Genomic DNA, 99,810 nt, shown 5'->3' with positions numbered 1-99,810 from the left:
AAGATGAGATATCCCATAACGTCAAGTTAGTAAGACCCCTTGAAGACGACGAGGTAGATAGGGCAGAGGTGGAAGTGCAGTAATGCATGGAGCTGACTGTTACTAATAGGTCGAGGGCATAACCAGACAGGTGATAGGAACAAGTGATGTTCATTCTTTGTATGCAGTTTTGAAGGGACATATTTTTTGAATATGGGATGAGAGAGAACAGTATCAGTGATGGTACTGTTTTTTTTGTACTTCAAAAATGAACAAATGGTATTCTTGCAAGAAAAGGCAATATGCACAAAAAGAATTTGAAATTCCTATGATTATTTATTGAAATTTGTATACTCTGCTGGAATTTGTTATAATGGAGAAAATTAGACATTTGTCCTTTTATTCTGTGATGATATATCTATATAATAAAGGAAAGAGGTGATAGTCCCATGGATGTGTTCAATGAATTGCCACCGAAAAAGCGGGCATATATGAATCTTTTATTTCAGAATTGTTCAGAAGAAGTAAAGTATTATATGACGTTGACGGAGGTGGAGGCGGACACAACATTGATTAAAGCTGGTGAGAGATGCAACAACATTTATATTATTCTTTCCGGGAAAGTGACAGGTATTGACTGGCCGATCAATGAAAGAGCATATTCTTTTAAAGATTTTGGCCCGGGAGATTTTTTCGGAGAGATCGAATGTTTTGCAGATCTTTTATATTACAGGATCAGTGTTGTAACCGTTACAAAGTGCCGTGTGCTTACGATTCCGGCTGCGTTTTATATGGAATGGATCCAAAATGACGCGGAGGCGCTTTATTCCAGAACAAAGGTAAATATGCGGCGTCTGATCACACAGACGACAGATGCGAGACGATACCTGTTTTTGGAGGCAAAAGAGAGGCTTGTATTATATCTGGTGAGGAAATACGAACAAAAAGCGGCGAACAGTAAGATTATCGATATGAACCTGAATCAGACGAGAACGCAGCTTGCAGAAGAGATTGGCTTTTCGACAAAGACTTTGAGCAGAAACATCAAAATCCTGGAGGAGAAAGGATTTATCCAGGTGAACAAAGGGAAAATATTAATCACAGAAGAAGAGTACCAGCGAATGAAACGTTATATTGACCAACACATTTACGGGGAAATATAAAACGGTGAAATTTGTTTCAAATGTATGGACTTAAGGAGGGAAAAAGGATGTATGTAGGGAAAAAAGTAACCCGTGTCGATGCATATGATAAGGTGATCGGACGTACGCGATACACGGATGATTTATGTGATAAGAGTGCATATATTGCAAGAATCCTGCATTCAACGGTTGCAAACGGACGCGTCGTGTCGATAGACGTTTCTGAGGCTGAAAAGATTCCGGGCGTTGTAAAGGTGTTCACTTGTTTTGATGTGAAAGAGAAGCATTATTTTCCGACTGCAGGTCATCCGTGGTCAACAGATGAGAGCCATCAGGATGTGGCAGACCGGCTCGTTCTGACAGAACGCGTAAGATTTTACGGAGACGACATTGCGGCTGTTGTAGCGGAAGATGAGGTCTCCGCAGCGCAGGCGCTTCGTGCGATCAAAGTAGAATATGAAGAATATCCGTTTGTATTGGATGTGATGGAATCGATGAAAGACGGAGCGCCGCAAATCCATGAAGAATATCCGAATAATATCTTGAAACATACGACGATCCAGAAAGGAAATTACGAGGAAGCGATCAAGGAACCGGGACTGATCAAAGTTGAGGGATGGTACAGCACGCCGACCGTTCAGCATTGTCATATTGAGAATTTTATCTGTTATGCAGAAATGGAGGGAGACCGGATCAAAGTGGTGACATCCACACAGATCCCTCACATTGTCCGGCGTGTAGTTGGGCAGGCGCTTGGCGTAGACTGGGGAAAGATCCGCGTCATCAAACCTTACATAGGCGGAGGATTCGGAAATAAACAGGATGTATTGTATGAGCCGCTTTGTGCATGGCTGAGCATGCAGCTTGGAGGGCATCTTGTGAAGCTGGATGTACCGCGTGAAGAGACATTTGTATCCACCCGTGTCCGCCATGCGATCAAAAGTCATATCATTTCCTGGGTAAGACCGGATGGTACATTTGCCGCAAGGAAATTGGAAGCATTTTCCGATCAGGGAGCATACGCATCACACGGACACAGCATTGTAGCAAAAGGCGCAGGTGCATTTCCGCAGCTTTATCCGTGTGAAAATGTGGAAGTAGACGCTTACACCATATTTACCAATAAATCGGTTGCCGGCGCGATGCGAGGATATGGAATCCCGCAGGCAATGTGGGCGGTGGAATGTCACACAGAGGAAGTTGCGGCAAGACTGGGAATGGATCCGATCGAATTCCGAAGAAAGAATCTGATGCCGGTTGGATACACAGATCCATTCTCAAAGAATGAACTTTATACCGACACCTTTAACCAATGTATTGAAAAAGGTATGGAAGAAATCGATTACAAACGGAAATATGCAGAATATCAGAATCAGACAGGGGATATACGAAGAGGAATCGGAATGGCAGTATTCTGGTATAACACCGCGGTATGGCCGATCTCGCTGGAGACATCTTCCTGTCGTATGGTGCTGAATCAGGACGGATCCCTTCAGGTACAGCTCGGTGAGACCGAGATCGGGCAGGGAGCGGATACCGCATATACCCAGATGACGGCAGATGTGCTTGGGGTTCCGTTGGAATATGTACACGTTGTTTCCTGTCAGGATACGGACGTGACGCCGTTTGGAACCGGTGCTTATGCATCGAGACAGACGTATACGGCAGGTTTTGCGATCCGTCAGACCGCAATGCTTTTAAAAGAACGGATTTTGGAATATGCACATGAACTGACAAGAATGCCGGCATATAATCTGGATATTATCGATGGTAAGATCGTTCGTGTAACGGATGGCAGAGAGCTGATGACATTAGGCGAACTTTCCACAGAGGCATTGTACAGCCTGAACCATAGTCTGCATTTGTCCGCGGAAAGTACCTCGCAGATCAAATCCAACGCATATTCGTTTGGATGTACATTTGCAGAAGTGGAAGTCGATATTCCGATGTGCCAGGTAAAATTACTGGATATCGTCAACGTGCATGATGCCGGAACGATCATTAACCCGGCGCTTGCGGAAGCGCAGGTTCACGGCGGAATGAGCATGGGAATCGGATTTGGTTTATCAGAGAAACTGATGTATGACGAGAAGACAGGTCGTGCATTGAATAACAATCTTTTGGATTACAAACTGTCTACATTTATGGATCATCCGAGACTTCGCGCATACTTTGTAGAAAATCCGGAACCGACCAGTGCATTTGGAACAAAGGCGTTGGGAGAACCGCCGACATGTTCGATTGCACCGGCAATCCGAAATGCAGTATATCAGGCGACCGGAGTTGGGGTAAATGATGCACCGGTCAATCCACATAATCTCTTCCGGCAGATGAAGGAAGAAGGAATGATTTAAGGAGGCTTAGGCTATGTATGATATGAAAGCGCTTTATGAGGCAGAGAGTGTAGAACATGCGGTTGCGCTCCTTGTAGAACATCCGGAAGCACAGATCATCGCAGGAGGAAGTGATGTGCTTGTACAGATGAGAGAGGGAAAACGTGCCGGAAAAGAGTTGGTGAGCATTTATATGCTCGATGAGATGCGTGGTGTGTCTTACGAAGCAGACGGAGCGATCCGGATCGGATCTCTTACGAGTTTTTCCCATATTACAAAAGATCCGATCATCCAGGAACATATTAATGTTCTGGGAGAGGCGGTAGATATGGTCGGTGGTCCGCAGATCCGTAACATCGGGACAATCGGCGGAAATACATGCAATGGTGTGACATCTGCGGATTCCGCTTCCACGCTGCATGCCTGGGATGCGATCGTGGAGATCACAGGACCGGATGGCGTAAGACGGATTCCAATCCATGATTTCTATATCAAGGCAGGTGTTGTAGATTTAAGACCGGGAGAACTGCAGACAGCGATCATTATTCCGAAAGAAGCATATGAGGGATATAAAGGACATTACATCAAATATGCGATGAGAAATGCAATGGATATTGCAACGACCGGCTGTTCCGTTAATGTAAAATTGTCTGCGGATAAGAAGACGATGGAAGACGTCCGCATTGCATATGGCGTGGCAGGACCGGTTCCGATGCGCGCTCCGTCAGCGGAGGCGAAAGCAAAAGGAAAACCGACGACGAAAGCGGCAATCCGGGAATTTGCAAAAGCGGTATTGGAAGATATTAATCCGCGCGACAGTTGGAGAGCGGCAAAAGACTTCAGACAGCATATTGCCGTAGTACTGGCGGAACGTGCGTTGACAGAGTCGATCCGGCTTGCGGGAGGTGAGATCAATGAGTAGTGCACAGTATAAATTATTGAGATGTACGATCAATGGAAAAAAAGTGGAAAAAATGATCGATGTGAGAGCTTCACTTACCGATCTGCTCCGGGATGATTTCCGTCTGACAAGTGTAAAAAAGGGATGTGAAGTCGGAGAGTGCGGCGCGTGCAATGTCATTGTAGACGGAGAATGTTTTAACTCCTGTATTTATCTGGCAGTCTGGGCAGAGGGAAAAGAAATTCTTACGCTTGAGGGGCTGGCAGGACCAAACGGAGAGATTTCCGATATACAACAGGCATTTATCGATGAAGCTGCCGTACAGTGCGGATTCTGCACGCCGGGATTTATTATGAGTGCAACAGAGATGCTTCAGTCGGGAAAAGAATATTCCGATGAGGAAATCCGGAAACTCATGTCAGGTCATCTCTGCAGATGCACCGGTTATGAAAATATTTTCAGAGCCGTAAAGAAAACGATGTTGAGACGACTCGGTAAAGAGGCGGAGGCAGATGCTGTTTAAGAGGAAAATTATCGTAATGTGAAATATATTTACAAATTTTTGACGGAAACAGTACTGTATAAGAACATCAGCAGACCTTATAGATCAGAATAAAGAAATGGAAAAGTGTTACTTCCATTGACGGATTGGAGACCCATAGGATTCTGCTGGTGTTTTTTATACCCTAAAATAAGGAAAATACGAAAAATGAGGAGGGCAAGAAAGCATCATGGAAAACGAAAAAGAGAAAGCTGTTGCAGCGGTGAGCGCGGAAAACATTTATCATTTGAACGGACGCGTGCCGCTTGGAAAAGCGATTCCGTTTGGTCTGCAGCATGTGCTTGCAATGTTTGTGGCGAATCTGGCGCCGGTTCTGATCGTCTGCAGTGCGGCGATCGTGCGTGATACGGGAAACCATCTGACGCCTGCGGAGATCACAAGCCTTTTGCAGTGCGCGATGTTTGTGGCGGGAATAGGAACCTGTCTGCAGCTCTATCCAATCTGGAAGATCGGTTCCAAACTTCCGATCGTTATGGGAGTAAGTTTTACGTTTCTCGGAAGTCTGCTGATGATCTGTACAAATCCGGAACTCGGTTATGAGGGAATGGTCGGAGCCGTGATCCTGGGCGGTATTTTTGAGGGACTTGTCGGATTGAGCGCACGGTATTGGAAACGATTCCTGACTCCGATCGTGTCGGCGTGTGTCGTTGTAGCTATCGGTCTGTCTCTGCTTCCGGTCGGAATGGATTCGTGGGGCGGCGGAACCGGAAGTGAAACCTTTGGAGCATGGTATCATCTGCTGGTTGGCGCGATGACGCTGATCGTCTGTCTTGTATCACGTTATCTGCTGAAAGGGGTATACAAAAATCTGAATATCCTTGTAGGACTTGTTTTCGGATATGTGATCTCCGCAGTCTTTACCGCAGCCGGAATTGCTCCGATGATCGATTTTTCGGGAATCACGAAGACGATCGGGGAAGTCGGATATTTCAGTCTTCCGAAACTTGTGTTCTTGACAGGACATAAACCGGTATTTGATATCGGTGCGTTCTGTACGATCGCCATTGTCTTTCTTGTGTCGGCTGCTGAGACGACCGGAGCTACGACGGCGGTATGCAAAGGAACATTGGACCGTGATATTAAGATGGAAGAATTACAGGGATCTCTCGCGGTGGATGGATTCTCCAGCGCGATCTCCGGATGCTTCGGATGTCTTCCGCTGACGTCATTCAGTCAAAATGTCGGTCTGGTGACAATGACCGGAGTGATCAACCGGTTTACGATCCTGATGGGAGCGTTGATCCTGATCCTTGCATCATTGTTCCCGCCGCTGGGCGCATTTTTCAATTCTCTTCCACAGTCCGTACTCGGCGGATGTACCGTTATGATGTTCGGATCGATCATGTATGAGGGTGTGAAAATGATGAAAGACTGTGAGTTTAATGACCGCACAATGATCATTGTTTCTCTGGCATTTTGTGTCGGTGTCGGTCTGACACAGACATCCGGAAACTTCTTTGCGGCATTCCCACAGCCTGTAGGGGATATCTTCAATGGAAATGCGGTTGCGGGAGTATTTGTTGTTTCCCTGCTGCTGAGCCTGTTCCTGCCGAAACAGAAAACGGAGACAGCGTAAAAGATGAAAAACAGTGTCTGAAAAGTCGGGAGATCAATGAAATCTCAAAGGAGCTTTTCGGGCACTGTTTTTGTATAGGTAACGAGCCAAAGTTCGGGCTTGCCCGAGACCTTGGCGACTGCTTACAATCCCGGAATGTGCCTTTTGGCACTTCCGGTGATTCTGTAAATCAAGAACGGACTGAGGCGAAGAGCCGTATCAGAAAATCAGGCGTATGCGGAAGCGCGGTGCGGATAGCGCTGCAGATAGATTCATAGGATGGTAAAGTATCAGTATAGATTGGATGGATGCCGGACGGGTGATTTCCGATCGCGACGGCACCATAGGCGGTTCCGCCGGAGGCAATCTGAGCGGCAATCGCTGCCCCACCGATAGAATAGACTCCGATCGCGCAGCCGCCGCAGGCAAAAATTCCGAGTGCAAGACCGCTATTTTAGTTGCCGGAACATTTCAAGAAGATCGAGATCTTCCTGTTTCAATTTCAAATTAGATTCGTAACGTCGACCGTCCGGAGTTTTGACAGTGATCTCTACGATCGTTCCGTTCTGCATGGCATTTTTCTGGATTGTATCTAAAAATGCCGGAAATTTCGGATGATTGGCACGGAAACGATCCAGTGAGGTCTTTGCTTTTTGTAACATTGCCAGTTGATTTAGATTCATATTCATAAAAAATCTCCTTTTTAAATGGATGTAAAACCGGGGCATATCCGCAGTGATCCGAAGATATTTTACGGATGTCGAATATCGTATTGCCCGATGAAGATATAGTAACATAAAATCGATCGAAGTTTACAGAAGATTTTGAAAAGTATTTTGGGAAAGTATTTGAAGAACTTTGAAGAAAGAAATAAGACCTGCGGTTGTGTGAGCAGGTGGGGTGTGATAAAATGTATTTAGATTTGTTTTTATGCAGAATTTTACAATCGATAAAAAGGAGGGCACAAGATGAAAGCGGAAATCTTACAATTTGTTCAGGAAAAAACGAAAGAACTGATCCAGGCGCCGACATGCAGTGCAGAAGCGAGAAAAGCGGCGGAACAATGGCTTGCGTTAGTGGGCACAGAGCGGGAAGCAGAAGAAACAAAAGCATATCTCGCAGAGCTGGAGGAAGATATTGTGACAGTGGACGGCTTGATCACATTTGCGGAATCTGAAGCGGGGGCAGCGGTGTTTGGTGCGGATCATGCAAAAGAAGTGGCTGCACATGCAAGAGAGCTCAAAGCGGCAGGAGCGGCATATTGTGATTGTCCGGCCTGCGCGGCAGTGGAGGCAATCTTGGAAAAGAAAGAATTTCTTCTGTAAATAAAGGAATGGAATCATTTAGGCAACATGAAATTATAGGAGCGTAAAAGGAGACATAAAATGAAACAGGATATGATCGTAATTCTTGATCTTGGAAGTACAGAAAACACGGTGTTGGCAAGAAATATTCGTGATCTCGGCGTTTACAGTGAGATCCATCCTCATGATATTACCGTGGAAGAACTGGAAAATCTGGATAATGTAAAAGGAATTATTTTAAATGGAGGGGAGAACCGTGTTGTAGAGGGCGCTGCGATTGATGTCGATCCGGCAATTTATAACTGTGGTTATCCGGTGATCGCAGTAGATCATCCGACCGCCAAATGTGCAAAAAATTATGCCAAACTTCCGACAGAAGAATTGAAAGCATTTTTGTTTGAGGAATGTAAGGCGGAAGCCAACTGGAATATGAAGAATTTCATCGAAGATCAGGTAGAACTGGTGCGGCAGCAGGTGGGAGATAAGAAAGTCTTGCTGGCACTTTCCGGCGGCGTAGATTCCTCTGTTGTAGCCGCGCTTCTGTTGAAAGCAATCGGACAGCAGCTTGTATGTGTACATGTAAATCATGGTCTGATGCGGAAAAATGAATCGGAGAGCGTTGTGGAAGTATTTAAAAACCAGCTGCATGCAAATCTGATCTATGTGGATGCGACGGAACGTTTCTTAGGTAAATTGGAAAATGTATCCGATCCGGAGGAAAAGAGAAAGATCATCGGCGGAGAATTTATCCGTGTATTTGAGGAAGAAGCAAGAAAACTGGACGGAATTGATTTTCTCGGACAGGGAACCATTTATCCGGATATTATCGAAAGCGGAACGAAAACAGCAAAGATGGTAAAATCTCATCACAATGTGGGCGGTCTTCCGGAAGATCTGCAGTTTGAGCTGGTAGAGCCGTTGAAACAGTTGTTCAAAGATGAGGTGCGTGCCTGCGGTCTGGAGCTTGGTCTTCCGGCAAATATGGTATATCGCCAGCCGTTCCCGGGACCGGGACTTGGCGTAAGATGTTTGGGCGCGATCACGCGTGACCGGCTGGAAGCAGTACGTGAGTCCGATGCGATCCTCAGGGAAGAATTTGAGAAAGCCGGACTGGATAAGAAAGTATGGCAGTACTTTACCGTTGTGCCGGACTTCAAAGCCGTCGGTGTCAGAAATAATGCCCGGAGCATGGGATATATGGTTGTCATCCGCGCAGTTAATACGATTGACGCAATGACAGCTTCGATCGAGCGGATTGATTACGATATTTTGGAGCGGATCTGCGCAAGGATCAGCGCGGAAGTGCCGAGCGTGAGCCGGGTGTGCTATGAGATCACACCGAAGCCGGTGGCCACGATAGAATTCGAATAATATACAAGCGTGTGCGAGGGAGATTGTGGATAAAGGGATGATTTATCAATAAGAAAAGGTGTATGGTGGAAAGCAAGTCTGAAAACAAAATGATTAGGCGTTGTCAGATTCGAATAACAGACAGAAAACCTCGGATGCCCATTTTCTAAGGGTTTCCGAGGTTTCTTTATGCCTGTTGGATCTATTTCTTTTGACGGAGTATTTTTTATGCGTTAATACCGAAAAACTTCTCCATATCCTCTTCCACAGTGCCAATTCCTGCAATGCCGAAGTTCTCGATCAAGACCTTTGCAACATTCGGGCTGAGAAATGCCGGAAGTGTAGGGCCAAGGTGGATATTCTTCACGCCAAGATATAAAAGAGCCAGAAGAACGATAACTGCTTTTTGCTCGTACCATGCGATATTATAGATAATTGGCAGATCGTTAATATCGTCAAGCCCAAAGACCTCTTTGAGTTTCAAGGCGATTACAGCAAGGGAATAGGAATCATTGCATTGACCTGCATCCAGAACACGTGGGATGCCATTGATATCGCCTAAAGGCAACTTGTTATATTTATATTTTGCACAACCGGCAGTAAGGATGACAGTGTCCTTCGGCAGAGCCTTAGCAAATTCTGTATAGTAGTCGCGGCTCTTTGCTCGACCATCACAGCCCGCCATAACCACAAACTTTTTGATAGCACCGCTTTTTACAGCTTCTACAACTTTATCTGCCAAAGCCAGAACTTGTGCATGGGCAAATCCGCCGATGATTTCACCGGTTTCGATTTCACTCGGAGCGACACATTTTTTTGCATGCTCAATAATCGCAGAAAAATCTTTTTGTTCGCCAATTTCTCCCGGAATATGTGTACATCCCGGATATCCCGCAGCGCCGGTAGTGTAAAGCCTGTTTTTGTAACTATCCTTAGGAGGAACAATGCAGTTGGTTGTCATTAGAATAGGACCGTTAAAGGATTCAAATTCTTCTTTTTGTTTCCACCAAGCATTCCCATAATTACCAACAAAGTTAGGATATTTTTTGAAAGCGGGATAATAATGAGCTGGCAACATCTCGGAATGCGTATACACATCCACTCCAGTTCCCTGTGTCTGTTCTAACAGCATTTCCAAATCGCGCAGGTCGTGGCCGGATACCAGAATGCCGGGGTTCTTTCTGACACCGATATTTACTTTTGTAATTTCGGGGTTTCCATAGCTGTCTGTGTTAGCCTTATCCAGCATTGCCATACCGGATACTCCGTATTTTCCTGTTTCCATTGTTAGAGCAATCAGATCTTCTATACTAAGGTTGTCATTCAGCGTGGCAGCCAGTGCTTTCTGAAGAAATGTGTCAACTTCATCGTTGTCCTTCAACAGCACATTTGCGTGCTTCGAGTAAGCGGAAAGTCCCTTCAAACCGTAGGTGATTAACTCGCGCAGAGAGCGAATATCCTCGTTTTCGGTAGAAAGAACACCGACAGTTCTGGCTTTTTCTTCCCAGTTTTCAGATCCGTTCCATTTTGCAGCTTCAGGCAGAACAGTCAGATTGGTAACTTGCTTTAGCAGAACTTCCTTTTCGGTCAGTGTAGCACGGATTCTTGATTCAATGCTCTCTTTATCAAAATTTGCGTTGGTAATGGTAGTGAACAGATTCAGAGTAATCAAGTGATTGATTTTGGCAGATACCTGCTTACCTTCCTGACGCAATGCAGTCGTAATAGCCGAAATTCCTTTTGTGACATAGACCAACAGATCCTGCATGGCCGCTACATCAGGTTTCTTTCCGCATACGCCGGACATGGTGCAGCCCTTGCACCCGGCGGTTTCCTGACACTGATAGCAAAACATTTTTTGTTCCATAATATGCCTCCTAAAAACTATTAAAATTTGAAATAATGTGGTTTCTTCTCAATCAAAAAAGCATATAGACGCGTTTGAATTAATCTTCCCAGGCGATTGCAGACACAGGACACGAGTCGATGGCCTCCTGTACAGCACCTTGATTTTCAGCGTCTGCTGGTTGACACGCTTCCACCTTTCCCTGCTCGTTCATACGGAAAACCTCGTCGCAGATCCACAGCAAAGCCCACAGCCAATGCAGAGATCCTTATCTACTTTTGTTGCTTTCATAAAATCACCTTCCTTTGTCAATTTTGCGTTTGATTAAAATACAACTACTAAAAGCATCTTGAACGCTTCCTGCCCATATACCGCATGGGGATGGCCTGCTGGCATGACAATAGATTCTCCTTCGTGCAGCAGATATTCAACGCCATCAATCGTGATTTTTCCGATACCATCCAAGCAGGTGACGAAGGCGTCCCCATCCGATTCATGGGTGCTGATCTCTTCGCCCTTTGCGAATGAGAACAGGGTAATACTTACTGCCTGGTTTTGTGTCAAAGTTTTGCTGACAACCTGCCCCTCCTGATAAGAAATTTGTTCTCTCAGCGTCAGTACTTCTGATTGAGCAATGTTTTTCATCTTTTTACTCATAGTATCTCTCCTTTTATTCCAAAATTTTACCACCCAACGAAATCGTAACAATCTGCCAAGGAATGAATTTTCCGCTTGCCTGCAACGCTTTTTTGGCAGCTAATTCCAGACCGCCGCAGCAGGGAACTTCCATGCGTACAACCGTCACACTTTGAATGTTGTTGTTTTGAATGATCTGCGTCAGCTTTTCGCTGTAGTCTATGCTGTCAAGCTTTGGACAGCCGATAATCGTAATTTTCCCACGCATGAAATCCTCGTGCATTCTGGCATAGGCGTATGCACTGCAATCCGCTGCAATTAACAATTTTGCGCCGTCAAAATATGGTGCATTAGTCGGTACCAGTTTGATTTGGCATGGCCATTGTCCCAACTGTGATTCTGTCTGTACCCGGGCAGAAGGAGTTGTTTCTTGTGAATGTTGAATACGCTGCATTCGACTGCCGGGGCAGCCTGTATGGGGAACAGCGGCATGATTGCTTTTCGCTTTTTTCCTCATATTTTCCTGCACAGCTTTTTCATCATAGGCGGAAGCTTCTCTCTCCACAAAGGAAATTGCACCTGTCGGGCAGGTTGGCAGACAATCTCCCAAACCATCACAATAATCATCTCGCAGAAGTGTTGCTTTGCCGTTTACCATGCCGATTGCACCCTCGTGACAAGCTTCGGCACACGCACCACATCCGTTACATTTTTCTTCATCTATTTGGATAATTCTTCGAATCATTTTATACCATCCTTTCTCTTGCCTTTCTGGGCATAGTATATTATAATTAAAAATAAAAATCTGTTGTTATAACAACGAAAGGGTAAAAAATATGAAATTATCCGATATGCAGCTATTCCGTGGGTTAGAAGAAGATGACATCTCCTCGCTTTTAAGCTGTTTGAATAGTGTAAAACGCAATTATAAAAAAGGAGAAGTAATTCTTTCAGAAGGGAGTATTATAGAGAATATCGGCATTGTACTGTCAGGCATGGCAATGATATCTTGTAACGATATTTGGGGGAATACCAGCGTTTTAGGAAGTGTTGCACCTGGTTCTGTATTTGCTGAGGTATATGCCTGTATTCCGGGACAGCCGATGCTGGTTACAGTGTCTGCCGTGGAAGATACCTCTGTGTTGTTTATGAATGTGGGTCGTGTTCTGACTACCTGCACAAACGCCTGCCCTTTTCATACAAACCTTGCACGAAATCTACTGACTGTCTGTGCTCATAAAAGTCTGCAACTTTCACAAAGGATTTTGCACACCAGTTCCAAATCCATACGAGGCCGATTGATGTCTTATTTTTCAGAATGCGCAAAACATGCCGGAAGCAATTCTTTTCTGATTCCATATAACCGCCAGCAATTAGCAGATTACTTGAATGTTGACCGCAGTACTATGTGCAACGAGCTTTCTAAAATGCAGAAAGATGGCATGATTGAATACAAAAAAAATCGTATTTTGCTCAAAGACTGAGATTTAAGGAATGGTATGAATTTGAATAGAGATTGATTTTTTAAGCAAAATCGCTTATGATCTGAAATAGAATATAGTGCTATTATCCACAGTTACAGAGCAAGTGTTATCAACACCGATAACAAAATGATAACATTAGCCTGTATAGGCAGGATAATATGGATAAATCAAATAATCAAAAGAACTGTAAACACGACAGAGAATAATCTCTAAACAAAATTGATTAGTAATTGCCGAGTTTGAGTGATTGAAAAATTTTCACAGATTATTTTACATATCAGGTAATTTATATGATAACTTGAATTGATTTAAAGTAATGCGCTATCAAAACATTGAATTTTTATTAAATGAGGTTATGCAATAAGTTTTGAAGAACGAACATTATCGGAAAAGGATTTGATTTCATTATTTGCAATAGAAGAAAATCACTTTAATGATTTTAAGTCAAAAGATATTGAAGGGAAGAAATTGAGTCGGACAATATCTGCATTTGCAAATGCAAGTGGAGGCGATGTTTATTTAGGGATAAGAGAAGAAAATGAAACCAAGATAAAGCATTGGGAAGGATTTAAATCGATTGAGGATGCTAATGGATTTATATAGATGATATCAAATTTGATGGTAATGACAAATAATTATGAGGTAGTGTTTTTGAAACATCCAGTACTTGCAACATATGTATTACAAGTTACTATTTTTAAAACACAATCTATAGTATATTGTACTGATGGAAAAATTCCTTATGTTAGAAAAGGGGCTCAAAATTTTCCTTGCGATACTCCGGAGAAGATAAGACGTTTGGAATTGGACAAGGGAATTTCTTCCTTTGAGAATGAGGTGGTTGCTGAATCAGATTTTTCGGATGTAGACAATTCTGCAGTTTGGGAAAAGTTTAAAAATAGCATTGTGCCAGATACAAGTACTGAAGCATGGTTAAAAAAACAACGATTGTTTGTTGATAAGAAGTTAACTGTTGCGGCGCTATTGTTATTTTCCGACGAGCCGCAGATTTGTTTGCCTAAGCGTTCATCCATAAAAATTTTTCGATATCAGACTAGTGGGGAAGCGGAGCGGGATACGTTAGTTGGCGTCCCAGTTACAGTTGAGGGATGCGCGTATAGTCAAATTTATGAGGCTGTTAGTAAAACAAAAGAGATTATTGAATCAATCAAAAAATTTGGCAAGGAATTTGAAACTATAGAATATCCAGAAGAAATAGTTGTCGATTATTTACTAAAAAACGATAGTATAACAAATCGGATAGGTAGAAATATTACAGGAATAAAATCTGAAAATAGCATGAAAAGAATATTTTGGAAACTTAGAGACGCAGGAATGTTATATATGATAGGAGCAGGTTCTGCTGCAGCTTGGAAGAAGACAGATGATTTTGAAAGTAAAGCGAAAACCTTGAAGGTCAATAAGAACAAAGAAGATTAAGTTTTACATCGAAATCAACTGTTAAGCCGATTGTGGCAACATTTTGGCAACAGAAAATCAGCAAGCCAGAATAATTGATGTAATTGAAGTAAAAAATGGCGTGTATCTGCATAAAACTTAAACAAATATAGTTAAGAACAACAAAGGACACGCCGAATTCGAGTAGCAAAGAAAAGGGGTGAAAAGATGAGTGGATTTTCTTGCAGATAATTGAAACGATACAATAATTCTGTTTTACGGGATTATTGTGTCCATTGCAAGAAAGTTACAAATCTATCACTCATTATATAGAATGATCCGTGTTTGAGCATGGATTTATATCGAAGATATTGAGCTGCAGGAGTTACTTTCTTGCAGCTTATTTTGATATAAATTTTAGGATGGAGGAATGACATTATGTCAATGATCAAAGTGGAAGACCTGACATTTTCTTATCCGTCAAGCTATGATCTGATATTTGATCGGGTCAGTTTTCAGATCGATACGGATTGGAAGCTTGGTTTTGTAGGAAGAAATGGAAGAGGAAAGACAACATTTTTAAATCTTTTGTCAGGGAAATATGAGTATCGTGGAAAAATCACCAGTAATGTGCGTTTTGATTACTTTCCGTATCCGATCACTGATAAGGAAAGGCAGACTGCGGATATTTTACAGGAAATATGTCCGGATGCAAAAGAGTGGGAAATACGGAGAGAGCTTTCATATCTCGATGTGGAGATGGAGGTGCTGTGGAGAGCTTTTGAGACGCTTTCAAACGGAGAACAGACAAAAGTTTTGTTGGCGGCGCTGTTTTTGAACGAGGGCAATTTTCTGCTGATTGATGAACCTACCAATCATTTAGATACAGCTGCACGGAAAAAGGTATCGGAGTATCTTAATAGGAAAAAAGGCTTTATCCTTGTATCACATGACCGGCGATTTCTAGATGGATGTGTGGATCATATTTTATCGATAAATCGCACGGATATAGAAGTGCAAAGCGGAAATTTTTCATCCTGGATGGAAAATTTTGAGCGGAGACAGGAATCGGAACTATTACAAAATGAGCGTTTAAAAAAAGATATAGGACGGCTTCAGAAATCGGCGGAACGTTCCGCAGGATGGTCCGACCGTGTGGAAGCTTCTAAAATCGGTGCGGCGGATAAAGGGTATGTCGGTCATAAATCGGCAAAAATGATGAAACGTTCCAAGACGATTGAGAAGAGAAAACAGCAGGCAATCGAACAAAAAGCCGTTCTGCTAAAAAATGTGGAGTCTGTAAATGCATTGAAAATGAATCCGGAATCGTATCATTCAGATATGCTGGTTTCATTTTCGGAGGCGGCTGTCATTTATGAAGATCGAGTGGTCAGCAGACCGGTTTCGTTTCAGGTGAGAACAGGAGATCGTGTGTTCATTGAGGGCAAAAACGGAAGCGGGAAAAGTAGTTTGTTGAAGTTGTTGGTGGGAGAGCCGCCGGAACATACCGGCATAGTAACGGTGGGATCGGGACTTCGGATTTCTTATGTACCTCAGGATACTTCTTATCTGACTGGAACTTTGGAGGAATTTGCTGAAAAAAATAATCTGGAGGAGAGTCTGTTTAAAACCGTTTTGAGAAAAATGGATTTTGAGCGGGTACAGTTTGAAAAGGATATGAAAGAATTTTCGGGAGGACAAAAGAAAAAAGTCTTGATCGCGAAAAGTTTATGTGAACGTGCGCATTTGTATGTATGGGATGAGCCGCTCAATTTTATTGATGTTTATTCCAGAATGCAGATTGAACAACTGATAGAAAAATTTTCACCGACAATGCTTTTGGTAGAACATGATATGGCGTTTCGGGATGCGGTTGCAACAAAAGTGATTGAGATCTAGGGGGGATGTATTATTCATTCCCCCATATTTTCAGCGTTTTCAGCAGCTTTTCTTTACTTTCCGGGTCCATTTTCTGAATCTGTGTAAAAAGCTCCCGGTCAAGTGCCGTTTCCTGATAATCGGAATCAATCTTTCCGATGAGAGAATCCAGAGAAATCCCGGCTAATTTTGCATAATAGATCAAAATGCGAAGCGACATGGCAGTCCGGTTATTTTCAACATTACTGATATAGCCGGGGGTGACTTCCAGAGCGGCAGCGACATCAGCCTGTGTGAGATTCATTTGGATCCGCATATCCTTTATTTTTGAACCTAAATTTGTGTAATCTTCTTGTTTCATTTTAATCCCCTTTCTGATGCAATTGTTGTGTAGAGTCATATAGCATAAAAATGAGTTTGATATATTTTATCACTATACAAAGTATACATAAAATATATCTTGAAATAAACATAGTAATTATATATAATGTATACTATAAATATATCAAAAGAAAAATGAGGAAAGGAAGAGACGCGGATGGGTGTTTGTATATCTTTAAGTATTTCAAAGGCAGTGACACCGCAGGAGTGGCGAGAAGTATATGAAGAAGCACTGTGTCTGGCAAAAGAATTGAATTTGGCAATGCGTAAGGAAGTAAGGATTCATGGAATTGATACGATCTGCCTTGTGCCGGTAGATGAGTTTGAGCAGACTTCGGGTTGTAACAACGAGCACATGCGCTATTTCTGGAGTGCGGATGGAGATTATCTTTATATGCGCACTGCTGAGTCCTTTTCAATGCCAAGAGATCTTGTTAAGCAGGAGGATGTGGATCCGGATGCCGGAGATGCGATGATCGCTAAGTTACCGGAGTATCTGGATTATCCATGGGACGATTCGGAATTTGACAATGCGTATTGTCTGTGGAGAGGCAAGACACAGGGAGAACCTTATCATATGTATTTGCTTGCGATCGCATGCTTTATCGAAGTAAAATTAGGTACAAAAGCCTTTGTTTCCGGGGATATTACGAGAAGTCAGTGTAAGCGTGCTGTTGCGATCGCAAACCAGTTTTTGAAAAAGCCGATCGATATGCCGGATCGCTGTTATATGGAGCGTTTTTGGAAGCGTGTGTCAGTTTTACCGTTTACAGAAGAAGAGAAGCTTGAGATTCTCCGAAGTTTTTATCTGGGAATAAAAGGAGCTGAGTTCGGAGCGTTTATACGCAAAGTATATTCGGAGGAGACCATTGACACAGTATGGAAAAAAGAATTTCGCCATCTAAAGATTGGAACGATTGGATTTTCTGACAGTTTTTCTGCGTATATGATTCAGGGGTTCGATCTGCAGAAACTATGCGAATTTGTACAATTTAAAGATGAACAAGAGAAAACGGAGACGCAATATGAAGCATTTGTGAAGCTGGTTATGGATGCCAAGCTTCATATACCGGAGAAAAGCTGCGTGGATATTTGGGAGACTGATCAGAATGTGGAGACACCATATGGTATCGATTTTTTCATACATCAATTTTGGCGTAGTACTTTCGGAAATGAGAACGTTGATCGCTATATCCCGTTGGAGGAGATACGGATGGCGCTGCTCATGGGAATTGGGGAGAAGTGCGATGTGAATCGGATGATAGATACATATTTGGAAACAGAAGCGAAAGAGCGGAATACGTCTTTCGAGGAAGAATTGTTGGTTCATGAATCGGGACAGGCAGAGAAGAAAGAACATTATGACATTAACAGGTTGGATGAATTACAATTTTATGAGACAGGAAGTACGATCACTCCGGGTATTAGAAAAGCGATCGGAAAATTAATACGATTTTCAGAAGACACATTGAAAGAAGACACTTATAAAAAGCTGATGGAGGAGAAAACTCAAAAACGAAAAGAATGGATGATCAGGCAGAACAGATCTATTTTGATCCGTGATAAAGACTGGGAAAAGATTTTTTTTGATATTGAAACAGACGATAAATCTTTTGCCCGTTATTATCCGATGGTTCGGATTAAAATAACGGACAGTACATGGGAGATAGTGAAAGCGCTGCTGATCAATGATGAATTGTATGAATATAGCAAAGAATTGGCAGAGCAGTATACGGACGAGGAGGCAGATTCGGTACCGGTATAGTGGAAAACAGCATAGATATACAAGGAAAAACACTTTCGGACTTCAAAGTGTTTTTGACGGCGAGTGTACAGTTTTCCGATAAGAAAGTGGTGTTTCACCGGCATATTTTTTGAACTGTGTACAAAAATAAGAGACAGAGTGAAATGCCAGCCGTTCGCTGATTTCCTGGACTTCCATGGAGGTTGTATCAAGAAAGATTTTAGCTAGTGCTATTTTTTGCTCCAGAATATAGTTTTTTATGTTTTTACCGGTATCTTTCTTAAATAATGTTGTGAGGTAGTATGTATTATAGCCGAGTTCCAAAGCAATTGTATTTAGGGAGATCACTTCGAAAATATGTTTTTCGACATAAGTGCAAATGAATCGGACAATCGGAGAATAATTTTGAGTGCGGATCTCGTGAACCTGTTTTACGAATGTATGATATATCTTACCGGATAAGGTGTATACTTCATTTTCTGTGTTACAAAGTTCCACTTGCTGGATATAGAAATCACTGAGTGAATAGGCGGCTTCCGAAGGCATGCCTCCGTCGACGGCAGCGCGGGTGATCAGTGTTGTCTGGGTAATGATCAGGTTTTTTGCCTGACGCAGCGGATCATGATTGGAAAGGGTTCCCACGACAGTGCCATCGTTCATATCGGAATAGGGGGGCGCAGTAACATTTCCGCAGCGCACATTTTCCAGCATTGTTTTTTCGGCAAGCTGCGAACCATGAGACTTCGGAATATGATATTTTTGATTATTGCTTGTATTCATCAGTTCAGAGAGTGTGATATTCTCAGCAAGGGATTCTTTTGTTGCCTGATGTGTGGAAATAATAGTGGCTGAATCCAAGTTCCGGTTATAAAGTCCATAATACACCATGGCTGCATATTGTTGAAACTGCATATAAGGGACAACGGGAATATCTTTCAGCATTTTTAAAAAACGGATCTGAGAGGAAACAGACATATTTTGGAAATCCAATTTTTTCTGAAAATAGACCGGAGTAACTTCTGTTTCAAAAACTGGTCCGAATACGAGAAAAGATTCTGAAGCTGTAAGTGGAAAGATAAACCAATTCAAATGTAGTACATCTGAAAAATAAAATGGTGCATGTGTTTTGGATCCGGCGAGATCTTCTGGGGTGAACGGACAGTTGAGGAAAAAGAAGTTGCTGACGTAATTCTTCCAGTTGGAAAGAGAAGAGAGAAGATGAAACTCTTTATCAAAAAGACTGAAAGAAATTTTTGTTGTAGCATGGATGTTGTTAAATAAAAATGTTAAATGGGATTCAAAATCTTTGGAAAGAGGATCGTGTGAGTTTTTCATATCGGCATGAACTTCCTTTATTGTTTTTTAATATCTTTTTACATATTATATCATGAAAAAATAAAATAAAAAATGAAAAAACAAAATCATGAAATAAAAAAATAGTGTAAGATGATAGACAGATAACCGGAAGCAAAAAGGAGGAACTTAGAATGTTGAGAATTACGGAAGAGACCGTACAGCCTTTTGAAAAAGAACACATTGATCTTTTGAGAAAAACAGCACCGGAATGTGCATTGTTCTTAAAAAGAGAAGATGATACGTTGCCGCTTGCGCCCGGAAAGGCTGCATTGTACGGAAGCGGGGCAAGAAAGACGATCAAAGGAGGAACCGGATCCGGTGATGTCAATGTCCGTCATTTCGTAACCGTGGAAGAGGGAATGGAACGCGCAGGATTTGAAATCGTGTCGAAAGCGTGGCTGGATGCTTACGATCAGGTACTGGTTGATGCCAGAGCTGTTTTTGTAGAACAGATAAAGAAAGAAGCCGCAGAACTGGGAATCAATGCAGTAATGTATGGAATGGGAAAGGCAATGCCGGAACCACAATATGAGATTGCCATGGATGCAGAATGTGATTTGGCAGTCTATGTACTTTCAAGAATTTCCGGAGAGGGTGCAGACCGTGATGTTTCGGCAGGAGATATTAATTTATCGGAGACAGAGATCCGCGATATTTTGTATTGCAGCAGACACTATAAAAAATTTGTACTTGTGCTCAATGTCGGGGGAATGGTCAATTTGGAACCTGTTATGGAGGTAAAGAATATCCTGCTTCTTGGACAGCTCGGAACACCGACGGGAGATGTATTGGCAGATATTCTGACAGGAGTAAGTAATCCATCGGGAAAACTGGCGATGACGTGGGCGCCGATCGAACAATATCCGTCGACAAAAGGATTCGGAGATATGGATGATACGGTTTATAATGAGGGGATTTATGTCGGATATCGTTATTTTAAGACAGCCGATGTGACACCGACTTTCCCGTTTGGATATGGGCTTTCCTATACGAAATTTGAGATTGGCACAGCAAGTGTAGCGGCAGATGAGAAAAAAGTTTCTGTGACAGTTCCGGTCACGAATGTCGGGACATGTGCAGGAAAAGAAGTGATCCAGCTGTATGTAAGCAAGCCGTATGTAAAGTTAGATCAACCATATCAGGAACTGGCAGCATTTGCAAAGACGAGCGAGCTGAAGCCATCAGAAAATGAAGAAGTGACGCTTACGTTTTCGCTGCGTGATCTGGCTGCATATGATGAAGAATTGGCAAGTTATGTGCTGGAAAAGGGTGTTTACTGGCTGCGTATCGGTAATTCTTCAGAAGATACGGTTGTATGCGCGGGATTAAAACTGGATGCAGATGTGATTGTAAAAGAATGTAAGACAATCTGCCCGGGAGCAGATATTCCCAAATTCATCCCGGCGGATGGAATGGAAGCGCAGGAAAGGGATGCACAATTGAAAAAAACGGAAGCTCCAGTGTACGAGCTTCATGCAGAACTGTTTCAGACAGAAAAAGTTACATATTCGGAAGAACCAACAGAAATTTTAAATAAAGGAACCGGTAGTTTTGAAGATGTAAAAAGCGGAAAAATTTCAGTGGAGCAATTCATCTCATCTCTTACAAACGAGCAGCTGGCATATCTGAGTATCGGGCTGTACGAAGATAATACAGGAATGGGATCGATGATAGGAGCAAGCGCTCAGACTGTGGCGGGAGCAGCAGGAGAGACGACAAAGAGACTGGAAGAATTAGGCGTTCCGAGTCTTGTGATGGCAGATGGACCTGCCGGCATCCGTATTTGTAAGATATACAAGATTGTAGATGGAAAAGCAAAAGGAGTGGACAATCCGCTGGCAGGAATGATGGAATTCATGGATCAGGAACAGCTTCAGATGATGGCTGCGATGGCGCCGAAGCCGACGGAAGAGGAAGAAAAAGCTCCGATCCATTATGCGTACTGTACAGCAATCCCGATCGGAACAGCGCTGGCACAGAGCTTCAATACCGAGATGTGTGAGAAACTTGGCGATCTGGTAGGAAAAGAGATGGAACAGTTCGGAGTTCATTTGTGGCTTGCACCGGCGATGAATATCCAGAGATCCCCGCTTTGCGGAAGAAATTTTGAATATTATTCCGAAGATCCGGTTGTAGGCGGACGGATCGCGGCGGCGATCACAAACGGAGTTCAGAAACATAAGGGATGTGGAACGACGATTAAGCATTTTGCATTGAACAATCAGGAAACGAACCGGATGGCATCCAACAGTATTGTATCGGAGCGTGCACTTCGTGAAATTTATCTTCGTACGTTCGAGATCTGCATCAGAGAATCTGCTCCGGCAGCAGTGATGAGTTCCTATAATCTTGTAAATGGTGAACATGCGAACAACAGTAAAGATATTCAGACTCATGTCCTCCGAGATGAGTGGGGATATGAAGGAGCGGTTATGACAGACTGGTATGCGGTTGGCGGAATGATCGCGGCAGCAGGTGGAAGAGAGAACAAGCATCCGGCAGGTCTTGCATCGGGATGTATCCATGCGGGAAATGATCTTGTTATGCCCGGAATGGAAGCGGATTTTGAAGAAATGTTGAGTGCTGTTGATAATCCGGAGGCAAAATATCCGATTACAAGAGCGGAACTTCAAGTGACTGCGAAGCGAGTATTGGAAATGATCCTCAAACTGGCTTAGTAAGATTTACGGTCGGCAAAAGAATTTCTTGGTAAAGTGACTTCCGGCGTGGTATAATAACTTTCGATGTAAAAGAGAGTATCGGTGTACAAGGAATAATAGGTTTTTGTACACGGATGCCGGAAACAGTACAGAGGAATCAGAAAATTCACTCACCACTTACACGAGAGGAGATTATAATGATTAAAGTACAGGAATACAGAGGTCATATCCGTAATTGGGAATCACTTTGCCGGGAACTGGGAATCGATACAGGTCTTTCCAGAGAGGAACGTGAAGAACAGATCTTAGTAAAGGCATATGAGACTTGGGGATGCCATATGGCGGATCATATGCATGGAATGTTTGCGTTTGCTTTGTGGGACGATGAAGAAAAGGAATTGTTCTGTCTGCGGGATCAGTTTGGAACAAAACCATTTTTCTATTATGAAACAGCAGACGGAGATCTGCTTTACGGAACATCGATCCGTCAGATCATGGAGCAGCCGGGATTTGTAAAAGAGCTGAATGAGGAGATGCTGCAGCTTTATCTGACATTGACATATGTGGCGGGAGAAAATACCTTTTTCCGAGGCGTGAAGAAATTACTTCCGGGACGCTATCTGATCTGGAAAAACGGAAAAATGAAGATCGCGCGTTACTGGAAGCCGGAATTCCATCCGGATGAAAGCAAATCGTTGGAAGAATGGGCGGATGAGATACACACAACGATCCAGACGATCATGCCGGAAGTGAAAGCGGCAGATGAGACTGCGGAATCGTTCCTGTCCGGAGGGGTGGACTCTTCTTATGTGCTGGCAATGTCGGATGCAAAGATGTCGGATTCCTGTGGTTATGAAGAAGCACGTTTTGACGAATCCGGTCTGGCGAAACAGACTGCGGATATACTTGGAAGAGAGAATTCAAGATGTCTGATCACACCGGAGGAATATTTCGGAATTGTACCGTGGGTAATGTATAATATGGAACAGCCGCTTGGTGATGCATCTGCAATTGCATTTGCGCTGGCATGCCGGGCGACGGCGGAGCACACAAAGTTGTGTTATTCCGGTGAGGGAGCAGATGAATTTTTCGGCGGTTATAATATGTACCGCAATGCAGAGCGTTATGGTGAGAATCTGAAAACGTTCTATGTCGGAAATACGAATATTATGAAAGAGGACGAGAAGCAGCGCATTTTGAAACACTATGATCCGGATGTACTGCCGATCGAACTGGTGACAAGTATTTATGAAGAAACAGAAGACTTGGATCCGCTTTCTAAAATGTCCAATATCGATATTCAAATTTGGCTGGAAGGCGACATTTATTATAATGTAGACAGAATGAGCAGTGCAGCCGGTTTGGAAATCCGAATGCCTCTTACAGACCGACGGATTTTCGATATAGCATCAAGAATGCCGTCATGTTACAAAGTCAATGAAGAACAGAATAAAGTTGCATTCCGTACCGCGGCGGCAAAAGTTCTGCCGGAAGAGATTGCATTCCGTAAAAAACTGGGATTTATTGTGCCGATCCGAATCTGGATGGCAGATGAACGTTATAATCAGGACGTACAGGCAAAATTCCATAGCGATTATGCGGAAAAATTCTTCAATCTGGATGAGATCAATGCGATTTTCGATGACTATGTCGGAGGAAATTCAGATAATTGGAGAAAAGTGTGGACAATCTATACATTCCTTGTATGGTATGAAGAATATTTTGTGAAAAGATAAATATGAAGAGAATGGGGGATTTTTAGGAACAAAAATATTCCATTCTTTTTTGTCCTGATTTTAGATAGAAGAGAAAGATAGAAAAAATAAAAGAGGAAAAAAGGAGAATTATAGGAATGGTTTCTGTATCAGAAAATTTTATAATAATCAATAAAAGAAACGTATCAAAATGAAATTGACATTACTGGCTCAACGGGAATATCGCAACGAAGATATATAGAATGACACAGGTGGAAGTGAGGGCTTGATATGAATGTTCTTCAGAGTTTGACGGAATTATACAATCATCTTTCATTGGATAGTACATATAGAAATGTATGTAAAGGGATTCTGGAGAATCTGGATGAAGCGGCAAATGGAACTGTTTATGATATAGCAGAATTAACAAATTCATCCAGAACGACAGTATGGCGAATGGTACAGAAATTGGGATATAAGAATTTTACAGATTTTCATCATGAGTTGAGGAGAGCGGTCAAGCACTACACTTATTACAACAGACTTCTTCCCTCCGAGCAAAGTCAGGATGCCGCCAGTGTAAAGGAGTTTATGTTGAGGCAGGTCATGCAAACTTATGAATTGATAAAAGATCAGATTGATACAAAGGAATTAGAACAGATTGCAGAAGATTTACATTTGGCAGATAAAGTAGTTTTTTATACACCCTATAAGAATAGCGCAATTTTATCGTTACAGCAGAATCTTGCAATGGAAGGACAGGAAACAGGATACTATTGCCTGCTTCCGGATATGCTTGAAGACAGCATAACATTGACGGAACAGAGCATTGTGATTGTTAATATGATCGAGCATGTGGAAACGATGGATATGGAGCTTGTATTTAATAATATTAAGAAAAAGAGAGCGAAGATATATGGCGTGTCAACACGATATGAGAAGTACTTAGATAAAGAATTATTTTATTCAGATAAGGATAAGATCGTAACAGGAGTATTGATGTTTGATTTATACTTTTTGATGTTGAGCGAGATATATCGGATGAAGTATATTGGGTAGATAGAAAAATAAAAGGGAGGACATTGGTTTCAAGATTGGAACTAATGTCCTCCCTTTTATTATATTATGTATTCCGTTGCAAGAGTAGATTTGGTTCCGGTGCTTATGATGCTTCCATCATGTGGTGCAGTAATTGGGATTCTTATATCTTCTCAACTTTTTTATAATTTATCAGATGAGGAATGTGCAAAAATACGACAGAGATTAGATCAGAAAGAAGCGCTTAGAAATAAAGCAGAACATTAAGAGGAACTTTGGTTTCAAATTTAGAACCAAAGTCTTATTGGCGAAATAATGTTGCGGAAGAGGAACGCTGATAAAAAAGATATTTTCTATAATAAAGGCACAAAGAAGAAAAAGAAGAAAATGAGGAAATGAAAGGAGATATTCAGAAATGAAGTATAGTTTATGTGCAGATATTATGTTCGTGGCAGTTGGAGAGAAAGGACCAATTTGGCCGGATACGGATGGCATCATTGAAGCCATGAAATTAGCAAAGAAGAACGGATTGACCGGAATTGAAATGTTTGGTCTGGAAGGCAGGGATCTGGAGCGGATTGCCGCTGCGAGCAGGGAACTGGGAATAGAGATCAGAGCGTGTGTTTCCGCAGGAGCTGCACTTTTAGGAAATCCTGATAAGACAGAAGAATTGGTTTCACTTTTTGAGCAGAGTGTTCCAAAGGCAAAACAGATCGGATGCAGTAACTTGATTTTAAATGCGGAGGAGTATGCAAGAAATCTTTCGTCGGATGAGGTTATCAAAGTTATGGAGGATGCGCTGAAACGTCTTGCCGTTATTGCTGAGAAAGAGGATGTAACTATATTGGTTGAGCCAGTGACAGGGGGATTCTTCACAAGTTCTAAACAGGCATTTGGTCTGATAGAGAAAGTGGGAAGCAACAATGTAAAACTTCTTTATGATATTTTTCATTTCCAGAACATCGAAGGTCAGATTACAGAGACCATTAAGGAAAATCTGAATCTGATCGGAGATATTCATGGTGCAGGAGCACCGATGAGAGCAGAACTTACGGTAGGAGAGTTGGATTATACATTTATACTGAATACAGTAAAAGAACTCGGTTATGAAGGCAATTTCTGTTTGGAATTTTTTACATTTGAAAATCGTGATATGAAAGTAGAAGCATCTTGTAAAGTGCTGCCGGCATAATAAAAAAATAGAATATGTAAGGAAAAATATTTAAAAATTCAAGGAGGAAAATAAAATGGCAAAGAAAAGAATTGGAATTATCGGTGTTGGTGAGATTGGAACAACAAAACATTTGACACAACTTGTAAAACATTCAGAAGAGGTAGAAATTGTTGCATTATGTGATATTCTTACAGAAAGATGCGAGAAGGCAAATAAAGATTTCGGTCTTAATGCTAAGATTTATACAGATTATAAAGAAATGTGTGCGGCAGAAGACATTGATGTAGTGCATGTTTGTACGCCAAATCCTCTTCATTGTGAGATGACAATTTATGCATTTGAACATGGAAAAGATGTTTATTGTGAAAAACCACTTGCATGTACATATGCGGATGCAGAAAAAATGCTTGAAGCGCAGAAAAAGGCAGGAAAGAAACTGACAAGTGGTACGCAATGGCGTTATAATACAGCACCGATGGAAATGAAGAGAATGTATGAGGCAGGTGAATTTGGAGATGTATACTATATCCGATCTTCACAGCTTCGTCCGAATCGACTTCCGGCATATGGTGTATATACAAACAAAGAATTAAACGGAGGCGGTGTATTAATGGATGGAGGTCCGCATTCTATTGACCTTCCAATGTGGCTGACAGATAATTATGAGGTTGCAAGTGTACGCGGAGTTACATTCGATAAGATGAAAAATTTCCCGGAAGGAAATCAGCTTGGACCATGGGATCCAAATAATTTTGATGTAGAAGATACTGCAATGGCTATGATTACAATGAAAAATGGCGCGATGTTTTATGTTGAAACTGCATGGAGAACAAATATGCAGCAGGAAGCACCCGGAATTATCTGCTCCGTAGCAGGAACACTGGCAGGTGCCGATATGGTAGGTCCGGGATTTGAAGATAGTGTCCGCATCACAAAGATGGTTAATGGAGAATTAAAAACGGAGATTACAAGCCCGGAAGCAAAGTATGATATGTGGGACTATGATATGACAAAATGGGTAGACTGCATTACAAAGGGAACGGATCCGGCAGTTCTTCCAGAACAGGCAGCAGTTGTCACTCGCGTCATTGAAGCGATTTATAAGTCAGCGGAAACAGGCGAGACTGTCGTATTTGATTAATGGCATTAGTGCCCTGGTTTTCCGGGGCACTAAAGTCGGTGAAACAGATTATGTAATAATGTTTAAATTCTTAAAAATATCGAATGTGATCTCCGCTGCATGGCTTCCGGTGGCATTGGTGTTTGCGCGGATATTAGTTGCAAAAAAATAGGTGGTATCTGTTGTTTCAACATAGCCGATAAACCAGCCGCTTATGTCTTTTTCGTTTACTCTTCCTGTTCCTGTTTTTCCGTAAAGTGCATAAGTATCGGACGAGGAAATGCATAGAGCATTTTTGACAGCCGTTATATTTTCAATGGAAAAATCAAAATTGTTGTTGTACAGATCAATCAATAATTCTACCTGTTCAACCGGGGAAATCTTCAGTGCGGATTCCATCCAGTAAGAAGAAAGATCTCCGGTTATTCTTTTATTTCCATAATTAATCTGTTCAAGATAAGACGTGATACGCTCTTTTTCCAGCTTTTTGTCGATTGTTTGAAAGTACCAGTTGACAGAAGATGCCATGGCGCTTGCTAACGTCTGATCTTGGTTCCATTCGGCAAAAGGATAAGTTTCTCCGTTCCATTTTATAGAAGTGTTTTCAGGGGAAATGGTCCCTTCTTCTAACCCGAAAAGCGCGCAGTATATTTTATAAGTGGAATCAGGGGCGAGCCTTTGCAATGCCTGCTCTTTATTATAAATATTCCAAGAATTTTCTTTGCTGTTATACAAAACAAAAGATCCGTTGTAATCACCGAAGATTTCCGAATGATCAGAATAGATAAGATTTTCGGTATCGGGATTCCATTGGTAACGATCATCATCCGCAGCGGTTGTGAAGATGAAAGGAACAAATCCGATGAGAAGCACAGATGTCAGAATGAAGACAAGGGTACTTTTCAGTCTGCGGATCCGATCGGGACGTTGATAAGAAGCAATATTTAAAATCCTGCGTTTCATTTGCTTTCGATTACCGCCAAGACCGGAAGTAAACGGAAATGGTGTGCATGCCAGTTTTTCGGCGAAATTGAGGAGCGTATTTCCATAATCGATATAATCTTTTTCGTCAAGTATTTGCAATACCGAAGCGTCACAGGCAAGCTCTCGTTCATTTCTCATTTCTTTCAGTGCAAACCACACGAATGGATGAAACCAATAAACAATACTTACAAGATTCATCAGACAACCGATGAGAGAATCCTTATGTTTGTAGTGCTGAAGTTCATGCAGCAGCATATATCGAATGTCATCATTACGAATAACCGTGTTATGATCGGAAATCAGATGAATGGGGAGATAAATTCTTGGTCTCCAAAATCCGACGATCATCGGAGATTTTAAAAATGCAGTGCTGTAAACAGGAATTTCTTTCGAAATGTTTAATTTGTGAAGACATTCCTCGTACAATCTGTAAATCAGTGGATTTTGCAGAGAAAGTGCAGATTGTTCAATCCGGTGTAATTGTATTGCAGATCGAAAGAGCAGAAACACCATGAACAAAATTCCTAAAATCCAAATTCCGAAAAAGAGTAAGCTGATTGTCGGGGAAATCTGATCGTTTACGGAAAGTGCGAAATCATTCATCCAATCAGTTGTATGAGTCAGCGGTTGGGACACGGCGGAATCGATCCCGGAAGTAGAGGGCAAAATCGGAAACACAGCCTGTTCCATACCGCTTAAATAGGAGTTTAAGGAAAACGGAAGAAATGGAACAGTAAGTAAACCTAGTAAAATCAAACATAAATTATATTGCATGCGATTTGATAGAAATCCTCGGAACAACCATTTGATTCCAAAAAGCAGACCAATGATCCCGCTGAGAATGAGATTGCAGATCCCAAATCGAACCATGAAACCGGCAAGGGGTTCAAGCATCGGCATCACCGCCTTTTTTCACACTGTTTGAAAGAAGATCCCGGAGAGTGTCGATTTCAGCGTTGGACAACTGATCCTGTTCCAGATAAGAAGAGACCATGGCACTTAGATGTCCGTTAAAGAACCGATCCAGAAAGGAGTTGCTTTCCTGACTGATATAGTCGCTTTCCTTTACGAGCGGAGTATACACAAAAATACGTCCTTGTTTTTCATAAGAAAGAACCCCTTTTGTCACAAGACGTTTGATCAGCGTCTGGATCGTCTTCGGACGCCATGAAGTCGTTTTCAGCAAACGTTCCGTAATTTCATTTGTGTTGATCGGAGCATATTTCCAGATGATTTTCATCACCTCAAATTCTGCTTCCGAAATTTGCGGCAGTTTCGACATAAATCAGATCCCTCCAGTTTTTAACGTGAAATTCTTACACTTGTAATCAGATAGTATAACATTTTTAGCAAGATGTCAAATCCTTAGAAAGTCCTTAGAAATATCCGTTATTTTAATTTTGTCAAGATGAAAACGGCATAAAGGAGGAGAAAAAATTGGCTGAAAATATGGTGGAAGTAAAACATTTGACGAAAGTATTCGGAAAACAAAAAGCGCTGGATGATGTGAGTATCCATATTCCGGAACATTGTGTATATGGTCTGCTCGGTCCAAACGGAGCGGGAAAATCTACGTTACTGAAAATGTTGACCGGGATTCTGAGACCGACAAGCGGAGAGATCACGTTTGACGGACATCCATGGTCGAGGGAAGATCTTTGGAACATCGGATCATTGATCGAAACGCCTCCCATTTATGAAAATCTGTCGGCATGGGAGAATTTGAAAGTGCGTGCGCTGATGCTCGGCGTTTCCGAAGCAAGGATGCGGGATGTACTGGAGATTGTCCGTTTAGGGGATACCGGGAAGAAAAAAGCGGGAGCGTTTTCACTTGGAATGAAACAAAGACTGGGGATTGCGATCGCACTGCTGAACCGACCGCGTTTTCTTGTACTGGATGAACCGGTCAACGGTCTGGATCCGATCGGTATCCAGGAACTCAGGGAGATGATCCGTTCGTTTCCGCAGCAGGGGATCACGGTACTTGTATCCAGTCATATTTTGAGCGAGATCGAACAGACGGCAGACCGGATCGGGATCATCGTCGGCGGGAAACTTGGTTTTGAGGGGTGGATGGATGAATGTGAAGATCTGGAAAAATTATTTATGAAGATCGCGGCAGAAAAAGGAGGGACACGGAGATGAAAAACAGGGATCAAAACAGCAGGCAGCAAAATAACATACCGGGGATGCGGAATAAGAGAGGTAATTATCTGCAGGCGGAATGGTTGAAGTACAGACATTCTTCCGCGGGAAAGCTTTGTATTTTTATGCCGCTTGTTACGGTGATCACGTCTGCATTTATGACGCATAAGTTCTTTACGGTTGACAGTTACAACTGGTGGTATACGATGATGTTTCCGGGGATGCTTTCGCTGCTGTGCGGGATTGTGATCGGAAAAGACCAGAAAATGAAAAATCATTCGCTTTTGAGCATTCCCTGCGACATGGGGCGTGTCTGGGATGCGAAAGTGTTTTGTGCGGCGTCATTTGGCGGAATCGGATGCCTTTTTCTTGGAAGTCTGACGATCCTTGTCGGTTATCTGTTGGAGTGGGGATTGCATTTTCAGTTTCAGATCCGCCCGTCCCTTGGGGCACAGATGCTTGCCATTGTTTTGATCTGGATCGGCTTTTTATGGATGGTACCGTTTGGGCTGTTTTTAACGAGGATGATCGGGAAAATCCCGGCGACGATCGCGTTGTTTGTCATGGCGATGGTCGTGGATACTTCGTATTCGCTGACGTCGTATTATTGGGTACTGCCCGGCGGAGTTACGGCAAGAATGATGTGTGTGGTACTCGGCGTATTGCCGAACGGTCTGCCTGCCAGACCGGGGGAAATGACATGGACGCCGCAGGTGATGGATCCGAATTCACTCTGGATCGGTACGATCTCTGCAGTGGTATGGTTTCTCATTTTGTGGATCGCAGGAAAAATCTGGTATGAAAGGCGGATGAAGAAATGAGTCGGGGAAATGTTCAGAATCATGTGCAGAATAATATTCAGAAAGATCTTCAGAAGAATATACGAGGGGGAGGCATACATATGATGCGGGCAGAGTGGCAGAAAATGCGGCATACGATCTTGCTGCCGATCCATGTGGTTGTCCCGCTTTTGGGGAGCGGTGTTTTTCTTCTTTATTATTGGATGGGAAACCGACATGGGATCACGGAGATTTCCGGTTTTATGCAGATCATGGGAACTGCGTTTCCGTTTCTTGCTGCAATGGTCTGCTCGCGGAGCATACAGCTTGAGGAGGATAATCATTTTCAAACGTTTCTCGGAACAACGAAGCGGTCAAAGGCGCTGTTTGCAAAATGTGCGGTGCTTCATATCCAGAGTCTGGCGGCAGTGCTTCTTGCTATCGGAAATTTTGCGGTCGGATACTATGTGTTGTTTTACGCAGAGATCATGAAGAACGGCGGGGCGGTATGGGGACAAAGCATCGGATGGATCTTCTGGGAGTTCTGGGGAATGGCGGCGCTTGCAATGTGGATGGGAAGTCTTCCGCTTTATTGGATCCATTTGTTTTTAACTCTGCGGTTTTCCAAAAATCTCTCTCTTGGATTCGGGGTGGCGGAAATGCTGATCTCGGCTCTGCTTCTGACCGGGCTGGGAACCGGGATATGGTGGTTTTTCCCGTGTTCATGGGGATCTCATTTCAGTACGGAAGTCCTGCAAAGATATATGGATCCAAATGGGTGGGAGACATGGGGGAATCTCCCATGGATCAAAATTTGTCTCTTGATTGCGGCGGCGCTTTGTGCCATACTTTTTTTATGGTTTCATCAGTATCAAGGGAGAGCGTGTGATGAGTAAAATATTGATCATAGATGATGATTTGGAGATCTGCTCGCTTGTGAAACGGGCATTGGAAAAAGAGGGGCATCAGGTGACGAGTCAGCCGGATCCCATACAGGCGGAGTCCATGCCTCTGGATTTGTTTGATCTGATCCTTTTGGATGTGATGATGCCCGGCAAGGACGGTTTTACTCTTTGCCGGGATATCAGGGAGCGGGTGGACTGCCCGATCCTGTTTCTCACGGCGAAGACCGAGGAGTGCGATCTGATGCAGGGACTTGGGAACGGTGGCGATGATTATATCACGAAACCGTTTGGCATTGGAGAGCTGCGTGCCCGTGTGGCGGCACATCTGCGGAGAGAGACGCGGGAGAAAAAGCACAGGATGTCGATCGGGGTATTTCAGTTTGAACTTGGGGCAAAGAAAATGTTTTGCAGGGAAAAAGAGATCCTGCTGACCAAAAGTGAATATACGATCTGTGAGTATCTGGCGTTGAACTGCGGGCAGGTATTTTCCAAAGAGCGGATTTATGAGCATGTGTTTGGCTTTGACGGGGAAAGCGATTCGTCAGCCATTACAGAGCATGTGAAAAATATCCGTGCGAAATGCCAGAAGTCAGGAGAGAATCCGATCGAGACCGTATGGGGGATCGGGTATCGGTGGAAGAAAGGATGAACCGGGGAGGAAACGAATGGACAGGAAACGGAAAACATCAAATAGAAAAGAGACGTCGATCGCGCAGCTGTTTCTGCATTTTATCGTGCTGTTCTGTATCGGAGCGGCAGCAGCGGCGGGCATGTCTTTTTTGCTGATCGTACTGTTGGAAAATGTGGGAGGGATTTATCCGGCTAATTATGCGGAGACATTTCTGAGTGAGAGGCAGGAAGAGATCCGTACAGCAGATTGGGTGGAAGAGACGATGATTCCTCCCGGAAGCGACTATGGCGTTTATGAGACGGACGGCACATGGGCATATGGAAGTTTTGACGAACAAGAGCGGGATAAAGCGTGGGAAGCGAGCGGAAGAAGCGATACATTTGCCGGGGAGGGATACTTCTACCGGTTTATTTTGCGTGAGGATCAAAAGCGGTGTATTGTGCGCTATCGTCTGGAAATGCGTTATCGATCGGAAGTGATGAACCGGATTTTACCTCGTCCGGAATGGGTGTTGATCGGTACATTTTTGTTCTTGTTTTTCGGGCAGACCGCATGGCTTGTCCGGTATTTTTCCGGAAAATTAAAAAGAGAACTTTCCGATTTGAAAGAGATCACCGATAAAATAGCAGAAAATGATCTGGAATTTACCGCCGTATCTTCGGAATTGACAGAAGTCAATGAAGTTGTCGCTTCGCTGGCACATTTAAAAGAAGCGCTTCAGGAATCTCTGGAGAGACAGTGGGACATGGAACGGGAGAAAACGCTCCGGCTGCGGGCGCTCTCGCACGATATTAAGACGCCGCTTACGATCATACGCGGAAATGCGGAATTGATGGCGGAAGAAGAGATTTCCGGAGAACAAAAAAAGTGGAATAAGACCATTTTGGAAAATACGGGGCAGATCGAGTCGTATTTAACGGCAATGCGAAATGTCCTGAAAGAAGAAAACGATGCGGAGGAACTCATCAGTGTATCGGCGGATTCGTTACAGCAGATGCTGTTTGCACAGGCAAGGCAAATGGCGGAGGCGAAACATCTTCCGATCGAAGTCGTACGAATGGGGGCTCTCTCTCAAACGGAGGCGAAATTCCGGATCCGAAAAGTACAGATTTTGCGGGCATGGGAAAATCTGGTCGGCAATGCGCTGGAGTATACCGATCCGATGCGCGGTATCCGGGTGGAAGCAGAGGCACAGGAAACGACGGCGAAATCCGGAGCATGCTCTCTGCGATTTTGCGTGATCGATTACGGCAATGGATTTTCCCGAAAAGATCTGCTGTATGGAACACAGGAATTCTACCGGGGGGACGACAGTCGTCATGACCGGAGTCATCAGGGGCTTGGGCTTACGATTGCAAAACGTTTTATCGAAGCCCAAGGAGGAAAACTGGAATTGAAAAATTCAGAATGTCCGCAGGAGGGCGGACAGGTTTCTCTCTATATTGCAGGGAATAAAGACGGGAAACTTGATCTTTTTTAATGAAAACTTAACCAATTTTGTCATTATCGATCAATTTGATTGACAAAAACAGACATCCACGTTATTATCTCAAACATGAAATACAGAGCGCGCTCTGTTATCTAGGAGGTAAGGATTATGAAAAATTGGAAAAAAATGATGTCCGCTGCATTAACAGCAGCAATGACCGTGACAATGCTTGCAGGATGCGGCGGTGGAGAAACAGAAAAAGGAAGCAGTGATACGATTAAGATCGGTGGGATTGGTCCGGTGACAGGAGATGCTGCAATTTATGGTGAAGCAGTAAAAAATGGTGCGGAACTGGCAGTAAAAGAGATCAATGAAGCAGGCGGGATCAACGGCGCGCAGATCGAATTTAATTTTCAGGATGATGAAGCGGATGCGGAGAAAGCGGTCAACGCTTATAATACATTGAAAGACTGGGGCATGCAGGCGCTGCTCGGAACTGTAACGTCCGCACCGTGTGTGGCTGTCGGGGAAGTGGCACAGGCAGACAATATGTTTCTGCTGACACCATCCGGAACCGCGGTGGAATGTGTACAGTATGACAATGCATTCCGCGTATGTTTCTCCGACCCGATGCAGGGAGCGGAGTCCGCGAAATATATTGCAGACAATCAGTTGGCAACGAAGATCGCGGTGATCTACAATAGTTCGGACGTATATTCGACGGGAATCTATCAGGCATTTGCAAAAGAAGCAGAGACAGAAGGTCTGGAGATCGTAGCGGCAGAAGCGTTTACAGCAGAGAGTAAGACCGATTTTTCCGTACAGCTTCAGAAAGCAAAAGATGCGGGAGCGGAACTGGTATTTCTTCCATTCTATTACTCCGAGGCAGCCCTTGTACTCCAACAGGCGGCAGGCATCAATTACAGCCCGATCTTCTTTGGATGTGACGGTATGGACGGAATCCTCGATGTAGAGGGATTTGATGCGGATCTTGCGAACAACCTGATGTTCTTAAGTCCGTTTACCCCGACTTCAACCGATGAAGCGATCCAGAAATTTGTAACAGATTACAAAGAAGCTTACGGCGGTACGCCGAACCAGTTTGCGGCAGATGCTTACGACGGAGTCTATGCGATGAAAGCGGCAATGGAGAAAGCCGAAGTGACGCCGGATATGAGCGCATCGGACATCTGCGACGTTGTCAAAGGCGCGATGACCGAGATCACGATCAGCGGCGTAACGGCAAAAGAACTGACTTGGGAAGCAAGCGGAGAGCCGAGTAAAGCGCCGATGGTCGTAAAGATCGCGGACGGTGATTATGCGGTAGTAGAATAAGCCGTGATACCTAACGGATATATAGCTGAGATAAAAAGCTGAGACACAAAACGAAGACAAAAGGTTATCTTTCGGGATAACCTTTTCTGATAAAATGAGAGACAGGTGGAGGATCTATGAGTTTTATTTCTTATTTGATAAATGGAATCAGCCTGGGCAGTGTGTACGCGATCATCGCATTGGGATATACGATGGTTTACGGCATTGCAAAAATGCTGAATTTTGCACATGGCGATGTGATCATGATAGGCGCGTATGTTGTTCTGACGGCGATGACTTCCGCAGGGCTTCCGGCATATGCGGCAGTGCTGATTGCAGTTGTTTTTTGTACCCTGCTTGGAATGCTGATCGAACGGGTTGCATACAAACCGCTTCGGAATGCGGCGTCTCCGCTGGCAGTGCTGATCACGGCGATCGGAGTCAGTTATCTGCTCCAGAATATCGCGCTGTTGATCTTTGGAGCAAATACCAAATCATTTACTTCCGTTGTTCCGATCCCTCCGGTTGTTTTGGCGGACGGAAATCTGACGATCACCGGGGAGACGATCATGACGATCGCAGCATGTATCGTGATCATGATCGGACTGACAGTATTTATCAAGAAATCAAAATCCGGTCAGGCAATGCTGGCTGTCTCGGAGGATCGGGGCGCAGCGCAGCTGATGGGTATCAATGTCAATAAGACGATCGCGCTGACATTCGCGATCGGATCTGCATTGGCGGCGATCGCAGGCGTATTACTCTGTTCGGCATATCCGACGCTGACTCCTTATACCGGAGCAATGCCGGGAATCAAAGCATTTGTGGCGGCGGTATTCGGCGGGATCGGTTCGATTCCGGGCGCAATGATCGGTGGGATACTGCTTGGTGTGATCGAGATTTTCGGAAAAGCATATATTTCATCCCAGATGGCGGATGCGATCGTATTTGGCGTACTGATCATCGTGCTGCTCGTAAAACCTGCCGGAATCCTCGGCAAGAATATTCAGGAGAAAGTGTAGGTGAGCGGAATGAAAAAGATGAAAAAAACAACAAAAAGCAATCTAATCACTTACGGATTGGTGATCGGTATTTATCTGGTGACGCAGATTTTGATCATGACAGGAAGTATTTCCAGTCTGCTTCAGGGACTCTTGGTTCCGCTTTGCTCTTATGTGATCCTTGCGGTTTCTTTGAACCTGACGGTCGGGATCCTCGGGGAACTGAGTCTTGGTCATGCGGGATTTATGTGTGTGGGTGCGTTTACAAGCGCTTTTTTCTCAAAATGTATGGTGGATGCGATACCGGTTGCGGGAATCCGCTATTTTCTGGCGCTTCTGATCGGAGCGGCAAGCGCCGGGATCTTCGGTATTTTGATTGGAATCCCGGTATTGCGGTTAAAAGGGGATTACCTTGCGATCGTGACGCTTGCGTTTGGTGAGATCATTAAAAATGTAGTCAATATTTTATTTATAGGAAGAGATTCCAACGGATTTCATTTTTCGACGAAAGATGTGATGTCGCTTGGCATGGAGCCGGACGGACAGGTCATCATCAACGGACCGCAGGGGATCACGGGAACTCCGAAAGATTCCACGTTCACGATCGGTGTGATTTTAATTTTGATCACATTGGTTATCGTGCTGAATATGATCCACTCCCGGAGCGGACGTGCGATCATGGCGGTGAGAGACAACCGGATCGCAGCGGAATCGATCGGGATCAATGTGACAAAATACAAACTGATGGCATTTTCCGTATCGGCAGCGCTTGCAGGCGTGGCAGGTGTGATCTATTCTCACAACCTGGCGACGTTGACGGCGCAGCCGAAAAACTTCGGATATAATATGTCGATCATGATCCTTGTCTTTGTTGTACTCGGCGGAATCGGAAATATCCGGGGTTCGATCATTGCGGCGATCGTATTGACATTGCTTCCGGAAATGCTCCGAGGTCTGAATGATTATCGTATGCTGATCTATGCTGTCGTGCTGATCGCAATGATGCTCTTCAACTGGAGCCCGAAAGCGATCGAATGGAGAGAAAAACATTTGTCAAAGAGAAAATTTGCGAAGAAAAAATGTGCGGAGGAGGTTTAAGTATTATGGCATTGCTGGAAGTAAAAAATCTTGGGATCTCCTTTGGCGGACTGCGTGCAGTCCATGAGTTTCATATGAAGATCGAAAAAGGACGGCTGTACGGTCTGATCGGTCCGAACGGCGCGGGAAAAACTACGGTCTTCAATCTTCTGACCGGAGTGTATAAGCCGAACGAGGGGATCATCACACTGGACGGAGAAAATATAGTGGGCAAGAAGACGACGGAGATCAACAAAGCGGGAATTGCGCGGACGTTCCAGAATATCCGTCTGTTCAAAGATCTGACAGTGCTCGATAATGTGAAAGCCGGACTTCATAATCATTACAAATATTCTACTTTTGCGGGAATCCTCCGTCTGCCAAACTATTTTAAAGTGGAAAAAGCGATGGATGAAAAAGCAATGGAGCTTTTGAAAGTTTTTGATCTGGACGGCGAGGCGCAGACACTGGCGTCCAATCTCCCATATGGAAAGCAGCGGAAACTGGAGATCGCGCGTGCGCTGGCGACGGAACCGAAGCTTCTGCTTTTGGATGAGCCGGCAGCGGGCATGAATCCGAACGAGACAAAAGAACTGATGGAGACGATCCATTTTGTGCGGGATACATTTGACATGACGATCCTTTTGATCGAACACGATATGAAACTGGTATCTGGGATCTGTGAAGAACTGACGGTCCTCAACTTCGGTCAGGTACTGGCGGAGGGAAAAACCGCGGATGTGCTGAACGATCCGGAAGTCATCAAGGCATATCTGGGCGAATAGGAGGGATAAATCATGGCAATGTTGGAAGTAAAAGATATTGAAGTATATTACGGGATGATCCAGGCGCTGAAAGGGATTTCTTTTGAAGTAAATGAGGGAGAGGTCATCGCGCTGATCGGGGCGAACGGCGCCGGAAAAACAACGACGCTGCACACGATCACGGGACTGCTTTCCCCGAAAAAGGGATCGGTCCTGTTTGAGGGGCAGGACATTACGAAAGTACCGGCACATAAGATCGTTTCCCTTGGGATGGCACATGTTCCGGAGGGGCGGCGTGTCTTTGCGGAACTGAGCGTGTACCAAAATCTGAAAATGGGCGCATACACGAGAAAAGATAAGGACGAGATCGCGAAGACGCTGGAAATGGTCTATAAGCGGTTCCCGAGACTGGAAGAGCGAAAGAATCAGCTTGCCGGAACATTAAGCGGCGGAGAACAGCAGATGCTCGCGATGGGGCGCGCGCTGATGTCGCATCCGAAGATCATTGTGATGGATGAGCCGTCGATGGGACTTTCGCCGATCCTGGTCAATGAGATTTTCGATATTATCAAGGAAGTCAGCGCCAGCGGAACGACCGTGCTTCTCGTCGAGCAGAATGCGAAAAAAGCGCTCTCGATCGCGGACCGGGCATATGTGCTGGAGACCGGAAAGATCGTACTTGAGGGGGACGCAAAAGAATTGATGAATGACGATTCGATTAAGAAAGCATATCTTGGAGAGTAGGGGGGCGAGGAGATGGATAATATTGTAGTGACGATCGCAAGACAGTATGGAAGCGGCGGCAAAACGATCGGTGAAATGTATGCGAAAGAGATGGGGATTCCGTGTTACGGTCGAAATCTGCTCCAGATGGCGGCAGATGAAAGCGGCATCAGCGAACAGCTTTTTATGCAGTTGGATGAAAAGCTGCGCAACAGCCCGCTCCTGCGGATGACGATGGACGTGTATGACGGAAAGGTGATCCCGCCGGGACATAAAGATTTTGTCTCCGCGAAAAATCTTTTTAACTATCAGGCGGAGATCATCAAGCGGGTGGCTAAGACGGAAAACTGTGTGATCGTCGGCAGAGCGGCAGATTTCGTGCTGAAAGATTATCCGAATGTGGTCAGTGTGTTCGTCCATGCGTCGCCGGAATTTAATCTGGCGCGCGCCATGGAGCGCAACAGTATGACGACGGCAGAGATGGAGAAATTTATTGCGTCGACGGACAAATACCGCGCGGAATATTACAAGCATTATACCGGACGGGAATGGTCGGATGCTAGAAATTATGATCTCTGCTTAAACAGCGGAAAACTTGGGTTTGAGAAATGTGTGGAGGAGATCAAAGCGTATATCAAGGTAAGATTTTCTTAAGGTTGTCATTTCAGAGAAGAAAAATTCATAAAAAGTTTAGAAGCGTTTTCTTGATTTTAGAAAAGAAATATGTTAGCGTCAGTGTACAAGGCGTATTTTCCCTTGTACACTGACGCTAAAGTCAATAATATACACGATGATTTCAAGAGAGGATGTGATTGCATACATGGACGACAGTTCGGATGATGAATGTGAGATGAATAGGACAAACAGAAGAGTGACTGTGCCGTGTAGTGCGATGGATAGATAAAAGGTACAGTCTGGTCTCAGTGATCGGGATCAGACTGTACCTTTTCGCGCATTGATACGAAGAAATGAAAAGAAGCCGCACGGATAAAAATGGACGGCGGTATGCTGCCGCGGATGCGGCAGGAAAGAGAAACAGGAGGAAATTTTGATGTTACAGACGTTTTTGTTATTTTTATTTTTGATCTTTTTAAATGCGGCGTTTGCCAGCGCAGAGATCGCCGTGATCTCGATCAGTGACGCAAGACTGAAAAATCTGGCGGACGGCGGCAACAAAAAAGCGGCTCGGCTTTCGGCGCTGACGGCACAGCCGGCAAAGTTTCTCGCAACGATCCAGGTGGCGATCACGATGGCTGGATTTTTACAGGGAGCGACGGCAGCCGATCAGTTTTCTGAGATTTTGGTTTCATTTTTAGTAGACAGCGGGATCGGAATTCCGGAACAGATCCTTGCTCCGGTGTGTCTGTTTGTGATCACCGTTGTGCTGGCATATTTCAGTCTTGTATTCGGAGAGCTTGTCCCGAAACGTGTGGCGATGAAAAAGCCGGAAAACCTTGCGCTTGGGATGTCGGGAATCCTGCACGTTGTCTCGAAAGTATTTGCACCGTTGGTATGGCTTTTGACCCTTTCGACTAACGGCATCTTGAGGCTGATCGGGATCGATCCGAATGAAGATGACGAGATGGTGACCGAAGAGGAAATCCGGATGCTGCTTTTGGAGGGACAGGAACAAGGTGTGATCCCATCTGAGGAAAATGAGATCATCCAGAATGTATTTGAACTGGACGACCAGACAGTGGAGGAAATCTGCACGCACCGGCGTGAAGTGATCGGTCTTTCGCTCAAGGATACGGAAGAAAAATGGGAAGAAACGATTTACGAAAGCCGACATACATATTATCCGGTGTTTGGGGAAAATAAAGACGATATTGTCGGGATCCTCGATACGAAAGATTATTTCCGCATGCAGGAAAAAGGGCGGGACGCTTTGCTTGACCATGCGGTAGATAAGGCGTGGCTGATTCCGGAGAGTATGAAAGCAAATCTTTTGTTCAGGCAAATGAAAGAGAAACGGAGTTATTTCGCGGTGATCCTGGATGAATACGGCGGGATGTCGGGAATCATTACGCTGCATGATCTGATGGAGACGCTGGTCGGGGAGCTGGAAGACTGTGAAGAACCAAAACATCCGAAAGAGTTGGAACAGATCGGAGAGAACCGTTGGGTGATCCAGGGCTATGCGGATCTGGAAGATGTGGCGAAAGCGATCAAACATGATTTTCCGGTGGAGGAATATGATACGTTCAGCGGATATGTCTGCGGTGTGATCGGGCGTGTGCCGGATGATGGGGAGAGTTTTGCATGTGAGGATGGAAATTTGTCCATTCATGTCAAAAGTGTGCAGCGGCATATGGTGGAAGAAGCAGTGGTGGAACTATACAGGGAAACGATTGACAACGAAAGATTACAGATGTAATATTAAAGCGGAACATGTTCAGTGACATTTGCTGCAAAGAGATCATGCGGAAAGGGGCGTAAGATGGCAAAACAAAGGGGTAAGAAAAGAGCGGGAAACAGAAAAGCAGTAGATAAAAGAGCAATAGGCAGGCACGAGAGAAATAAAAAAATATGGGGAGCAGTCATCGGTATTGCTGCGGTACTGCTTATTACGGGGATCGGATGCGCAGCGTTCTTTTTGAAGAGCGGGAAAACACCGGAAGAGACGCTCGTGGCATACGGTGAATTGGTCAATCAACGAAAATATGACCGGATGTACGAAATGCTGAGTGAACAGGCAAGAGAACGTATTTCCGAAGAAGAATTTACGGAACGGAATCAGAAGATCTACGAGGGGATCGAAGCGGAAAATCTGACTGTTCAGTGTGAGGAAGAACCTGTATTTGAGAAAGGGAAAAAAGAAGCGGAGCTGTCTTATACTTGTGAAATGGAATCGATGGCAGGAAAGATTTCTTTTGTGAATAAAAGCACGTTTGTAAAGGAGCGCGGAGACTGGAAGATCAACTGGGATTCGACGTTTATTTTTCCGATGCTCAAAGAGGATTACCGGGTGCAGATCAACACCCGTCCGGCAGTGCGTGGAAATATTTATGATCGGAACGGCGTTCTGCTTGCCGGACAGGGAACGGCAACGGAAGTCGGCGTTGTGACGGGGAAGATGGAAGACCGGGACGTGGCAGTGGAGCAGCTTGCACAGATCCTCGATATGGATGCCGATACGATCCGCACGAAAATGGAAGCCGATTATGTGCAGGATGATACATTTGTTCCGCTGAAGATGATCGCGAAGACGGATACGGCAAAAGAAGAAGCATTGCTGCAGATACCAGGTGTGCTTTTAAATGACGCCGAGACGAGAGTCTATCCGCTTGGAGCCGCTGCAGGACATCTGACCGGATATGTGCAGTCGGTAACGGCGGAAGATCTGGAAAAACTGGAGGGGAAAGATTATCACGCGAACAGTCTGATCGGAAAAGCCGGACTGGAGATGGCGTTGGAAGAAACACTGCATGAACACGACGGATACAGTATTGACATTGTGAATGCGGACGGTATTTTGATCGAGACGATGGCGCTTAAACCGGAAGAGAACGGAAAAGACGTCTATACGACGATCGATGCGGGCGTACAGCAGAGCGCATATGAGCAGTTTGCGGCAGATCCAGCGGTGACGGCTGCCATGGATCCGACTACCGGAAAGATGCTTGCGCTCGTCAGTACACCGGGATATGATCCGAATGAATTTATCATGGGACTTTCGGATGCGAGATGGAAGAATTTGAATGAAGATCCGAATAAACCGTTAATGAACCGGTTCGAGACGACGTGGGTTCCGGGCTCGACATTTAAGGCGATCACGGCGGCAATCGGTGTGGAGAGCGGAAAATTAGATCCGAATGCCAATTTCGGCGACGTGGGATTGAGCTGGCAAAAAGACGCCGGATGGGGAGATTATTATGTGACAACGTTGACCCCGTATGGATCGGAGGTGAATCTGACCAATGCGATGACGTATTCGGACAATATTTATTTTGCGCGTGCGTCACTGGAGATCGGTGCCAAGACCCAGGTGGAGTGGTTCCGGAAAATGGGATTTAAAGAAGAAATGGATTTTCCGGTATATCTGGGCGCTTCGAGTTATGATTCGGATGATTCCGACGGAGAAATCGCATCGGAAATCCAACTGGCGGATACCGGATATGGTCAGGGAGAGCTTCTTGTCAATCCGGTGCATTTACTCTCGATGTATTCGATGTTCGTAAATGGCGGAAATATGATCCTTCCGGTTTTGATCCAGGAGGAAGAACAAACGCCGCAGTATTGGAAAGAACAGGTGATCTCGCCGCAGACTGCGGAGATCGTGAAACAGGGCTTGATCCAGGTGATCGAAAATCCGACCGGAACTGGTGCGAGTGCAAAGATCGAGGGCATACCAATGCTTGGAAAGACCGGAACGGCGGAGATCAAAGAAGCACAGGATTCCACGGAGGGAGTGGAGCGGGGATGGTTTATCTGCGAGACTCTTGAGGGAGTGGAACGTCCGCTTGCAGTCGTCGGAATGGTGGAGGATGTGAAGCCACATGGCGGAAGCGGATATGTGACTGCGAAAGTGCGTGCGATCGTGGAGCAGTACTATGGGAAATAGAGAAAGCGATTTTGGGAGCGATTAAAAATTTATAAGAAATGAGATGATAGCTTGAATGTATAAGATCAGTTCGTAAAAACAATTTTACTAACCACAGAAAAGGAAAAGCCCTGTCAAGAGCCTTGCCACCATTGGTGGTGCTTTGCACTCTTTACGGGGCTTTTTGCTTGCTGTATCTTTTTGTAATATGAGATACCTGTGTTGCTCTTCACAGAAGTTAGATACCAAATTCTTTGAATAGTTTCCTGCGATACCCTTCGTCCAATGTCGCACGTTCCAAATCTGAAAAACGTTGTTTTTGTGTCAATTCCAATACAAGTTTTGCCATACGAGTTTCGCCCTGTGATTGCCCTTGAGCAAGTCCCTGCTGCATTGCTTCTTCACGGATCAGCCTGTCGCGTTCTTCCATCTTCATATATTCCACTCCAATCTGTACGCTGGATTTAATTTGACGGATTTTATTATGCAGATTTTTCAAACGTTCGTCACAGCATTCCGAAATGGATTCATCTTCACTATTTTCAATATAATTTAGAAAATCGACCAGATTAGACTCTACTTCATTTTTGTTATTTCCTTTGGTATTCAAAATGACCTTTTTACATTCATCCCCCAGTGGAAGGGAGAGATCTTCCAAACATCGATTTTCAAATGTATATCGGTACTTTCCATAGCCATAGAGATCAAATCCACATATCACAATGATGACAGTCGGACGTAGATTATCAAAACCTCGCTCCCCGCTTTTCAGCATTGGGCTGTCTACAAGTGCCTGATAAAATCGTGTTCGCTTAGGGATATTTCCCTCGTTTCGTTTCTGCATTTCTACGTCAAATACGGTTCCGTCTTCTGCCACGGCATAGAAATCCATGCGGATGCCGCGATATCCGGGCAGATTGTGGACGACTTTCTGTCCCTCTCGCCAAGAGAGCTTTTTAATACGAATACCAAGGGACAGTTCCAGTATAATTTTACAGGTTTCCAAATCTACGGTTGCCACATCAAAAAGAAAATCATCCAGCAAATTCAGCTTTCTGAGCGGCTCAAGAATTTCCTCTTCGTTTGAAATCTGCATATTCAGTTGTTTATTTACACTCATGTGTTTTCCTCCTTTGATTATAAACGCTGCAGGTGTCATTTGCAATCAGATCATAGGCAATCCCTCTTTCCGCTTCGCAAGTTCAAAAATAATTGTCGAATTGTGTAAGTTGGCTGAATCAGCCGGAATGTAATAGATCAATTTCCGGAATCGGAAACAGATAAGAACAGTCTAACATAGAAAGAGCAGAAATTCTATCAAAATGAATAAAAAATACGGATTCATCGAATTTATAAAAACGATGAATCCGGATCGTAGGATGAGCACATCAGTGCACGGAGGTATGAAGTTTTTTATTCGCCCATCTCGCCGAAATCCGACAGATGCAGATCTACCATGCGGATTCCGAAGACGCTTTTCCGTTCGCAGACAACGAGTTCAGCATCAAAATAGGCGAGCTGATATAGTTCCTCCACCACTTCAATATCGGTTTCTGTTCCGTCTTCAAGCCGGACAGTCAGGACATAGTCGGGAGAATCTTCGTCTTCGTCCTGTTCGATCTCCTGAGAAACGATCTCTGCCGGATAATGTTCGGCAGGAGTACATAGCGCAAGATTCAGCCCGTACGCCATTGGATAGGAGAACAGAAGCAGCAGGATAAGGAAAATAAAAGATCCTTCGCCGCGCAGTCTCTTTGGAGTGCGGAAGAAATACAGGATTCCGAACAAAGCACAGATCACAAGCCAGAGCACAAGAAATTTTCCAAAATCAACCACGGTCAATACAACGTCGTTAAATCCATAGAAGAACATTGCGATAAGCCATAGTCCCGGGATCAGGAGCAGTGGGGCGGAAAGATTGGCGTGCATCGAAATCCATTCTTTTGTCGCGCCTTTCGGTTTTCCGTTCAGATTGATGACGGGTGCAAAAATCAAAATGTAGATCAAAAGCGGAAGCGGCGACAGTGCGGACAGGTATACCGTTGAACTGAATTTAAAATCCGTGCGTATATACAGGATGAACGGCAGGACGCTTCCGATGAGCAGGAAAAGTACTGTTAAGATCAGACCGAACCGGATCGGTTTGATATGATCGTGCATCCATGAACGATATTCTTCACGCCATTGTTTCGGTTCTACAATTCCTGCGTCCTGAATCACTTTTTCTTCCATCTGTTTTGTCAGACCGAAAGAAATATCGTGTGTTTCGATCCAATTTACGAGAGCGTCCATGCTCTGCATATTCTTTTCGACAGAGAAAAGTTTTCTTCCGTCTGCATTCAGAAATTGAACCGATCCGTTTACGGAAAGCCGGATCGAAGCGATTTCTTTTGCGGAAAATTCTTTCAGGCGTCCGAAGCTGGTAAGATAACGGACATTTCCATTTTCATAGAGAAAAAGCGCCCGGTTTTTGACTGCAAGAAGCGCCCAGATTCCACACAGGAAAAAGGCGAGTCCGGCAGCGTACAGAACAAGGACAAGCACCAGGTCAAGCGGAGGTACTGCGCATACCGCAAATGCCATAAAGATCAACGCAATGCCGAAGACCCATCCGATGAATCCCACGATCAGGATGGAGGGGCGTTCGCGGATCACCGCCTGCGGACGGGTAAATTCACTTAAGTGTGGCATACCGCAAATAAACAAAGCTACGACGAGAATGACCACCGGAATATGAAGACATACCCCTGTTATAAGGTTAACGAGCGGTATTTCTGAAACGGAAGTCACAAAAAACAGTACGATGACCGCAAGATAGAGAAGAAGCAGGAGTCCGGAAATCCTGCATGCCCATTTGCCGCGTGCCTTGGGAAATGCTGTGGGAAGCGGGGCGGAAGATTCTGCGGCGGATTCTGTACCGAAAGACGGCTCTTCCTGAGAGAATGAGCCGGATTCGGCGTCTTGTTCAGAATCAGATCCCGACTGAGAGTCGGTCTGCGACTCGGCATATGGCTCCGGGATCGCTTCGGTTTCCAGATTATTTTTACAACACGGGCAGTGTGCGACATACTGGATCGCCGGGGAAAATCGAGTGCCGGATATTGGCAGTGCATTTTGACAATGCGGACAAATCCAGTGTTTCTTGATGCAGGCGCGTTGGATCCATGAGATCGGAATCATTGCAAGGGACGGCACGAGCAAAAATAGGATGTAGTGCAGTGTGCTTCCACCGAAAAAGAGCGCGCTTAAGAAAATCAGGACTTCCAAAGTCCCGAGTGCGAAAAGGAGACGCTTCCCATTCTTTTGCAATGCTTCTGAGGCAGAACGATAGGTCGGGTTTCGGCGCAGCTTGTCGCTTTCCGGCTGTGCCGCTGCCGCACCGCCCTCTTTCAAATAAAGAAGAAATGCTTCCATTTGCTCATACAGATCATCGTCATTGGCTATGGTGACTTCCTGTATGGGCTGTCCGTCCTCCTGAAATTCTGTGCGGATACCGTCGGCGAGTATCGTCCCTTTTCCGAATTTGACGGTGAGCTGTCCCGGAACATAGGAAATATGGCAGTCGCCGTAATTTGTCTGGAGACGGTCGCGGAGTTGTTTTAAATTGTTCATAGGCTGTACTCCTTTTGGTGTAATGGTATAGAATGCGATTTCATTTGTATCAAATGATATATACGATATTATCATAAGAGGCGGAGAAAAACTATCTTTGAACGGGTGTTTTTTTGTTCGATTTTTTGTTAAGATAAAAGCTATGAAAAACAGGCAGGAAAAGAGACAGGAAAGCAGGAGAAGAGGATATGGGATTACAGTTTATTTTCGGAAATTCGGGAGCCGGAAAATCGAGTTATTTATATCAGACGGTCATAGAGGAGTCTCTGGAGCATCCGACGGAAAATTATCTGGTGCTTGTGCCGGAGCAGTTTACGATGCAGACGCAGAAAGATCTTTGTATGGCACATCCGAGACATGGGATCATGAATATCGATGTGCTGAGTTTTGTGCGTCTTTCTCATCGTGTATTCGAGGAATTGGGATGTGAGACGAAACAGGTTCTGGATGACGAGGGGAAAAATCTGATTCTGAGGAAAATTGCGGGAAACTATGAAGACGATTTAAAAGTGCTCAAAGGAAATTTGAAAAAACAGGGCTATATTAGTGAAGTGAAATCGGTCATCTCGGAATTTACACAGTATGGCATCGGATTTGACGTGCTGGATACTTTTCTGGAAACACTGGAACCGGAGAGCTATCTGGCGTATAAACTGCGTGATATCCGGAAGTTATATGAGGGATTTGAAGCGTATCTGGCAGACAGGTATATTACAAAAGAAGAGATATTGGATCTTTTGAGCAGTATGGCGGCGAAATCAAAGATCTTAAAAAACAGCGTCGTGGCATTGGATGGATTTACCGGGTTTACACCGGTACAGGTCCGTCTGCTCGGAGAATTGATGAAAGTATGCCGCAAGGTGATCGTGACTGTTATGATCGATCCGAAAGAAGATCCGTTCACATACAGACATCCGTATCAATTGTTTGCGATCAGTAAAGAGATGGTTTTTTCTTTGGTGAAGAAAGCGGAAGAATGCAAGGTTTTGATAGAAGATCCGATTACATTGTGTGAGACACCGACGCCGCGTTTTCGGGAGAATCCGATGATGGGATTTCTGGAAGCGGAATTATTCCGGTATTCGTCTAAGACTTATCCGGTCAGTGGGGATACATCGGATGCGCTGTCGCTCCATGTGGTGCGGAATCCAAAGGAAGAGGCTGCGTTTGTAGCGGCGCAGATCCGGCGGCTTGTACGGGAATCCGGTTATCGTTATCGGGATATTGCGGTAGTGGCAAGTGATCTGAATACTTATGCCGCACATTTGGAAAAGCAGTGTGAGCTTTATGGAGTACCGATCTTTCTCGACTATAAGAAAAGTATTTTGCTCAATGCATTTGTAGAATATGTGCGGAGTCTTCTGGCTATGGCGGAACAGAATTTTTCGTATGAAAGTGCGTTCCGTTTTCTGCGGACCGGGATGAGCGGATTTTCCGGAGACGAAGTGGATCGGATGGAAAATTATGTGATCGCGCTTGGAATCAAAGGCTACAAAAAATGGCAGAGCGCCTGGGTGAGACGATGCGGCGGAGTGGACGAAGAAGCGCTTGCACGTTTGAATCATCTGCGGGTTCAGTTTGTGGAAAAATTAGATCCGCTTGTGACGATTTTGAAGAAAAGAAAGAAAACCGTGCGGGATATTACGATGGCTGTGTATGAATTTCTCGTACAGGAACAGATGCAGGAAAAAGTACATGCGATGGAACTGCGATTTCAGGAAACAGGCGAGCTGGCGCTGGCAAAGGAATATTCACAGATTTACCGGATCGTACTGGAATTATTCGACAAGTTTACCGAACTGCTCGGTGAGGAACCGATTTCGATGAAAGAATATTGTGAGCTTCTGGATGCGGGACTGGAAGAAGCGAAAGTCGGCGTGATCCCGCCGAGTCTCGACCAGGTTGTCGTGGGAGATGTAGAGCGTACGCGTCTGAATCATTTAAAAGTCCTGTTTTTTGTCGGGGCAAACGATACGCTGCTGCCCGGAAATCTGGGGCAGGGAGGTCTTTTATCGGAGCGCGACCGGGCACATTTTTCGGAGAAGAAGATCGCGCTGTCACCGGGGGCGAAAGAAAAAACGTATATTCAGAAATTTTACCTGTATATGAATTTGACGAAACCGTCCGACCGATTGATCCTTTCATGGGCGAAAGCGTCGGGAGACGGAAAGGCGCTTCGCCCGGCTTATCTTGTGCAGGATCTGCGGCGGATGTTTCCGGGGATCGCCGTGCAGGATGAGGATGCGAGGACGTTGTCGGAGCAGGAGCTGACCGGACGTGGTATGGCACAATATCTGGCGGCGGGACTTCGGAACCGGCAGCAGGGGATTTCCGATTCCTGGAAGCAGCTTTACAGTTGGTATCTGTCCGTGGAAGTGGCGGAGAAATCCATCGCAGAACGGGAAACAGAACAGGCAACAGAGTCGGCAGCAGAACCGAGGAAAGATCCGACCACAGAAGCAGTGGAACGGATGGAACCAAGAGAAGCGGGACTTCTGCTTGACGCGGCATTTTACCGGAAAGAGCCGGATCGGCTGAGGGAGGAGACTGCCGGGGCGTTGTTCGGAGATCCGAAACGGGTAAGTGTGACAAGGCTGGAACGATTTGCCGCTTGCGCGTATGCTCATTTCCTGACGTATGGACTGCGGCTTTCCGAGCGGGAGCAGTATCAGTTTGAGGCGATGGATCTGGGGAATATCGCGCACCAGTCGATGGAACGTTTTGCAAGAAAAGCGGATGAGCATCGGACAAAATGGACGGAGATGGATGAAGCTGTGCGAAGCAAACTGATCGATGCGAGCGTAGAGGAAAGTATCCTTGATTATGGAAATACCGTGCTTTACAGCAGCGCCCGAAATGAATACATGATCACGCGGATCAAAAAGCTGATCCGGCGTTCAGTCTGGGCATTGACGAAGCAGATGGAACAGAGTGATTTCCTGCCGAGCGGATATGAACTGCAGTTTGGAAGCGGGAAGATCGACCGGATCGATACTTGCGAGGATGAGAACTGTATTTATGTCAAGGTGACAGATTACAAAACAGGGATGAAGACGTTTGATATTACCGCGTTTTATCATGGTCTGCAGCTGCAGCTTCCGGTTTATCTGAATGCGGCGATGGATCTGGAGGGACGGAAAACGAAAGCAAAAGAGATCGTCCCGGCGGGAATTTTCTATTATCGGATGCAGGATCCGCTTGTGGAAAAGGAGAGGGACGATCAGATTCTGGAGACGAAGATTTTAAAAGAACTGCGGTTGGATGGCCTGGTCAATGCAGAGGAAGAGGTTCTGGCACATTTGGAGAAAAATCTGAGCGGAAATTCGGTACTGATCCCGGTCGGACGTAATAAGGACGGAAGCCTGAGCAAAACTTCCAAAGTTTTGACACAGGGAGAATTCGCAGGATTTCTTCGTTATACAAAAGAAAAAGAACAGGAATTAAAAACAAAGATTTTTGAGGGACATGCCGAGGCTGCGCCTTATGAACTGGGCGGAAGTACGGGATGTGATTACTGTGCATATCGGGATATTTGCGGATTCGATCCAAGACTGGACGGTTATGAATATCGAATCCTGGAGAAACTTTCCCGGGATGAGGTGATCGCGCAGATCTGCAGCCGGGCGCAGAAAATATCTGACCGCGCAGGGGAAGGCTTCGTAAACGAAGTGTGCAAGAATGGAAAGGAGGGGCAGGCATGAGCGTAAAATGGACAGAAGAACAGCAGAAAGTGATCGACCTGCGAAACCGGAATATTCTTGTATCGGCGGCAGCAGGATCGGGTAAAACCGCAGTCCTCGTAGAACGGATCATCCAAATGCTGACGGATCGGGAACATCCGGTGGATGTGGACCGGCTTTTGATCGTGACCTTTACCGAGGCTGCGGCAGCGGAGATGAAAGAACGGATTCGGGAAGCGATCGAAAAAGTGTTGGAGGCAGATCCGGGAAATGCGAATCTGCAGAGACAGGCAACGTTGATCCACAGTGCGCCGATCACGACGATCCACAGTTTCTGTCTGTCGGTGATTCGGGATCATTTTCATGTGATCGATATCGATCCGGGATTCCGGATCGCAGAAGAGGGAGAATTGAAGCTTCTGAAACAGGATGTACTCGAAGAATTATTGGAAGCATGCTATGCAGATGGGGCGGAAGAGTTTCTGGAAATGGCGGAAAAGTTCGGCGGCGGAAGAAACGATAAAAAGCTGGAAGAACAGATTTTAAAGCTGTATGAGTATTCCCGAAGCTATCCGCAGCCAAAACGATGGTTGGAGCAGTGTGCCGAACAGTATAGAAATAATGGAAATGAACCGGAATTTATATTGCAAGCGATGAATCGGATCGGTCAGTATCTGAAAGATATACTGGAAGTCCTGCGGGAGGGAATCCGCATATGCGAAGAACCTGACGGTCCATATATGCAGGCGGATATTTTGGAAGCGGATTTGAAGATGTTGGAGAGAGCGGCGGCAGCCGTTTCATTTTCTGAAATGTATGAACAGCTTTCTTCTTTAAAATGGAAGCGGCTTTCCACGAAGAAAGATGAAAGTGTCTCGCCGGAAAAAAGGGAGCAGATCAAAGCTTTGCGCGGTGAGGTGAAAAAGCTTGTGGGAGACCTTACGGAAGCCTATTTTTACGAAGCGCCTGAGGAGATTTTTAAAGATCTGGAAGATTCCTACAAGACGATGTGTACATTTACGGAACTGGTGAACCGGTTTGCGGATGCATTTGCGGAGAAAAAGCAGAGTAAAAATCTGATCGATTTCGGAGACATGGAACAGTTCGCACTTCGTATTTTAACAGAAGAAGTGGATGGGGAATTGAAGCCGTCCGTGACGGCGAGAGAATATCAGGAGCAGTTTGCCGAAGTGATGATCGATGAGTATCAGGACAGCAACCTGATCCAGGAGGCGATCCTGACAAGTGTATCGACGGTGAGCCGCGGAGACTATAATGTTTTCATGGTCGGGGATGTGAAGCAGAGTATTTACCGGTTCCGGCTTTCCAGACCGGAATTGTTTATGGAGAAATACGACACATACAGTTTGGACGACAGTGTGTGCCAGCGGATCGATCTTCACAAAAATTTCCGGAGCAGGACGGAAGTGCTGGACGGAGCAAATTATATTTTCCGGCGGATCATGCGAAAGGAACTGGGAGGGATCTGCTACGATGATCAGGCGGCTCTTTACCCGGGAGCGGCATTTGAACCGGTGATGCGGAGGGACGGCATATCGGAGTTTGAGGCGGAACTTCTGCTTGTAGATCCGACAGGGGATATGGAAGCAAAAGAACTGGAAGCGCGGATCGTTGCGCATCGTATCCGGGAATTGGTGCAAAATGGTGTGGTGACGGATAAAAAGACCGGAAAGCTTCGGAGGGCGCAGTACAGGGATATTGTGATCCTGACCCGAAGCATCAAAGGCTGGGCGGATGTGTACGCATCGGTGCTTGCTGAGGAGGGGATTCCGGCTTATGCGGGAAGCCGGGAGGGATATTTTGAAACGTATGAGGTCAGCGTTCTTTTGGATTATCTGAAAATTCTGGATAATATGCGGCAGGATCTTCCTCTTGCGGCGGTGCTGACATCTCCGTTTGTGGGACTGAACGCACAGCAGCTGGCAGAGATCAAAACGGCGGCAAAAGCAAAGGCGTGCGAAATGGCAGATGATGAAAAGGCGCATGAAACGGCACATGAAACGGAAGACGATGAAAAAGCATGTGAATCGGGAAATTTCTTTTATGAAGCGGTACATCGTGCGGCAGAAGAACATACCGGAGAAATCGGCGCGAAACTTCGGAAATTTTACCGGCAGGTTGAACGTTTCCGGGAAATGATCCCTTATACGCCGATCCATGAATTGTTGTGGCGGATTTTGGAGGAGACCGGATATGGACTTTATATCAGCGCAATGCCGGGCGGAGAACAGCGGGCGGCAAATGTGGAGATGCTCGTGGAGAAAGCTGCGGTGTTTGAGGGAACAAGTTATAAAGGTCTGTTTCATTTTGTGCGGTATATTGAACAATTGCGGAAGTATGACGTGGATTACGGGGAGGCAAATATTGCCGATGAACAGGCGGATACGGTGCGGATCATGAGTATCCATAAGAGTAAAGGTCTGGAATTTCCGGTCGTGTTTGTGGCAGGAATGGGAAAACGCTTTAATATGATGGACATCACAGGAAATCTGATCATCCATCCGGAGTGGGGCGTGGGGATCGATACGGTCGATCTGGAAAGGAGGACGAAGATCCCGACACTTCTGAAAAAAGTGATCCAGCAGGAAGTAAAGCTGGAAACTCTTGGGGAAGAACTGCGCGTGCTTTATGTGGCGCTGACCCGTGCGAAAGAAAAACTGATCATGGTAGGAACTGTTGATGAAAAGACTGCGGAATATGTATGTAAGATGCAGGAAACGGAACAGGAACAGCCGGGGAAAGCGGGATATGAACAGCCATGGAAAACGGAACAGGAGATCACACCGCTTTCTTTCCATCAGCTTACGAAAGCCAGATCGTATATGGACTGGGTGACGGCGGCGGTTCTCGGAGAAGAGACGCCAATCAAGGTGGAGGTTGCATCGCTTTGGGATGTGGAACTGGAAAATCATGCAGAGGAAAAAGGCGATGAGATCGCACGGGATGTATTGGAACATTGGAACACGGAGACCGTTTATGATGAAGAACTTCGGAAACATCTGGAAGAGCAGGGCTCTTTTTCTTATCCGTATCGGGAAGAACAGAAAATGCAGTTGAAATTTACCGTATCGGAATTGAAAAAGCATGCGTATCTGAAAGAAGAAAGCGGAGAAATCTTGTACGAGGAACCGGAAATGGTTCCGCTGATCCCGAAATTTATGCAGGAAACCGAAGAATTAAAGGGCGCGTCTAGAGGAAGCGCTTACCATAAAGTGCTGGAACTGCTGGATTTTTCTGAGGAATATAAGGAAGAAACATTCGGCGTACAGCTTGGAGAACAGATCCGGCGATTTCAGGAAGAGGGACGGCTGTCGAAAGAAATGGCAGACTGCATCCGACTACCGGATATTCTGCGGTTTTTGAACAGCGGAGCCGGAAAAAGGATGCGGGCGGCAGCGAGAGCAGGATGCCTCTGGAGAGAGCAGCCGTTTGTGCTTGGAGTTCCGGCATCAGAGATCTATCCGGAGATCCAAAGTGAGGAAATGATCCTTGTGCAGGGGATCATCGACGTTTGTTTTGAAGAAAACGGAGAACTGGTCGTGCTGGATTATAAGACGGACCGGGTGCGTAAGGCGGAGGAACTGCGGGAAAAATATCATGCGCAGCTGGATTATTATGCGGAGGCTTTGGAACAGCTTTTAAAGAAACCGGTCAAAGAGAAGATCATTTATTCCTTTACACTGCGGGAGGAAATCAGATGTTAGTGTTTTATTTTGTGTTTCTCAATCTGTTTACATTTTTTCTGTTTGCGGAAGATAAGAAACGGGCGAGAAAAGAAATGTGGCGCATTCCGGAGCGTACGCTGCTTTTGTTTGCATTATTCGGCGGATCTGTCGGCGCGCTTGCAGGAATGTATCTGTGCCGACATAAGACAAGGAAGTGGAAATTCCGGATCGGTGTGCCGGTGATGCTGGCAGGGCAGATCATGCTGGGGGCGGTTGTGCAGATGAAAAAAATGGGAATGTGGTGAAGATAGGAGGGAGTCGGAGTGATCTGACTCTCTTTTCTTGTATAGGCAACGAGCCAAAGTCCGGGCTTGCCCGAGACCTTGGCGACTGCTTACAATCCCGGAATGTGTCTTTTGGCACTTCCGGTGATTAAGAAAATCTTTGGATTTTCTTTCAAATTTTTGTGTTGACAAACAATATTATACAACATATAATATAGACAAATAAATAATATTAATGAGGTTACAATATTGTAAAGGGGTGATTCAATGGTTTTTAATACCGGAGCAGCGCTTTTGGACGCCATTGTGCTGGCGGTCGTGTCACGGGAAAAAGACGGAACCTACGGATATAAGATCACACAGGATGTACGAAAGGCGATCGATGTATCGGAGTCGACATTATATCCGGTTTTGAGAAGACTTCAAAAAGATGAATGTCTGGAAGTTTATGACATGCAGTTCGACGGAAGAAACCGACGATATTATAAAGTGACAGAAAAAGGAATGGCACAGTTGAATTTATATAAGATTGAGTGGAAGAATTATTCTAAGAAGATTCGAGATATTTTTGAGGGAGGTGTTGCTGAATGAATCGGATCGAATTTATGGATCAGCTGAAAGACTTGCTCCGTGAGATTTCAGCAGAAGAGCGAGAGGAAGCATTACAGTATTATGAAGATTATTTTGCAGATGCGGGAGAGGAACATGAGGCGGAGGTGATCCGGGAACTGGGAAGCCCGCAGAAAGTAGCTGCTACGATCAAAGCAGATCTGAAATGCGGAAGTACCGACGCCGGACTATTTACAGAATGCGGATATGAAGATGAACGCTTTACCGCAAAGGCAACGCCGGCGAAGAGAAGCGATGGGGATGAAAAGCAGGAAAGTAAGCAGGAGAGCGAAAGCGGATACCGATACAATCGAGGAACAGAAGCAGAAAGAAACGGACAGGAGAAGAGCGGTTATACTTACAGGAATCCGGATCCGCAGGAGCAGAAGAAGCCTGCAACAAGTCTCGGACTTAAGATTTTGTTGATCATTCTGATCATTTTGATCGGAATCCCGGTTGTGATCCCGATCGGAATCGCACTGATCTGTCTTGTGATCTCACTGGTAATTGCTGCATATGCATTTTTTGCAGGTTTGGTACTCGGAGCAGCTGGGATTTTGATCGCAGGGATCGCGGTAACTGCGATCGGAGTAATGTTGTTTACAGTAGCCGTTCCGGCGGCGCTTCTGACAACGGGAACGGGCGTATTGGTCACAGTGGTAGGATTGATCGCAACTGTGGCAACCGTGAAACTTTGTATCGTGATGTATCCGGCAATGTTCCGTATGATCGTGAACATTTGCAGGATGCCGTTTCATAGAAGAAAGGTGGTGTCTTAATATATGAAGAAAGGCTGGAAGATTTTTTGGATCATTTGTGCAAGCCTGACCGGGATCGGTGCGGCGCTTTGTATCGGCGGAGCTGTGATGGGAGCAGATTTTTATGAGGTAGAAGCAGCGCTTAATACACGTTCCGGGTGGGGATGGATAGATGAGAACGAATATTATGATGACGACGACTATGACGATTATGCAGAAACGGAATACTGTGACGGAACAAGACAGAATGCGCCGCAGCAGGCGGAGGAAAGTATGACGTTTTCGGGAATTAAAGAATTGGATGTGGATGTCAATTATCTGAAAGTCTGGATCCGGGAGAGTGAGGAAAGTGAAGTGAGAACAGAACTTTCCAATATCCCGGGAGATATGACGGATAATCTGCTGCTTTATCAGGAGGGCGCGGAACTCAATGTGGAGATTCGCGGTCAGAACGAATGGACAAAAAGGATGAAAAATTTTGAAGAAGATGCGACACTTACAATCTGGATTCCGAAAGATACCAAGTTGTATTCTGCTTCGATTGCCTGTGGCGCCGGAGAACTTTTGGTAGACAATATTCAGGCGACAGAACTGGAATTGGAAATCGGAGCAGGCTTTGCAGAAGTGGCGAATTTTACAGTAGATCAGTTGGATGTCAGTTGTGAGGTTGGAGAAGTAAGTCTTTTTGGAACTGCAATGCAGGAGAGTCAGATTGAGTGTGGAATTGGCGCGGTTGGATATCAGGCTGTTGGCTCAAAGGGTGACTACTATTATGATATTGAATGTGGTGCAGGAACGATCACCATCGGCGAGGAAGAATTCAGTGGTATATCCACAGAAAAAATGCAGGCGGGAGCCGGAAGTAAGATGGATGTGGAATGCAGTATCGGTACTGTGACAATTACATTTACAGAATAAGAAGAGGTGTATATAATTATGAAGAAACTATTTCGTTCAAGAGAAAACAGAATGATCTGTGGTGTATGCGGAGGTGTCGCGGAGTATTTTAATATCGATCCGACGCTGGTACGGCTCGGCTGGGTGCTTGTTGCAGCATGCAGTTTCGGAACAGGGATCATTGCATATTTTGTCGCGGCAATCATTATGCCGGATGCATGAATTTCTTATAATTCCAGAAACAGTGTTGACAAATCCTTTTTTGCCCGATATGATAGTCTTTAGTTGATTTTTCAATACAGCAAAAGACAAAGTGGTAGTGAGGAAGAGGAGTACACATACTCTGTCTGTCAGAGAGAGTTGTCCATCGGCTGAAAGGCAGCTTCAGAATCAGGATTGTGGAAGGTAGCTTCTGAACCGGACAGTCGAACCGAAAGCGTGGGAATCAGGAAGAACCCGGCAGAGGATGAGGTTGTTTCGTGGTGGTTTACGTTACAGAACCAAGAGTGACAAAAAAGGTGGTACCGCGGATATGTTTCGCCCTTTGCAGCAATGCAAAGGGCTTTTTCTTTTGAAAATGTGAAAAAAGAGTGAAGAAGACAAAAAAGCGGGGGAATTTGTAAAGGAGGCACTATGAATAAAGAATTGGCAAAAACTTACAATCCAAAAGAGATTGAAGAAAAATTGTATGAGAAATGGTGTGAAAATAAATATTTTCACGCGGAGGTAGACCGCAGCAAGAAACCGTTTACAACGGTGATGCCACCTCCGAATATTACAGGAAAGCTGCATATGGGACATGCGCTCGACAACACATTGCAGGACATTTTGATCCGCTATAAGAGAATGGAGGGGTACAATGCACTTTGGATCCCGGGAACGGACCATGCGGCGATCTCAACGGAAGTAAAAGTAACGAACCAGCTCAAAGAAGAGGGAATCGATAAGAAAGAACTGGGACGCGAGAGATTTTTGGAGCGTACATGGCAGTGGAAAGAGGAGTACGCGGGAACGATCGAGGGACAGCTGAAAAAGCTGGGCGTTTCCTGTGACTGGGACAGAGAGCGTTTCACGATGGACGAGGGCTGTTCCAAAGCGGTAGAAGAAGTGTTCATCAAGCTGTATGAAAAAGGATATATTTACAAAGGATCCCGGATCATCAACTGGTGTCCGGTCTGCAAGACGTCCCTGTCCGACGCGGAAGTAGAGCACGAGGAACAGGACGGACATTTCTGGCATATCAAATATCCGATCGTCGGAACAGACCGTTTCCTTGAGATCGCGACGACACGTCCGGAGACGATGCTCGGGGATTCCGCGATCGCAGTACATCCGGATGACGAGCGGTATAAAGATATTGTAGGCAAGACGGTTCTGCTTCCGCTTGTAAACAAAGAGATTCCGGTTGTTGCGGATTATTATGTAGACAAAGAATTCGGAACCGGAGCCGTGAAGATCACGCCGGCACATGACCCGAATGACTTTGAGGTTGGAAAACGCCACAATCTGCCGGAGATCAACATCATGAACGATGATGCGACGATCAATGAAAAGGGCGGAAAATATGCGGGAATGGATCGTTATGAAGCGAGAAAAGCGATCGTCAAAGATCTGGAAGAACAAGGATACCTTGTGAAAGTAGAACCGCATTCCCATAATGTAGGAACGCATGACCGCTGTGGTACGACTGTGGAACCGCTGATCAAACAGCAGTGGTTTGTAAAGATGGAAGAACTGGCGAAACCGGCGATCGAGGCATTAAAGAGTGGGGAATTGAAATTCGTGCCGGAGCGTTTTGACAAGATTTATCTGCACTGGCTGGAAAATATCAAAGACTGGTGTATTTCCCGTCAGATCTGGTGGGGACACCGGATCCCGGCATATTACTGTGACGAGTGCGGCGAATTTGTTGTGGCAAGAGAAATGCCGGAGAAATGCCCGCACTGCGGATGCACGCATTTTACACAGGATGAGGATACGTTGGATACATGGTTCAGTTCTGCGCTGTGGCCGTTCTCCACATTGGGATGGCCGGAAAATACAGAAGAGTTGGACTACTTCTATCCGACAGACGTACTTGTAACCGGATATGACATCATTTTCTTCTGGGTGATCCGTATGGTATTCTCCGGACTGGAACATACCGGAAAAACGCCGTTCCACACCGTATTGATCCACGGGCTTGTCCGGGATTCTCAGGGGCGCAAGATGAGCAAATCTTTAGGAAACGGGATCGATCCGCTGGAGATCATCGACCAGTACGGCGCGGATGCACTGCGTCTGACGCTTGTAACCGGAAATGCGCCGGGAAATGATATGCGCTTCTACAACGAACGTGTGGAGGCAAGCCGTAACTTTGCCAACAAAGTATGGAATGCGTCCAGATTTATTCTGATGAATATGAAAGAAGAGGGCGTGACGAAGCCGGATGCGTCGCTTCTGACAACAGCGGACAAATGGATCCTCTCCAGAGTCAATACGTTGGCAAAAGATGTGACGGAGAATATGGACAAATATGAGCTCGGGATCGCGGTACAGAAAGTATATGATTTTGTATGGGATGAGTTCTGCGACTGGTATGTGGAGATGGCAAAATATCGTATCTATCACGCGGAAGAGAATCCGGAAGCTGCAAACTGTGCGCTCTGGGTACTGAAAACGGTTCTCGGCAATGCGCTTAAGCTTCTGCATCCGTTCATGCCGTTTATCACAGAGGAAATCTACGGAGCGCTTGTTCCGGAAGAGGAATCTTTGATGATGTCCTCCTGGCCGGTTTACAAAGACGAGTGGAATTTCCCGGCAGACGAGACAGCCGTAGAGCATATTAAAGATATCACAAGAGGCATCCGGAATATGCGCGCGGAGATGAATGTGCCGAACAACCGCCGGACAAAAGTATTTGTCATCAGTGAAGATGCAGAGCTGCTTGCCGGTGTGGATGCGATGAAAGATTCGGTTCTTCCGCTGATGCTCGCAAATGAGATCGTAGCGGATAACGAGAAAAAGGATGTTGCCGAAGACGCGGTATCGATCGTTGTTCCGGGAGCGACTGTTTATCTGCCGCTTGAGGACTTGGTTGACTTTGAGCAGGAACTGGAACGTCTGAAAAAAGAAGAAGAAAAACTGACAAAAGAGATCGCGCGCGCCAAAGGAATGCTTTCCAATGAGCGGTTTGTCAGCAAAGCGCCGGAGGCAAAGGTACAGGAAGAGAAAGAGAAGTTAGAAAAATATACGCAGATGCTTGCGAATGTACAGGAGCGGATGAAAGGACTTGCGCGGTAGTCTTTAGAAAAACAAAAAGAGTTTTGCAGGGGGCGGAACCGGAAGATTAGAGAGCGGCTCCCACAGTTTTTGGTGGGAGCCATTAGAAAAGAGAGGTTACTGATGAAGCAGTTTCATATAAAGAAACCGAATGTCAAAGGTTTTTTTCAAAAAATGAGACAGATGGATAAGGAAACGATGAAAGCTGCATGGCAGGCGAAGAAAGAGCGGAGAGCCCGGATCTTGGAACAGCGGCGAAACAGCCGGTTTGCAAAGAAAATGCAGCCGGTTTACCGTTTTATGAACCGGACGTCTCTGATTTTTCACTATTTGCTGGCATGTGTGCTGAACTTTTTTATAGAAGTGATTTCAAGACATTCCCTGTTTGAAGCCTGGGATTATATGGTAGGAACGCCGAAAGTATTTCTGTTCAATGCATTTTTGATCTTTGCAACATTTTCAATCGTGTATCTTGTGAAGCGGCGTGTATTTGCCCGGATCCTGCTCAGTGTGTTCTGGCTGTTTTTAGGAGCGTGCAACGGATATTTGCTGATGAAGCGTGTAACACCGTTTAACGCGCAGGATCTCAAAGTACTTTCGGACGCATTGTCTTTGACCGGAAATTATTTTAATACGGTGGAGTTGATCCTGCTGATCGTCGGGATCGCGGCGGTCGTACTCTGGGTGATTTCGATGTGGCGGAGAGGCGGACAGTATACCGGAAAGATCCATCGTGTGATCGCGCTTTGCGGTGTGGCTGTCTCGGTGTTTGCTTACGTTGCGCTGACTGACATTGCGATCGATAAACGTGTCATCTCCAATTATTTCGGAAATATCGCGTTTGCATATGAAGATTACGGATTCCCGTACTGTTTTACCGCCAGTCTGTTCAATACCGGAATTTCCGAACCGGTCGGATACAGTGAGGAGACGATGGCAAAGATCGGCAATGACGGCGCGATCACAGTCAATGAAACCGGAAGAAGCGAGGAAGAACTGCCGAACATTTTATTTGTGCAGCTGGAATCCTATTTCGATCCGACAGAAGTGGAATGGCTGCAGTTCTCGGAAGATCCGATCCCGAACTTACGGGAAATGTACAGCAAATATTCCAGCGGATATTTCAAAGTACCGTCGGTCGGAGCAGGAACCGCGAATACCGAGTTTGAAGTATTGACAGGCATGAGCATGCGATTCTTCGGTCCGGGTGAATATCCGTACAAGACGTATGGAAAGACGAAAGTGATCGAGAGCGCGGCGTCGGCGCTTGGCTCCCTTGGATATGGGACGGAGGCGCTGCACAACAACGGCGGTAATTTTTACAGCCGTGCACAGGTATTCAACCATATGGGATTCGATCATTATACAAGCAAAGAGTTTATGAACATCCTGCGGATGACGCCGAAAGGATGGGCGACCGACGACGTGTTGATCCCGAATATCCTGGATTCGATGGATACGACCGAGGGACAGGATTTCGTGTTTACGATCAGCGTGCAGGGGCACGGTGATTATCCGACGGAGCCGACCTTGGAAAATCCGACGATCAAAGTGGACGGCGTGGAGGACGAGGGCAAACGCAATGCGTGGGAATATTATGTAAATGAAGTCTACGAGATGGACAAATTTGCAGGAGACCTCGTGGCGGCACTGGAAGAACGCGGAGAGCCGACCGTCGTCGTATTTTACGGGGATCACCTGCCGACGATGGATCTGGAAGCGAAAGATCTGAAGAGCCGGTATCTCTACAACACCAATTATGTGATCTGGGATAACATCGGTCTGGAAAAGAAAGACGGCAATTATGCGGCATATCAGATCATGGCGGAAGTATTTGAACGGCTGGATATTCATGCGGGAACGGTATTCAACTACCATCAGACCCGCCACCAGACGAAAAATTATCTGGCGGATCTGGAACTTCTGCAGTATGACATTTTGTATGGCGATCAGTATATTTATGAGGAAAACGGAAAACCGATCACCGAGGGGCATATGGTCATGGGCGTGAACGACACGATCATTACCGATCTCGTGGAGCAGGCAGACGGAACGTACAGTATTTACGGTGAAAACTTCACGAAGCAGACAAAAGTCTATATCAATGGAGAGAAGCAGCCGACGTCATTCTTAAATAATACGAGAGTGGATCTGAAGAAGTCCGAATTAAAGGACGGCGATATTGTGATGGCGGCTCAGGTCGGATCGAGCAATACGATCTTTCGGACTTCGGTGGAATTTGAATACAACGACGGCACATTGACGGAACTTCCGGCGGATCCGGATGCGGTGGAGACCGGAAGAAATGCATTTGCAGAGGCGAAAGAATAATGGAGTATCGAGAGGCAGTCAATTATATTCTGGAAATTCCAAAGTTTACAAAAAAGAATAAACCGGAGCATACAAAAGATTTTCTTTCCTATCTGGGAAATCCGGAGAGAAACTTAAAAGTGATCCATGTGGCCGGAACGAACGGGAAAGGCTCGGTGTGTACTTATCTGGATGCGATGCTCCGTGCGGAAGGGAAGAGAGTGGGATTGTTCACCTCTCCCCATCTTGTAAAGCCAAATGAGCGGATCGTGATAGACGGGGAGGAATGTTCGGATGAGCAGTTCCTTTCCGTTTTTGAAAAGGTGATGGATGTGGTGCGGGTGATGGAAGCGGACGGGCTTTTTCACCCGACATTTTTTGAGTTTTTATTTGGAATGGCAGTGACGGCGTTTGCGGATGCAGGCGTCGAGTATGCTGTGTTGGAGACCGGACTCGGCGGCAGGCTGGATGCCACCAATGCGGTGGAAGCGCCGGTATGTTCCGTGATCACCTCGATCGGATGGGATCACATGGCGCTGCTTGGCAATACACTGGAAGAGATCGCGGCGGAAAAAGCAGGGATCTTAAAACCGGACACACCGCTTTTCTTTTTTGAAAATGGAAACGGAAGCGATACCGTGATCGAAAACCGTGCGGAAACACTTGGGATTTCCTGTAAAAAAATCGGGAAAAATGCGTTCAAAATTCTCGGAATCGAACAGAAACGTATTGCATTTTCCTGTGTGAGTGCGTATTATGAAGATATTATCTGGAGTCTTCATAACACCGGGATCTACCAGCCGGAGAACGCGATGCTTGCGTTGGAAGTGATGCGGATGCTCTTCGGTGAAGATGGGAAGAAAGAACGCTGGAGAAAGGCGCTGGATGATGTAGTCTGGGCAGGACGGATGGAAGAAGTACTGCCGGACGTCTTTGTAGACGGAGCACATAATTTAAGTGCAGTGGAACGGTTTGCCCAGAGCCTTGAAGCGCTGGATCAGTGCGGAAACGGGCAGGATGCAGCCGGACGGATGCTTTTATTTTCCGCCGTGGAAGATAAAGATTACGAGGAAATGATCGCATGTTTGTGCAAAAGAGTACAGGCGGATGTGTACATTGTGACGCAGATCACCGACAGCCGGGCTGCCGGACTGGACAGGCTTTGTGAGACATTCCGCAAATATACAGAACAGCCGGTTCTGATGTTTGAAACACTGGAGACGGCGTGGAATTATCTGCTGGAGAATCAGGGAGGACGGAGCATTTATTGTCTCGGATCTCTTTATCTGGCGGGGATGATCGAAGAACTGATCCAAGAAAGGGGGTCTTTAGGATGCTGGATTATGAAGAAGAACTGAAGAAATTCAAACCGAGCTTGGAAGTGGAAGATATTGAGGATGCCGTTTATCAGGAGGATCTGTCGGACATGACGGATCTGCTGAAACAGGTGATGGATCAGAACAATAAGTAACGAAAAAGTGACGTTGGAAAGATTACGGTGGGTATAAATGGATTATACAAAGAAGATCATGCACCAGTCGAATTACTGGTACAATGATGGATTGGGAAAGGCAAAGATCCGCGATATGTCGGGGGCGATCGTATCCCTCCGGCGGAGTCTGCAGTATAACAGGGGAAATATTGCGGCAAGAAATCTTCTCGGACTTGTCTATTATGGAAGAGGAGAAGTCGCGGAAGCGCTTGTGGAGTGGATCATCAGTAAGAATTTAAGACCGCGGGATAATATTGCAAATGAATATATCCAGCGGATCCAGGATGCGTCGGGCGAACTGGAAGTGATCAACCAGGCGGTGAAAAAATACAATCAGTGTCTCGCTTACTGTGAGCAGAACGGGGAAGATCTTGCGTTGATCCAGCTAAAGCGCGTGATCACGGATCATCCGACGTTTTTGAAAGCTTATCAGCTTCTTGCGCTTCTTTATTTACATACGGAACAGTATGCAAAAGCGCGTCAGGTTTTGAAATCGGCGCGTAAGCTGGACACGACAAATGATCTGACGCTGCGCTATATGCATGAGTTGGCGCAGAACAGAGGACAGAAAGCGCGGAAACAAGAGACGAAGAAAAAGAGCAGAGCCGTCGAGTACAGTCTCGGCAATGAAACGATCATACAGCCGGCGCAGAATGCGATGAAGCTGCTGGCAGGAAAGTTTACCGTGATCAACATTCTGATCGGAACGCTGATCGGCGCGGCAGTCGTGTGGTTTCTGATCGCACCGGCAGTGCAGGAGAAGAAGAATGACGAGACGAACAAGCAGGTGATCGAGTCCAGCGAGCGGATCAATGCTCTGGAAGCGCAGGTCAGCGCTCAGACAAGGATGCTGGATCAATACCGGGCAGCCGGAGCAGATACCGAGGCGGACGCGCAGAATGCGGCGACGACGGCAGACAGCTATGAGAATCTGATGGCGGCGGTCGAACAGTACGAATCAGAAAGCTATACGGAAGATGTGATCGCAGATACGATGGTGCTGATCAATCGGGATACGCTGGGGGCGTCGGGGCAGGCGAAATATGATGAACTTGCAGCGGCAATTTTCCCGGCGGCGTGTCAGACCAAGTATGAGACAGGAGTAGCGGCATTGAATGCGGCAAATTATGAGGGCGCGATCGAAAACCTGTCAAAAGTTGTGCAGATGGATGCCAACTATGACACCGGCGGCGCGCTTTTGAATCTCGGACTGGCATATATGAGAAGCGGAGATTCGGCGACGGCAACGACGTATCTGCAGCAATGTTATGAACAGTTTGCGGACAGCGAATATGCGGCGGAAGCGAAGACGAATCTGGACGCGATCGCGCAGGCGGCAGTGGAGGGCGCGGTAGCGCCGGAACAGCCTGCACAATAAAAACGGAAAAACAAAAAAGAAATCAAGAAGAAATTCAAAAAGAAATTACGAAAGAAAAGGATGCATCCGGAAGCGGGGATGCATCCTTTTCTTTTGCAAAAACGGAGGGAGAATATCATGAAATATCAGGTACAGGAAAACTGCCTGACCATTTTCCTGCCAAGGGAGGTGGATCATCACCATGCCGAGGAAATCCGTAAAAATGCGGACATGGTGATCGAGAAAAATCATATCAAATATGTAATTTTTGATTTTGAGAGAACCGAATTTATGGACAGTTCCGGGATCGGGGCGATCATGGGAAGATATCGGCTGATCCGGCTTGTGGACGGGGAAGTATGGGCGGTCCACACGTCCATGCGGATCAAAAAAATACTGACGTTGTCAGGCGTGACAAGAATAATGCAGATCTATGAGGAGGAACAGAGATGAGAGACACCAATGAAATGGAAGTGATTTTTGACAGCCGTTCGGAAAATGAGGGATTTGCCAGAGTTGCGGTTGCGGCGTTTCTGACACAGCTGAATCCGACGGTGGAAGAGGTATCGGATGTAAAAACGGCGGTATCGGAAGCTGTGACCAATTCGATCATCCACGGATACGAGGGCGATATCCGGAAAATCTCGATCCGGTGCAGGATCCGGGAAAATACATTGATCGTGCGGATCCGGGACGAGGGATGCGGCATGGAAAATGTGGAACAGGCGATGCTTCCGATGTTCACAACGAAGCCGGATCTGGATCGATCCGGAATGGGGTTTGCGTTTATGGAGGCGTTTATGGACCGCATCGAGGTGGAGTCGGAGCCGGGAGTCGGGACCACGGTGACAATGGAAAAAACAATCGGAAAAGGAAGGAACATATGGACCACACAATCGATCTGATCAGGAAGTCGCACGCAGGGGATAAAGAGGCGAGAGAACGATTGGTGGAAGAAAACGTAGGTCTGATCTGGTGCGTTGTCAAACGATTTGCAGGGAGAGGAACGGAAGCCGAAGATCTGTTTCAGATCGGAAGCATCGGTTTGCTGAAAGCGATCGACAAATTTGACTTGTCATACGACGTGAAATTTTCAACGTATGCAGTTCCGATGATCACCGGGGAGATCAAACGTTTTTTGAGAGACGACGGGATGATCAAGGTGAGCCGTTCGCTGAAAGAATTGTCCTACAAGGCATATCTGAAGCAGGAAGAATTACAGGAAAAAAACGGACGGGATCCGACGATCGAAGAATTGGCGGAGGCGCTTTCGGTATCGACGGAAGATCTGACAATGGCGATGGAGGCGAGCGGAGATATTGAATCTCTGCAGAAATCGATTTATCAAAAAGACGGACAGGAGATCCGGCTGATGGACAAGCTGCCTGGGGAAAAGCGGGAGGAAGAGCGGATTTTGGATCATCTTCTGCTGAACGACCTGCTCAATACGCTTGGATCCAAGGAGCGGAAGATCATTTATCTGCGGTATTTTGCAAATCATACGCAGAGCCAGATCGGAAAAGTGCTCGGTATTTCCCAAGTGCAGGTGTCGAGAATGGAAAAGCAGATCCTGAAAAAAATGCGGGAAAACGTATAATGCCGGTTTCTTTTTCAGATACTAATGGAAAATATAGAAAAAGAAAGTTGAGGTACAGTCGCATGGAAGAGGGAAAGAAGAAAATCAGGATCTGTCTGATTACAATGGTGCTTGCCGCAGTGGTCATCGGCATTTTTTATTATTACTATCATGAGGGGGATGCGGTTTCCGGAAGTGAGGGAACTCTGATCCGGCGACCGGAGGTGGCGTCTTATGTCGTCTAACCCGGATACGCTCTATATCAAGGGAGAGCGCGATGTTGAAGTGACAAAACGGGAGGTGACGCTTGGGGATATATTGTCATTTGAATGCAGCAACAAAGCGCTGATCCCCAAAGTGAAAGCACTGAAGATTCTGAAAATACCGGAAAATGGGCAGAAACGTTATGTGATCTCGATCTTAAAAATTATTGCCTGTATTCATGCGCAGTATCCGGGGGTGGAGATCCGGAATTTGGGAGAAAGTGATCTGATCGTTACTTATGAAAATCAGAAGACGCCGGGGATGGCGGTGCATCTGTTCAAAACTGCATTTGTCGTTGTGCTGACGTTTATGGGAGCGGCATTTTCGATCATGGCATTTAATAACGATGTGTCAGTGCCCAAGCTGTTTGATCAGATTTATCAGTGGGTAACCGGAATAAAACCGGATGGGATCACGATCATGGAGATCAGTTATTCGATCGGCATCAGTATCGGAATCCTTGTCTTTTTCAATCATTTCGGAAAGAAACGGTTCAGTGTCGATCCGACGCCGATGGAAGTGCAGATGCGTCTCTATGAGAATGATATTCAGACAACATTGGTGGAAGATGCTTCGAGAAAGGAGGAAGAGCTGGATGTGGGCAGAGCAAATCATCCTGGCGGTCATCGGGCTTAGTTCCGGAGCTGTAGTGGCAGGGGGATTGTTTGCATTTTTGATCGAGCTGGGTGTGATCGCGGATTTTGCAGACCGGACGCATACGGCGGATCACCTTCTTCTATATGAAGATGCGGCAGCGCTTGGCGGAATTGTTGGAAATCTGTTCTTTTTGTTCCATGTTCCGGTTCCGTTTGGACGGTGGCTGCTGCCGCTGTTCGGACTGCTCGCGGGGATGTTTGTCGGCTGCTGGTCGATGGCGTTGGCGGAGATCTTAAATGTATTACCGATTTTTGTGAGACGGTTGAAAATTGTGCGCTATATTTCCGCATTTATACTCAGCATGGCGCTCGGAAGAGGAGTGGGAGCAGTGCTGTATTTCTTTAAAAACTGGTAGCGCCGAGGAATAAGGGGCGGTTATCCTGTATATATTGACATCAGTAAAAGGAACAGAAAAAATAACGGGAGAGGCATCAGACCACTCCCGTTATTTTTCCGATCCAGTAGAGAAGACCAAGCACGCTGCTTGTAACGATCCCGTACAGGATGACCGGACCGGCGATCGTGAAGATCTTGCAGCCGATTCCGAAAACCTGCCCCTCTTTTTTGTATTCGATCGCAGGTGCTGCGACGGAGTTGGCGAATCCGGTGATCGGAACAAGCGCGCCTGCTCCGCCCCATTTTGCGATACGGGGATAAAGGTTCATACCGGTCAGGATCACGCTTGCAAGGATCAGGAGCAGAGAAGTCCAGCCGCTGCACGCGTCTTTGGACAGGCTTTGAAGCTCACAGTAATTGTAGATCGCCTGCCCGATGGTACAGATGATACCGCCTGTCAAAAATGCTTTCAGCATGTTTGCCCATACATTATGTTTCGGCGTCTTCTGAGTTACATACTCTTCATACTGCTTTTCTTGTTTCATTTTTTCAAGATTGTCCATAAAGAAATCACCTCAAAGGTAGTATCCGGAAAAATCAGAGAAATATACATAGACTGTGCGGGAAGCCATATCCCGATATCCATGGGGCGGTCATTGTGCAAAGCGGCGCGCAAAGCATCGGAGGACGGAAGAGCAGGTATAAAAATTTCCTGCGGAAGTCATACTAAATGATAGCCGGAAGAAGCAATGCGGAAGTTACGCAGAAGAAACGCGGAAGAAACGGGGGAAGATCATGAATCAGAAAAGTCAGAGTATTGCATTTGAGAAAGCGCCGTTTTTGATCGGGGCGGCGTCGGTTGCCGGAAGCAAGGAAGCGGAGGGACCGCTTGGAAAATTATTTGATATGACGAATCAGGACGATCTGTTCGGTGCGAAAACGTGGGAGGAAGCGGAAAGCAATATGCAGAGGGAAGCCTGTATACTTGCACTTGGAAAGGCGCATAAGAAGCCGGAGGACGTCCGATTTTTGTTCGGCGGAGATCTGCTCCGTCAGGGGATCGCCACATCCATGGGAATTGAAGCACTCCATATTCCGATGTTCGGCTTGTACGGAGCATGCTCCACGTCGGGAGAGGCGCTTGCGCTTGCAGCGATGAGTGCGGCGGCGGGATACGGAGACTGTATGCTGGCAGTGACGTCCAGTCATTTCGGAAGCGCGGAGAAAGAATTTCGTTTTCCACTTGGATACGCATCCCAGCGCCCGCTTTCCGCACACTGGACGGTAACGGGAAGCGGCGCATTTCTCGTCGGGACGGAGAAAAGCCATGTGCGGATCAGCGGCGTTACGGTGGGAAAGATCGTGGATTACGGATTAAAGGACTCCCAGAATATGGGAGCCTGTATGGCGCCGGCAGCGATGGATACGATCGCGCAGAATTTCAAAGATTTCGGAAGGACGGCGTCGGATTATGACCGGATCGTCACCGGAGACCTTGGATATGTGGGGCAGGATATTTTGTTCGATCTGCTGGAACAGAAAGGCTATGACATTCAGACGAAACATGTGGACTGCGGCATGACGATCTTCGATCAGAAGAGTCAGGATACCCATGCAGGCGGCAGCGGATGCGGATGTGCGGCAGTGACGCTGTCCTCGTATATTTTGCCGAAGATCCGGAAAGGGGAATGGAAGCGCGTCTTGTTCGTGCCGACCGGAGCGCTGATGTCTACGGTCAGTTTTAACGAGGGGGCGAGCGTTCCGGGGATCGCCCACGGGATCGTGCTGGAACACGTCAACTGACCGGTCGATGAAAGAAGAGGAGGAAAAAAGAATGGACTATATCAATGCATTTTGGGTGGGAGGTCTGATCTGCGCGCTTGTGCAGATCCTTTTGGACCGGACGAAGCTGATGCCGGGGCGGATCATGGTACTGCTTGTCTGCAGCGGCGCGGTGCTCGGATTTTTAAATATCTATCAGCCGTTTCAGGAGGTGGCGGGAGCAGGTGCGAGCGTCCCGCTGCTCGGGTTTGGAAACGTGCTCTGGAACGGCGTCAAAGAGGCGGTGGATAAAAGCGGATTTTTAGGCATTTTTCAAGGAGGATTCAAAGCCAGCGCGGTGGGGATCAGCGCGGCGCTTATCTTCGGCTATGCGGCGTCGTTTGTTTTTGAGCCGCATATGAAAAAATAGTTGTTTTTTGTCGATGATAATGGTATCGTAAAGGGGATAGAGATGTGATATATGGGAGGATGCGTAATGGATTACGTTGGTATTATTATCCCCTTTGTAGGGGGGCTCGGGATGTTCATCTACGGGATGCAGATCATGGCGCAGGGATTGGAGAATGCAGCCGGCAGCCGGATGAAGACCTTATTGGAAGCTCTGACGAGAAATAAGCTGATGGGAGTGCTTCTCGGTGCGCTGATCACGGCAGTGATCCAGAGTTCATCGGCAACGACAGTCATGGTCGTCGGTTTTGTCAATGCCGGGATCATGAATTTAAGCCAGGCGATGGGCGTGATCATGGGCGCCAACATCGGTACGACCGTGACCGGATGGCTCGTATCCAGTGTGGAGTGGGCGAAGTTCTTAAGTCCGGGCAATCTGGCACCGATCGCGATCATGGCAGGTGTGATCGTGATGCTGACCGGAAAGAGACGTTCAACAAAAGATGTTTCCAGCATTATCATCGGATTCGGTCTTTTGTTTGTCGGAATTACAACGATGTCATCTGCGGTAGCGCCGCTTCAGGAGTCGGAGATGTTCCGCAGCCTGTTCGTGACATTGGGACACAATCCGTTCCTCGGAATCCTTGCGGGCGCAGGCGTGACGGCGATCATCCAGAGTTCATCGGCGTCGGTCGGAATCCTGCAGAGTCTTGCGGCAGCGGGACTGGTTCCGTTTAATGCGGCTGTCTACATCATCATGGGACAGAACATCGGTACTTGTGTGACCGCGATCATGTCCAGTATCGGTGCGAAGAAGAATGCGAAGACCGCGGCGATCATGCATCTGTTGTTTAATATTATCGGAACGATCATTTTCAGCATTGCGGCGATCGTGATGTTCAAAGTATTCTTTGTGGAAATGGGCGCCGGAATGATCACACAGACCGAGATCAGTCTGGTCCATACGATTTTCAATATCGGAACGACGGTTCTTTTGTTCCCGTTCTCCGATATGATCATCAAGCTGGCGAAGAAGCTCGAGAAAGAAGACGACAGCGAGAAAGACGAGAGCCGTGTTCTGTTGGACGAGCGTATGATGGAGACGCCGGGAATCGCCCTGCAGTCAGCAGTCAGCGAAGTGATGCGTATGGGAAGTATCGTTATGCGTACGATGGACAAGGCGAGAGAAGTCATGTTCACGAAAGACTATCAGCAGATCCTCGAGATCAAAGAGGAAGAGCAGACCGTGGACCGGCTTTGCAGCGGGATCAACAATTATGTGATCAAATTAAGCTCCCTGTCGCTCAATGAAAAAGAGCATCAGCATGTGGCGAGCATTCTGCAGATCCTTTCGGATATCGAACGGGTAAGCGATTACTGTGAGAATATTTCCGAATTTGCGGAGACGCTGACCGAGCGTAAAGCGGTATTTACCGAGATCGGTACAAAAGAGATGCGCGAGATGATCGAGACTTGTGCGGACAGTTTCAAGTATGCGGTCGAGGCATTTACGGAGAACGATAAGGATAAGGCGATGAAAGTCATCGAGAAAGAAAGTCAGGCGGACGATCTGGAGATCCGTCTCAGAACGGAACATATGAAGCGTCTTGCCAATAATCAGTGTAATACAGACGCGGGAATCGTTTACCTTGACGCGCTTGTGGCGCTGGAACGTATCTCGGATCATTCGCGGAACATTGCGGAGGAAGTGCTGACGGCATACTGACCCTGATATGTAAAAGAAGTGAAAACGGATGGGATTTTCCAAAGAAAAGGAAAGTTCCGTCCGTTTTTTGTATAGGCGACGAGCCAAAGTCCGGGCTTGCCCGGGGCCTTGGCGACCGCTTACAATCCCGGAATGTGCCTTTTGGCACTTCCGGTGATTGTGTAAAAAAATCTTTACATACATTTAACAAAGAGCAGATTTTACATTTTACATGAGTTCTTTATGATAACTACTGTGCTGATAAACAAGAAAAACACAAAAGACACAACAATATGGAAAGTAAAGGAGATTTGTGTGAAATGAAAATGAAAAAGTTAATTGCGGTTTTATCAATGGTAAGTATGGTGGCAGTTGCAGCGGCAGGATGTGGAAACGGAAGCGATGAGCAGGCGGCTGATACAACAGAGACAAAAGCGGAAGCGAACACAGAGGATACAAAAGAAGCAGGCGCAGAAGCGGGAGACTGGGATTCTTCCAGCGACATTACGATCGTTTCCCGTGAGGACGGTTCCGGTACAAGAGGCGCGTTCATCGAATTGTTTGGAATCCAGGAGGAAATGGACGGAGAGAAAGTGGACATGACGACCGAGGAAGCGCAGATCACAAACAGCACTTCCGTTATGATGACGACGGTTGCCGGAGACGAATATGCGATCGGCTATATTTCACTCGGATCTCTCGACGAATCGGTGAAAGCACTGAAGATCGACGGTGCGGAGGCGACAGCCGAAAACGTGAAATCCGGCGATTACAAAGTATCCAGACCGTTTAATATCGCAACGAAAAAAGATCTGGACAATGAAGTGGCAAAAGATTTTATCAATTATATCATGAGTGCAGAGGGACAGAAAGTTGTAGAAGATAACGGATACATTGCGGTTGAGGGTGCGGAAGCATTCGAGGGAACACAGCCGTCCGGAAAAGCGGTTGTAGGCGGATCTTCTTCCGTATCGCCTGTTATGGAGAAACTGGCAGAGGCATACAAAGAGGTAAATCCGAACGCAGAGATCGAACTGCAGACAACGGACTCCACAACAGGTATGACGTCTGCGATCGACGGAAGCTATGACATCGGAATGGCATCCCGTGAACTGAAAGAGGAAGAAATCGCAGAGCTTGATGCAAAAGTGATCGCAACCGACGGAATCGCAGTGATCGTGAACAACAACAACGCGATGGACGAGCTGAGCAGCGATCAGGTCAAAGCGATCTACACAGGCGAAGCTCTTACATGGGATGAGGTAGTCGAGTGAAATGAAATCAAAAGCATGGACTGAAAAATTCATGCAGGGAGTCTTCTTTATTGCCGCCTGCGCCTCGGTGCTGGCGGTAGCTCTCATTTGTATCTTTCTTTTTGCAAATGGAGTCCCTGCGATGAAAGAGATTGGATTTGTAAAATTTATCACCGGAGAAATGTGGAAACCGAACAACAAGATTTTCGGGATCCTGCCGATGATCGTCGGAAGTATTTATGTGACGGCGGGAGCGATTCTGATCGGTGTGCCGATCGGAATACTGACGTCTGTTTTTATGGCGATGTACTGTCCGAAACGGATTTATAAACCGCTGAAAGCGGCAACCGAACTTCTCGCAGGGATTCCGTCGGTTGTGTACGGATTTTTCGGACTTGTCGTGCTGGTTCCGGCAATGCGTGATTTCGGTAAAATGCTGCACAATGCGTTCCCGGCGCTGTTTCCATCCGGGGGGAACGGAAACAGTATGCTGACCGCATCGGTCCTGCTCGGCATGATGATCCTGCCGACGATCATCGGAACGACCGAAGCGGCGATCCGCGCCGTGCCGACCCATTATTATGAGGGATCTCTCGCGCTGGGAGCGACCCATGAAAGAAGTATCTTCCGGATCGTGATCCCGGCAGCCAAATCCGGTGTGATCGCGGGGATCGTACTCGGCATCGGGCGCGCGATCGGCGAGACGATGGCGGTGATCATGGTAGCCGGAAATCAGGCGAGAATGCCGGTTGGTATCTTAAAAGGCGTGCGGACACTGACTGCAAATATCGTGATCGAAATGGGATATGCGACCGATCTGCACCGGGAGGCGCTGATCGCGACCGGCGTGGTACTGTTTGTATTTATTCTGATCATTAATTTCAGCGTAGCGCTGTTGAACAGGAGGAGCGGACGTGAGTAATCGAAATACGTTAAAGCAAAAAATGAAAAATTACCTGAATCATCCGGGCTCTCTGATCATGATGCTGCTTGTGATGTTCGGAGCGATCCTGACATTTCTTGTACTGATTTTTCTGATCGTTTACATTCTGGTACATGGAGTTCCGTACTTAAAGCCGTCGTTGTTCTCTCTGCATTACACGTCGGAGAACGCTTCGCTAATGCCGGCGCTGATCAACACGGTCATTATGACGGGACTGTCGCTTTTGATCGCTGTGCCGCTGGGGATTTTTGCGGCGATCTTTCTTGTGGAATATGCCAAACGCGGCAATAAATTCATGGGAGTGATCCGACTGACAACGGAGACGCTTTCCGGAATCCCGTCTATCGTGTACGGGCTGTTCGGAATGTTGTTTTTTGTCAATACGCTGGGCTGGGGATTTTCCCTGCTGGCAGGAGCGTTCACCTTGTCGATTATGATTCTTCCGCTGATCATGCGTCAGACCGAGGAGTCTCTGAAATCGGTTCCGGATTCTTACCGGGAGGGAAGTTTCGGGCTGGGAGCGGGAAAACTGCGCACCGTATTTCGGATCGTGCTTCCGTCTGCCGTACCGGGAATCTTGGCGGGCGTCATTCTGGCGATCGGGCGGATCGTCGGGGAGACAGCGGCATTGATGTACACGGCTGGAACCGTGGCGAAAGTACCGTCCAGCGTGATGGGATCCGGGCGGACATTGGCTGTACATATGTATAATCTCGCAAGCGAGGGACTCTACATGGATCAGGCGTATGCGACGGCCGTGGTACTGCTCGTCCTTGTTGTAGGGATCAATACCCTTTCGGGTGTCATTGCAAAACGCCTGACAAAAGCATAACGGACAGAGAACGGAACAGATGAAAGACAGAAAAAGAGAGGATGGAAACATGTCAAAGATAAGCATCAGAAATCTGGACTTATATTATAGTGATTTTAAAGCCCTGAAAGATGTCAGCCTTGAAATAGAGGAAAATAAGATCACCGCGTTTATCGGACCAAGCGGGTGCGGAAAATCCACGCTGTTAAAATCGATCAACCGGATGAACGATCTTGTGGAGGGATGCCGGATCGAGGGGCAGATTTTGTTGGACGGACAGGATATTTTTAAAAATATGGACGTCAACTTATTAAGAAAACGGGTGGGAATGGTGTTCCAGAAACCGAATCCGTTCCCGATGAGTATTTATGATAATGTGGCGTATGGACCACGCACCCATGGGATCCGTTCCAAAGCAAAACTGGATGAGATCGTGGAGCGGTCGCTTCGCAATGCGGCAATCTGGGATGAGTGTAAGGATCGTCTGAAAAAGAGCGCGCTTGGGATGTCCGGCGGACAGCAGCAGCGTCTTTGTATTGCGAGAGCGCTTGCGGTGGAACCGGAGGTGCTTCTGATGGATGAACCGACATCCGCGCTGGATCCGATCTCCACATCGAAGATAGAAGACCTTGCGATGGAGCTGAAAAAAGACTATACTATTGTCATGGTCACGCATAATATGCAGCAGGCAGTCCGCGTATCAGACAATACCGCTTTTTTCCTGCTCGGCGAGGTAGTGGAGTACAACGATACGGAGAAATTATTTTCGATCCCGGCGGACAAGCGGACAGAAGATTATATTACAGGGAGGTTTGGCTGATTTATGCGGAACAGATTTGACAGACAATTACAGATTTTGGATGAGCAGCTTACTCATATGGGCGAACTTTGTGAGGTCGCGATCGCGAATGCGACGAAAGCGCTCCGAGAGGGGGATGCAAAGCAGGCGCGGGCAGTGATGTCCGCAGACGAGGAGATCGATCAGATGGAGAAAGACATCGAGCGGCTTTGTCTGAAACTGCTTTTGCAGCAGCAGCCGGTGGCAAAGGATCTCAGGAGGATTTCCGCGGCGCTCAAGATGATCACGGACATGGAGCGTATCGGGGATCAGACGTCGGATATTGCGGAGATCGTACTTTCCTCCAACGGATATTCCGAGGATGAACTTGTGACGATCGGCGTGATGGCAGGGGAAGTCAGCAAGATGGTGCGCGACAGTGTCAACGCGTATGTATCCAAAGATCTGGAACTTGCAAAGAATGTGATCCTGGAAGACGATGCGGTGGATACCTGCTTTGAGGAAGTCAAGGAGCAGATGATCGCCTATATCAAGGAAGAAAAAGGTCAGAGAGGCAAGCAGATCTTCGATCTGATCATGGTGACCAAGTATCTGGAACGAATCGGGGACCATGCGACAAACATTGCGGAGTGGGTGGAATTTTCCATTACGGGCGTGCACCGCAACAATGCAATGCTGATGAAAGAAGACTAGGACGTTTGCCCAAAGGGACGGCGAAATGCACAAAGCAGGAGTAAATGGATAAAGGAGCTTAAAAAATGATCTATTGCGTAGAAGATGACGACAATATCCGGGAACTGGTGATCTATACATTGGAGACAACGGGGCTGAAAGCGAAAGGATTTGCGGAGGGAGCAGAATTTATGGAGGCGCTGGCATTTGATACGCCGGAATTGATCTTGCTTGATATCATGCTTCCGGGGGAGGATGGTCTGGCAATTCTGCGCAAGCTGAAAAGTTCTTCGAAGACAAAGGACATCCCGGTGATCATGGTTACGGCGAAAGGTACCGAATATGATAAAGTGATCGGTCTGGATTCCGGAGCGGACGACTATGTGACAAAGCCGTTCGGAATGATGGAACTGGTATCGCGGATCAAAGCCGTGCTCCGCCGTTCCGGTCAGACGGCAGATAAGGCGGATTTGGAGATCGACGGTGTGAAGATGAATGTGAAAAAGCATGAAGTAACGGTAGACGGTCAGACCGTAACCTTGACATTGAAAGAATACGAGCTGCTGGAGCGGCTGATGCGTAACCGGAATATCGTGCTGACAAGAGATCAGCTTCTGGAAGATATATGGGGGTATGATTTTGACGGAGAGACCCGTACCGTAGATGTACATGTGCGGACGCTCCGTCACAAATTGGGAGAAAAAGGCGCGATCATCGAGACCGTGCGCGGTGTCGGTTATCGGATCGGAGAAGCGTATGAGAGCTAGAATACAGAAAACAATGGTGCTAATCCTCGGATTGGCACTGCTTCTTTCTTATGGATTTTTTTCGTTTATTGTCTATTATCAGAATTTAAGCCTACTCAAATCCGAGGTGAAGCAGGAAGCGCGTTATATCCGGACTGCCGTGGACATTGTCGGTTCGGATTATTTGGAACGTCTGGATAATGTAGAAGTGAATACGCGGGTGACACGGATCGGGGCGGACGGAACCGTGCTTTATGATTCCGGAGGAGACGAGCGCCTTTTGGAAAATCACAAAGGCAGAGAGGAAGTAAAGCAGGCGCTTGCTTCCGGAGAGGGCGAGATCACGAGAATGTCGGATACACGGGACCGGGAGATGTATTATTATGCGACGATGCTGGACGACGGAACCGTACTTCGCGTGTCTAAGAATATGGAGAGCCTTGCGGGAACAGCGTTTCGGATGCTTCCGGTCATGTTTTTGATCGCGGCAGTGATGATCCTGCTCACGGTCATTCTTGCAAGCTGGCAGACACGCAGGCTGATCAAACCGATCAACGAACTGGATATCGAACATCCGCTGGACAATATGGTATATGAGGAACTGACTCCGCTTTTGACTGCGATGGATCAGAGCAACCGGGAAAAAGAGGAAGTCTCGAATATGAGAAAAGAGTTTTCGGCAAATGTTTCCCACGAGCTGAAGACGCCGCTGACCTCCATCTCCGGTTATGCGGAGATCATGAAAAACGGGCTCGTAAGACCGCAGGATATTCCGAACTTTTCCGAGCGCATATATAAGGAAGCGCGACGTCTGATCACACTGGTCGAGGATATCATCAAATTATCGAAGCTGGATGAGGAGTCGGTGGAACTGGAAAAAGAAGACGTGGAGTTGTATGGACTTTGCAGAGAGATCGTAAGCCGCCTGTCGCCGCAGGCAAATGCGCGCCGTGTTCAGGTGAGCGTGCAGGGAGAGCAGGTCGTTTACCGTGGAATCCGGCAGATCCTGGATGAGATGATCTATAATATCTGTGAGAATGCGATCAAGTATAACAATGAGGGCGGACGTGTGGTCGTCTGGTGCGGAAAAACTCTGAACGGAGCAAAGATCAGTGTGACAGACAACGGGATCGGGATTCCGGAGGAACATCTGGACCGGATTTTTGAACGTTTTTACCGGGTCGACAAAAGTCATTCCAAAGAACGGGGCGGAACCGGGCTTGGCTTGTCCATTGTCAAACACGGCGCGATCCTGCACGGGGCAAACGTACAGGTGGAGAGCAAGGTCGGAGAGGGAACGCGGATCGATATCTTATTTTAGACCGCAGATCAGAGGTAAGAATGAAGTGGATAAGCGTGAAGTGATTCAAACTTTCATTGACAAACAGAACCTGAATCGGTATGATGTTCTGATATAGAGAAATCTCTGCAGCCAATTTAGAAAAAGCAGCGGATTTGTCGGTGATACAAAGGAGGAAATAGTTTGAATTACACAGCGTATGATCTGTTGTGGTTTTTCCTGATTTACAGTGTCCTCGGATGGGGCGTCGGAACAGCGGCAGCGGCGATCAGAAAAAGAAAATTTATCGACGTAGGTTTTTTATACGGTCCATGGTGTCCGGCATACGGATTCGGGGGGATCGCCTTTGCGGTACTTTTAACGGAACTGCGGAATGATCTGCCGTTTTTATTCTTAGGCGGTATGGTTGTGGCGTTTATTGTCACATATATGACGGGGGGAATATTGGAATATGTGTTCCACCGCAAATGGTGGGATTATTCGCGGAAGCGGTTTCAGTTCGGCGGACGCGTCAATCTGCCTTATGTGGTTGTGTGGGGCGTGGCCGCGGTCGGAAGTATCTGCTTTTTCAATCCGCTTTTAATGCGCGGGATCGCGATGCTGCCGCGCTGGGCAGGCGATATTTTACTGCCGGTCATTTATGTGGTGCTGTTTCTGGATTTTGTCGGAACGGTCAGCGGTGTGCTGGCAGCCAAATCCAAACTCCGGAAAAACGGGCTGGTAGGCACGGTTTCCGAGAGTCTCCAAAAACAGGCAGATTTCTTAGGTGAAGGTCTGACTGGATTTGTCCTGCGGCATTTCGGAAATCGTTATCCGGAACTGAAGATCGAGAAGCTTTTGGAAGCGGAACTGGAACGGGAGAAACGGCTGGAAGAAGAGAAAGAAAAAGCCGGCAGATTTGCGGTCGGTTGCGGATTTTACAAACTGGTCAGTCTGTTTTTTATCGGCGCATTTCTGGGGGATGTGACCGAGACGATCTTCTGTCTTGTGACAAGCGGTCGGCTGATGAGCCGGAGCAGTGTGGTCTACGGACCGTTCAGTATCGTATGGGGGCTCGGAGCCGTTTTTCTGACGATGATCCTTTATCAGTACCGCAATAAAAGCGACAGTTTTATCTTTGTGTTCGGAACCGTGCTGGGCGGTGCATATGAATACGCCTGTAGCGTATTTACCGAGCTGGTGTTCGGAACCGTATTCTGGGATTACAGTAAGATCCCGTTCAATCTTGGCGGCAGGATCAACTTGCTGTACTGTTTTTTCTGGGGAATCGCGGCGGTTGTATGGATGCGCGTTTTGTATCCGAGACTGTCGGACTGGATCGAAAAGATTCCGAAGAAAGCCGGAGAAACCGCTACATGGATCTTAGTCGTTTTTATGATATTCAATATCCTGATGTCGGGAATGGCGCTGGGACGATATACCGAACGCCATACCGGAGAAAAGAAAGCGGGAAATGCAGTCGAAGAATTTCTTGACGATCATTTCCCGGATGAACGGATGGAGAGGATCTATCCGAATGCAAAAGTAGTAGAATAATCACATTCGGCGTTTCCGTTTAGGATCATGGCTTTGCCGTCCGTGCGGGAACGCCGAATTCTGCTTTATAAGCTCTCGCAAACGTCGTATAATCCCGGAATCCGGATGAAAAACAGGCTTCCGTTACATTCATGCCGGAGGCAATGGAATCCCGGGCGAGCAAAAGCCGGCGATAAGTGATATAACTTCCGATCGTGTATCCGGTTTCGGATTTGAAAAGGCGCATCATGTGATATTTGCTGAGATAGAAAGTCTGCGCCAGAAAATCAATGGGGAGGGGTTCCGTCAGATGGGAGTTGATATAATTTAAGATCTCTACGATCTTCGGATTGGCCAGACCACGATCCAGATAGCCGATCCTGCGGTTTTGGACCGCACGGTTCAGTTGGATCATAAATTCCAGAAATAAAGTCTGCCTGTACAGTCCGGAAGCATAGCCTGTGTCTTCAAAGGAATGTTCCAGCCGGTGGATCGCGTGCAGGAGCGCACTCTTTTCCGGGGAGGGGATGCGCAGTACATGGGAATGCTTTGTCTTTGCGCGAAGAAAGCAGTCGCTCAGATCATACTCGTCTGTCCGATAGGTTTCCATGAATCCCGGTGAAATGTAGACGATGATCCGTTCGTAGGGGACGGAAGCATCCGTTTCCACCCGATGGATATCGTTCCGGTTGACGAGCACAATGTCGTAAGGCTCCAGTTCATAACATGTTCCCTCTATATAATAACGCACGTTTCCTTTCAGAAAAATAGTGATCTTGTGAAATTCATGATAATGAAATTCAAATTCATTTGCCAGTTGATCTTTGAGATGAAAAATGCGGAAATCGCTGTTGAGATAGCCGCGTTTGCCGTATTCTTCGGTCGGGTATCTTTCCGACATGAGCAATGGTCTCCTTTCTTGGCATGTAAATCAGGTTTCATTTTTAATATACAGCATTATTTGCAATATAAAAAGCACTTTATATATATTTCTGACAAAAAATGCCTGATATAATAAAAGAAACCATTCATATAATAAAGAAGAGATTTATGGAAAAAGAACGGAATGCAGGCGCAAGGAGGTCATATCATGAAGATGGTGTTGGAACGGTATCATGGACTGGGAAATGATTATCTGGTATTTGATCCGAATAAAAATGAGCTGGAGCTGAACCCAAAGAATGTATCGATGCTTTGTAACCGGAATATGGGACTTGGATCGGACGGTATTCTGGAGGGACCGATTCTCGGTGAAAAACATATGGCGGTGCGGATCTGGAATCCGGACGGAAGCATTGCACAAAAGAGTGGAAACGGCGTCCGCATTTTTGCGAAATATTTGAAAGATGCGGGATATGTACAAAAGAAAAAATACGAGCTTTTGACGGACGGCGGGGAAGTGGAGATCACTTATCTCAATGAAGACGGAAGCAGGCTTCGTGTGTCGATGGGAAAACTTTCGTTCTGGAGCGATGAGGTTCCGGTGACGGGAGAGCGCCGCGAAGTGATCAATGAAGATATGGTATTCGGTAACACACTCTATCCGGCAACATGTGTGTCTGTGGGAAATCCGCACTGTGTGATCCCGATGCGTGAGATTTCCAAACCGCTTGTATGCAAGATCGGAAACTTTTCCGAGATGGCGAGATATTTTCCGGAGCGTGTGAATACAGAGATCATGCGTGTGGACGATGAGAATCAGATCTCGATCGAGACGTATGAGCGCGGAGCAGGATATACGATGGCGACCGGGACCGGAGCCTGTGCGGCTGCGGCGGTGGCGTACAAACTCGGGATGACCGGGAATAAAGTGGTCGTGCATATGCCGGGCGGCGACCTGCAGGTGGAAATTGATGAGGACTGGCAGGCATATATGACCGGAGATGTGTTCTATGTGGCGAAAGTGACGCTGAGCAGTGAATTTGCGGAAAAACTGCGCGCATTATAATGTGAGAAGAGAATCGTGAGAGAATCAAAAGGTCTGTATATCGGCAAAGCTGCGGGGACAACATGAAAAATCCCGTGGAGCCGGTATACAGGCTTTTTGTCTGTGAAGTGATATGGGGGCTTCTTTCACTCTGTGCTTGCGTGGGGCGGTGGATTGTGCTATGATACCTATAACAGTGTCGGCAGTTTCCGCCCGGATAAAGTTTTCGAGGGAACGGCGCTGTACAAAGGAGAAGATGTTATGTTGATAGAGGTTGATTTTAACAGCAGCGAGGCTATTTATATCCAGCTTCGCAACCAGATCATTCTTGGGATCGCCACATCTACGATACAGGAGGGCGATTCGCTTCCGTCTGTGCGCCAGCTGGCTGAGACAGTCGGTGTGAACATGCATACAGTGAACAAAGCATATAATGTGCTTAAGCAGGAGGGCTTTATCAGTCTTGACAAGAGACGGGGAGCGGTGATCGCGTTGGATGCCGATAAGCTGAAAGCGTTGGAGGAGATGCGTGAACAGCTTCGGATCATTCTTGCAAAAGGATGCTGCAAGAATATTACCAGAGAGGAAGTGCACGAACTGGTGGACGAGATCTTTGAGGAATACGGAGCTCTCGTATGACAGAAATAGGAAAACAGGAGATAGAATTTATGCAGAATCGTTATACAAAGCAGGCGGAGGGAGCGATCCGATATGCGGCGGCTTCGGCAAAGAAGCTGAGACATCCGTACATCGGAACGGAGCATCTGCTGCTTGGACTTCGGAAAGAGTATACAGGTGTGGCAGGGCAGGTACTGGCACAGCATGGTGTGGATGAAGAAAAGATCCTGAAGCTGATGGATGAACTGATCGCACCGGAAGAGGAGGGCATACAGGGAAAACGACCGAAAGAAAGCCCACGGTTTCACTATATTATGGAGGACAGCGCCAGGGAAGCCGGACATTTTCATATGAAAGAGATCGGAACGGAGCATATCCTGATGGCGATCATACGGGATGTGGAATGTGTGGCTGCCCGGATCCTGATCACACTCAACATCAATTTGCAGAAAGTATTTCAGGATATTTTGTATGCGGCGGGGATCGATCCGAAAGAGTACCAGGATGAGATTCAGGAGGAGAGCCGGGGCAGGGGCGGCGCGTTAGAGCAGTTCTGCCATGATCTGACGGCGGCTGCCGAGAACGGAAAGCTGGATCCGATCGTCGGGAGAGAAGAAGAGATCTTCCGTCTGATGCAGGTTTTGAGCCGCAGGACGAAGAACAATCCATGTCTTGTCGGCGAACCGGGAGTCGGAAAGACAGCTATTTTGGAGGGACTCGCACAGCGTATTGCGATCGGAGCGGTTCCGGAAAGCATGCGGGGCAAACGCATTTATACATTGGATCTGGCAGGGCTGATCGCAGGCTCCAAATACCGCGGGGAATTTGAAGAGCGGATGAAGCGGCTGATCACAGAAGTGGAATCGGATCCGGATGTGATCCTGTTCATGGATGAGCTGCATACGATGATCGGCGCAGGAGGCGCGGAGGGAGCGATGGATGCGTCCGGCATTTTGAAACCGGCGCTTTCCAGAGGAGAACTGCGTCTGATCGGTGCGACGACGATTGCAGAATACCGCAAATATATCGAGAAAGATGCGGCTCTGGAGCGGAGATTCCAGCCGATCACGGTGGAAGAACCGACGAAAGAAGAGTGTACTGCGATTTTAGAGGGATTGAAAACACGGTATGAAGCACATCACCATGTGATGATCCAAGATGAGGCTGTCCGGGCTGCCGTGGAGTTATCGGAACGATATATCACCGACCGGAACCTGCCGGACAAGGCGATCGACGTGCTGGACGAGGCTTGTTCCAAAGTGGGACTGAAAGGCTATCAGGCTCCGGAACAACTGATGCAGCTGGAAGATCTGATCAAATCACTGATCCGGCAGAAAGAGGACTGCATCCGCGAGGGGAATTTCACCGAGGCGGCGCTGCTTCAGAAAGAGCAGGAAGAGGCATTGAAGAAATTCCGGAACCAAAAGAAACGTCTTGAAAAAAAGAACCGGTCGGCACATCCGGAGGTGGGAGCATCCGAGATCGCGGAAGTTGTTTCCGCATGGACAAAGATTCCGGTGCAGAAACTGGAGGAAAGCGACGCACAGCGTCTGCAGAAATTGGAAAAGACGCTTCACAGACGCGTCATCGGGCAGGAAGAGGCAGTCAGCGCCGTTGCGCGGGCAGTCAAGCGCGGACGCGTCGGATTGAAAGATCCGAGACGGCCGATCGGTTCATTCTTATTCCTTGGACCGACAGGAGTCGGAAAGACCGAATTATCCAAGGCGCTTGCTGAGACACTTTTCGGAAGAGAAGATTCGATGATCCGGGTCGACATGTCCGAATATATGGAGAAACATTCGGTGGCGAAGATGATCGGATCTCCTCCGGGATATGTGGGACATGAAGAGGGCGGACAGCTCAGCGATCAGGTCAGAACACATCCGTATTCGGTGATCCTGTTTGATGAGATCGAGAAAGCGCATCCGGACGTGTTTAATATCCTCTTACAGGTTCTGGATGACGGACATATCACAGATTCGCAGGGAAGAAAAGTAGATTTCAGCAACACGGTGATCATCATGACTTCCAATGCGGGGGCAAAGGCGATCGTGGAGCCGAAAAAGCTTGGATTTGCGGCAAAGGAAGACACGAAAGCGGATTATGAACGTATGAAGCAGAATGTGATGGAAGAGGTCCGAATGATCTTCCGACCGGAATTTCTGAACCGTATCGACGAGATCATCGTCTTCCATCCGCTTGGCAAGGAACATATGAAGCAGATCGTCAGCCTGTTGTGCAAAGAATTTACCGCAAGGGTCAAAGCACAGTTGGATATAACGCTGCATGTGCGGGATTCCGCGAAAAATCATATCGTGGAAAAAGGAACGGACGCCAAATACGGAGCGAGACCGCTGCGCCGGGCAATACAGACGGAACTGGAAGACAAACTGGCGGAAGCGATCCTGGCAGGTGAGGTTGCGCCGGGACAGCAGGTAGATGTGGGAGTTTCTAAAAAGGAAATTAAATTTTATCCGAAGCAATAATAGCAGTAGAAAAAACGAAAGAATTATTATATACTGTGGATATGCCGAATGAAGATGGCAATTCAAAGTACGCAGGAGGAGTAAAAAGATGGCAACTGTAAAAGAATTATTACGCGCGGAAGAAGACGGAACACTCAGCTTTGGAGATTACACACTGGCATCCAAGACGAAGCTGGACAATTACGAATTTGAGGGCGATCTTTATAAAGTGAAGACATTTTCAGAGATTACGAAGTTGGAGAAGAACGGAATGTTCGTTTATGAGTCTGTACCGGGAAGTGCGGTGGAGAATTTTAAGGAGACAGAAAAAGGGGTATCTTTTCAGGTATCCGCACCGGAAGATGTACAGTTTACTCTGGAACTGGAACCGGAGAGTGAATATGAAGTGCTGATCGACGGAGAATCAGCCGGAAAGATGACGACGAATTTAAGCGGAAAACTGAGCGTGAGCATTGAGTTGAATCCGGATGAGAATGCATCTGTAAATGTTGTAAAATGCTAAAATATAAATAGTAAGCAATACACAGTGAGCAATAAACAGAGGGGACAGAAAGCAGAGCGTTTCTGTTCCCTTTTTCAGCATATTAAAAGGAGAAAGACGTGGCGAAAGGAAAAAAGACAGTTTATTTTTGTCAGAATTGCGGACATGAGGAGACAAAGTGGCTCGGGCAGTGTCCGGCGTGTAAAGAATGGAATACATTTGTGGAAGAGAAAGTGATCGCTTCTTCGGTGACTTCCGGTAGCAGGACGGATCGGGAAATACAGATCGTATCATTGTCAGAGGTGAATGCGGATGATCAGGACCGCATTACAACCGGGATGGCGGAATTGGATCGGGTGCTTGGCGGCGGGATCGTGCCGGGATCGTTGGTTTTGGTGGGCGGTGATCCGGGGATCGGAAAATCAACGCTGCTTTTGCAGGTCTGTCAGAAACTTTCCGAGAACCGTTCGGTGTTATATATTTCCGGGGAGGAATCTCTTTCCCAGATCAAACTCCGTGCAAACCGGATGGGGACGTTTCAGGAAAATTTAAAACTTTTGTGTGAGACGAACCTTGCTGCGATCCGTTCCGTGATCGAGAAAAGGAAGCCGGAACTGGTCATCATAGATTCGATCCAGACGATGTACAGCGAAGAAGTGACATCTGCGCCGGGAAGTGTCTCTCAGGTGCGGGAATCGACGAATGTATTTATGCAGCTTGCAAAAGGCTTGGGGATCACGATCTTCATTGTCGGACATGTGACAAAGGAGGGAACGGTCGCCGGACCGAGAGTGCTGGAACATATGGTGGATACCGTGCTTTATTTCGAGGGCGACCGGCATGCGTCTTACCGGATACTGCGCGGCGTCAAGAACCGGTTTGGATCGACCAATGAGATCGGAGTTTTTGAGATGCGGCAGAATGGTCTTGTGGAAGTAGAAAATCCGTCGGAATATATGCTGAGCGGGAAGCCGGAAAATGCATCGGGTTCGGTGGTGGCTTGTTCGATGGAGGGGACACGTCCGCTTCTGATCGAGATCCAGGCTCTTGTATGTGAGAGTAATTTCGGAATGCCGAGACGGACGGCGACCGGAACCGATTATAACCGCGTCAATCTGTTGATGGCCGTTCTGGAGAAGAGGATCGGTCTGCATCTCGGAAACTGCGACGCATATGTCAATATTGCGGGAGGGATCCGGATGAACGAGCCGGCCATCGATCTGGGAATCGTGATGGCAATCGTATCCAGTTACAAGAATCGTCCGATCGATGAGAAGATGATCGTATTTGGAGAAGTCGGATTAAGCGGCGAGGTGCGTGCGGTCAATATGCCGGAACAGCGTGTCGCCGAGGCGAAGAAACTGGGATTTGAGACATGTGTTGTGCCGGAAGTGTCATTGGATATGGTAAAAGGGATCCGGGGAATCAAAGTGATGGGTGTGAAGAATATCAGTGATGCGATGAACCTGATTTAAAATACAATGGGTGAAGAATTCGAGTGAAAATGTTGAAAAGTTTCGGATCGGGTATTATAATACTTTCTATAACAAAGTACCTTGTATAGAAAGAGGGATGAATATGAGATTTTTAAACAGCAGAAAAATAGCGTGGGGAATTTGTATTGTCGGCTGTCTGGCAGCAGTCATCAGTTTGCTTTTCCTGCCGGATCTGATACCGATGCATTTTTCAAATGGAGTTGCGGATGATTTCAGCGGAAAGATCCAGATTTTCCTGTTTCCGGTGTTGGAAGTTTTTATTGCATGGCTGACAGGCAGGGAAAAGGTAAAATATGTTCTGACACATTCCAAGGCGTTTTGGTCGGATGTGCAGTACAATTGGATGATCAATGGTGTTTTGGGTTTCGTTCTTGTTACGGAATTTTGGGTGATCTATATGGCACTGCGGTGAAAAGGTAAGGAAGCGTTGGATCGGGTGAATGACCGGATCCGCCGGGAACTGGGGATGTATTATGATTCGGAGTATCATCTGGTGATGAAAAAGTAAGATTGTATGAAGCGGCAGTTTGTGAGGAACTGCCGTTTTTTTCGTAAAAATGAAAAAACGCTTGACTGTATGAGTGGTATACACTTTAAGATAGGAGCATAACAAGCAAAGGAGGTGAGGGTGTGAACACAAAACAGGTGGAAGAGCTGACCGGATTGACAAGGCAGAATATCCGGTATTATGAGCGTCAGGGGCTTTTGGAGCCGGCGCGGACGGATGGGAATGATTACCGGGATTATTCCCAAAAAGATGTGGAGCGCCTTAAACTGATCAAGATGCTTCGGATGCTGGATATGCCGCTGAAAGAAATCGAACGCGTAGTAAACGGAGAAGTTTCGGTGAAAGAGGCGGTTGAGCATCAAAGAGAACAACTTCTTTCACAGAAAGAGCAGCTGCAGGCTGCGATCGAAGTATGTGCCAGTATCCGGAAAGAGAAGAATGCGGTTATTGATGTGAATGCTTATCTGGAACGGATGGAGCGTATGTCCGGAAGCGGCGGTATGTTTGCACAGATCGTGAATGATTATAAGCAGATCGCTCAGGAGGAAAAAGAACGCAGATTTTCATTTCATGTGCCATATCCGATAAATACGGAGGGGACACTCCTGCAGGCGATACAGGAATATGCCGCGGGACATGGGATGAAACTGAAAATCATAAAAAAGGGGCGATACCCGGAGATCAAGCTTGACAGTGTCAATTATACGGTTGTCTCTGTTCTGGAAGAAGATCCAAAGACAAAATGCATGGGAACAAAGATCATATGCAGACGAGAAAAACGGACGCGCCCGGATCAGACGATCTCGCCGGGACGGCAGAAATTATTTCAGGGAATCCATTTGATCGGTATGAACATACATAGGCACCGTACAAAAAGTATATTGAATCTGACTATTTGCTTTTTGACAGTGCTCGTACTTACATTTTACCTTGGAAATTTGATCCGCACACAGGCACAATTTGACGGTCTTGCGGAGAAGATCCCGGTGACAGCGGAAATCGCAAGTCCAAACGGAATGTTGAAAAACGGTCTTTTTATACGAGAGGAAGTATTGGATGCGTTATATAAAAACGGAAATGTAAAAGATGTAAAAGAAATTGTAGAGTTGCTTGGTAAAGTTAAAAGTGATAAAAATATCTCTCCGGATCAAGAAAAAACAGAGACGGGACAGAAAGCGATACCGGCAACGGAGGAAACAAAAATATGGGGTGTCAGTTCAGAAGCATGTACGAAGAAGATCGCCGAAAAATCAGTACAGTGGTGTGAGGATTGGAATTGGGATCTTTTTAAAGACGAACGGGAAGTCTGTATTGCGGATAAGGCGTTTCTGGAAAAGTACGGATATGAACCTGGAGAGATGATCACATTGGATCTGGGACGTTACAAACAGACATTGTCCGGAGTATATTTGGAGCGGGAAGAGATGAGTACGGAAAACATGACGATCGTAGGAGTGATGGAGCGGTCGGATACATTGGCGGAAGCGCAGCCGCCGGAATTGTTGATTCCTCTTTCTTATGCAAAGCAGTTGTTTGAAAAGAATGATAAAACGTATTTTGCTTCCGCGCTTTCATTCACCGTGAAAGATCCGATGGAATTAAATGCATTAAAGCAAGACTTGAAAGATGCCGGGATGAAGACGGTTGTCACTGCGGCGAAAGATTCGTATGCAGGATCCGCGATCCGGTTTGATGATGCGGTATTTATAGAAACGGCAGGAAATCTGGATCGGACATTGAATCTGCTGAAAGGCTATCTTCCGTTTTTGTTTCTGATCGTTCTTCTGACAGGTTATGTTGTCCCGCATTTGCTTCTTCAGGGAAGAAGAGAAGAATATGCAGTGATGCGGGCGCTTGGAACAAGTAAAAAACGATGTATCCTTTTGTTTTTTTCGGAACATATCCTGCTGGCGGCTTTCGGCGGAGGACTCGGAGCGATTGCGGGAGTTGCGGCGGGCGCTGCAAAGATAAGGCATGCCGGGTTGATCTGGGTGATCTTTCTTGTGTGTTATCTTCTGGGAGCGGCGGCAGCGATGTGGATGTTTGGACGGATCAGTATAGCGGCTGTGTTGGCACGCCGGGATTGAGAGGGAAATATGGAACAGATCAAAGTGGAACATATCAGTTATTCTTATCAGAATCAATATCAGAAAATCGAAGCGGTCAAAGATATTTCGTGTGGGTTTGAAGCCGGCAGTCTGTATGCGATCGTCGGAGAATCCGGGAGCGGAAAAAGTACATTTTTGTCGCTGCTGGCAGGACTGGATGCGCCGGATTCCGGGCGAGTGTTGATCAGGGGAACAGATCTTGCAACAATGGATCGGGATGCGTACCGCAGAAAGCAGGCGGCAGTCGTCTATCAGGCATTTCATTTGCTTCCGCTTCTGACTGCGCTGGAAAATGTGATGTATCCGCTGGAATTGAAGGGGATATCCAGAAAAGAAGCGATGCAGCGCGCAGTGGAAAGTCTGGAGGAAGTCGGATTGGATCAGAAAATTTTCCGCCAGTATCCGAAAATGATGAGCGGCGGGGAGCAGCAGCGGGTTGCGATCGCGCGGGCAATGGCAGCGGGCGGAAATATCCTGCTGGCTGACGAACCGACCGGCAACCTGGATTCGGAAAATGAGGAACATATCGTACAGCTTTTGTTGAAACTGGCGCATGAGATGGATTATGTGGTGATCGTGGTGACACATAATCCAATGGTGGCATCTTCGGCAGACGTAAAAATGACGATGAAAGACGGGAGATTGTTATCGATAAAAAAGCAATGAGGTGAGAATGATGACATTTTATTATAGTATGAAGCAAATGCTTCGGACGCCTCTTCGGAGTATCCTGTTTTTCGTGCTTGTCGGAGTTTCCGCATTGCTGCTTGCTGTGGGAGGAAGTCTTTGGTATCAGAGCAGTGGGATGGAACGGGAATTTGAAAAAATCTATACGACCATTGCGACCGTAGAACAGAAACAGGAAGAAGTCCGGACAATTCCGGTTTGGGATGAGACGCTTCAGGATTACTATTATATCAATCATGGTGTGTATGGGGAGCGGATTTCGGATGAGGTATTGGATTTCGACGGGGCGCCCTATCTGACAGAGGCGAAATTAAGACCGCATTTGGGAGCGTACGTCGAGCAGATGTATCAGGGGATCGGGAGAACAACGGTGATCACGGTGGAGGCAGAGGTGTCAGAGACAAGGACGGCGACCGAGTCGATCCCGCTTCGGATCACAAAGGTTTTGGAGGGGGCCAGAGAAGAGGGGGAGATCATCTGGTTCTGCGATGAACATTCGGAGAAACCGGTGACACTGGAAGCAGGAAAGACCTATATCATGCAGCTTCGGGAACAGGGCGTTGTGCATGGAGAACTGGCGGCACAGAACGCATTGGATCCGTTTGAATTGGAGTATGGATTTACAAATGGAATTGTGTCCAGTCAGTTTACACCGGAGGGAGAGCAAAAGCCGGATCCGTATCTAGAGAGTGGGGAGAACAAAGGCGTTCGTTATGATGAGGTAACGGATGGATTTTATGAGACAGAGAGTGGGAAGCGGTGGCTGAATGTCGCACATACTCAGGAATATGAAAACAGGACCATCCCGGTCACTCCGGTGGGGGCAACGAAACTGTTACTGCCGTTCTACCGCGGCGAGGCAGTGATTGAGGAGGGGCGTGACATTTCCGGAGAAGAGTATGAAACCGGTGCGGACGTGTGTCTGATCCCACGGCAGCTTGCAGTGCTTTTACAGAAAGAAGTAGGAGATCGGGTGACATTGCCGCTCTATTATGCAGACTATTCTTATATCGGCGGAAACGGAATGTCCGCGCCCACGATCCTGAATACGGATGGAGAGATTTATCCGGTATTTGATGAGCGGGAATATGAGATCGTCGGTATTTATACGGTCAGTCAATCGGCGGAAAAAGATGATTCGGAATTGGGGATGTATGAGGTGATCATCCCATGGAACACCGTGCCGGAAGAAGCATGGAGTGAAAATATCACGGGAACAGGAGCCGGATATATGAAAAGTTACAATACATCTTTTCAGATTCCGAACGGTTCGATCGCGGAATATATGGAGGGATGGAAGAAGCAGGGGATCGATGGGCTGGAGATCAAATTCTATGATAACGGTTATACGGAATTAAAAGAGGATCTGGAAAGCAGAAAAATGACGTCGAAAATCTTTCTGACCGGCGGTCTGGCAATGGCATTTTTAATCTTATTGTTTTTCGCAAATCTCTTTATATCCGGACAGCAGGAACGGATCGCAGTCGAGCGGCTTCTCGGAAGAATGAAACGTCAGTGTGCGGTTTCCGTATTATCGGGAATGTTAGTGCTGGCAGCCGCAGGTATCTTTTGCGGAAGTGCGACCGGCTATGTGACAGCCGGGATGGTCGGACAGCAGACAGAAACCGAGTTGAAATTTGATACGACTTACAGTAATGCGGCGGTTCAGGCAGTACAGGAAGAGGAGGAAAAAGAAGCCCGGGAAGAGACGGAAGAAGAGACGGAAGAAGAGACAGAAGAAGAGACAGAAGAAGAGACAGGAAAAGCAAAAGAGACAGTGGAAAGCCGAAAAACAGTGGGGGAGAAGAAGCCTCCGGTTTCTTTGGCGGTCGGAAGCGGCATCGTACTGTTTATCCTCACAGTTTTGATCTCTGCCGGATATATGAAAGCGACATTAAAAAAAGAAGTGCTTCAGATGCTGGGAGAATCGGAAGAAATCTGAACTTCGATAAATTACGGAAAAATCAAAAAATCCAATCCATTTCTTATTGACAGAATTAATTGGTTAGTGTATGCTAACACGTAAGTTAACTAATACTAACTAAGCGGATAAGGAAAGGAAGAAGCGTATATGAGTGTTGTGATCGTAGGCGGGCATGACCGAATGGTAGCCCGGTATAAAAAAATCTGTAAGTCATATAAATGCAAAGTCAAAGTATTTACACAGATGAGGGCTGATTTCAATAAACAAATTGGTTCACCGGACGTGCTTGTCCTGTTTACGAGTACAGTGTCTCATAAGATGGTGCGGTGTGCACTGGATGAAGTGGACAGCGACAGGACGGATATCGTACGGTGTCACACAAGCAGCGGAACAGCGCTGACGGAGATTCTGGAAGAATGTTGTTGCAAATGTAGTAAATGTGGGGGAAAATGCGACGGGGAGTCTGCTTGACAAGAAAAGGATGCATGCTATAATATACGAATGAACGAGTATTCATATATTGAAGCGTGGCATATCCGAAAGAATTGTGAGGTGGACACATGGAACGAAAAGAAGTGGAATGTTGTGAGTCGTTTGAACTCCATGAGAATCTTTTGAAAATCGTGCGGGAGACGATGCCGGAAGAGACCGAATTGTATGATCTTGCAGAATTGTTTAAAGTGTTTGGAGATTCTACAAGGATTCGTATCTTGTTTGTTTTGTTCGAAGCGGAAGTATGTGTCTGTGATCTGGCGAGCGCACTGAACATGACGCAGTCTGCAATTTCGCACCAACTTCGGATCCTGAAGCAGAACAAACTTGTGAAGAGCAGAAGAGAGGGAAAATCCGTCTTCTATTCTCTTGCAGACGATCATGTACGGACGATCATCAATCAGGGTCGGGAACATATCGAGGAAGAACCCCGCGGCTGAGCTGTATCGGGAAAGAAAGCGTGGATTTGCGCAGAAGCATAATAAGAAGCATAATAAAAAGAAGCTGAGGAAAGTTATATCTGGATTTGCTTTCAGCTTCTTTTTGTTTCATGATGTTCCGTTTTAATCAAAGAGAATCTGCATCATGACCGGTATAGGTGATATATTGTTTGATCGCAAGAAAGCTTTCTTCGCTGATATCATGTTCCATCTTGCAGGCATCCTGAGAGGCTGTTTCGGGAGCGACGCCGAGACGGATCAGCCAGTCGCGGAGAAGAACATGACGCTCATAAGTTTTTAGAGCGATCTCTTTGCCAAGATCGGTCAACGTGATATATCCCTCCGGGGAAACTGCGGCATAACCGCGTGCACGGAGATTTTTCATAGCGACGCTGATGCTTGGCTTGGAATAATGTAGTTCTGTTGCAATATCGACAGAGCGGACAACAGGGAGCCGCTGACTTAATATATGAATGGTCTCCAAATAATCTTCCACAGATTCTTCTGATTTATGTCGTATATAATCCATAAGGGAATCCTCCTTTCATTCGATGTATATGTGTATAATGGTAGCATTTTCAGAGGGAAAATGCAATGTTCATATAAAAAGCTGAATTAAGAAAATTGCGAAAAGGTGCGCCGGATAATAGAGGTAGAAAAACCATTTTGAAATTTTGAGGTTGGACTTTGTATGAATGTAAATAAACGGTAAAGCCAACAATGCGAAAATTTCAAACCCTATGGCATGTCCCCCTAGTTTCAGTGCAAGCGGATCTTCCATGTGTCCATTCAGCGCAGGCAGGTAGGAAAGTGTATAAATAATAATCCCTAACCATGGCTTGTTTCTGTAAAGATAGAAAATCATCATCAGAATGAGCCCTGTCATCGCGTAATCAAAATTGTAGGGCGAAGAATGTGATTGACTTTCCAAAAGGATTAGTATAAACTAACTATAGAAGAATGATAGAACAAAAATTCAGAGAAAAGGAGATAAAGATATGGGAACATTTGTGGTTGGAGCGATTTTAGTCGGAGTTGTGGCGTTTGTGATCCGGAGCATAATCCGGGATAAAAAGAATGGAAAATCAATCCAATGCGGCGGTGACTGCAGCCACTGTGGCGGACATTGTCATTAAAAATCAACGGCGTCGGTGCACAAGGGCGTTTTTCTCCTTGTACGCTGACGCTTTCATCTGTGCAGAGAAGCGCATAGAACACTCAAAGGTCTGTTCCTTTTGGAGAAAATATGCTAAAATTGTCAGTGGAAAATTATGCAGCATATAGAATAAGGAGGAACGGGATATGAAGCAGATTACGTTGGGAAGCACCGGGATCACGGTCTGTCAGAATGCGTTCGGGGCGCTTCCGATTCAGCGGGTAGATATGGAGACGGCAGCGGGGATCCTGCGCCGGGCATATGAGGGCGGAATGCGGTTTTTTGATACCGCGCGGGCATATAGTGACAGTGAAGAAAAATTAGGAAATGCGTTTGCCGGCATGCGTGACAAAATTTATATAGCAAGCAAGACAATGGGGCGGACGCCGGAAGAGTTTAAAAGTCAGCTGGAGACTTCTCTGAACATGCTTCAGACAGATTACATAGATATTTATCAGTTTCATTGTGTAGACATGTGTTATCGTCCGGGAGACGGAACAGGGATGTATGAGTGTATGTTGGAAGCGAAAGAGCAGGGGAAAATCCGGCATATCGGAGTGACTGCGCATAAGTTAAATGTAGCGAGAGAGTGTGTGGAGTCCGGTTTATATGAGACGCTTCAATATCCGCTTAGTTATCTTTCTTCGGAAAAAGAAGTGGAGTTGGTGAATATGTGCCGTGAGCGGAATATGGGATTTATTGCAATGAAAGGTCTGGCAGGCGGATTGATCAACAATTCCAAAGCAGCATTTGCATATATGTCGCAGTTTGACAATGTACTTCCGATCTGGGGAATCCAGAAGATGGAAGAACTGGAAGAATGGCTTGGATATATGACAGAGAGCCCGGTTTACGATGAAGAGATCAAAGCATTTATCGAGAAAGAAAAGGCGGAACTGACCGGAGATTTTTGCCGGGGATGCGGATATTGTATGCCTTGTCCGGCAGGGATCCAGATCAACAACTGTGCGAGAATGTCGCTGATGGTACGAAGAGCGCCGTCGGCAAACTGGCTGAACGAACAGTGGCAGGAGAATATGAAACAGATCGAGAATTGTCTTGACTGCGGACAGTGTAAAAGCAAATGTCCGTATGAACTGGATACGCCGAATCTGCTTCGGAAAAATTATGAAGATTATAAAAAAATCCTTGCCGGAGAAGTGGAAGTGTGATGTAAGGCAGCAGTAAAGCAGTACATAAATATGTCGTAATATATCGACAGGCAGAAGATAAAAGAGACCTGCCATACAGAGGAATGCGAAGCGGTGATACGCTCGGATTTTCTGTATGGCAGGTCTTTTTGTGAAGAGTGAAGTTTGACTATCGGTCGCTGTATACGAGGTCACCGCGGCAGACGGTATATTTTACCTTTCCGTACAGTGGAGTTCCGGTGAACGGAGTGTTGCAGGATTTGGAACAATATTTGGCCGGCGTCCAACATTCTTCCGGATCAAAGATAACCAGATCCGCAGCGGCGTGCTCTTCGATCTTTCCGTAAGGAAGCCGGTAAAGTCTGGCCGGATTGATCGTCATTTTTTCAAGAAGCTGCATCAAAGTCAGATGTCCCGGACGGACAAGGGATGTAATGCCGAGCGCTAGTGAAGTTTCCAGACCGATGATCCCGCTTGGCGCTTCCGAGAGCGGTTTTTGCTTTTCTTCGATACTATGCGGTGCGTGGTCGGTTGCGATCAGATCGAGCGTTCCGTCGGCAAGTCCCCGGATGATCGCCAGACGATCTTCTTCGGATCGAAGCGGCGGGTTCATTTTCGCCAGAGTACCGTGCCTGAGGACTGCGGTATCGTTCAAAGTAAAGTGATGCGGAGTCGCTTCGGCGTGGATTTTTGCGCCGAGAGCTTTGAAAGTACGCACAAGTTCTACGGAATAACCGGAGCTGATATGCTGGATCACAACATCTGCGCCGGAGCGAAGTGCAAGCATACAGTCTCTTGCAACGAGGGATTCCTCGGCGATCGACGGAGAACCGTAAAGTCCAAGCTGTTCGGAAACCGGTCCGTGGTTGATCCCGTTGTTTTTGATGAAAGATGGATCTTCCTCGTGGAGACTGATCGGGAGATCAAGGGCGGCAGCCTGTTTCATTGCTTCATAACAGAATGCTGCATTTTTCAAAGGGATTCCGTCGTCAGTAAATCCGCAGGCGCCGGCAGTTTTCAATGCCTGCATATCGGTCAGCTCTTCTCCTTTGAGGGAGCGGGAAACGGCAGCAGCCTGACAAATGCGGATCGCTTCTTTTTCTGCACGATTGAGAATATCTTCCAGTACAGTGACCTGATCTACGGTCGGGGAAGTGTTTGCCATGCAGATGACAGTGGTAACTCCGCCTTTTGCGGCAGACAAAGCTCCGGTATGCAAATCTTCTTTATAAGTAAATCCCGGATCACGGAAATGAATGTGTGTATCGATCAGTCCCGGAGCAACGATGAGACCGTCGGCGTCGATCACAGCCTCCTGTGAAAATTCAGGTGATGTAAGCAGGTCGAAGGATTCCGGTAAAATCTGTTCGATACAGCCGTTTTTGATAAGAAGGTCCGCTTTTTTGTGTGTAAGAGTTAAAGGGTCCATAATGGTTCCGTTTTTAATGATCATAAGATAAAATTCCTTTCTTTTTCAAATTATTATATCATTAGAAAAATGAACAGTCATTTCTTTTCTGAATAAAATATGTGATATTATCACAGAAAAAGAGATAAATAATCTTTAATATACAATATATCAGGAGATGAGAACAACAAATAAGAATAACAAATACGAATAACAGGAGGGGTTCAATATGGGAATTTTGGATTTTTTACGTGTCCCGAATATGGATCAGGGAGTAGTGGAATATAAAAATACGGAGGGAGCAGTTCTTTTGGACGTCCGTACACCGCAGGAATATAAGGAGGGGTATGTGCCGTCAAGTAAGAACGTGCCGCTGCAGTCATTGGGGCAGCTTGAAAGAATCGTAACGGATAAGAAGAAACCGCTTTTTGTATATTGCTACTCGGGAAGCAGAAGCAGTCAAGCGGTTAGAATGCTTGGAAAAATGGGATATTCGAATGTAAAAAATATCGGTGGGATAGCGTCCTACACGGGAAAGGTGGAACGATAAGATGAAAGTGGTGATCGTAGGAGGTGTCGCAGGCGGAGCAACTGCGGCTGCAAGAATCAGAAGATTGGATGAAGAGGCAGAGATTGTTGTATTTGAACGGACCGGATATATTTCTTATGCAAATTGCGGGCTGCCCTATTATATCGGCGGCACGATCGAAGATGCGGAAGAGTTGACGCTTCAGACGCCGGAGAGTTTCTGGAAGCGATTTCGTGTCCAAATGAAAGTACACCATGAAGTGACGGCAATCCATCCGGAGCGGAAAACAGTTTCCGTTAAAAATCTGGAAAATGCGGAAGAATTTGAAGAATCCTATGATAAGCTTCTACTTTCACCGGGAGCAAAGGCGGTACTTCCGAAGATTTCCGGTATCGGAAATGAGAAACTATTTACGCTTCGTACCGTGGAAGATACATTTAAGATTAAAAAATATATCGAAGAAAAGAAACCGAAGTCCGTGATACTTGCAGGCGGAGGGTTTATCAGTCTGGAACTGGCAGAAAATTTACGGGAATCAGGAATGGTGGTGACGATCGTTCAGCGCCCGAAACAGTTGATGAATCCATTTGATCCGGATATGGCATCTTTTATCCATAATGAAATGAGACAGCATGGCGTGAAGTTATATCTTGGTCATACGGTGGAAAAAGTAGAGGAAAATGAACAAAGCATAAATGTTTTATTAAAAGATGGCACAGCTCTTCAAGCGGATATGGTTGTAATGGCACTTGGGGCCACACCGGATACGAAGCTTGCGAAAGCAGCGGGGCTGGAACTGGGAATAAAAGAAAGTATTCTTGTTGACGAGCGTATGGAAACGTCGGTTGCAGATATCTATGCGGTCGGGGATGCGGTGCAGGTGAAACATTCTGTGACCGGAGCGGATGTATTAATCTCACTTGCAGGACCCGCAAACCGTCAGGGGCGTATCGCAGCAGATAACATTTGCGGTGGTAAAAGCATCTATCATGGTTCTCAGGGAAGTTCTGTTATCAAGATTTTTCGCCTGACCGGAGCTACAACGGGGATCAATGAGAGAACTGCAAAAAAAGCCGGAATCAATGTAGATAAAGTGATCCTTTCTCCAATGAGCCATGCGGGATATTATCCGGGCGGAAAAATGATGACAATGAAAGTGATTTTTGAGAAAGAAAGTTATAGGCTTCTTGGTGCACAGATCATAGGATATGACGGTGTGGATAAACGGATCGATGTGCTGGCGACAGCAATCCATATGAAAATGAAAGCGACTGATTTAAAAGGTCTTGATCTTGCGTATGCTCCTCCGTATTCTTCGGCAAAAGATCCGGTGAACATGGCCGGTTATATGATCGATAATATTTCGAAAGGGATTTTAAAACAATTTCATATAGAAGATATTGAAAAGGTAGTCCAGAAAGAAAATATAGTACGTTTGGATGTGCGTACACCGGAAGAATATGCGCATGGGCATATCGATGGTTTTCGGAATATACCGGTAGATGAATTGAGAGAACGTCTGAATGAAATAGATACGGATAAACCAATTTATGTAATTTGTCAGAGCGGACTGCGAAGCTATATTGCCAGCCGCATTCTTTCGGGGAAAGGATTGGAGTGCTATAATTTTGCCGGAGGATTTCGTTTTTATGATGCGGTGATCCGTGAACAAAGTTTGATCGAGACGTCATTGCCGTGCGGGATGGATCAGAGGAAATAAATCTTTCTATAAGTACATAAGCAGGAAAAAGCGGTGGAGAAATGAAAGAAACTCATTTCTTTACCGCGAACATGTAAATGAACTCGGCAACAGAAGAAAAATGCGACAATTATTCCGTTTAAAACCGGGAAATCCTATTATTGTCTGAATTGCATGA

Annotated in this window: 90 protein-coding genes and 1 rRNA gene; 75 read left to right on the top strand and 16 right to left on the bottom strand. The window is 46.3% G+C overall.

Annotation, left to right across the window (positions count from 1 at the left end; all coding sequences use genetic code 11):
• The 6 genes from I2H87_RS11320 to I2H87_RS11295 form a co-directional block, all read left to right on the top strand.
• A 23S ribosomal RNA gene (locus tag I2H87_RS11320) occupies positions 1 to 126 on the top strand; the annotation flags it as partial.
• 302 nt (positions 127 to 428) lie between these two features.
• Positions 429 to 1,142 (top strand): Crp/Fnr family transcriptional regulator, encoded by a 714-nt coding sequence (locus I2H87_RS11315; protein WP_195610028.1) that lies wholly within the window; start codon positions 429 to 431, stop codon positions 1,140 to 1,142.
• A gap of 47 nt (positions 1,143 to 1,189) precedes the next feature.
• The gene (gene xdhA / locus I2H87_RS11310; protein ID WP_195610026.1) at positions 1,190 to 3,475 is read left to right on the top strand and encodes a xanthine dehydrogenase subunit XdhA; all 2,286 of its coding nucleotides are present in this window, start codon (positions 1,190 to 1,192) and stop codon (positions 3,473 to 3,475) included.
• A 13-nt stretch (positions 3,476 to 3,488) separates the two neighbouring features.
• The gene (gene xdhB / locus I2H87_RS11305) at positions 3,489 to 4,376 is read left to right on the top strand and encodes a xanthine dehydrogenase subunit XdhB (RefSeq protein ID WP_195610024.1); all 888 of its coding nucleotides are present in this window, start codon (positions 3,489 to 3,491) and stop codon (positions 4,374 to 4,376) included.
• On the top strand, positions 4,369 to 4,878 hold the full coding sequence (gene xdhC / locus I2H87_RS11300; RefSeq protein ID WP_195610022.1) for a xanthine dehydrogenase subunit XdhC: 510 nt from the start codon (positions 4,369 to 4,371) through the stop codon (positions 4,876 to 4,878). Before xdhB ends, xdhC begins: the two co-directional genes overlap by 8 nt.
• Positions 4,879 to 5,086: 208 nt before the next feature.
• Positions 5,087 to 6,493, top strand: coding sequence for a uracil-xanthine permease family protein (locus I2H87_RS11295; protein WP_195610020.1), 1,407 nt, complete (start codon positions 5,087 to 5,089; stop codon positions 6,491 to 6,493).
• A gap of 428 nt (positions 6,494 to 6,921) precedes the next feature.
• On the opposite strand, the gene I2H87_RS11290 is transcribed toward I2H87_RS11295, so the two are convergent.
• Entirely contained in the window at positions 6,922 to 7,161 is a 240-nt protein-coding gene (locus tag I2H87_RS11290) for a hypothetical protein (protein WP_195610018.1), read from the bottom strand.
• 279 nt (positions 7,162 to 7,440) lie between these two features.
• On the opposite strand from I2H87_RS11290, the gene I2H87_RS11285 reads away from it, so the two are divergent.
• Together I2H87_RS11285 and guaA are read left to right on the top strand one after the other, a co-directional pair.
• The gene (locus I2H87_RS11285) at positions 7,441 to 7,797 is read left to right on the top strand and encodes a hypothetical protein (protein ID WP_009268987.1); all 357 of its coding nucleotides are present in this window, start codon (positions 7,441 to 7,443) and stop codon (positions 7,795 to 7,797) included.
• 60 nt (positions 7,798 to 7,857) lie between these two features.
• The gene (gene guaA / locus I2H87_RS11280; protein WP_054703919.1) at positions 7,858 to 9,147 is read left to right on the top strand and encodes a glutamine-hydrolyzing GMP synthase; all 1,290 of its coding nucleotides are present in this window, start codon (positions 7,858 to 7,860) and stop codon (positions 9,145 to 9,147) included.
• A 205-nt stretch (positions 9,148 to 9,352) separates the two neighbouring features.
• Here the strand turns inward: guaA and hcp are convergent, their stop codons facing one another.
• From hcp to I2H87_RS11260, 4 genes are all read right to left on the bottom strand, one after another.
• A complete protein-coding gene (gene hcp, locus I2H87_RS11275) occupies positions 9,353 to 10,993 on the bottom strand; it encodes a hydroxylamine reductase (protein WP_195610015.1) in 1,641 nt (546 codons plus the stop codon).
• Between the two features lie 79 nt (positions 10,994 to 11,072).
• The gene (locus tag I2H87_RS14020) at positions 11,073 to 11,186 is read right to left on the bottom strand and encodes a 4Fe-4S domain-containing protein (protein ID WP_330611569.1); all 114 of its coding nucleotides are present in this window, start codon (positions 11,184 to 11,186) and stop codon (positions 11,073 to 11,075) included.
• Between the two features lie 110 nt (positions 11,187 to 11,296).
• Complete coding sequence (locus tag I2H87_RS11265) at positions 11,297 to 11,629, bottom strand: cupin domain-containing protein (RefSeq protein ID WP_195610013.1); 333 nt, start codon at positions 11,627 to 11,629, stop codon at positions 11,297 to 11,299.
• 13 nt (positions 11,630 to 11,642) lie between these two features.
• Positions 11,643 to 12,353, bottom strand: coding sequence for an ATP-binding protein (locus I2H87_RS11260; protein WP_054703925.1), 711 nt, complete (start codon positions 12,351 to 12,353; stop codon positions 11,643 to 11,645).
• 91 nt (positions 12,354 to 12,444) lie between these two features.
• On the opposite strand from I2H87_RS11260, the gene I2H87_RS11255 reads away from it, so the two are divergent.
• The 4 genes from I2H87_RS11255 to I2H87_RS11240 all read left to right on the top strand — a co-directional run bounded on the left by I2H87_RS11255 (position 12,445) and on the right by I2H87_RS11240 (position 16,389).
• Positions 12,445 to 13,092: a Crp/Fnr family transcriptional regulator gene (locus I2H87_RS11255; RefSeq protein WP_009268978.1), complete on the top strand. Its 648-nt coding sequence runs from the start codon at positions 12,445 to 12,447 to the stop codon at positions 13,090 to 13,092.
• 396 nt (positions 13,093 to 13,488) lie between these two features.
• The gene (locus I2H87_RS11250; protein ID WP_044955282.1) at positions 13,489 to 13,695 is read left to right on the top strand and encodes an AlbA family DNA-binding domain-containing protein; all 207 of its coding nucleotides are present in this window, start codon (positions 13,489 to 13,491) and stop codon (positions 13,693 to 13,695) included.
• Positions 13,696 to 13,743: 48 nt separating this feature from the next.
• The gene (locus I2H87_RS11245; RefSeq protein WP_195610010.1) at positions 13,744 to 14,532 is read left to right on the top strand and encodes a hypothetical protein; all 789 of its coding nucleotides are present in this window, start codon (positions 13,744 to 13,746) and stop codon (positions 14,530 to 14,532) included.
• 396 nt (positions 14,533 to 14,928) lie between these two features.
• Complete coding sequence (locus I2H87_RS11240; RefSeq protein WP_195610008.1) at positions 14,929 to 16,389, top strand: Lsa family ABC-F type ribosomal protection protein; 1,461 nt, start codon at positions 14,929 to 14,931, stop codon at positions 16,387 to 16,389.
• A gap of 10 nt (positions 16,390 to 16,399) precedes the next feature.
• Here I2H87_RS11240 and I2H87_RS11235 read toward each other — a convergent pair whose 3' ends face one another.
• Positions 16,400 to 16,729 carry a helix-turn-helix domain-containing protein gene (locus I2H87_RS11235; protein WP_054703927.1) on the bottom strand — a complete coding sequence of 110 codons (330 nt, stop codon included), beginning with the start codon at positions 16,727 to 16,729 and terminating at the stop codon, positions 16,400 to 16,402.
• Between the two features lie 177 nt (positions 16,730 to 16,906).
• Between I2H87_RS11235 and I2H87_RS11230 the strand changes: the two genes are divergently transcribed.
• Positions 16,907 to 18,514 (top strand): hypothetical protein, encoded by a 1,608-nt coding sequence (locus I2H87_RS11230; RefSeq protein ID WP_117551611.1) that lies wholly within the window; start codon positions 16,907 to 16,909, stop codon positions 18,512 to 18,514.
• A gap of 42 nt (positions 18,515 to 18,556) precedes the next feature.
• On the opposite strand, the gene I2H87_RS11225 is transcribed toward I2H87_RS11230, so the two are convergent.
• Positions 18,557 to 19,435, bottom strand: a complete 879-nt coding sequence (locus I2H87_RS11225; protein WP_195610006.1) for a helix-turn-helix domain-containing protein — start codon at positions 19,433 to 19,435, stop codon at positions 18,557 to 18,559.
• Between the two features lie 545 nt (positions 19,436 to 19,980).
• Here I2H87_RS11225 and I2H87_RS11220 point away from each other — a divergent pair.
• The 5 genes from I2H87_RS11220 to I2H87_RS11200 all read left to right on the top strand — a co-directional run bounded on the left by I2H87_RS11220 (position 19,981) and on the right by I2H87_RS11200 (position 27,556).
• Positions 19,981 to 22,527 carry a glycoside hydrolase family 3 protein gene (locus tag I2H87_RS11220; protein WP_195610003.1) on the top strand — a complete coding sequence of 849 codons (2,547 nt, stop codon included), beginning with the start codon at positions 19,981 to 19,983 and terminating at the stop codon, positions 22,525 to 22,527.
• Positions 22,528 to 22,643: 116 nt separating this feature from the next.
• Positions 22,644 to 24,245 carry an asparagine synthase (glutamine-hydrolyzing) gene (gene asnB, locus I2H87_RS11215; protein WP_195610001.1) on the top strand — a complete coding sequence of 534 codons (1,602 nt, stop codon included), beginning with the start codon at positions 22,644 to 22,646 and terminating at the stop codon, positions 24,243 to 24,245.
• Positions 24,246 to 24,494: 249 nt separating this feature from the next.
• A complete protein-coding gene (locus I2H87_RS11210) occupies positions 24,495 to 25,262 on the top strand; it encodes a MurR/RpiR family transcriptional regulator (protein WP_195609999.1) in 768 nt (255 codons plus the stop codon).
• A 394-nt stretch (positions 25,263 to 25,656) separates the two neighbouring features.
• Positions 25,657 to 26,433: a sugar phosphate isomerase/epimerase family protein gene (locus I2H87_RS11205; protein WP_022151632.1), complete on the top strand. Its 777-nt coding sequence runs from the start codon at positions 25,657 to 25,659 to the stop codon at positions 26,431 to 26,433.
• Positions 26,434 to 26,488: 55 nt separating this feature from the next.
• Positions 26,489 to 27,556 carry a Gfo/Idh/MocA family protein gene (locus I2H87_RS11200; RefSeq protein ID WP_054703939.1) on the top strand — a complete coding sequence of 356 codons (1,068 nt, stop codon included), beginning with the start codon at positions 26,489 to 26,491 and terminating at the stop codon, positions 27,554 to 27,556.
• 48 nt (positions 27,557 to 27,604) lie between these two features.
• Here the strand turns inward: I2H87_RS11200 and I2H87_RS11195 are convergent, their stop codons facing one another.
• Both I2H87_RS11195 and I2H87_RS11190 read right to left on the bottom strand, forming a co-directional pair.
• On the bottom strand, positions 27,605 to 29,413 hold the full coding sequence (locus I2H87_RS11195) for a BlaR1 family beta-lactam sensor/signal transducer (RefSeq protein ID WP_054703941.1): 1,809 nt from the start codon (positions 29,411 to 29,413) through the stop codon (positions 27,605 to 27,607).
• Positions 29,406 to 29,801, bottom strand: a complete 396-nt coding sequence (locus I2H87_RS11190) for a BlaI/MecI/CopY family transcriptional regulator (RefSeq protein WP_054703943.1) — start codon at positions 29,799 to 29,801, stop codon at positions 29,406 to 29,408. The genes I2H87_RS11195 and I2H87_RS11190 overlap by 8 nt, the downstream gene beginning before the upstream one ends.
• 155 nt (positions 29,802 to 29,956) lie before the next feature.
• Here I2H87_RS11190 and I2H87_RS11185 point away from each other — a divergent pair, with 155 nt between their 5' ends.
• The 13 genes from I2H87_RS11185 to I2H87_RS11125 all read left to right on the top strand — a co-directional run bounded on the left by I2H87_RS11185 (position 29,957) and on the right by I2H87_RS11125 (position 43,851).
• On the top strand, positions 29,957 to 30,664 hold the full coding sequence (locus tag I2H87_RS11185) for a lantibiotic protection ABC transporter ATP-binding protein (RefSeq protein ID WP_022151636.1): 708 nt from the start codon (positions 29,957 to 29,959) through the stop codon (positions 30,662 to 30,664).
• On the top strand, positions 30,661 to 31,485 hold the full coding sequence (locus I2H87_RS11180) for a lantibiotic immunity ABC transporter MutE/EpiE family permease subunit (protein WP_195609997.1): 825 nt from the start codon (positions 30,661 to 30,663) through the stop codon (positions 31,483 to 31,485). The genes I2H87_RS11185 and I2H87_RS11180 overlap by 4 nt, the downstream gene beginning before the upstream one ends.
• Positions 31,482 to 32,339: a lantibiotic immunity ABC transporter MutG family permease subunit gene (locus tag I2H87_RS11175; protein WP_117551603.1), complete on the top strand. Its 858-nt coding sequence runs from the start codon at positions 31,482 to 31,484 to the stop codon at positions 32,337 to 32,339. The genes I2H87_RS11180 and I2H87_RS11175 overlap by 4 nt, the downstream gene beginning before the upstream one ends.
• Entirely contained in the window at positions 32,332 to 32,997 is a 666-nt protein-coding gene (locus I2H87_RS11170) for a response regulator transcription factor (protein ID WP_195609995.1), read from the top strand. Before I2H87_RS11175 ends, I2H87_RS11170 begins: the two co-directional genes overlap by 8 nt.
• 16 nt (positions 32,998 to 33,013) lie before the next feature.
• Complete coding sequence (locus tag I2H87_RS11165; protein WP_022151640.1) at positions 33,014 to 34,459, top strand: sensor histidine kinase; 1,446 nt, start codon at positions 33,014 to 33,016, stop codon at positions 34,457 to 34,459.
• Positions 34,460 to 34,576: 117 nt separating this feature from the next.
• Positions 34,577 to 35,743 carry an ABC transporter substrate-binding protein gene (locus I2H87_RS11160; RefSeq protein ID WP_022151641.1) on the top strand — a complete coding sequence of 389 codons (1,167 nt, stop codon included), beginning with the start codon at positions 34,577 to 34,579 and terminating at the stop codon, positions 35,741 to 35,743.
• A 116-nt stretch (positions 35,744 to 35,859) separates the two neighbouring features.
• Positions 35,860 to 36,744: a branched-chain amino acid ABC transporter permease gene (locus I2H87_RS11155; RefSeq protein WP_022151642.1), complete on the top strand. Its 885-nt coding sequence runs from the start codon at positions 35,860 to 35,862 to the stop codon at positions 36,742 to 36,744.
• Positions 36,745 to 36,753: 9 nt separating this feature from the next.
• Positions 36,754 to 37,821 (top strand): branched-chain amino acid ABC transporter permease, encoded by a 1,068-nt coding sequence (locus tag I2H87_RS11150; RefSeq protein WP_195610032.1) that lies wholly within the window; start codon positions 36,754 to 36,756, stop codon positions 37,819 to 37,821.
• A 5-nt stretch (positions 37,822 to 37,826) separates the two neighbouring features.
• On the top strand, positions 37,827 to 38,585 hold the full coding sequence (locus I2H87_RS11145; RefSeq protein ID WP_195609993.1) for an ABC transporter ATP-binding protein: 759 nt from the start codon (positions 37,827 to 37,829) through the stop codon (positions 38,583 to 38,585).
• A gap of 12 nt (positions 38,586 to 38,597) precedes the next feature.
• Positions 38,598 to 39,308 (top strand): ABC transporter ATP-binding protein, encoded by a 711-nt coding sequence (locus I2H87_RS11140; RefSeq protein WP_009268956.1) that lies wholly within the window; start codon positions 38,598 to 38,600, stop codon positions 39,306 to 39,308.
• 12 nt (positions 39,309 to 39,320) lie between these two features.
• Complete coding sequence (locus tag I2H87_RS11135; protein WP_195609991.1) at positions 39,321 to 39,941, top strand: cytidylate kinase-like family protein; 621 nt, start codon at positions 39,321 to 39,323, stop codon at positions 39,939 to 39,941.
• A gap of 397 nt (positions 39,942 to 40,338) precedes the next feature.
• Positions 40,339 to 41,664, top strand: a complete 1,326-nt coding sequence (locus tag I2H87_RS11130) for a hemolysin family protein (RefSeq protein WP_022151643.1) — start codon at positions 40,339 to 40,341, stop codon at positions 41,662 to 41,664.
• A 63-nt stretch (positions 41,665 to 41,727) separates the two neighbouring features.
• Complete coding sequence (locus I2H87_RS11125; protein ID WP_022151644.1) at positions 41,728 to 43,851, top strand: penicillin-binding transpeptidase domain-containing protein; 2,124 nt, start codon at positions 41,728 to 41,730, stop codon at positions 43,849 to 43,851.
• 217 nt (positions 43,852 to 44,068) lie between these two features.
• On the opposite strand, the gene I2H87_RS11120 is transcribed toward I2H87_RS11125, so the two are convergent.
• Together I2H87_RS11120 and I2H87_RS11115 are read right to left on the bottom strand one after the other, a co-directional pair.
• A complete protein-coding gene (locus I2H87_RS11120) occupies positions 44,069 to 44,950 on the bottom strand; it encodes an Rpn family recombination-promoting nuclease/putative transposase (protein ID WP_243273923.1) in 882 nt (293 codons plus the stop codon).
• Between the two features lie 293 nt (positions 44,951 to 45,243).
• On the bottom strand, positions 45,244 to 47,442 hold the full coding sequence (locus I2H87_RS11115) for a hypothetical protein (protein ID WP_009268894.1): 2,199 nt from the start codon (positions 47,440 to 47,442) through the stop codon (positions 45,244 to 45,246).
• A gap of 188 nt (positions 47,443 to 47,630) precedes the next feature.
• Here I2H87_RS11115 and I2H87_RS11110 point away from each other — a divergent pair, with 188 nt between their 5' ends.
• From I2H87_RS11110 to I2H87_RS11030, 18 genes are all read left to right on the top strand, one after another.
• Entirely contained in the window at positions 47,631 to 51,143 is a 3,513-nt protein-coding gene (locus tag I2H87_RS11110) for a PD-(D/E)XK nuclease family protein (protein ID WP_195609989.1), read from the top strand.
• Positions 51,140 to 54,847, top strand: coding sequence for a helicase-exonuclease AddAB subunit AddA (gene addA / locus I2H87_RS11105; RefSeq protein WP_195609986.1), 3,708 nt, complete (start codon positions 51,140 to 51,142; stop codon positions 54,845 to 54,847). Before I2H87_RS11110 ends, addA begins: the two co-directional genes overlap by 4 nt.
• Complete coding sequence (locus I2H87_RS11100; RefSeq protein ID WP_022151650.1) at positions 54,841 to 55,113, top strand: DUF1294 domain-containing protein; 273 nt, start codon at positions 54,841 to 54,843, stop codon at positions 55,111 to 55,113. The genes addA and I2H87_RS11100 overlap by 7 nt, the downstream gene beginning before the upstream one ends.
• Positions 55,114 to 55,359: 246 nt before the next feature.
• A complete protein-coding gene (locus tag I2H87_RS11095) occupies positions 55,360 to 55,683 on the top strand; it encodes a PadR family transcriptional regulator (RefSeq protein ID WP_009268890.1) in 324 nt (107 codons plus the stop codon).
• The gene (locus I2H87_RS11090) at positions 55,680 to 56,480 is read left to right on the top strand and encodes a DUF1700 domain-containing protein (protein ID WP_195609984.1); all 801 of its coding nucleotides are present in this window, start codon (positions 55,680 to 55,682) and stop codon (positions 56,478 to 56,480) included. Before I2H87_RS11095 ends, I2H87_RS11090 begins: the two co-directional genes overlap by 4 nt.
• Before the next feature lie 3 nt (positions 56,481 to 56,483).
• Complete coding sequence (locus I2H87_RS11085) at positions 56,484 to 57,377, top strand: DUF4097 family beta strand repeat-containing protein (protein ID WP_022151652.1); 894 nt, start codon at positions 56,484 to 56,486, stop codon at positions 57,375 to 57,377.
• A gap of 18 nt (positions 57,378 to 57,395) precedes the next feature.
• Complete coding sequence (locus I2H87_RS11080; RefSeq protein ID WP_009268887.1) at positions 57,396 to 57,578, top strand: PspC domain-containing protein; 183 nt, start codon at positions 57,396 to 57,398, stop codon at positions 57,576 to 57,578.
• A 411-nt stretch (positions 57,579 to 57,989) separates the two neighbouring features.
• Complete coding sequence (locus I2H87_RS11075) at positions 57,990 to 60,638, top strand: valine--tRNA ligase (RefSeq protein ID WP_195609982.1); 2,649 nt, start codon at positions 57,990 to 57,992, stop codon at positions 60,636 to 60,638.
• A gap of 102 nt (positions 60,639 to 60,740) precedes the next feature.
• The gene (locus I2H87_RS11070; protein ID WP_009268885.1) at positions 60,741 to 62,948 is read left to right on the top strand and encodes an LTA synthase family protein; all 2,208 of its coding nucleotides are present in this window, start codon (positions 60,741 to 60,743) and stop codon (positions 62,946 to 62,948) included.
• Positions 62,948 to 64,285, top strand: coding sequence for a bifunctional folylpolyglutamate synthase/dihydrofolate synthase (locus tag I2H87_RS11065; RefSeq protein ID WP_195609980.1), 1,338 nt, complete (start codon positions 62,948 to 62,950; stop codon positions 64,283 to 64,285). Before I2H87_RS11070 ends, I2H87_RS11065 begins: the two co-directional genes overlap by 1 nt.
• Positions 64,261 to 64,398 carry a hypothetical protein gene (locus I2H87_RS11060; protein ID WP_009268883.1) on the top strand — a complete coding sequence of 46 codons (138 nt, stop codon included), beginning with the start codon at positions 64,261 to 64,263 and terminating at the stop codon, positions 64,396 to 64,398. Before I2H87_RS11065 ends, I2H87_RS11060 begins: the two co-directional genes overlap by 25 nt.
• Before the next feature lie 37 nt (positions 64,399 to 64,435).
• Positions 64,436 to 65,797, top strand: coding sequence for a tetratricopeptide repeat protein (locus I2H87_RS11055; RefSeq protein ID WP_009268882.1), 1,362 nt, complete (start codon positions 64,436 to 64,438; stop codon positions 65,795 to 65,797).
• 117 nt (positions 65,798 to 65,914) lie between these two features.
• Positions 65,915 to 66,229: an STAS domain-containing protein gene (locus I2H87_RS11050; protein WP_009268881.1), complete on the top strand. Its 315-nt coding sequence runs from the start codon at positions 65,915 to 65,917 to the stop codon at positions 66,227 to 66,229.
• Positions 66,226 to 66,681: an anti-sigma F factor gene (gene spoIIAB / locus I2H87_RS13840; RefSeq protein WP_009268880.1), complete on the top strand. Its 456-nt coding sequence runs from the start codon at positions 66,226 to 66,228 to the stop codon at positions 66,679 to 66,681. The genes I2H87_RS11050 and spoIIAB overlap by 4 nt, the downstream gene beginning before the upstream one ends.
• Positions 66,660 to 67,373: an RNA polymerase sporulation sigma factor SigF gene (gene sigF / locus I2H87_RS11045; protein ID WP_009268879.1), complete on the top strand. Its 714-nt coding sequence runs from the start codon at positions 66,660 to 66,662 to the stop codon at positions 67,371 to 67,373. Before spoIIAB ends, sigF begins: the two co-directional genes overlap by 22 nt.
• A 62-nt stretch (positions 67,374 to 67,435) precedes the next feature.
• Positions 67,436 to 67,597 (top strand): hypothetical protein, encoded by a 162-nt coding sequence (locus tag I2H87_RS11040; RefSeq protein WP_009268878.1) that lies wholly within the window; start codon positions 67,436 to 67,438, stop codon positions 67,595 to 67,597.
• Positions 67,587 to 68,252 (top strand): stage V sporulation protein AA, encoded by a 666-nt coding sequence (locus tag I2H87_RS11035; RefSeq protein WP_195609977.1) that lies wholly within the window; start codon positions 67,587 to 67,589, stop codon positions 68,250 to 68,252. The genes I2H87_RS11040 and I2H87_RS11035 overlap by 11 nt, the downstream gene beginning before the upstream one ends.
• Positions 68,212 to 68,628 carry a stage V sporulation protein AB gene (locus I2H87_RS11030; protein WP_022152279.1) on the top strand — a complete coding sequence of 139 codons (417 nt, stop codon included), beginning with the start codon at positions 68,212 to 68,214 and terminating at the stop codon, positions 68,626 to 68,628. Before I2H87_RS11035 ends, I2H87_RS11030 begins: the two co-directional genes overlap by 41 nt.
• Before the next feature lie 76 nt (positions 68,629 to 68,704).
• On the opposite strand, the gene I2H87_RS11025 is transcribed toward I2H87_RS11030, so the two are convergent.
• Positions 68,705 to 69,172: a SpoVA/SpoVAEb family sporulation membrane protein gene (locus I2H87_RS11025; protein WP_022152280.1), complete on the bottom strand. Its 468-nt coding sequence runs from the start codon at positions 69,170 to 69,172 to the stop codon at positions 68,705 to 68,707.
• A gap of 232 nt (positions 69,173 to 69,404) precedes the next feature.
• On the opposite strand from I2H87_RS11025, the gene I2H87_RS11020 reads away from it, so the two are divergent.
• The 11 genes from I2H87_RS11020 (at position 69,405) to I2H87_RS10970 (ending at position 80,543) form a co-directional block, all read left to right on the top strand.
• Positions 69,405 to 70,412, top strand: coding sequence for a stage V sporulation protein AD (locus I2H87_RS11020; RefSeq protein WP_195609975.1), 1,008 nt, complete (start codon positions 69,405 to 69,407; stop codon positions 70,410 to 70,412).
• 31 nt (positions 70,413 to 70,443) lie between these two features.
• Positions 70,444 to 70,800: a SpoVA/SpoVAEb family sporulation membrane protein gene (locus I2H87_RS11015; protein WP_009268873.1), complete on the top strand. Its 357-nt coding sequence runs from the start codon at positions 70,444 to 70,446 to the stop codon at positions 70,798 to 70,800.
• A 66-nt stretch (positions 70,801 to 70,866) separates the two neighbouring features.
• On the top strand, positions 70,867 to 72,504 hold the full coding sequence (locus I2H87_RS11010; RefSeq protein WP_195609974.1) for a Na/Pi cotransporter family protein: 1,638 nt from the start codon (positions 70,867 to 70,869) through the stop codon (positions 72,502 to 72,504).
• 299 nt (positions 72,505 to 72,803) lie between these two features.
• Positions 72,804 to 73,757 (top strand): substrate-binding domain-containing protein, encoded by a 954-nt coding sequence (locus I2H87_RS11005; RefSeq protein ID WP_009268871.1) that lies wholly within the window; start codon positions 72,804 to 72,806, stop codon positions 73,755 to 73,757.
• A gap of 1 nt (position 73,758) precedes the next feature.
• Positions 73,759 to 74,658, top strand: a complete 900-nt coding sequence (gene pstC / locus I2H87_RS11000) for a phosphate ABC transporter permease subunit PstC (protein ID WP_009268870.1) — start codon at positions 73,759 to 73,761, stop codon at positions 74,656 to 74,658.
• 22 nt (positions 74,659 to 74,680) lie between these two features.
• On the top strand, positions 74,681 to 75,511 hold the full coding sequence (gene pstA / locus I2H87_RS10995; protein WP_207746089.1) for a phosphate ABC transporter permease PstA: 831 nt from the start codon (positions 74,681 to 74,683) through the stop codon (positions 75,509 to 75,511).
• Positions 75,512 to 75,560: 49 nt separating this feature from the next.
• A complete protein-coding gene (gene pstB, locus I2H87_RS10990) occupies positions 75,561 to 76,310 on the top strand; it encodes a phosphate ABC transporter ATP-binding protein PstB (protein WP_243273922.1) in 750 nt (249 codons plus the stop codon).
• A 3-nt stretch (positions 76,311 to 76,313) separates the two neighbouring features.
• Positions 76,314 to 76,982, top strand: coding sequence for a phosphate signaling complex protein PhoU (gene phoU, locus I2H87_RS10985; protein ID WP_195609968.1), 669 nt, complete (start codon positions 76,314 to 76,316; stop codon positions 76,980 to 76,982).
• 65 nt (positions 76,983 to 77,047) lie between these two features.
• Complete coding sequence (locus I2H87_RS10980; protein WP_195609966.1) at positions 77,048 to 77,728, top strand: winged helix-turn-helix domain-containing protein; 681 nt, start codon at positions 77,048 to 77,050, stop codon at positions 77,726 to 77,728.
• Positions 77,718 to 79,028: a sensor histidine kinase gene (locus I2H87_RS10975; protein WP_195609965.1), complete on the top strand. Its 1,311-nt coding sequence runs from the start codon at positions 77,718 to 77,720 to the stop codon at positions 79,026 to 79,028. The genes I2H87_RS10980 and I2H87_RS10975 overlap by 11 nt, the downstream gene beginning before the upstream one ends.
• 162 nt (positions 79,029 to 79,190) lie before the next feature.
• Complete coding sequence (locus tag I2H87_RS10970; RefSeq protein ID WP_195609963.1) at positions 79,191 to 80,543, top strand: putative ABC transporter permease; 1,353 nt, start codon at positions 79,191 to 79,193, stop codon at positions 80,541 to 80,543.
• Between the two features lie 25 nt (positions 80,544 to 80,568).
• Here the strand turns inward: I2H87_RS10970 and I2H87_RS10965 are convergent, their stop codons facing one another.
• Positions 80,569 to 81,423: a helix-turn-helix domain-containing protein gene (locus I2H87_RS10965; RefSeq protein ID WP_195609961.1), complete on the bottom strand. Its 855-nt coding sequence runs from the start codon at positions 81,421 to 81,423 to the stop codon at positions 80,569 to 80,571.
• 189 nt (positions 81,424 to 81,612) lie between these two features.
• On the opposite strand from I2H87_RS10965, the gene dapF reads away from it, so the two are divergent.
• From dapF to I2H87_RS10910, 11 genes are all read left to right on the top strand, one after another.
• A complete protein-coding gene (dapF, locus tag I2H87_RS10960) occupies positions 81,613 to 82,470 on the top strand; it encodes a diaminopimelate epimerase (RefSeq protein ID WP_022152291.1) in 858 nt (285 codons plus the stop codon).
• A gap of 240 nt (positions 82,471 to 82,710) precedes the next feature.
• On the top strand, positions 82,711 to 83,088 hold the full coding sequence (locus tag I2H87_RS10955) for a GntR family transcriptional regulator (RefSeq protein WP_195609960.1): 378 nt from the start codon (positions 82,711 to 82,713) through the stop codon (positions 83,086 to 83,088).
• A 29-nt stretch (positions 83,089 to 83,117) separates the two neighbouring features.
• Complete coding sequence (locus tag I2H87_RS10950) at positions 83,118 to 85,553, top strand: ATP-dependent Clp protease ATP-binding subunit (protein ID WP_195609958.1); 2,436 nt, start codon at positions 83,118 to 83,120, stop codon at positions 85,551 to 85,553.
• 88 nt (positions 85,554 to 85,641) lie between these two features.
• Complete coding sequence (locus I2H87_RS10945) at positions 85,642 to 86,055, top strand: hypothetical protein (RefSeq protein ID WP_009268859.1); 414 nt, start codon at positions 85,642 to 85,644, stop codon at positions 86,053 to 86,055.
• A gap of 98 nt (positions 86,056 to 86,153) precedes the next feature.
• Complete coding sequence (gene radA / locus I2H87_RS10940) at positions 86,154 to 87,509, top strand: DNA repair protein RadA (RefSeq protein ID WP_195609956.1); 1,356 nt, start codon at positions 86,154 to 86,156, stop codon at positions 87,507 to 87,509.
• A 103-nt stretch (positions 87,510 to 87,612) separates the two neighbouring features.
• Positions 87,613 to 87,942, top strand: coding sequence for a DUF1648 domain-containing protein (locus I2H87_RS10935; protein ID WP_195609955.1), 330 nt, complete (start codon positions 87,613 to 87,615; stop codon positions 87,940 to 87,942).
• 218 nt (positions 87,943 to 88,160) lie between these two features.
• Positions 88,161 to 90,125, top strand: a complete 1,965-nt coding sequence (locus tag I2H87_RS10930; RefSeq protein ID WP_195609954.1) for a MerR family transcriptional regulator — start codon at positions 88,161 to 88,163, stop codon at positions 90,123 to 90,125.
• Positions 90,126 to 90,134: 9 nt separating this feature from the next.
• Complete coding sequence (locus I2H87_RS10925) at positions 90,135 to 90,812, top strand: ABC transporter ATP-binding protein (RefSeq protein WP_195609953.1); 678 nt, start codon at positions 90,135 to 90,137, stop codon at positions 90,810 to 90,812.
• 7 nt (positions 90,813 to 90,819) lie between these two features.
• Positions 90,820 to 92,775 (top strand): FtsX-like permease family protein, encoded by a 1,956-nt coding sequence (locus I2H87_RS10920; protein WP_243273921.1) that lies wholly within the window; start codon positions 90,820 to 90,822, stop codon positions 92,773 to 92,775.
• Between the two features lie 129 nt (positions 92,776 to 92,904).
• Complete coding sequence (locus I2H87_RS10915; protein ID WP_009269050.1) at positions 92,905 to 93,228, top strand: DUF2325 domain-containing protein; 324 nt, start codon at positions 92,905 to 92,907, stop codon at positions 93,226 to 93,228.
• An 89-nt stretch (positions 93,229 to 93,317) separates the two neighbouring features.
• The gene (locus I2H87_RS10910) at positions 93,318 to 93,689 is read left to right on the top strand and encodes an ArsR/SmtB family transcription factor (RefSeq protein ID WP_009269049.1); all 372 of its coding nucleotides are present in this window, start codon (positions 93,318 to 93,320) and stop codon (positions 93,687 to 93,689) included.
• A gap of 127 nt (positions 93,690 to 93,816) precedes the next feature.
• Here the strand turns inward: I2H87_RS10910 and I2H87_RS10905 are convergent, their stop codons facing one another.
• Positions 93,817 to 94,218 carry a metal-dependent transcriptional regulator gene (locus I2H87_RS10905; protein WP_009269048.1) on the bottom strand — a complete coding sequence of 134 codons (402 nt, stop codon included), beginning with the start codon at positions 94,216 to 94,218 and terminating at the stop codon, positions 93,817 to 93,819.
• A 69-nt stretch (positions 94,219 to 94,287) separates the two neighbouring features.
• Entirely contained in the window at positions 94,288 to 94,620 is a 333-nt protein-coding gene (locus I2H87_RS14180; RefSeq protein WP_408631513.1) for a TraX family protein, read from the bottom strand.
• Positions 94,621 to 94,687: 67 nt separating this feature from the next.
• On the opposite strand from I2H87_RS14180, the gene I2H87_RS10895 reads away from it, so the two are divergent.
• Both I2H87_RS10895 and I2H87_RS10890 read left to right on the top strand, forming a co-directional pair.
• The gene (locus tag I2H87_RS10895) at positions 94,688 to 94,825 is read left to right on the top strand and encodes a FeoB-associated Cys-rich membrane protein (protein WP_009269046.1); all 138 of its coding nucleotides are present in this window, start codon (positions 94,688 to 94,690) and stop codon (positions 94,823 to 94,825) included.
• 166 nt (positions 94,826 to 94,991) lie between these two features.
• Positions 94,992 to 96,017 carry an aldo/keto reductase gene (locus tag I2H87_RS10890; RefSeq protein WP_009269045.1) on the top strand — a complete coding sequence of 342 codons (1,026 nt, stop codon included), beginning with the start codon at positions 94,992 to 94,994 and terminating at the stop codon, positions 96,015 to 96,017.
• A gap of 148 nt (positions 96,018 to 96,165) precedes the next feature.
• Here I2H87_RS10890 and I2H87_RS10885 read toward each other — a convergent pair whose 3' ends face one another.
• Positions 96,166 to 97,449, bottom strand: a complete 1,284-nt coding sequence (locus I2H87_RS10885) for a dihydroorotase (protein WP_195609952.1) — start codon at positions 97,447 to 97,449, stop codon at positions 96,166 to 96,168.
• 184 nt (positions 97,450 to 97,633) lie between these two features.
• On the opposite strand from I2H87_RS10885, the gene I2H87_RS10880 reads away from it, so the two are divergent.
• Both I2H87_RS10880 and I2H87_RS10875 read left to right on the top strand, forming a co-directional pair.
• Positions 97,634 to 97,954, top strand: a complete 321-nt coding sequence (locus I2H87_RS10880) for a rhodanese-like domain-containing protein (RefSeq protein ID WP_022152306.1) — start codon at positions 97,634 to 97,636, stop codon at positions 97,952 to 97,954.
• Between the two features lies 1 nt (position 97,955).
• The gene (locus tag I2H87_RS10875; RefSeq protein WP_009269041.1) at positions 97,956 to 99,653 is read left to right on the top strand and encodes an FAD-dependent oxidoreductase; all 1,698 of its coding nucleotides are present in this window, start codon (positions 97,956 to 97,958) and stop codon (positions 99,651 to 99,653) included.
• The last annotated feature ends 157 nt before the right edge of the window (positions 99,654 to 99,810 follow it).

This window comes from Mediterraneibacter glycyrrhizinilyticus (assembly GCF_015560805.1).
Taxonomy (GTDB): Bacteria; Bacillota; Clostridia; order Lachnospirales; family Lachnospiraceae; genus Schaedlerella; species Schaedlerella glycyrrhizinilytica_A.
This window is presented reverse-complemented; position numbering and strand designations above follow the sequence as displayed.

Bases quoted from the DNA above. Each gene is read 5' to 3' on its own strand.
- I2H87_RS11010 (WP_195609974.1), top strand. From the start codon at position 70,867: ATGGATTACGTTGGTATTATTATCCCCTTTGTAGGGGGGCTCGGGATG.
- I2H87_RS10980 (WP_195609966.1), top strand. From the start codon at position 77,048: ATGATCTATTGCGTAGAAGATGACGACAATATCCGGGAACTGGTGATC.
- I2H87_RS10910 (WP_009269049.1), top strand. From the start codon at position 93,318: ATGGAACGAAAAGAAGTGGAATGTTGTGAGTCGTTTGAACTCCATGAG.
- I2H87_RS11015 (WP_009268873.1), top strand. From the start codon at position 70,444: ATGGACTATATCAATGCATTTTGGGTGGGAGGTCTGATCTGCGCGCTT.
- xdhB (WP_195610024.1), top strand. From the start codon at position 3,489: ATGTATGATATGAAAGCGCTTTATGAGGCAGAGAGTGTAGAACATGCG.
- I2H87_RS10945 (WP_009268859.1), top strand. From the start codon at position 85,642: ATGGCAACTGTAAAAGAATTATTACGCGCGGAAGAAGACGGAACACTC.
- I2H87_RS11050 (WP_009268881.1), top strand. From the start codon at position 65,915: ATGAAATATCAGGTACAGGAAAACTGCCTGACCATTTTCCTGCCAAGG.
- I2H87_RS10905 (WP_009269048.1), bottom strand. From the start codon at position 94,218: ATGGATTATATACGACATAAATCAGAAGAATCTGTGGAAGATTATTTG.
- I2H87_RS11155 (WP_022151642.1), top strand. From the start codon at position 35,860: ATGAGTTTTATTTCTTATTTGATAAATGGAATCAGCCTGGGCAGTGTG.
- I2H87_RS11100 (WP_022151650.1), top strand. From the start codon at position 54,841: ATGTTAGTGTTTTATTTTGTGTTTCTCAATCTGTTTACATTTTTTCTG.
- I2H87_RS11235 (WP_054703927.1), bottom strand. From the start codon at position 16,729: ATGAAACAAGAAGATTACACAAATTTAGGTTCAAAAATAAAGGATATG.
- I2H87_RS11195 (WP_054703941.1), bottom strand. From the start codon at position 29,413: ATGCTTGAACCCCTTGCCGGTTTCATGGTTCGATTTGGGATCTGCAAT.
- I2H87_RS10975 (WP_195609965.1), top strand. From the start codon at position 77,718: ATGAGAGCTAGAATACAGAAAACAATGGTGCTAATCCTCGGATTGGCA.
- I2H87_RS10935 (WP_195609955.1), top strand. From the start codon at position 87,613: ATGAGATTTTTAAACAGCAGAAAAATAGCGTGGGGAATTTGTATTGTC.
- I2H87_RS11290 (WP_195610018.1), bottom strand. From the start codon at position 7,161: ATGAATATGAATCTAAATCAACTGGCAATGTTACAAAAAGCAAAGACC.
- I2H87_RS11205 (WP_022151632.1), top strand. From the start codon at position 25,657: ATGAAGTATAGTTTATGTGCAGATATTATGTTCGTGGCAGTTGGAGAG.
- I2H87_RS11040 (WP_009268878.1), top strand. From the start codon at position 67,436: ATGGAAGAGGGAAAGAAGAAAATCAGGATCTGTCTGATTACAATGGTG.
- I2H87_RS11095 (WP_009268890.1), top strand. From the start codon at position 55,360: ATGGTTTTTAATACCGGAGCAGCGCTTTTGGACGCCATTGTGCTGGCG.
- phoU (WP_195609968.1), top strand. From the start codon at position 76,314: ATGCGGAACAGATTTGACAGACAATTACAGATTTTGGATGAGCAGCTT.
- asnB (WP_195610001.1), top strand. From the start codon at position 22,644: ATGCCGGAAACAGTACAGAGGAATCAGAAAATTCACTCACCACTTACA.
- I2H87_RS10965 (WP_195609961.1), bottom strand. From the start codon at position 81,423: ATGTCGGAAAGATACCCGACCGAAGAATACGGCAAACGCGGCTATCTC.
- I2H87_RS10925 (WP_195609953.1), top strand. From the start codon at position 90,135: ATGGAACAGATCAAAGTGGAACATATCAGTTATTCTTATCAGAATCAA.
- I2H87_RS11060 (WP_009268883.1), top strand. From the start codon at position 64,261: ATGCTGGATTATGAAGAAGAACTGAAGAAATTCAAACCGAGCTTGGAA.
- pstC (WP_009268870.1), top strand. From the start codon at position 73,759: ATGAAATCAAAAGCATGGACTGAAAAATTCATGCAGGGAGTCTTCTTT.
- I2H87_RS11180 (WP_195609997.1), top strand. From the start codon at position 30,661: ATGAAAAACAGGGATCAAAACAGCAGGCAGCAAAATAACATACCGGGG.
- I2H87_RS11110 (WP_195609989.1), top strand. From the start codon at position 47,631: ATGGGATTACAGTTTATTTTCGGAAATTCGGGAGCCGGAAAATCGAGT.
- I2H87_RS10920 (WP_243273921.1), top strand. From the start codon at position 90,820: ATGATGACATTTTATTATAGTATGAAGCAAATGCTTCGGACGCCTCTT.
- I2H87_RS11080 (WP_009268887.1), top strand. From the start codon at position 57,396: ATGAAGAAACTATTTCGTTCAAGAGAAAACAGAATGATCTGTGGTGTA.
- I2H87_RS11210 (WP_195609999.1), top strand. From the start codon at position 24,495: ATGAATGTTCTTCAGAGTTTGACGGAATTATACAATCATCTTTCATTG.
- I2H87_RS11190 (WP_054703943.1), bottom strand. From the start codon at position 29,801: ATGTCGAAACTGCCGCAAATTTCGGAAGCAGAATTTGAGGTGATGAAA.
- I2H87_RS11295 (WP_195610020.1), top strand. From the start codon at position 5,087: ATGGAAAACGAAAAAGAGAAAGCTGTTGCAGCGGTGAGCGCGGAAAAC.
- I2H87_RS10915 (WP_009269050.1), top strand. From the start codon at position 92,905: ATGAGTGTTGTGATCGTAGGCGGGCATGACCGAATGGTAGCCCGGTAT.
- I2H87_RS11065 (WP_195609980.1), top strand. From the start codon at position 62,948: ATGGAGTATCGAGAGGCAGTCAATTATATTCTGGAAATTCCAAAGTTT.
- I2H87_RS11035 (WP_195609977.1), top strand. From the start codon at position 67,587: ATGTCGTCTAACCCGGATACGCTCTATATCAAGGGAGAGCGCGATGTT.
- pstA (WP_207746089.1), top strand. From the start codon at position 74,681: ATGAAAAATTACCTGAATCATCCGGGCTCTCTGATCATGATGCTGCTT.
- I2H87_RS11030 (WP_022152279.1), top strand. From the start codon at position 68,212: ATGTGGGCAGAGCAAATCATCCTGGCGGTCATCGGGCTTAGTTCCGGA.
- I2H87_RS11020 (WP_195609975.1), top strand. From the start codon at position 69,405: ATGAATCAGAAAAGTCAGAGTATTGCATTTGAGAAAGCGCCGTTTTTG.
- I2H87_RS11055 (WP_009268882.1), top strand. From the start codon at position 64,436: ATGGATTATACAAAGAAGATCATGCACCAGTCGAATTACTGGTACAAT.
- I2H87_RS10875 (WP_009269041.1), top strand. From the start codon at position 97,956: ATGAAAGTGGTGATCGTAGGAGGTGTCGCAGGCGGAGCAACTGCGGCT.
- I2H87_RS11170 (WP_195609995.1), top strand. From the start codon at position 32,332: ATGAGTAAAATATTGATCATAGATGATGATTTGGAGATCTGCTCGCTT.
- I2H87_RS11090 (WP_195609984.1), top strand. From the start codon at position 55,680: ATGAATCGGATCGAATTTATGGATCAGCTGAAAGACTTGCTCCGTGAG.
- I2H87_RS11145 (WP_195609993.1), top strand. From the start codon at position 37,827: ATGGCATTGCTGGAAGTAAAAAATCTTGGGATCTCCTTTGGCGGACTG.
- I2H87_RS11200 (WP_054703939.1), top strand. From the start codon at position 26,489: ATGGCAAAGAAAAGAATTGGAATTATCGGTGTTGGTGAGATTGGAACA.
- sigF (WP_009268879.1), top strand. From the start codon at position 66,660: ATGGACCACACAATCGATCTGATCAGGAAGTCGCACGCAGGGGATAAA.
- I2H87_RS11165 (WP_022151640.1), top strand. From the start codon at position 33,014: ATGGACAGGAAACGGAAAACATCAAATAGAAAAGAGACGTCGATCGCG.
- dapF (WP_022152291.1), top strand. From the start codon at position 81,613: ATGAAGATGGTGTTGGAACGGTATCATGGACTGGGAAATGATTATCTG.
- I2H87_RS11315 (WP_195610028.1), top strand. From the start codon at position 429: ATGGATGTGTTCAATGAATTGCCACCGAAAAAGCGGGCATATATGAAT.
- I2H87_RS11240 (WP_195610008.1), top strand. From the start codon at position 14,929: ATGTCAATGATCAAAGTGGAAGACCTGACATTTTCTTATCCGTCAAGC.
- spoIIAB (WP_009268880.1), top strand. From the start codon at position 66,226: ATGAGAGACACCAATGAAATGGAAGTGATTTTTGACAGCCGTTCGGAA.
- I2H87_RS11255 (WP_009268978.1), top strand. From the start codon at position 12,445: ATGAAATTATCCGATATGCAGCTATTCCGTGGGTTAGAAGAAGATGAC.
- hcp (WP_195610015.1), bottom strand. From the start codon at position 10,993: ATGGAACAAAAAATGTTTTGCTATCAGTGTCAGGAAACCGCCGGGTGC.
- I2H87_RS10880 (WP_022152306.1), top strand. From the start codon at position 97,634: ATGGGAATTTTGGATTTTTTACGTGTCCCGAATATGGATCAGGGAGTA.
- I2H87_RS11230 (WP_117551611.1), top strand. From the start codon at position 16,907: ATGGGTGTTTGTATATCTTTAAGTATTTCAAAGGCAGTGACACCGCAG.
- I2H87_RS11150 (WP_195610032.1), top strand. From the start codon at position 36,754: ATGAAAAAGATGAAAAAAACAACAAAAAGCAATCTAATCACTTACGGA.
- I2H87_RS11265 (WP_195610013.1), bottom strand. From the start codon at position 11,629: ATGAGTAAAAAGATGAAAAACATTGCTCAATCAGAAGTACTGACGCTG.
- I2H87_RS10885 (WP_195609952.1), bottom strand. From the start codon at position 97,449: ATGATCATTAAAAACGGAACCATTATGGACCCTTTAACTCTTACACAC.
- I2H87_RS11160 (WP_022151641.1), top strand. From the start codon at position 34,577: ATGAAAAATTGGAAAAAAATGATGTCCGCTGCATTAACAGCAGCAATG.
- xdhA (WP_195610026.1), top strand. From the start codon at position 1,190: ATGTATGTAGGGAAAAAAGTAACCCGTGTCGATGCATATGATAAGGTG.
- pstB (WP_243273922.1), top strand. From the start codon at position 75,561: ATGTCAAAGATAAGCATCAGAAATCTGGACTTATATTATAGTGATTTT.
- I2H87_RS11075 (WP_195609982.1), top strand. From the start codon at position 57,990: ATGAATAAAGAATTGGCAAAAACTTACAATCCAAAAGAGATTGAAGAA.
- I2H87_RS11135 (WP_195609991.1), top strand. From the start codon at position 39,321: ATGGATAATATTGTAGTGACGATCGCAAGACAGTATGGAAGCGGCGGC.
- addA (WP_195609986.1), top strand. From the start codon at position 51,140: ATGAGCGTAAAATGGACAGAAGAACAGCAGAAAGTGATCGACCTGCGA.
- I2H87_RS11070 (WP_009268885.1), top strand. From the start codon at position 60,741: ATGAAGCAGTTTCATATAAAGAAACCGAATGTCAAAGGTTTTTTTCAA.
- xdhC (WP_195610022.1), top strand. From the start codon at position 4,369: ATGAGTAGTGCACAGTATAAATTATTGAGATGTACGATCAATGGAAAA.
- I2H87_RS11025 (WP_022152280.1), bottom strand. From the start codon at position 69,172: ATGGACAATCTTGAAAAAATGAAACAAGAAAAGCAGTATGAAGAGTAT.
- I2H87_RS10955 (WP_195609960.1), top strand. From the start codon at position 82,711: ATGTTGATAGAGGTTGATTTTAACAGCAGCGAGGCTATTTATATCCAG.
- guaA (WP_054703919.1), top strand. From the start codon at position 7,858: ATGAAACAGGATATGATCGTAATTCTTGATCTTGGAAGTACAGAAAAC.
- I2H87_RS11130 (WP_022151643.1), top strand. From the start codon at position 40,339: ATGTTACAGACGTTTTTGTTATTTTTATTTTTGATCTTTTTAAATGCG.
- I2H87_RS14020 (WP_330611569.1), bottom strand. From the start codon at position 11,186: ATGAACGAGCAGGGAAAGGTGGAAGCGTGTCAACCAGCAGACGCTGAA.
- I2H87_RS11085 (WP_022151652.1), top strand. From the start codon at position 56,484: ATGAAGAAAGGCTGGAAGATTTTTTGGATCATTTGTGCAAGCCTGACC.
- I2H87_RS11260 (WP_054703925.1), bottom strand. From the start codon at position 12,353: ATGATTCGAAGAATTATCCAAATAGATGAAGAAAAATGTAACGGATGT.
- I2H87_RS10890 (WP_009269045.1), top strand. From the start codon at position 94,992: ATGAAGCAGATTACGTTGGGAAGCACCGGGATCACGGTCTGTCAGAAT.
- I2H87_RS11175 (WP_117551603.1), top strand. From the start codon at position 31,482: ATGAGTCGGGGAAATGTTCAGAATCATGTGCAGAATAATATTCAGAAA.
- I2H87_RS11120 (WP_243273923.1), bottom strand. From the start codon at position 44,950: ATGAGTGTAAATAAACAACTGAATATGCAGATTTCAAACGAAGAGGAA.
- I2H87_RS11115 (WP_009268894.1), bottom strand. From the start codon at position 47,442: ATGAACAATTTAAAACAACTCCGCGACCGTCTCCAGACAAATTACGGC.
- I2H87_RS10895 (WP_009269046.1), top strand. From the start codon at position 94,688: ATGGGAACATTTGTGGTTGGAGCGATTTTAGTCGGAGTTGTGGCGTTT.
- I2H87_RS11005 (WP_009268871.1), top strand. From the start codon at position 72,804: ATGAAAATGAAAAAGTTAATTGCGGTTTTATCAATGGTAAGTATGGTG.
- I2H87_RS11125 (WP_022151644.1), top strand. From the start codon at position 41,728: ATGGCAAAACAAAGGGGTAAGAAAAGAGCGGGAAACAGAAAAGCAGTA.
- I2H87_RS10950 (WP_195609958.1), top strand. From the start codon at position 83,118: ATGCAGAATCGTTATACAAAGCAGGCGGAGGGAGCGATCCGATATGCG.
- I2H87_RS11285 (WP_009268987.1), top strand. From the start codon at position 7,441: ATGAAAGCGGAAATCTTACAATTTGTTCAGGAAAAAACGAAAGAACTG.
- I2H87_RS11140 (WP_009268956.1), top strand. From the start codon at position 38,598: ATGGCAATGTTGGAAGTAAAAGATATTGAAGTATATTACGGGATGATC.
- I2H87_RS11225 (WP_195610006.1), bottom strand. From the start codon at position 19,435: ATGCTGAAAGATATTCCCGTTGTCCCTTATATGCAGTTTCAACAATAT.
- I2H87_RS11220 (WP_195610003.1), top strand. From the start codon at position 19,981: ATGTTGAGAATTACGGAAGAGACCGTACAGCCTTTTGAAAAAGAACAC.